81 protein-coding genes, 4 pseudogenes and 2 riboswitches (1 of these 87 running past the window's edge) are annotated in these 89,356 nt (G+C 52.6%); of the genes and pseudogenes, 70 read left to right on the forward strand and 15 right to left on the reverse strand.

Annotation, left to right across the window (positions count from 1 at the left end; all coding sequences use genetic code 11):
- From ACI7RC_RS06265 to ACI7RC_RS06295, 7 genes and pseudogenes are all read left to right on the forward strand, one after another.
- On the forward strand, positions 1-486 hold the 3' portion of the coding sequence (locus tag ACI7RC_RS06265) for an amino acid ABC transporter ATP-binding protein (RefSeq protein WP_408107377.1). Its footprint begins 240 nt before the window's first position; 486 of the gene's 726 nt are visible here — the last part of the coding sequence; its start codon lies beyond the left edge, outside the window; the stop codon is at positions 484-486.
- Positions 487-1,446 carry a C-terminal binding protein gene (locus tag ACI7RC_RS06270; RefSeq protein WP_408107378.1) on the forward strand — a complete coding sequence of 320 codons (960 nt, stop codon included), beginning with the start codon at positions 487-489 and terminating at the stop codon, positions 1,444-1,446.
- An 11-nt stretch (positions 1,447-1,457) separates the two neighbouring features.
- Entirely contained in the window at positions 1,458-2,519 is a 1,062-nt protein-coding gene (locus ACI7RC_RS06275) for a zinc-dependent alcohol dehydrogenase (RefSeq protein WP_486303977.1), read from the forward strand.
- Between the two features lie 2 nt (positions 2,520-2,521).
- Positions 2,522-3,271, forward strand: coding sequence for a 2-dehydro-3-deoxy-D-gluconate 5-dehydrogenase KduD (kduD, locus tag ACI7RC_RS06280; protein WP_408107458.1), 750 nt, complete (start codon positions 2,522-2,524; stop codon positions 3,269-3,271).
- 36 nt (positions 3,272-3,307) lie between these two features.
- On the forward strand, positions 3,308-4,252 hold the full coding sequence (locus ACI7RC_RS06285) for a sugar kinase (protein WP_408107380.1): 945 nt from the start codon (positions 3,308-3,310) through the stop codon (positions 4,250-4,252).
- Between the two features lie 66 nt (positions 4,253-4,318).
- Complete coding sequence (locus ACI7RC_RS06290; protein WP_408107381.1) at positions 4,319-5,080, forward strand: HpcH/HpaI aldolase family protein; 762 nt, start codon at positions 4,319-4,321, stop codon at positions 5,078-5,080.
- Between the two features lie 135 nt (positions 5,081-5,215).
- Positions 5,216-5,836: pseudogene (locus ACI7RC_RS06295) on the forward strand (dienelactone hydrolase family protein); the annotation flags it as partial.
- A 38-nt stretch (positions 5,837-5,874) separates the two neighbouring features.
- Here the strand turns inward: ACI7RC_RS06295 and ACI7RC_RS06300 are convergent.
- Complete coding sequence (locus ACI7RC_RS06300; RefSeq protein WP_408107382.1) at positions 5,875-7,266, reverse strand: amino acid permease; 1,392 nt, start codon at positions 7,264-7,266, stop codon at positions 5,875-5,877.
- A gap of 104 nt (positions 7,267-7,370) precedes the next feature.
- A complete protein-coding gene (locus ACI7RC_RS06305; RefSeq protein ID WP_408107383.1) occupies positions 7,371-7,562 on the reverse strand; it encodes a hypothetical protein in 192 nt (63 codons plus the stop codon).
- A 277-nt stretch (positions 7,563-7,839) separates the two neighbouring features.
- Here ACI7RC_RS06305 and ACI7RC_RS06310 point away from each other — a divergent pair, with 277 nt between their 5' ends.
- The 7 genes from ACI7RC_RS06310 (at position 7,840) to ACI7RC_RS06340 (ending at position 16,773) form a co-directional block, all read left to right on the forward strand.
- Positions 7,840-8,919 (forward strand): extracellular solute-binding protein, encoded by a 1,080-nt coding sequence (locus ACI7RC_RS06310; RefSeq protein ID WP_408107384.1) that lies wholly within the window; start codon positions 7,840-7,842, stop codon positions 8,917-8,919.
- Positions 8,920-8,934: 15 nt separating this feature from the next.
- Positions 8,935-10,062, forward strand: coding sequence for an ABC transporter ATP-binding protein (locus ACI7RC_RS06315; RefSeq protein WP_408107385.1), 1,128 nt, complete (start codon positions 8,935-8,937; stop codon positions 10,060-10,062).
- Positions 10,059-11,810, forward strand: a complete 1,752-nt coding sequence (locus ACI7RC_RS06320) for an ABC transporter permease (protein ID WP_408107386.1) — start codon at positions 10,059-10,061, stop codon at positions 11,808-11,810. The genes ACI7RC_RS06315 and ACI7RC_RS06320 overlap by 4 nt, the downstream gene beginning before the upstream one ends.
- A gap of 19 nt (positions 11,811-11,829) precedes the next feature.
- Positions 11,830-12,600 carry an HAD-IIA family hydrolase gene (locus ACI7RC_RS06325; protein WP_408107387.1) on the forward strand — a complete coding sequence of 257 codons (771 nt, stop codon included), beginning with the start codon at positions 11,830-11,832 and terminating at the stop codon, positions 12,598-12,600.
- A 51-nt stretch (positions 12,601-12,651) separates the two neighbouring features.
- Entirely contained in the window at positions 12,652-13,212 is a 561-nt protein-coding gene (locus ACI7RC_RS06330; RefSeq protein WP_408107388.1) for a glycerol-3-phosphate responsive antiterminator, read from the forward strand.
- Positions 13,213-13,352: 140 nt separating this feature from the next.
- Positions 13,353-15,038: a glycerol-3-phosphate dehydrogenase/oxidase gene (locus ACI7RC_RS06335; RefSeq protein WP_408107459.1), complete on the forward strand. Its 1,686-nt coding sequence runs from the start codon at positions 13,353-13,355 to the stop codon at positions 15,036-15,038.
- A gap of 34 nt (positions 15,039-15,072) precedes the next feature.
- Positions 15,073-16,773 (forward strand): methyl-accepting chemotaxis protein, encoded by a 1,701-nt coding sequence (locus ACI7RC_RS06340; RefSeq protein ID WP_408107389.1) that lies wholly within the window; start codon positions 15,073-15,075, stop codon positions 16,771-16,773.
- Between the two features lie 44 nt (positions 16,774-16,817).
- Here ACI7RC_RS06340 and ACI7RC_RS06345 read toward each other — a convergent pair whose 3' ends face one another.
- A complete protein-coding gene (locus ACI7RC_RS06345; RefSeq protein WP_408107390.1) occupies positions 16,818-17,798 on the reverse strand; it encodes a bile acid:sodium symporter family protein in 981 nt (326 codons plus the stop codon).
- 214 nt (positions 17,799-18,012) lie between these two features.
- Between ACI7RC_RS06345 and ACI7RC_RS06350 the strand changes: the two genes are divergently transcribed.
- The 3 genes from ACI7RC_RS06350 (at position 18,013) to ACI7RC_RS06360 (ending at position 22,759) form a co-directional block, all read left to right on the forward strand.
- On the forward strand, positions 18,013-18,153 hold the full coding sequence (locus ACI7RC_RS06350) for a hypothetical protein (RefSeq protein ID WP_408107391.1): 141 nt from the start codon (positions 18,013-18,015) through the stop codon (positions 18,151-18,153).
- 594 nt (positions 18,154-18,747) lie between these two features.
- Positions 18,748-20,796: a DUF4962 domain-containing protein gene (locus ACI7RC_RS06355; RefSeq protein WP_408107392.1), complete on the forward strand. Its 2,049-nt coding sequence runs from the start codon at positions 18,748-18,750 to the stop codon at positions 20,794-20,796.
- 211 nt (positions 20,797-21,007) lie between these two features.
- A complete protein-coding gene (locus ACI7RC_RS06360) occupies positions 21,008-22,759 on the forward strand; it encodes a phospho-sugar mutase (protein ID WP_408107393.1) in 1,752 nt (583 codons plus the stop codon).
- Between the two features lie 50 nt (positions 22,760-22,809).
- Here ACI7RC_RS06360 and ACI7RC_RS06365 read toward each other — a convergent pair whose 3' ends face one another.
- Positions 22,810-23,148 carry a helix-turn-helix domain-containing protein gene (locus tag ACI7RC_RS06365; protein WP_408107394.1) on the reverse strand — a complete coding sequence of 113 codons (339 nt, stop codon included), beginning with the start codon at positions 23,146-23,148 and terminating at the stop codon, positions 22,810-22,812.
- 178 nt (positions 23,149-23,326) lie between these two features.
- On the opposite strand from ACI7RC_RS06365, the gene ACI7RC_RS06370 reads away from it, so the two are divergent.
- The gene (locus ACI7RC_RS06370; protein ID WP_408107395.1) at positions 23,327-23,461 is read left to right on the forward strand and encodes an anti-repressor SinI family protein; all 135 of its coding nucleotides are present in this window, start codon (positions 23,327-23,329) and stop codon (positions 23,459-23,461) included.
- A 127-nt stretch (positions 23,462-23,588) separates the two neighbouring features.
- Here the strand turns inward: ACI7RC_RS06370 and ACI7RC_RS06375 are convergent, their stop codons facing one another.
- Complete coding sequence (locus ACI7RC_RS06375) at positions 23,589-23,762, reverse strand: anti-repressor SinI family protein (RefSeq protein WP_408107396.1); 174 nt, start codon at positions 23,760-23,762, stop codon at positions 23,589-23,591.
- Between the two features lie 77 nt (positions 23,763-23,839).
- On the reverse strand, positions 23,840-24,181 hold the full coding sequence (locus tag ACI7RC_RS06380; protein WP_408107397.1) for a helix-turn-helix domain-containing protein: 342 nt from the start codon (positions 24,179-24,181) through the stop codon (positions 23,840-23,842).
- 235 nt (positions 24,182-24,416) lie between these two features.
- Here ACI7RC_RS06380 and ACI7RC_RS06385 point away from each other — a divergent pair, with 235 nt between their 5' ends.
- The 5 genes from ACI7RC_RS06385 to ACI7RC_RS06405 all read left to right on the forward strand — a co-directional run bounded on the left by ACI7RC_RS06385 (position 24,417) and on the right by ACI7RC_RS06405 (position 28,956).
- Complete coding sequence (locus tag ACI7RC_RS06385; protein WP_408107398.1) at positions 24,417-25,367, forward strand: glycosyltransferase family 2 protein; 951 nt, start codon at positions 24,417-24,419, stop codon at positions 25,365-25,367.
- Positions 25,364-26,551, forward strand: coding sequence for a glycosyltransferase family 4 protein (locus ACI7RC_RS06390; protein WP_408107399.1), 1,188 nt, complete (start codon positions 25,364-25,366; stop codon positions 26,549-26,551). Before ACI7RC_RS06385 ends, ACI7RC_RS06390 begins: the two co-directional genes overlap by 4 nt.
- A complete protein-coding gene (locus ACI7RC_RS06395; protein ID WP_408107400.1) occupies positions 26,548-27,333 on the forward strand; it encodes a WecB/TagA/CpsF family glycosyltransferase in 786 nt (261 codons plus the stop codon). Before ACI7RC_RS06390 ends, ACI7RC_RS06395 begins: the two co-directional genes overlap by 4 nt.
- The gene (gene galE, locus ACI7RC_RS06400) at positions 27,330-28,322 is read left to right on the forward strand and encodes a UDP-glucose 4-epimerase GalE (protein WP_408107401.1); all 993 of its coding nucleotides are present in this window, start codon (positions 27,330-27,332) and stop codon (positions 28,320-28,322) included. The genes ACI7RC_RS06395 and galE overlap by 4 nt, the downstream gene beginning before the upstream one ends.
- Before the next feature lie 301 nt (positions 28,323-28,623).
- Entirely contained in the window at positions 28,624-28,956 is a 333-nt protein-coding gene (locus ACI7RC_RS06405; protein ID WP_408107402.1) for a helix-turn-helix domain-containing protein, read from the forward strand.
- Positions 28,957-29,027: 71 nt separating this feature from the next.
- On the opposite strand, the gene ACI7RC_RS06410 is transcribed toward ACI7RC_RS06405, so the two are convergent.
- Positions 29,028-31,352 (reverse strand): hypothetical protein, encoded by a 2,325-nt coding sequence (locus ACI7RC_RS06410; RefSeq protein ID WP_408107403.1) that lies wholly within the window; start codon positions 31,350-31,352, stop codon positions 29,028-29,030.
- A gap of 412 nt (positions 31,353-31,764) precedes the next feature.
- Here ACI7RC_RS06410 and ACI7RC_RS06415 point away from each other — a divergent pair, with 412 nt between their 5' ends.
- The 29 genes and pseudogenes from ACI7RC_RS06415 to ACI7RC_RS06555 all read left to right on the forward strand — a co-directional run bounded on the left by ACI7RC_RS06415 (position 31,765) and on the right by ACI7RC_RS06555 (position 64,911).
- Positions 31,765-32,397 (forward strand): YveK family protein, encoded by a 633-nt coding sequence (locus ACI7RC_RS06415; RefSeq protein WP_408107404.1) that lies wholly within the window; start codon positions 31,765-31,767, stop codon positions 32,395-32,397.
- Between the two features lie 56 nt (positions 32,398-32,453).
- Positions 32,454-33,350, forward strand: a complete 897-nt coding sequence (gene galU / locus ACI7RC_RS06420; RefSeq protein WP_408107405.1) for a UTP--glucose-1-phosphate uridylyltransferase GalU — start codon at positions 32,454-32,456, stop codon at positions 33,348-33,350.
- Positions 33,351-33,353: 3 nt separating this feature from the next.
- Entirely contained in the window at positions 33,354-33,974 is a 621-nt protein-coding gene (locus ACI7RC_RS06425; RefSeq protein ID WP_408107406.1) for a sugar transferase, read from the forward strand.
- A 30-nt stretch (positions 33,975-34,004) separates the two neighbouring features.
- Positions 34,005-35,282, forward strand: a complete 1,278-nt coding sequence (locus ACI7RC_RS06430; RefSeq protein WP_408107407.1) for an oligosaccharide flippase family protein — start codon at positions 34,005-34,007, stop codon at positions 35,280-35,282.
- 12 nt (positions 35,283-35,294) lie between these two features.
- Complete coding sequence (locus ACI7RC_RS06435) at positions 35,295-36,641, forward strand: O-antigen ligase family protein (protein WP_408107408.1); 1,347 nt, start codon at positions 35,295-35,297, stop codon at positions 36,639-36,641.
- Complete coding sequence (locus ACI7RC_RS06440) at positions 36,638-37,603, forward strand: GDP-mannose 4,6-dehydratase (RefSeq protein WP_408107409.1); 966 nt, start codon at positions 36,638-36,640, stop codon at positions 37,601-37,603. The genes ACI7RC_RS06435 and ACI7RC_RS06440 overlap by 4 nt, the downstream gene beginning before the upstream one ends.
- 42 nt (positions 37,604-37,645) lie before the next feature.
- Positions 37,646-39,073, forward strand: coding sequence for a UDP-glucose dehydrogenase family protein (locus ACI7RC_RS06445; protein ID WP_408107410.1), 1,428 nt, complete (start codon positions 37,646-37,648; stop codon positions 39,071-39,073).
- Between the two features lie 43 nt (positions 39,074-39,116).
- On the forward strand, positions 39,117-40,586 hold the full coding sequence (locus ACI7RC_RS06450) for a class II glutamine amidotransferase domain-containing protein (protein WP_408107411.1): 1,470 nt from the start codon (positions 39,117-39,119) through the stop codon (positions 40,584-40,586).
- Positions 40,587-40,678: 92 nt separating this feature from the next.
- Positions 40,679-42,154: a class II glutamine amidotransferase domain-containing protein gene (locus tag ACI7RC_RS06455; protein ID WP_408107412.1), complete on the forward strand. Its 1,476-nt coding sequence runs from the start codon at positions 40,679-40,681 to the stop codon at positions 42,152-42,154.
- Between the two features lie 90 nt (positions 42,155-42,244).
- Entirely contained in the window at positions 42,245-43,603 is a 1,359-nt protein-coding gene (locus ACI7RC_RS06460) for a glucose-6-phosphate isomerase (protein WP_408107413.1), read from the forward strand.
- A 213-nt stretch (positions 43,604-43,816) separates the two neighbouring features.
- Positions 43,817-44,593, forward strand: a complete 777-nt coding sequence (locus tag ACI7RC_RS06465; RefSeq protein WP_408107460.1) for an IclR family transcriptional regulator — start codon at positions 43,817-43,819, stop codon at positions 44,591-44,593.
- Between the two features lie 135 nt (positions 44,594-44,728).
- Positions 44,729-45,727, forward strand: a complete 999-nt coding sequence (locus ACI7RC_RS06470; RefSeq protein ID WP_408107414.1) for a tripartite tricarboxylate transporter substrate binding protein — start codon at positions 44,729-44,731, stop codon at positions 45,725-45,727.
- Between the two features lie 68 nt (positions 45,728-45,795).
- Positions 45,796-46,245: a tripartite tricarboxylate transporter TctB family protein gene (locus ACI7RC_RS06475; protein ID WP_408107415.1), complete on the forward strand. Its 450-nt coding sequence runs from the start codon at positions 45,796-45,798 to the stop codon at positions 46,243-46,245.
- Between the two features lie 21 nt (positions 46,246-46,266).
- A complete protein-coding gene (locus ACI7RC_RS06480; protein WP_408107416.1) occupies positions 46,267-47,766 on the forward strand; it encodes a tripartite tricarboxylate transporter permease in 1,500 nt (499 codons plus the stop codon).
- A 22-nt stretch (positions 47,767-47,788) separates the two neighbouring features.
- Positions 47,789-48,739: a sugar kinase gene (locus ACI7RC_RS06485; protein WP_408107417.1), complete on the forward strand. Its 951-nt coding sequence runs from the start codon at positions 47,789-47,791 to the stop codon at positions 48,737-48,739.
- A gap of 31 nt (positions 48,740-48,770) precedes the next feature.
- On the forward strand, positions 48,771-49,409 hold the full coding sequence (locus ACI7RC_RS06490) for a bifunctional 4-hydroxy-2-oxoglutarate aldolase/2-dehydro-3-deoxy-phosphogluconate aldolase (protein ID WP_408107418.1): 639 nt from the start codon (positions 48,771-48,773) through the stop codon (positions 49,407-49,409).
- A gap of 21 nt (positions 49,410-49,430) precedes the next feature.
- Complete coding sequence (locus ACI7RC_RS06495; RefSeq protein WP_408107419.1) at positions 49,431-50,408, forward strand: 2-hydroxyacid dehydrogenase; 978 nt, start codon at positions 49,431-49,433, stop codon at positions 50,406-50,408.
- Between the two features lie 176 nt (positions 50,409-50,584).
- Complete coding sequence (locus ACI7RC_RS06500) at positions 50,585-52,285, forward strand: hypothetical protein (protein WP_408107420.1); 1,701 nt, start codon at positions 50,585-50,587, stop codon at positions 52,283-52,285.
- Positions 52,286-52,452: 167 nt separating this feature from the next.
- Positions 52,453-53,139 carry a response regulator transcription factor gene (locus tag ACI7RC_RS06505; protein ID WP_408107421.1) on the forward strand — a complete coding sequence of 229 codons (687 nt, stop codon included), beginning with the start codon at positions 52,453-52,455 and terminating at the stop codon, positions 53,137-53,139.
- Positions 53,132-54,397: a sensor histidine kinase gene (locus tag ACI7RC_RS06510; protein ID WP_408107422.1), complete on the forward strand. Its 1,266-nt coding sequence runs from the start codon at positions 53,132-53,134 to the stop codon at positions 54,395-54,397. Before ACI7RC_RS06505 ends, ACI7RC_RS06510 begins: the two co-directional genes overlap by 8 nt.
- 260 nt (positions 54,398-54,657) lie before the next feature.
- Positions 54,658-55,650: an electron transfer flavoprotein subunit alpha/FixB family protein gene (locus ACI7RC_RS06515; RefSeq protein ID WP_408107423.1), complete on the forward strand. Its 993-nt coding sequence runs from the start codon at positions 54,658-54,660 to the stop codon at positions 55,648-55,650.
- Positions 55,647-56,549 (forward strand): adenine nucleotide alpha hydrolase family protein, encoded by a 903-nt coding sequence (locus ACI7RC_RS06520; RefSeq protein WP_408107424.1) that lies wholly within the window; start codon positions 55,647-55,649, stop codon positions 56,547-56,549. Before ACI7RC_RS06515 ends, ACI7RC_RS06520 begins: the two co-directional genes overlap by 4 nt.
- Position 56,550: 1 nt before the next feature.
- Positions 56,551-57,816 (forward strand): 4Fe-4S dicluster domain-containing protein, encoded by a 1,266-nt coding sequence (locus ACI7RC_RS06525; RefSeq protein WP_408107425.1) that lies wholly within the window; start codon positions 56,551-56,553, stop codon positions 57,814-57,816.
- The gene (locus ACI7RC_RS06530; RefSeq protein WP_408107426.1) at positions 57,816-58,535 is read left to right on the forward strand and encodes a (Fe-S)-binding protein; all 720 of its coding nucleotides are present in this window, start codon (positions 57,816-57,818) and stop codon (positions 58,533-58,535) included. The genes ACI7RC_RS06525 and ACI7RC_RS06530 overlap by 1 nt, the downstream gene beginning before the upstream one ends.
- Positions 58,536-58,557: 22 nt before the next feature.
- The gene (locus ACI7RC_RS06535; protein WP_408107427.1) at positions 58,558-60,513 is read left to right on the forward strand and encodes an oxidoreductase; all 1,956 of its coding nucleotides are present in this window, start codon (positions 58,558-58,560) and stop codon (positions 60,511-60,513) included.
- Between the two features lie 13 nt (positions 60,514-60,526).
- Positions 60,527-61,960 (forward strand): sigma-54 interaction domain-containing protein, encoded by a 1,434-nt coding sequence (locus ACI7RC_RS06540; RefSeq protein ID WP_408107428.1) that lies wholly within the window; start codon positions 60,527-60,529, stop codon positions 61,958-61,960.
- Between the two features lie 85 nt (positions 61,961-62,045).
- Positions 62,046-62,117: pseudogene (locus ACI7RC_RS06545) on the forward strand (SEC-C metal-binding domain-containing protein); the annotation flags it as partial.
- A gap of 81 nt (positions 62,118-62,198) precedes the next feature.
- Positions 62,199-63,887: a tetratricopeptide repeat protein gene (locus tag ACI7RC_RS06550; RefSeq protein WP_408107461.1), complete on the forward strand. Its 1,689-nt coding sequence runs from the start codon at positions 62,199-62,201 to the stop codon at positions 63,885-63,887.
- Between the two features lie 34 nt (positions 63,888-63,921).
- Complete coding sequence (locus tag ACI7RC_RS06555; protein WP_408107429.1) at positions 63,922-64,911, forward strand: hypothetical protein; 990 nt, start codon at positions 63,922-63,924, stop codon at positions 64,909-64,911.
- Between the two features lie 10 nt (positions 64,912-64,921).
- Here the strand turns inward: ACI7RC_RS06555 and nadE are convergent, their stop codons facing one another.
- The 5 genes from nadE to ACI7RC_RS06580 all read right to left on the reverse strand — a co-directional run bounded on the left by nadE (position 64,922) and on the right by ACI7RC_RS06580 (position 69,247).
- Positions 64,922-65,755, reverse strand: a complete 834-nt coding sequence (gene nadE / locus ACI7RC_RS06560; RefSeq protein ID WP_408107430.1) for an ammonia-dependent NAD(+) synthetase — start codon at positions 65,753-65,755, stop codon at positions 64,922-64,924.
- A gap of 23 nt (positions 65,756-65,778) precedes the next feature.
- Positions 65,779-66,384 carry a nicotinate-nucleotide adenylyltransferase gene (gene nadD / locus ACI7RC_RS06565; RefSeq protein WP_408107431.1) on the reverse strand — a complete coding sequence of 202 codons (606 nt, stop codon included), beginning with the start codon at positions 66,382-66,384 and terminating at the stop codon, positions 65,779-65,781.
- A gap of 53 nt (positions 66,385-66,437) precedes the next feature.
- On the reverse strand, positions 66,438-68,114 hold the full coding sequence (locus ACI7RC_RS06570; protein ID WP_408107432.1) for a nicotinate phosphoribosyltransferase: 1,677 nt from the start codon (positions 68,112-68,114) through the stop codon (positions 66,438-66,440).
- A gap of 108 nt (positions 68,115-68,222) precedes the next feature.
- A complete protein-coding gene (locus tag ACI7RC_RS06575) occupies positions 68,223-68,354 on the reverse strand; it encodes an isochorismatase family protein (RefSeq protein WP_408107433.1) in 132 nt (43 codons plus the stop codon).
- 89 nt (positions 68,355-68,443) lie between these two features.
- Positions 68,444-69,247: an NUDIX domain-containing protein gene (locus ACI7RC_RS06580; protein ID WP_408107434.1), complete on the reverse strand. Its 804-nt coding sequence runs from the start codon at positions 69,245-69,247 to the stop codon at positions 68,444-68,446.
- Positions 69,248-69,628: 381 nt separating this feature from the next.
- Here ACI7RC_RS06580 and ACI7RC_RS06585 point away from each other — a divergent pair, with 381 nt between their 5' ends.
- The 11 genes from ACI7RC_RS06585 to ACI7RC_RS06635 all read left to right on the forward strand — a co-directional run bounded on the left by ACI7RC_RS06585 (position 69,629) and on the right by ACI7RC_RS06635 (position 80,378).
- Positions 69,629-70,630: a dihydroxyacetone kinase subunit DhaK gene (locus ACI7RC_RS06585; protein WP_408107435.1), complete on the forward strand. Its 1,002-nt coding sequence runs from the start codon at positions 69,629-69,631 to the stop codon at positions 70,628-70,630.
- Between the two features lie 14 nt (positions 70,631-70,644).
- Complete coding sequence (gene dhaL, locus ACI7RC_RS06590) at positions 70,645-71,328, forward strand: dihydroxyacetone kinase subunit DhaL (protein ID WP_408107436.1); 684 nt, start codon at positions 70,645-70,647, stop codon at positions 71,326-71,328.
- A gap of 113 nt (positions 71,329-71,441) precedes the next feature.
- The gene (locus ACI7RC_RS06595) at positions 71,442-72,605 is read left to right on the forward strand and encodes an ABC transporter substrate-binding protein (protein ID WP_408107437.1); all 1,164 of its coding nucleotides are present in this window, start codon (positions 71,442-71,444) and stop codon (positions 72,603-72,605) included.
- Between the two features lie 2 nt (positions 72,606-72,607).
- Complete coding sequence (locus tag ACI7RC_RS06600; RefSeq protein ID WP_408107438.1) at positions 72,608-73,480, forward strand: branched-chain amino acid ABC transporter permease; 873 nt, start codon at positions 72,608-72,610, stop codon at positions 73,478-73,480.
- Positions 73,481-74,491 carry a branched-chain amino acid ABC transporter permease gene (locus tag ACI7RC_RS06605; protein WP_408107439.1) on the forward strand — a complete coding sequence of 337 codons (1,011 nt, stop codon included), beginning with the start codon at positions 73,481-73,483 and terminating at the stop codon, positions 74,489-74,491. It abuts the gene before it with no gap.
- Positions 74,492-74,497: 6 nt separating this feature from the next.
- The gene (locus ACI7RC_RS06610) at positions 74,498-75,271 is read left to right on the forward strand and encodes an ABC transporter ATP-binding protein (protein WP_408107440.1); all 774 of its coding nucleotides are present in this window, start codon (positions 74,498-74,500) and stop codon (positions 75,269-75,271) included.
- The gene (locus ACI7RC_RS06615) at positions 75,258-75,995 is read left to right on the forward strand and encodes an ABC transporter ATP-binding protein (RefSeq protein ID WP_408107441.1); all 738 of its coding nucleotides are present in this window, start codon (positions 75,258-75,260) and stop codon (positions 75,993-75,995) included. Before ACI7RC_RS06610 ends, ACI7RC_RS06615 begins: the two co-directional genes overlap by 14 nt.
- Positions 75,992-76,480, forward strand: a complete 489-nt coding sequence (locus ACI7RC_RS06620) for an L-2-amino-thiazoline-4-carboxylic acid hydrolase (protein WP_408107442.1) — start codon at positions 75,992-75,994, stop codon at positions 76,478-76,480. The genes ACI7RC_RS06615 and ACI7RC_RS06620 overlap by 4 nt, the downstream gene beginning before the upstream one ends.
- 165 nt (positions 76,481-76,645) lie before the next feature.
- Positions 76,646-77,227 carry a helix-turn-helix domain-containing protein gene (locus ACI7RC_RS06625; protein WP_408107443.1) on the forward strand — a complete coding sequence of 194 codons (582 nt, stop codon included), beginning with the start codon at positions 76,646-76,648 and terminating at the stop codon, positions 77,225-77,227.
- A gap of 32 nt (positions 77,228-77,259) precedes the next feature.
- Positions 77,260-78,465: a trans-sulfuration enzyme family protein gene (locus tag ACI7RC_RS06630; RefSeq protein WP_408107444.1), complete on the forward strand. Its 1,206-nt coding sequence runs from the start codon at positions 77,260-77,262 to the stop codon at positions 78,463-78,465.
- Between the two features lie 262 nt (positions 78,466-78,727).
- Positions 78,728-78,827: riboswitch (purine riboswitch) on the forward strand.
- A 120-nt stretch (positions 78,828-78,947) separates the two neighbouring features.
- The gene (locus ACI7RC_RS06635) at positions 78,948-80,378 is read left to right on the forward strand and encodes an NAD(P)/FAD-dependent oxidoreductase (protein ID WP_408107445.1); all 1,431 of its coding nucleotides are present in this window, start codon (positions 78,948-78,950) and stop codon (positions 80,376-80,378) included.
- A 126-nt stretch (positions 80,379-80,504) separates the two neighbouring features.
- Here the strand turns inward: ACI7RC_RS06635 and ACI7RC_RS06640 are convergent, their stop codons facing one another.
- Positions 80,505-81,680 carry a copper amine oxidase N-terminal domain-containing protein gene (locus tag ACI7RC_RS06640; RefSeq protein WP_408107446.1) on the reverse strand — a complete coding sequence of 392 codons (1,176 nt, stop codon included), beginning with the start codon at positions 81,678-81,680 and terminating at the stop codon, positions 80,505-80,507.
- 343 nt (positions 81,681-82,023) lie between these two features.
- Between ACI7RC_RS06640 and ACI7RC_RS06645 the strand changes: the two genes are divergently transcribed.
- From ACI7RC_RS06645 to ACI7RC_RS06670, 6 genes and pseudogenes are all read left to right on the forward strand, one after another.
- On the forward strand, positions 82,024-83,175 hold the full coding sequence (locus ACI7RC_RS06645) for a thiolase family protein (protein WP_408107447.1): 1,152 nt from the start codon (positions 82,024-82,026) through the stop codon (positions 83,173-83,175).
- 17 nt (positions 83,176-83,192) lie between these two features.
- A complete protein-coding gene (locus ACI7RC_RS06650) occupies positions 83,193-83,531 on the forward strand; it encodes a transcriptional regulator (RefSeq protein WP_408107448.1) in 339 nt (112 codons plus the stop codon).
- A 142-nt stretch (positions 83,532-83,673) separates the two neighbouring features.
- Positions 83,674-84,117 carry a MarR family winged helix-turn-helix transcriptional regulator gene (locus ACI7RC_RS06655; protein WP_408107449.1) on the forward strand — a complete coding sequence of 148 codons (444 nt, stop codon included), beginning with the start codon at positions 83,674-83,676 and terminating at the stop codon, positions 84,115-84,117.
- Positions 84,118-84,128: 11 nt separating this feature from the next.
- Positions 84,129-85,343 carry an MFS transporter gene (locus ACI7RC_RS06660; RefSeq protein ID WP_408107450.1) on the forward strand — a complete coding sequence of 405 codons (1,215 nt, stop codon included), beginning with the start codon at positions 84,129-84,131 and terminating at the stop codon, positions 85,341-85,343.
- 39 nt (positions 85,344-85,382) lie between these two features.
- Positions 85,383-85,520, forward strand: a pseudogene (locus ACI7RC_RS06665) (helix-turn-helix transcriptional regulator); the annotation flags it as partial.
- A pseudogene (locus tag ACI7RC_RS06670) lies at positions 85,513-85,767 on the forward strand (hypothetical protein); the annotation flags it as partial. The pseudogenes ACI7RC_RS06665 and ACI7RC_RS06670, both read left to right, overlap by 8 nt.
- 801 nt (positions 85,768-86,568) lie before the next feature.
- Here ACI7RC_RS06670 and ACI7RC_RS06675 read toward each other — a convergent pair.
- Both ACI7RC_RS06675 and ACI7RC_RS06680 read right to left on the reverse strand, forming a co-directional pair.
- Positions 86,569-87,510: an HD-GYP domain-containing protein gene (locus tag ACI7RC_RS06675; RefSeq protein ID WP_408107451.1), complete on the reverse strand. Its 942-nt coding sequence runs from the start codon at positions 87,508-87,510 to the stop codon at positions 86,569-86,571.
- A gap of 9 nt (positions 87,511-87,519) precedes the next feature.
- Positions 87,520-87,723, reverse strand: coding sequence for a hypothetical protein (locus tag ACI7RC_RS06680; protein WP_408107452.1), 204 nt, complete (start codon positions 87,721-87,723; stop codon positions 87,520-87,522).
- A gap of 252 nt (positions 87,724-87,975) precedes the next feature.
- On the opposite strand from ACI7RC_RS06680, the gene ACI7RC_RS06685 reads away from it, so the two are divergent.
- Positions 87,976-88,950: a LexA family protein gene (locus ACI7RC_RS06685; protein WP_408107453.1), complete on the forward strand. Its 975-nt coding sequence runs from the start codon at positions 87,976-87,978 to the stop codon at positions 88,948-88,950.
- Between the two features lie 115 nt (positions 88,951-89,065).
- Positions 89,066-89,229: riboswitch (M-box (ykoK) riboswitch) on the forward strand.
- Positions 89,230-89,356: the final 127 nt, after the last annotated feature.

Here is an 89,356-nt window from a genome sequence, read left to right on the forward strand (position 1 = left end):
GGCATGGTGTTTCAGCAGTTCAACCTGTTCCCGCACAAGACAGCGATCGAGAATGTCATGCTGGCGCCGGTGATCGTGAAAAACGTGCCGAAGGAAGCGGCACGGACAAGGGCTCTCGAGCTGCTGGACAAGGTCGGTTTGAAAGAGAAGGCGAATGCCTATCCGGGCAATCTTTCAGGGGGGCAAATGCAGCGCGTGGCGATCGCCCGGGCCTTGGCGATGGATCCCAAGATCATGCTGTTCGACGAGCCGACTTCGGCACTCGACCCTGAACTGGTCGGGGAAGTATTGAACGTCATGAAGGATTTGGCCCGGGAAGGGATGACGATGGTGGTGGTCACGCATGAAATGGGCTTTGCCCGCGAGGTTGCCGACCGGGTGATCTTCATGGACCAGGGCTACATTATCGAGGAAGGGAATCCGGAGGAGATATTCCAGGCTCCCAAAAACGAGCGGACGCAATCCTTCCTGCGAAAGGTGATCTAAATGAACAACTTTACAATAGGAATCACCGATTGCGACCATCCGTCGGTTGAAATTGAACGGCATGTCATCGACGGTGCTTCGGGGCAGATGGTTCTGCATCAATGCAAAACAGAAGCGGACGTGATTCGCGAGTGCTGGGATGCCGACGGCCTGTTGAACCAATACGCGCCCTTGACGCGAAACGTGTTGAGCCAACTGCCGCGCTGCAAAGTCATCGTCCGCTATGGCGTCGGTGTAAACAACGTAGATATTCAGGCGGCGACTGATTATGGGATTCAGATTTGCAACGTGCCCGATTACGGCGTCGATGAAGTGTCTGATCACGCACTGGCGCTGCTGTATACGCTGGCGAGAAAGACGCTGCTGCTCGGCAATGCGGTACGCCGGGGCGAATGGGAGTTCAGTATCTCACGTCCCATCTTGCGGCTCAGGGGCCAGACTGTCGGAGTGGTCGGACTGGGGCGGATCGGGAGAGCTTTTGCCGAGAAGGCCCACGGGGCGGGTTTTAAGGTGATCGGCTGCGATCACCGGGAGGATCTGCCGGACCCGCAGCCTTTTGTCGAGCGGGTTAGTTTTGCAGCGCTGCTGGAGCGCTCCGATTTCGTCTCGATCCACTGTCCTTTGACGGAAGCGACGAAATACCTGTTTGCCGAGAGTCAATTGCGGGCGATGAAGCCCTCCGCCTACCTCATTAACACGGCACGCGGATCGATTGTTCATGAGGGTGCCCTGGATCGGGCGCTCACGGAAGGGTGGATCGCCGGAGCGGCGCTTGATGTGATGGAGTTGGAGCCCCCGGCGCCGGATAACCCTCTGGTAAAGCATGAGTCATGTATCTTGACGCCGCATGTCGCCTGGTATTCGGAACAAGCCTTCGATGAATTGAAGCGCAAGGCGGCCGAGGAAGCGATTCGCGTCTTGTCGGGACAAGAACCGCGCTACCCGGTGAATCAGTTGTAGGAGGAATGAGTGTGAGTCTTTTGAATAAAATGAGCAGTGTGGTCTATCACGATGCGAGGCAAATACAAGTAGAACAGACAGAAAGGCCGACTCCTCCTGAAGGGTGGGCGCTGGTCAAGGTGAGTTATGCCGGTATCTGTGGAACCGATCTCAACATCTACGTCGGAGCCCATCCGCGAGCAAAGGGGCCGCTGGTCATCGGGCATGAGCTTTCCGGAACGCTGATAGAAGGTCATCCCGAACTGGCGGCAGGAACGCCGGTTACGATACGGCCGCTTTTATTCTGCGGAGAATGTGTGCCTTGCCAGACGGGAATGAGTCATGTCTGCAAGGATTTGAAGCTGGTGGGAATCGATCGCGACGGGGCCATGGCGGAGTATGTGATCGCGCCGGTCGAGACGATCCACGCACTGCCTGAGGGCGTATCGCTGAAATTGGGCGCTTTGATTGAGCCGCTGGCGGTAGGCGTCCATGCGGTCCGACAAGCAGGGTTCACCCCCGGCGATACGGCATTGGTCATCGGAGCCGGGCCGATCGGCATGTGTGTAGCCGTGTCCCTGAAGCTGCTGGGCGCTGGCCGGGTGATCGTGGCCGAAACGAACCGCTTTCGGCTGGAAATGGCGGCAGAATTGGGATTTGAGACGATAGATCCGGAAGCGGGCGGAATCGCGGAGCAGCTTCTAGCGAAGACAGCAGGAAACGGGTCCGATTTTACCTTTGATTGCGCCGGCCACCCTTCCGTCTCGGAAATCCTGACCCAGGTGACGAAGGTACGGGGGACTGCCGTAGTTGTCGCGGCATACAAAAAGCCTGCGCCGATTGATCTGCTGCAGGCCATGTTCAAGGAGATCACGCTAAAAGGCGTCCGGGTGTATACGCCGAAAGATTTTGAGATTGCCGCGCAGCTTCTCGGCAAGCCGTTTGACTTTGACAAGCTGATTACCCATGTCCTGCCGATGGAAGCCGTACAGAAAGGCTTTGACCTCTTGCTGTCCGGGGGGGATGCGGTCAAGGTCCTGATCCAAGTCGGGACTGAGGAAACAAGCAATCTGACAGGAGCTGATAGGCGTTGAGCATGTTCGATCTTCATGGACAGGTGGCCGTCGTCACGGGAGCGACGAGAGGGCTTGGCCAGGCGATGGCGCTGGCTTTGGCGGAGGCGGGCGCAGATATTGCCCTGCTCGCGAGAAGCGCTTCCGCTTCAACCACAAAGCAGATGATTGAAGAGCTTGGGCGCCGCTGTGAAGTGATCTTGTGCGATCTTGCCGACATGAATCAGGTGAGGCATGTGATGGACCAGGTAGATGACGCGTTCGGGCGGGTGGATATCCTGGTGAACAATGGGGGGATTCAACGCCGCTCCCCTGCTGTGCAATTCCCGGAGGAGGACTGGGACGATGTGCTCGATGTCAACCTGAAAACCGTCTTTTTGCTGTGTCAGCAGGCCGGCCGCCGGATGATCGCCCAGGGGCGGGGGAAGATCATCAACATCGCTTCCGTGTTGTCGTTTCAGGGCGGGATGACAGTCCCCGCCTATGCCGCGGCAAAAGGAGGCGCCGTCCAGTTGACCAAGGCGCTGGCAAACGAATGGGCCGCCCTTGGGATCAATGTAAATGCCATTGCACCAGGGTATATGGATACGGAGATGAATGAAGCGCTCAGGCAGAATGAATCGCGAAACCGGCAGATTCTGGAGAGAATTCCGGCAGGGCGCTGGGGCAATCCGGACGATCTCAAGGGTAGCGTCGTCTTTCTCGCTTCACGGGCCTCCGACTACGTGCATGGCCATGTACTCACGGTAGATGGAGGATGGCTGGGCAGATAGATTATTCCAGCACATGTTGAGGGAGGTGGGCCAAAATTGGACGTGGTAACAATCGGAGAAACGATGGTGCTCTTTACTCCAGGGTCGACAGGTCCGCTTCGCTATATCAGTACCTTTGAAAAAACCATCGGCGGAGCGGAATCAAATGTAGCGATCGCCCTGTCGCGGCTGGGCCATCAGGTTGGCTGGATCAGCCGGCTGGGCGATGATGAATTCGGCTTGTACGTTCGCAATTACATCCGCGGCGAGGGTGTGGACACTTCCCGGGTGGTGTTCGATGGCACGTATCCCACGGCGGTTTTTTTCAAGGAGCGGCAAGCGGGTGGAGAACCCAAGGTCTATTATTACCGCAGAGGGTCGGCGGCAAGCTGGATGACTCCGGCTGATCTGGACGAAGCGTATATCGCCAAGGCCAGGTTCCTTCATCTGACGGGAATCACGGCAGCGCTCAGCCCCACCTGCCGGGACACGCTTTACCGGGCGATTGAGATCGCGCGAAGCCACGGGCTCACTGTGGTTTTCGATCCCAATATCCGGCTGAAGCTCTGGTCCAGGGAAGAGGCAAGCAAAGTATTGATGGATCTTGCCAGCCGCTGTGATATCGTGATGCCGGGCATCGAAGAGGGAGAGATCATGACTGAGGAAGCGGAGCCGGAAAAAATCGCCGGGCGGCTTCTGCAGGGCGGCGCCAAAGTCGTCGTACTGAAGCTGGGCGAAAAAGGGGCCTATTACGCTGCCGGTGAGCAGGCGGAGTACGTAGCCGGGTATCCTGTGCGGCAGATCGTGGATCCGATCGGCGCGGGAGACGGCTTTGCCGCCGGTTTTTTGTCCGGCCTGATCCGCGGCTGGTCCTACCGGGAAGCCGTTGCACTGGGGAATCGGGTGGGCGCATACGCGTTAACGGTGGCAGGTGACGTGGAAGGGTATCCATCCTGGGAGCAGATTGCCCCCGATAGCGGGAAAAAAGAGGTATTCCGATAGGGTTGGGCGAAGCAGTATGTGGCGGCGATTCAAGCGGCCCGTCAGCAAAGGGGGAGAGCGAATTTGGTGCAAAACTCATTCAAGAACAAGCTGAAGGCGGGAGATTGCGTCTATGGAACTTGGCTGCGAATGACCTCGCCCATCGTCGTGGAGGCTTTGGGGAGCGTCGGCTTCGACTTTCTGCACGTCGATATGGAGCACAGCGCAATCGATCTGCAGATGCTGGATTACATGGTGCTGGCCGGGACTGTACAGAACCTCCCGCTCGTTGTCAGAACGGCAACCCAAAATCCGGCCGATCTGTACCGGATGATGGATCTTGGGGTTTCTTCCTTTATACTGCCGAGGATCGAGACAGCCGAACAGTGCGAAAAACTGTTGGCAGGAGCCAGGTACGCGCCGGCAGGGACGAGAGGACTGGGCGGACCGGTACGGGCCAACCGTTGGGGAATGACTCCGTTGGAGCAGCATCTTGCAGAAGCGCAGCAAGAGACCGCGATGATTATTCAGATCGAATCGGAAGCCGGCTTGGCCAATTTGGAATCGATCCTGGAGGTTCCCGGCATCGATGTCGTCTATATCGGGCCGATGGATCTATCGCAGGCTTTAGGGTACCCCGGGCAGGTGGAACATCCCAAGGTAAAAGCGACCATCCAATCGATGACGGAAACCATCCGCAAAAAAGGCATTGCCGTCGGGATTCATGCCTCCAACACCGAACAGGCGAAGGAATGGGCGGCCCAAGGTGTCCAATACTTTACCGTTGGCATGGATGTAAGTCTGCTGCAATCAGCCGGGCGGTCTCTGGTGGACAGCCTGAAAAAATAGCACACGAGATAAGACAAGCTCCCTCGTTGCCGATGCCGGCAGGGGGAGCTTTTGATTTGGATGTGATGCAGTCCTTCCGCTATAATCGGACAAGGGGTGTTAGAGATGATTCAATAAAAGAAAAACGCTGCCGCTGCAATCATCGTCGTTCATGAAATTTACGGACTCAATCCGCATATGCTGAAGGTTTGCCAAACCCTTTCCGAACATGGTTTTGACGTCCTCTGTCCCGATTTGCTGGAGCGAGAGTCGCATTTTGAATACGCTCAAGAGGAAGAGGCCTATCGATATTTTTCGGAAGAGATAGGTTTCCCCAAGGCCTGTCTCAAGGTAAAACAATTGATAGAAGACATGAAGAATCAGTATGAAAAAATATTTGTCCTCGGATACAGCGTTGGCGCGACGTTTGCCTGGATGTGTAGTGAAGAGCGGCTGCTTGACGGGATCATCGGGTATTATGGGTCGCGCATTAGGGTCTATTTGGAAATCAATCCCCGCTGCCCTGTGCTGCTGTTCTTTCCGCAAAATGAAAAATCGTTTCATGTGGACGAGGTCATGGCAGTTGTCAGTGACAAGGACAATGTCGAGGCGCACAAGTTGAGCGGGAACCACGGATTTAGCGACCCGTATTCTCCAAAATACGACGAACAGTCAGCCAAAGAAGCGTGTCAGTTGGCGATGGCTTTTCTTCGATCTCAGCTTCTGGCATCCGCTGCCATTTTGTCATACCGCTGCTCCTTTACCTACAACATGTAGTTTTATATGAACCGAAATCATGTAGGCGCAAATGTCAACTAGTTATTCGTGTTTTCCTCATCTGTTCGCGTACCGGACAGAACAGACTTGCCAATTCCAAAAGCGTAAAAACTAAGCACAACGATCCCCAGAAATACGATTCCCACAATAAGGGAGACGCGAGTATCGTCATTAAACCACATGCCAACCAATACTAAAAGCAAAAAGGCAATGGTTGCGTAGTTTGTCACCGGAGCCAGAGGCATTTTGAATGGATGATGCTCCATTTCAGCTCCTTTTGCTTTTCTGAATCGGATTTGACTGATCAGAATGACAAACCAGGGGACCATACCGGGAAGCACACTCGCACTGTACACGTATACAAACAGATTCTCCGGTGCGATAAAGCTTAAGATGACGCCAATGCCTAAACCGACAAGCACGCCAATCGTTCCCAGCAGAGGCACGCCACGATGAGACAGCTTCGTAAATACTTTGGGGGCCTGCCCATTTATTCCTAATGTATAAAGCATCCGCCCTGCACTGTATATACCGCTGTTGCAGCCTGACATTGCCGCAGTGATGACGACAAAGTTAATCAGCCCGGCAGCTGCTGTGATGCCAATTTTCGCAAACGTTGCCACGAACGGGCTGCCGATGGCGTCTAATTGATCCCAGGGATACACCGTAACAATGACAAAAATCGCGCCAATATAGAAGATCAAAATACGCCAGATAATGCTTTGAATGGCACTGGTTAACGTTTTCCGCGGGTCTTTTGCTTCGCCTGCCGTAATCCCGATCAGTTCAACGCCTTGATACGCCCCGATCACAAGCGATAGCGCAAAGAAAAAGCCCGACCAGCCGCCGGCAAAGAAGCCCCCGTGTTCCCAAAGGTTGGCTAATCCAATCGCGTTTCCGCCGTTGCCGATTCCAAAGAAGATCAGACCAAACCCAGCGATTATCATCAATACAATTGTGACGATTTTGACCATCGCAAACCAAAACTCAAATTCACCAAACGATTTAACTGAAAACAAGTTCGCCGCACCGAGAATCACCATTGCGATCATGCCTGGTATCCAAGCGGGCAAATCGGGGAACCAGTACTTCATATACGTCCCGACAGCGATGATTTCCGACATCCCGACGATCACCCACTGGAACCAGTTGCTCCAGGCCGTCAGATAACCGGCCAGGGGGTGAATGTACTTATGGCCAAAGGTCGCAAATGAACCTGCACTTGGTTCGACGTACAGCATTTCCCCCATAGCGCGCATGATGAAAAAGACGAAAATTCCTGCAATCGCATACGCCAGCATGACCGACGGACCCGTCCATTTGATCGTGCTTACGGAACCCATAAATAAACCGACACCGATTGTGCCGCCCAATGCAATCATCTGAATATGACGAGCTTCGAGGCCTCTCTTCAATTCCTTGTTTTCCACTTTGCTTCCTCTTCTCTTTGCTGCTGATCGATAGTCATGTAGATTTCTAATAGTGAGAAAGAATTACTTGCATTGTAATATGTTTTTTTGATGAAAACAATTGTTCACACTAGAAAAACATTTGGTAATTCGGCATTGCTTTGTTCATTTCCGCGCTGGCGAAATCCCCATAGCTCCCGATCGTCCAGCTGGACGGGAAGCCGAACAGGTCTGACCAAGGCCAGATCCGGGCCTCCCGGCTGCCTGAGTATGGCCAGCTTGTCCGTCAGTGCATTTCGTACAAGGATTGTCATCATGATGTACCTCTCCTTTTCAAACTGTAAGATAAGTAGAGAAAAAAGGAAACCTTGCCACCAATTCATATTTTTAGAATAGTTGCATTGACATTAATAGAAATAATAGGATATACTTTGGTAAAAGTTGAACGATGATAAGCGTTACGGTTAGGCGGAGAAATGGAGAAACCCTTACCCGTAAACACAGTGTCCTCAAGGGGCGGCGTGTTTATATTGGGGAAGGGTTTCTTTTTTCGTATCGTTCAACGTAACTAAACAAGAAAGAGGGGTTTTATGCATGAAGATGAAAAAGTGGTTCAGTGTCGCAGCGACTGCCGTTATGCTGACATCTGTTGTCGCAGCCGGCTGTTCGTCATCGGAGAGTTCGTCCGGAGGAGGGGCAGCGAGCGGCGGTGAAGCTTCTGGCGGTGGAGATAAAAAATTGGGGGCGATCGCCCTCTACTCCCCTGAAACACCGGACTTTACGAAAGAAATCGGGCTCAATTTTGAAAAGGCTTTCCCGGGCTCCAAAGTAAACGTGCAATACGGCGGAACCAACGTTATCGTCAACCGGCTGATCGCCGAAAAAGACAACCCGCAGGGGGATTTGTGGTATGGCGGCGGCGGCTTCCTCCCGTTTGAAACGGCCAAAACAAAAGACATCATCACTCCTTATATACCGGAAGCAGTAAAGGATTGGCCGGAGGTAAAAGACGGCATCAAGGTTCGCGACAAGGATTGGAACTGGGTAGGCGTGGAAGTCTTCGCGCTTGGCTTTGTGTACAACACCGACCTTGTGAAGCCGGAAGAAGCCCCGAAAACGTGGGATGACCTGCTTGATCCGAAGTGGAAGGGCAAAATTCAAATGCCGAACCCGGCCGCTTCCGGAACGGCTACGTTGACGGTTCTCAGCCTGTTGATGGACAAGGGTGAGGAGCAAGGCTGGGATTACTTCAAAAAACTGGTGGATCAAGTAAGCGCTTTACCGGATTCTGGCTCTGCTCCGACCAAAGCGGTGGCAAAAGGGGAAGCGGAAGTAGCGATTGCGTTTGACTTTATGGCCTATGAAATGAAAGGAAAAGGCGAAAAAGTAGACTTTATCGTGCCGGAAAAAACGCCGGTCATCGTCAACCCGGCTACCCTGGTCAAAGACGGTCCGAACCCGGAAGGAGGCAAGGCGATGATCGATTACCTGCTCTCCCAGGAAGGGCAGCAGCAGCTGGCAAACTGGTACCACATTCCGATCATGCCGGGGGTAGAATCGAAAACGCCGCTGACACTGGAAAAAGTGCTGCCGCACGCGATGGATCTTGACGTGGATTGGGTGGTCGAGAACTACGACCGCGTCCGCAACGAATGGCGCCAGAAATTCCAATAAGGGGGATCTTCCATCATGGGATCGGTTAAAATCGAACATCTGGGAAAAGTCTTTAACGGTGTGACCGCGTTGGAAGATGTCAATCTGGAGATCAAAGAGGGCGAATTTTTTGCCCTCTTGGGTCCCTCCGGCTGCGGCAAGACGACTACGATGCGCTGCGTCGCCGGGTTTGAAACCCCGACATCAGGCAAGATTTACATCGGAGACCGCGACGTCAGCCAAATACCGGCCAACCAGCGCAACTGCGGCATGGTGTTTCAAAGCTATGCCTTGTTTCCGCACCTGACCGTGTTTGAGAACGTCGCCTACAGCTTGAACATGCGCCGCTTTTACCAGGGCGGATTTGGCACCAAAATGGCGGTCCTGGCCAATCTGCTGAACCGCAGGCTGGGCAAAGTGAACCGTGAAATCGAGCAGAAGGTGCGGGATTCACTCGACTTTGTCGAACTGGGACAAATGGCTGACCGCTTGCCGACGGAGCTTTCCGGCGGCCAGCAGCAGCGCGTGGCCCTTGCCCGTGCACTGATCATGGAACCGGCTGTGCTCCTGATGGATGAACCGCTGTCCAACCTGGACAAGAAGCTGCGCAATATCATGCGGGTCACGATTCGGCAAATTCAGCAAAAAGTAGGAATTACGACGATTTTTGTCACCCACGATCAGGAAGAGGCCATGAGCATGGCCGATCGGGTAGCGGTCATGAACAAAGGCAAACTGGTTCAGGTTGACACGCCAACTGCACTGTACAGCAATCCTGCTTCGCAATTCGTTGCCGATTTTGTCGGCTCGTCCAACATCTTTACCGGTACCGTCAAGGACAGCAAGGATGGACAGACAGTCATCGCGATCAATGGGCAGCAGGTTTTGCGCTCAGCTTATCCAACCGGCAAAAAAGACGTAGAAGTGATTATTCGGCCTGAAAGCATCCGTTTGTACACGGAAGATCAACCGACGACAAACGACAATATATTGGCAGGGACGGTGACGATGTCTACCTACCTGGGCCCCGCTGTCCGCTATGACGTCAAAGTGGGCGATCTGCAATTTGAGGTAGACACCACTTTTGAAGGGGGCAACCCGCTGCTTGCGCCTGGGGCAAAAGTAAAATTGGAAATTGATCCGTCTCGCGTGGTGATCCTATGAGCCAGATCGCAACCAATCAGCAGCCTGTCCCGACGCCGAAAAAGGCCAAGAAGAAGCGTTTTGCCTTTGAAGGTTTCACCCTGTTAAAATGGCTTATTTACCTGTTCTTTTTCGTTTTTCTGCTCGTTCCGCTGTTTTCGATCCTGCTGGTGAGCTTTACCGGACAGCCGATCAACATCTTCGGCAGCTTCGTCAGCCAAAAAATCTTCAGCTCGACGATGAAAAAGCTCTCGGAAATGTCGTGGGACGCCTACGCTGCCATCATTCAAGGCAAGGGTTACTTTGCCGCATTGGTCAACAGCTTGGAGCTGTCAACGGGCGTAGCCCTGCTGGTGACCGTGATGGTGCTGCCGATCGCCTACGCCTTCGCCCGCACCAAAATGCCGCTGAAAGGGGTGTTCGCCGCCCTTTGCACGATTCCGCTGATCTGTCCGACGTTTATCTCTTCTTACGGATTTCAGCTGATGTTCGGCAAAACCGGGTGGGTCAATCACATCTACCGCAGCATGGGCGGGGAAGGGGTGTTGTTCGATGTCCAGTCGATGTTCGGGATCGCCCTGGTGCAGATCTTTTTCTTCTTTCCCTATGCGCTGTGGCCGATGGTCGCCGCGTTCAAGATCAGTGATGTGACACTGGAAGAAGCATCGCAAAATCTGGGGGCGAAAAGCTGGTACACTTTTTTGCGGGTGACGCTGCCCTTGGCGATGCCGGGGATTGTCTCCAGCATGCTGCTCCTCTTTACCGTCAGTTTTTCCGACTTCGGGACGCCGATTATCCTGGCGCCGAAGGACCTGAACCTGATCGTCGTCGAAGCGTATCGGGAAATCGCCGGATTCTTCAACTGGTCAGGCTCGGCCGTGTTGACGGTGATCATGCTGCTCGTGGCAGCGTTCTTCTTCTGGATGCAGCGCCTGGTGGTGCGCGGCAAGGAGTACGGGACGGTCTCCGGAAAGCCGAGCAAGCAAAAGCTGAACGACCACAAGGGAACACTCGCTGTACTGACGATTTACTCCGGATTGGTCGTGCTCGTTCCCTTGCTGGCAGTCGGCTCGGTGTTCCTCTCCTCCATCGCTACAACCTGGGGACACCATGCGCTTCCGGACGGATACACGCTTGCACACTACAAGACGATCTTCAGCACATCGTACCAGAATATCGTCAACAGCATGATCCTGGCTGCAGGCGCTCTCGTCTTGAGTGTCGTGATCGCCACCTTTGTCTCGTACTTTGTCGTTCGCCGCGGCTCATCCGGCCTTGACTTCGTTTCGTCTATCCCGCTGATCGTGCCGGGGATCGCGCTTGGGATCGCCATGATCCAGACGTTTAACACCGCGCCGCTGCAATTGACGGGAACAGCGCTGCTGCTGATCATCGCTTACACGATTCGCCGGATGCCGTACATGATTCGTTCGACGATGGGGTCGATGATGGCGATCCGCAAAGACATCGAAGAAGCCGCCGTTTCGCTTGGCGCTTCGCCGCTGATCGCGGCCTTGACGGTCATCGGTCCGCTGATGCTGCCCGGAATCGCCGCAGGCGCTATCCTGGTGTTCGTCACCGTCATCAAGGAGACCAGCATCTCCATTTTGCTGGCGCCGACTGACTGGGCGCCGATGAGCCTGGCCGTCTTCCAAAACCTGCTGCGGGGCGAATACTATACCGCTTCGGCCATGGCCATCCTGATCATCGTGATCGTCATCATTCTGCAAGCGGTAGCCAAGAAACTGACGAAGGATCAATTGTACTAATACGAGAGTGAGGGACATCATGAAGGGTTTTATCTTTGACCTGGACGGAACAGTCTACCTGGGCGACCGGCTGATCGACGGCGCCGCGGAGGCGATCCGCAGTTTGCGGGAGCGGGGTGACAAAGTCGTGTTTTTGTCCAATAAACCGATTGCCACCCGAGAATCTTATGCCCATAAACTAACGAAAATGGGAATACCTACTCAATTGGACGATGTGCTCAACTCCTCCCTGATCGTGGCCAGATATCTGCAGAGCGTCTGCAAACCAGGCGACCGGGTGCTGGTCATCGGGGAACAGCCGATCCGCGAAGAGCTGCGCAGACACGGGATCGCCATGAGCCAAGATCCGCTGAACGTTGAGTACGTCGTGCTCTCCTGGGATCGCCGCTTTACCTATGACATGCTCAATGATCTCTACCAGGCCAGCATCCGCGGAGCCAAGGTGATCGCCTCCAATCCAGATCGGACCTGTCCGCTGGAAGACGGGCAGATTCCCGATACGGGCGCGCTGATTGGCGCTCTGGAGGGAGCGACCGGCAAGCCGATCGATCTCGTCGTCGGCAAGCCGTCAACAATTGCCGCCGAAGCCGCCGTGCAGCACCTGGGATTGAAGCACGAGGACTGCTATATGGTCGGCGACAGACTGGAGACGGATATCAAGATGGGAAATGACACGGGAATGAACTCTGTCCTGGTCTTGACCGGGATCAGCACCAAAGAGATGGCAGAGACAAGCCCGTACCGGCCTCGTTATGTGCTGGACAGCATTAAAGAGATTGTCAATTTGTAAGCGGAACGGTGGTATAATTAGGATCATCACGAACGTCACGGAGGTAGATTGATGTATCCTATCGTTGATATGGTTGAGCATCAAACGATTGCCGCTGTTCAGTCAGAGGAAGATTTGGACGATGCGCTGGGGAGCAAGGTGAATATCATCTTTTTGCTGACCGGCTCCATTTTCAACATCAAAGAGCTGGTAACCCGGATCAGACAGGCAAATAAGCACGTTTTTTTGCATATGGAATTCATAGAGGGAATTGCCGCAGACAAGAGCGGCGTTGCTTACGTAGCCAGGCATATCGAACCGACTGGCATTCTCTCCACTCGCAGCAACCTGATTCGCGTGGCCAAAGACATGAACCTGATGGCCATTCAGCGCATTTTCTTGATCGACCGCAACGCGGTTGTCAAGGGCATCAAGGTCATTGAGCAGACGCTTCCGGACGCGGTGGAAATCATGCCGGGCGTGATGCCGCGGGTCATCGGTGAAATTACCAATCTGACGCCGCTTCCGATCATCGCCGGCGGTCTGATCGGGACGCAAAAAGAGATTGACGAAGCACTGGAAGCGGGAGCTTTGGCTGTTTCCGTCGGAAGCAAAGAATTGTGGATGAACTAAAGTGAAACTGTACACAAAAGGGTAGAGATCAGGAGAAACCCCTTTGGAATGGTGCGACTTGTACGGCAAGTTGTCTCTTTTCCATTGGGGTTTTTTTCATCAACTCCGCCATTGGGCAGGAGAGGAGGACTACTGTGAACATGACATTTTCCGCAAAGAACAGGGCGTGTGTCCTCGATCAGATGGCAGAAAATGAGCTTGATTTGATCATCATCGGCGGCGGCATTACCGGAGCGGGCATCGCCTTGGACGCCAGCGTGCGCGGCCTGCGGGTCGGGCTGCTGGAGAAAGCCGACTTCGGCTCCGGCACCAGCAGCCGTTCGACCAAACTGATCCACGGCGGCTTGCGCTATTTGAAGCAGGGAGAAGTAAAGCTGGTGCAGGAGGTGGGACGCGAGCGGGCGATCCTGTACAAAAACGCTCCGCATCTGGTCACGCCGGCGCCGATGCTGCTGCCGATCTACAAGGGCGGCACGTACGGCTATCTGGCTTCATCCGTCGGGCTGTATGTCTACGATTGGCTGGCCGGGGTGGCGCGCAAAGAACGGCGAAAAATGCTGAATAAAGCGGATACGCTGCGGCATGAACCGCTGCTGAAGCCAGACGGACTGAAAGGGTCGGGGCTCTACTACGAATACCGTACCGATGATGCCCGGCTGACGTTGGACATCATGAAAACGGCATGGCGTCACGGAGCAAAGATCGTCAATTACACCGAGCTGACAGAGTTTATCTACCGGGACGGCAAAGTAGTTGGGGTGCGGGCACACGACCGGGTGAGCGGCAGGAGCATCGAGTTGTACGCCAAAAAAGTCGTCAACGCCGCCGGTCCCTGGGTCGATGGCGTACGAAAACTGGACGGCTCGCTGCAGGGAAAGCGGCTGTTTCTTACCAAGGGCGTTCACCTGGTCGTGGATCACGCCAGACTGCCGGTGGCACAGTCGGCCTACTTCGACACGCCTGACGGACGGATGGTCTTTGTCATTCCGCGCGGGAAGATCACCTATATCGGAACGACGGATACGGCATACTCCCACTACGTCGACCTGCCGCGGACGACGGAAGAAGACCGGGCCTATTTGATCCGGGCGGTCAACTTTATGTTCCCTCCAGTCAAACTTGCCGAGAGCGATATCCAGTCACATTGGGCCGGCCTCAGGCCATTGATCTACGAAGAGGGAAAAGGACCGTCCGAGCTGTCCCGCAAAGACGAGATCTTCATCTCCGACAGCGGCTTGATCACGATCGCCGGGGGCAAGCTGACCGGGTTCCGCAAGATGGCGGAGAAGGTGGTGGACCTGGTAGGCCGGCAGCTGGCTGAAGCGGGCAGAGGGAGCTTGCCGGGCTGCACGACGGATCAGATCGTCATCAGCGGCGGCGAATGCAAGGACCGTTCCCGGTATGCGGAGTGGAAACAGGAAATGCTGCAGATGGGCGCAGCCAAGGGGGTCGATCCGGCCGTCGCCAGGGAGTGGATCGAGACCTACGGGACCAATACGCTGCACATCTATGAACGCTTGCAGGACAGACCGTCCGGTTCCCAGGGCTATTCCCGGAAAGAACTGCTGGCGGCTCAACTGGCTTATTCCGTTGAAGAAGAAATGACCGTCCAGGCAGTCGATTTCCTGCGGCTGCGCACCGGCTGGACGTATTTTGACCTGCGGCAGGCTGAAGAGAATGCGGATACGGTGATCGCTTTGATGGCCGAAATGCTGGATTGGGACAGCAGTGAGATGGAGCGGCAGAGAGCGGAAGTGAACCGTTTCCTGGATACGATCTACCGCTTGCCGAAAAACGATCAGGAACTGGCCCGGATCGAGCCTTAGATAGTCTGCCGATCATTATTAGAAGGATGGGAAGATGATGAGGTTTACGGTTGGAAAAAAGCTTTTCTTAGGCTTCTTCTGCATTCTGGCGATGATGGCAGGGCTCGGCTGGCTCGGGCTGAGCAAGCTGGGAGTGATGAATGGGAAGGCGGAAGAGATCTCTGCAAATTGGCTGCCCAAGGTGTCGACAGTCATGGAGATCAAGTACCTGACGGAGCACATTTCCTCACTGGAACAGAAGTACGCTACGGCAGAGGATCGGCGCATGCAGATGATTGAACAGGACATGGATGGGGCAGTGAATGAGGCGGAGCGGCAAATCGGGGCCTTCGGACAAATCGCCACGGGTGAAGAGGAACAAAAGAATTATCAATCTCTTTTAAATTCGTGGGGACAGTACAAGGGGATTCATCAGCAATTGGTTGATGCCACCAAACAAGGGCAGACGGGCGAGGTCAAGCGTTTGCTGCAGGACGCCGACGTGATGTTTCAGGTGATGGCCGGTTACCTGGAGAGCTTGACCAGGATTAGCTACGACGGGGCACAGTCCGCATCAACAGAAGCCGCACAGATATACGCCCGAGGTCAGCGGGAGACGGCGCTGTTCATTTCGCTCGGTCTCATCGTCAGCATGCTGCTGGCCTTTTGGCTGATGCGATACATGACCCGGTCGCTTGGGCACATGGCCCGAAATGTCAAGGAGATGGCAGGCGGCGACTTGCGCATGCGGGAGCTTTCAGGATGGAAACGGGATGAGCTGGGGGATCTGGCTCGGGATCTGAACCAGATGAACGCCAATCTGCGCACGATGATTCTTCAAGTAACCGAGACGGCGGAACAGGTGGCAGCTCGATCACATGTGCTGGCTGCCGGCGCGCAGGAGACGCAAGACGGAAGCAGAGCAATCGCCTCAACCATCGAGATGATCGCACAGCAGGCCCAATCCGTCGTCACAGGTTCGCAGGAGTGCGGCAGAGCGATGGCGGAAATGGCGATGGGAATCCAACGCATTGCCGAGGCGTCCTCCCTGGCCGCAGAGACATCCGAAGCTTCCGCCCGAAGTGCCCAATCGGGAAACACATCGCTGGCTCTGGCGGTGGACGAGATGGAGGCGATTCACGGCTCCAGCAGAGAGGCTGTGTCATTGGTCACGCTGTTGGGCCAGCGTTCACAGGAGATTGGCAGTATTGTGGAAATGATTACAGAAATTTCAGCGCAGACCAATCTATTAGCGCTTAACGCGGCGATTGAAGCAGCCCGGGCTGGCGAGCACGGCAGAGGCTTTGCGGTTGTCGCCGACGAGGTTCGCAAGCTGGCCGAACAATCCGAGCAGTCAGCCAAGCAAATATCTGAGCTGGTGAAGCAGATGCAGCAAGATACGGCACAGGTTGTAGAGTCGATCCAAACGGTATCTTCCGATATGGCCAGAGGAACCGGTGTCGTCCGGGAGGCAAGGCAGACGTTTTCGCAAATCGTCAGCGACATGGATGAACTGACCAGCCAAATTCAAGATATCTCTGCTGTGTCGGAGGAGATGTCGGCAAGCTCCGAGCAGGTGGCCGCCAGCGTAGACGAATTTGTCTCCATCTCTGAGGGGACGGCAGATCAGACGCGGCAGGTGGTGGAGACGACGACGCGACAGACGGCAGCGTTGAGGCAAATCTCCACATCGGTCGCAGAGTTAAATCGCATGGCTGAAGAACTGAATCGGGCAATCGGCAGGTTTACTGTCTAGCGCCTGGGATTTCATGCAAAAGTGGCAGGTCATCACGAGTCCGGTCAGGAACCGGGCTTCACCGACCGCCACTTTTGTTTGCTTCGCCCAAATCTGTCTGCAACCGGTTGCCATAAGATCGCAATCAGCGCTCCGACGGAAGTGTTGGTGATCATGTTGGCGACGGCCGGAACGGCAGCGATCGGACTGATGTGATGAATCGCCAAAAGCGCCGCCAGCGCCGTATTGCAAATGCCCATTTCGTAAACGATCGAGCGCCGGTCCGGCTCAGCAGCCCCCAGTACAGCGCTGTAGCCATAGCCGAGCAGCATCGGTACGGTTACCTGCAGGAACACGCAGACGAACAGCAACGGCAGCAGATGGACATACTGCTTCAGCATCGCTTGTGCCCCCGAGACAACGGCTACGTCGATGATCAGGAGTGCGGCGGAAGACAGCAGGGGAATGATCTTCTTGACGTGCGTCAGCTTTGCTTCCCACTTCATCTGAATCAAGAGTCCGAGCATGATCGGAATCAGCACGACGTAGACCATCTGTAAAAAGACGCCCCAAAAGTCGACCGGCACGACGCTGCCGACGGCACTTTTCATAATCACGGGTGTAAGAAACGGCCCGATCAGCGTATCGACGGAGGACATCATAATACTCAGCGCCAGTGTGCCGCCCGCCATAAACGTGTAGAGATTGGCCGAGGTGCCGCTGGGGACCGAACCAGCCAGGATCACCCCGGCTAACAGTTCAGGATTTTCCGGAAAAAAGAGAAAGGCCAGCAGGATCGAGATGCCTAATGTGATCGTCCATTTTCCCAAGACGCCAAGCAGGGCCAGTTTTGGCTGCAAGATTACTCGTTTGAGGCTATCGCGCGACAGCGTCAGACCCATGTTGAACAGAATGAATCCCAAAGCAGGGGCTGTCCAGTCCTTGAAGAAGACGAAATGTTGCGGAAAATGATAGGCCAGCAGGGCAAAGCAGATAATCCACAGCGGGAGAAATTTTGAAATGATCGTATTGCATATTGCCAGCATGAAACCACTCCTAGCCTTGATGGGCTGCCTTGTACATAGAGCTGAAACTTAGCCGCTCGGTTATTTACCATTCAATTAGAAATCAGCTATCCTTGTCCATGCAGGTACCCTTCTGACGGAAATGAAATTTTCTGACCGTTTCCATTGTAAAGGATTCGCATCTATTAATCTATCGAATCAAGAGATTTTTGCCGAAAGAGGAGTGGTTCTGGGAATGTTTGCGGAAAATAGGGTAAGCGTCATCAAGGAACAATCACTGGCAATGGAGAAAGCGGGAACCATCACGCCGCAGGGTCTCAACTTGGCGGGACTTGCAAACGGTCTGTCAGCATGCGCTGCTTACCTCGTTTCGTGAAGACGACAATCTCAAATGATGGCGGGGCGTACTTGGCCGCTTATTGAACGGATTTCTATAGGCTTTCGAACCTAAACATTCAATTACACGCTATAGGACTAGTCGCACTTTTCAACTTCCAACGATGCTGCCAAAGGACTATTTTCCTTTAAAAAGATAAAAAACCCGCAACAAACAGCGGGGGTATTTCGTTATACCAGTATGAGGAAAAATTTGTTTAATTAAGGAACCTATTTATACTTACTCCTCCACAGATTCCTCCCAGTTTAGCATGACTATTTATCGTCAATCATTGTAGTGGAACCCCGAAGGTTAATGACGGAAAAATGCCTCTTTCAACGCAGAGCCAAAAGAACTACGGATTCATATCCGCACCGTGAAGGCAGTAAGCATACTTGTGGTACCTGTTGTCAACCAGACAGCCGGATTTGTAAAGACGGGTCCGAGGCAACAGGCAAGTTAAAAACTTGAGAAGCACGATGATTTATTTGATTCCGACGGACTAAAGTTAAAAACAGTCGAGCCTTTATACAACCAGAAATTTCCTTGTGTTGTAGTATTTTGGCAATTATAAAAAGGAGGGAAAAAGAGACGATGACGAGGATGAAACGGCTGCGCGGCGCGGGAATGATGCTGTTGGCAGCCGCCGTGCTGCTTGGCACTTCGGAGTCGTACCAGACAGCGGCGGGAAAGGGGGAGACTGAACCGCTTTTGCGAATGGATGCTGCTGTTCCGATGAAATCCGGCGCCAGTTACCTGGAGAGTGCCAGTGCACGGCAGATTTTGCAAGACCTGAAGCGGCGAAGCCCGAACAGGCAGCACCCCCGCCTGATGGCGACTGCTGACCAATTTGAGCAGATGAAGGTTTATCTCAAGACGGACAAAACGTTTAAGAAGTACTTTGACGATGTCAAGTGGTCTGCTGACAAAATCCTTTCGCAGCCTGCTGCCACGTATCAGCTGAAAAATGGAAAGCTGCTGGAGACCAGTGATTTGGTGCTCGACCGTGTGTTGCGATTGGCGCTCATGTACCGGTTGACACACGACAAGGTATACGCAGACCGGGCCTGGAAAGAGCTGAGAGCCGTCTGTGACGATAATCAGTTCAAAGACTGGAATCCGCCGCATTTCCTTGACGTGGCGGAGATGTCGAACGCTGTCGCAATCGGTTACGACTGGCTGTACGACTACTTGTCCGACAGCCAGAAAAAAACGCTTCGTTCCGCCTTGATGCGCAAAGGGCTGGAGCCGGCGCTTGAGGTGTACAGGGGAAATACGAAAGGGCCGGTCAACCAGGTGTCCTGGCTGCGTACAGAGGATAACTGGAATACAGTCGTTAACGCAGGGATTGGCGTCGGCGCCCTTGCCATCGCAGACGAGACGCCGGAAACAGAGCAACTCAGCAGCCAGATACTGGAATATGCGATTCGCAACATAACCGTCTCGCTCGGCAACTACGCTCCAGACGGAGGCAGTCCGGAGGGGCCGGGGTACTGGGATCACGGAACGTTGTACATCAGTTACTTCCTCTCCTCGCTGGATTCCGCCCTGGGTACCGACTACGGCTTGTCAGATGCGCCGGGTCTTTCCGAAACCGGGTATTATCCGCTTTACGTAACCGGTCCAGCCGGTTCTTTCAACTTGGGGGATGCCGACTTCACGACCGAGTACATCATTCCGCAGCAGCTCTGGTTGGCTGGCAAGTACGGGAAACCGGAGCTGCTTCCTTCCGGGTTGCAAGGGTACGGAATGGCGATGAAGATGGTTTGGTATAAACCGGCTGATGCGGCTGCACAAAGCGTGTCACGACTACCACTGGACAAGAGATTCTCCAACCCGGAGACAGAAATCGTCACGATGCGCAGCAAGTGGAATGATCCGAATGCGTTGTTTGTCGGTTTTCACGCTGGAGACAATTATCTGAATCACGCGGATCTGGACATCGGGACGTTCGTGCTGGATGCCCTGGGGGTAAGGTGGGCCACTGAACTGGGGAAAGACAACTACGACCTGCCCGGGTATTTCGATATTAGAGGACAGCGCTGGGACTATTACCGGAAACGCGCTGAGGGGCAAAATACGCTGGTCATCAATCCGGGGAGCGGACCGGATCAGAATATTCACGCCAAAAGCACCATTGATACCTTTAAAACAAGCGCCCAAGGAGCCTTTGCCATCACGGACATGACGTCAGCTTACGAGCGGGATGCGGTATCCGCAAAACGGGGGATTGCACTGGTCGACAACCGCACAAAGGTGCTTCTTCAAGATGAAGTCCAGCTGAAGAGAAAGGGCTACATCTGGTGGTTCATGCATACAGATGCGAAAATCAGTCTCGCTGATGACGGGCGATCGGCGATTCTGCAGGTTGGGGACAAACGGCTGTGGGCTCATATCCTTTCAGATCAAAAGCTGAAGTTTAGAGTATTCTACGAAAAACCGCTCAGTACATCGCCCAACCCGCCCAATCAGGCGGAGAATAAGGGACTCAAGCTGGCGATTCTGTCCGAGGGGGCGAGCGATCTGCGGCTTTCCGTCCTGTTTGTGCCGCTTCGCGAAGGAGAAAAACCGCCTGCGACAATGCCGGAGATCAAGCCGCTGAAGGATTGGAGCACTACCGGCTTTCCGGTTCGCCTGCAGTAGGCAGTCCTTTTACTGGAAACGGAAGGCGGCTGCAGGCAGGGCCGCCTTTTCCCAAAATTTTTAGCGGCCGTATTTCGACAAATTAAGACCGTTGTTTTTCTCCTATGCCTATTTTAGTATTAGTCTTACTTGATCTGTAGGACAAAATTCGCTCTCATTCAAGGGGAGTATTTGCAATTGTCTTGTTTTTGTATCAAAAGGAGGCGTGCAAATGTCACAACTGGAAACGAAACAGAGCTGGCTGGAGAGGTACCATCTCTGGCTCCAACAGGACGGCATACAGCAGGATTTGCGGGAAGAACTGGCGGGCATTCAGAATCAACCGGATGAGATCGAAGACCGGTTCTACAAGGATATCGAGTTTGGAACAGCGGGAATAAGAGGAGTAATCGGCGCTGGCACCAATCGACTGAATATTTATACTGTTCGCAAGGTTGTCTCCGGCTTGGCCTCCTACATCCTAAACCTGGGGACGGAAGCGATGAAGCGGGGAGTCGCAATCGCCTACGATTCCAGAAAGTACTCGCGAGAGTTTGCCGAGGAAGCGGCACGTGTTCTGGACAGCAGGGGCATACCTGTTTTTCTGTTTGAAGAAATGGCTGCCACGCCGCTGTTGTCATACGCGATCCGCTACTTTCGGACGGCAGCTGGCATTGTCGTGACGGCGAGTCACAACCCGCCCCAGTTCAACGGGCTGAAAGTATACGACGAACATGGCGGACAGATTACCGATGGGATTGCAGAGAAGATATATGCGGAGATTCAGCGTTTCACCGACCCTCTTGCCATACATACAGACGGTTTGCAGAAAGACAGGGGACAGGGAATTACGCTGGTCGGGGAGGAAGTTCTCAAGGCGTATACAGACGAAGTGAGATCCCTTCTCCTCAACCGATCCGTAACCGAGCAGCATGGAAAGAAGCTGCGTATTGTCTATACCCCGCTGCATGGAACAGGAAACGTGCCGGTACGGTCCATTCTGGAGAAAAGTGGATTCTCCGACGTGCATGTAGTTGAAGCACAAGCGCAGCCGGACCAGCAATTTTCGACGGTAAAGGCACCTAATCCGGAAGAGAAGGACGTTTTTGAGCTGGCTCTCAAGTTGGCAGAAGAGGTAGATGCCGACCTGATCATGGCTACAGACCCGGACGCGGATCGATTGGGAGTATTGGTCAAAGCGGACGGAGAATACAAGTATCTGAGCGGCAACCAAATTGGGGTGCTCATCCTGCACTACCTGTTGGAACAAAAGCAGGCAAAGGGCCTGCTCCCTAAGAATGGAGCTGTTCTGAATTCCATCGTCACTTCCGGCTTGGGAGAGAAAATCGCCGGGAAGTACGGGCTCAAAACCGTTCACACACTGACGGGCTTCAAGTATATCGGGGAAAAAATCAACGAATACAAAGTCACCGGCGATCATACTTTTGTATTTGGCTACGAAGAAAGTTATGGATACCTGGCGGGAGATTTCGTCCGCGATAAGGACGCCGTGCAGACAACGGCGATCGTCGCCGAGATGGTGCTGGTTTATAAAGAAGAGGGCAAACATCTTTTTCAGGTGTTGGCAGAGATCTATCGCGAGCATGGCTACTACTGGGAAGATTACCTGTCGATTACCTTCTCCGGCGCTTCGTCTGAAAAAAACATGCGGGAAATCATGCGTTCCTTCCGGCAAAATCCTCCTGAAAAGATTGCTGGCCTGCCGGTGAGGTGGATCGAGGACTACGAAAGCAGTAAAAAACGGCATGTCGCCGATCGGCGTGTCGCCTCCCTGGATCTGCCGAAGTCGGATGTACTAAAATTTGTTCTGGAAGACAGCTCGTGGATTGCGATCAGGCCTTCAGGTACGGAACCGAAAATGAAAGTCTACTTTAGCGCCGTGTCACTAACTTCGATGCAAGAGGCAATAGAAAAAGCAGATCGTTTGAAGCGCGAGTTGAAAGAGAAGGTGAACACTATATAAAGCGTTGTTATTGCAATGCCTGAACTTCCGGCATGCAGCGCTTCCCTGGTTTACCTATCCTGTCCGGCTTGATCGCGCATTCGCCTGTGCCATTCGAGGAATTCCCGGAATTGTTGCTTACTCACTCCGGATTGCATGGCCTCCCGAATAAGCCCGAGCCATTCTTCCGATAATTCCTCTTGTTCAACGACATGATCTTCGTGCAGAAGCTGGTCTAAAGAAACTTGAAGTGCAGCGGCGATTTTTTCAATAAGGTCAAGGGATGGATAACGATTCGTCCCTTTCTCAATGGAGTGCAAACAGGATGCACAGACATCCGAGAGTTCGGCTAATTGGGAAAGGGAGAAACCCTTTTCCTTTCGCAAGCTGTTTATGCGTGTTCCGAGCATTCACTTTTCCTCTCCTTCATTCGCTTGTTACATGGTGTATCCGTTTAGCGGCGCTATGTATGTTGAGTCTCTATTGTAACGAAATAAGAAGATGGACAGATAAAGGTGCCGCGCGGAAGGTCAAGACGACGTTCGATCACGCGGTAGTTGCCTTGGAATGGGATAAGGAGGAAGTATATTGTTACAGGACAAACAAGCAATAGAAGAGATCGATTTTGAATGGCTGGATCTGATCATCGAGGCACGGGATCTCGGTATAACGATAGAGGAGATAAGGGATTTTTTACGAGAGGCCGCTAAAAAAATCGGCTAAGTTCAACCGGGAGGCCTCAAACAAGTACCCCTGTCCGGGTAATGATCAGAATCGTCAAGCGGCTCTGCTACTTTACCGATATGAACATCCAGTCCCTTAAGCTGAGGAGATTCCTCTTTTTTTCGCATCACCGAGAGCCGCTCTCTCCTTCCTCTTCACGCTCTGCTGTAGCTGATTGGGCTGCTCCGCCTGCAGACAGGAACATCCGGATCTCTGCGGGTGTCAACCCCATGTTTCGGGCAGCTAAAATAAGTTTGATCCATTCCGGGTCCAAATGAGCCGCATATGTTGGTCTATCCATATATATACCTCCCATTGCTCGCGTCTAAACGTCTAATTCTTTTGACAATTTTCATACCTGCTGCGTCACCGGCTGCGCTATTCGTTTTTACCCTTTCGGTTCTCCCGCCATCTGTTAAACTGGATGAACTCCTGGAACTCCTGAAACTGCTCCTTGCTGATGCCGGCGTCAATCGCTTTTCGGACGAGCGACATCCACTCATGATCGATCGTTGTGTCACCCTCCTCGCTATTCAACAGGTAGTGAATGTCCACTTCAAGTACGGCTGTGATTTTTTCCAGAAACTGAACAGAAGGATTGGTCTGCAAATTGCGCTCTATGTAACTGAGATATGATTTGGCTACTCCGGCACGTTCGGCAAGTTCTGTCAGGGAAAGTCCCTTTTCCAATCGTATTTCCTGAATACGCTTACCAATCATCGTGAAATATCCCTCCGTATTTTGCGGCGAAAACCCTATGTAGTTCATTATAAAGAAAAACGCGTTCGTTATAAAATTGACAAAAGGGCGATAATTTGCGAAAATACCTATATAATGAACGATAATCGTTTCTTTTAACGAATACAAGCGGAAATTAAGGCTTCTCCTATTTTTTTGCATTCAATAAAAAGAACGATAGGCTAATGTTCTCGGAACCCGAATAGAGGAGGAAACCATGAAAGTTGCTGTATGCATCACGACATGCAAACGCCACGAGGGTCTGAAGCGGTTGCTCAAGTGTCTGGAAAACTTAACCTTCAAGCGCTGCATTCCGGACGAACTGCAGGTGGTCGTGGTCGACAATGATCCCGCCGAGCCCGAAAAGGCATTTTGCGAAAGTGAAAGCCGTCGCTACAGATGGACGCTGCGATATGTGGCTGAATCACAACGGGGTATTTCCTACGCGCGCAACAGGGCAATCGTCACGACGAGGGACGATTTCGATTTTATTGCGTTCATTGATGACGATGAAGTGCCGGAGCATGACTGGCTTGATGAGCTGCTGCACGTTCAACAATCGTATGATGCCGACATCGTCGCCGGTCCGGTTCTCTCCATATTTGAAGAAGAGGTACCTGAATGGGTATTGAAAGGAAAGTTCTTTGAACGGGCCCGTTACGAAACGGGGTATCGAATGAAGATGGCAGCGACAGGTAACGTGCTGATCCGGGCGGAAGTCGTCCGGAATATGGAGACGATCTTTGACGAACGGCTGGCTTTGACCGGAGGGGAGGATACGCATTTTTTCATGCGCTTGCACAAGATGGGCCACACGATCGTCTGGGCCGACAATGCGCTGGCTCACGAGTATGTGCCGAACAGCCGTGTGACGATGAACTGGATATGGAAACGAGCCTATCGATTGGGCAACACGATCACCTTCTGCGAGATCGACTTGTATCCCTCCGTCAGGGTGAGGGTCAAACGCCTGCTGCTGGGAGGGGGAAAAGTCGTCCAAGGCGTACTGCAGATGATTATCTCTCCCGTATTGGGGCAACACGCTTTCGTCTGGGCGATTCGCCATATGTACCGCGGGTTTGGCATGCTCGCCGCGTTAGCCGGGCGCCATTACGAAGAGTATAGGAAGGTACAGTACACGACTGAAAGTAAAGGAGAATCAGTATGAAATGTATCGGTTATCTGTCGGCGGCCCCGAGGGTCTCCACCAGACCGGATGCAGAGGCAAGCGGGCCGCGTTCCCATGTGTTGGGGGTCATCAACGGATTCAGGAATTCTGGCTGGCATGTAAGAAGCTTTATCGTCGGGGACCGTATGGCTGTGAAAGTGCTGAAGAAAAACACGGAAAGCATGCTATCGAAAAGCAAACTGCACGCGCTGCTCGCCGATGTGGTCAGGTTTGGCATGGGCGTCGTCAACGCCCGCCGCGCACTAGGCGAACTGGACGATGAAGTGCATTGGGTGTATGAGAGATTTGCAGCGCTGCAGTCGTTGGGCTGGATTTTCAAACGGAAGGGGATTCCCTGGATTCTCGAGACGAATGCTCCGCTTTTCTACGAGGCCAAAGTGGAGAGGAAAAGCTTGGTGCTGACAAAGCTTGCCCGCAAATTGGAAATCAGCGCCTACCACAAGTGCGATGTCCTGATCTGTGTGACGGAAGAGCTGAAAAACATCATTATCCGCGAGACGGGAATTGACCCCGGCAAGGTGATTGTCGTGCCTAATGGTGTCGATGTTCTGGTATACGACCCGCAAAAGTACAGGGCAAAACGTCTGTTTGCAGAATTTACCGTCGGCTTTGTCGGCAGCGTCATCTCCTGGCAGGGGTTGAACTTGCTGCTGACGGCAATCAAAGAACTGCAGGAAGAAGGAGTTTTTATCCGTGCAGTGATCGTCGGGGACGGACCTGCCCGGGGGGAGTGGCAGCAATTGGCCGAAGAGCTCGGATTGTCCGAATACACGAAATTTGTCGGGAGAGTGCCGGCGACGGAAGTGCCAGAGTACATTTCCGGTTTTGACATATGCTACTCCGGGCAGTTGCCGCTCAAGATAGGTGTCATGTACCTCTCTCCGTTAAAACTGTACGAATACATGGCGATGGCGAAACCGGTGATCGCTTCCAACTTTGCGGATGCAGGCAAGCTGGTGAAAAACGGCGTCACCGGCTATCTGTTTGAACCGGGCAACCTGGAGGCGTTAATGAGCTGCCTGCGTGAAGCGTATGCTGCCGGAGGCAATCTGGTTGAGATGGGAAGAGCGGCCCGCGAGCAAATTGTGCAGGAGCACAGCTGGGAATCCCGGGTGAGAATGATGATTCCGCAAATTGAAGAGATTCTTGGGAGGAAGGTATGAAGATCAGGACCGTTTCCGTTTGTGGAGTAAACGTGCAAGCCTTGAAACTGCAAGACCTCCACTCGCTTATTCAGACAGCTGTACGAAGCAAAGAGAAGTACATCATTGCCAATCACAATCTGCACAGCCTCTATCTGTATCACAAAGAGCCGAAAATGCGTGACTTTTATGCAAAAGCAAATTATGTCCACATTGACGGAATGGCGCTCGTTTTTATTGGTCGGCTGCTGGGCAAACCGCTCAGCCGGGACCATCGCGTCACCTATATCGATTGGACTGACCCGCTGATGAAAGAAGCGGAGGAGAATGGATACCGCATCTTCTTTTTGGGCTCAAAGCCAGGCGTCGCCGACAAGGCAAGGCGCATTCTTGCGGAAAGATATCCCGGATTGCAAATGGAGGTCGCTCACGGGTACTTCAATGCAGCTGCCGGTAGTGACGAATGCAGGCAAATTCTCGACAGGATCCGTGCTTTCTCTCCTCACATTCTCATGGTCGGCATGGGCATGCCGCGTCAAGAGGAGTGGATACTGGAGAATTTTTCGGAGATTTCGGCAAATGCGATTCTGACGGCCGGGGCCTGCATGGACTACGTTGCAGGAGAAGTGCCGACGCCGCCTCGCTGGCTGGGAAGAATCGGGCTGGAGTGGCTGTATCGGCTGCTCAGCGAACCGGGGAGGCTGTGGAGACGATATCTGATCGAGCCCTGGTTTATTGGAAAATTATTGTTAAAAGAGTTGATTTATCGAAAAAATTTGAAAGACAAGGGGTTGTCTTCATGATATTGGTAGTAGGCGGGGCTGGGTACGTCGGCAGCCATACCGTTAGGATGCTGTTGGATCAAGGGTATCAGGTAGCAGTACTCGACAATTTGACGACAGGCCACCGAGCAGCAGTGGATCCACGGACGGTCTTTATCGACGGCGACTTGGGAGACTGTGCCGATCTGGACCGGGTGTTCAGTACATATCCGATAACTGGCGTGATGCATTTCGCCGCGAACAGTCTGGTGGCGGAGTCGGTGGCAAATCCGTTGAAGTACTATCAGAACAACGTTGCCTCAACGATAAACCTGTTGGAAAGCATGCTTCGTTACGGCGTCAGACGGTTTATCTTTTCCTCTACTGCTGCCGTGTACGGAGTCCCTGATGTTGAGCTGATCGATGAAACACTGCCTGCCAATCCGATTAATCCTTACGGCCGCACCAAGCGGATGATTGAACAAATTATCGAAGACCTTTCCGTCTCACACGGTCTGGAATACGTCACACTGCGGTATTTTAACGCGGCGGGAGCTCACCTGTCCGGGGAGATCGGCGAGGATCACGATCAGGAAAGCCATTTGATCCCGATTGTCTTGCAGCATTTGCTGGGGCTGCGGGACAAGATTACGGTATTTGGAACAGATTACGATACCCCGGACGGAACCTGCATTCGGGATTATATTCATGTCCTTGACTTGGCCAATGCCCATATTTTGGCGCTCGCTAAGCTGTTTTTCGGCGAAGTGCGCAATCAGGTGTACAATCTGGGGACTGGGCGCGGTTATTCTGTAAAAGAAGTGATCAGCCTATGCGAAGAGACAACCGGCAGAAAAGCGGTGATCCAGTTGGGAAACAGGCGGGAAGGAGATCCGCCCAGACTCGTCGCGGCCAATCGCAAAGTGAAGGCGGAGCTCAACTGGGTGCCGGAACACGATCTAAAAAGCATGATCAGTTCTGCCTGGAACTGGCATACCAAGTATCCTGCCGGCTATCAAGTCCTGAGATAACCGCAGTTTTCAGACGTTGAGCCAACCCGTTAATGAGTGCTCGCAAAACTGTACAAGCTGAAAATAGGTCTTTACCAAACAGGGCATCTATTGTATCGTTTTTGATGATCAATACATGCCCTGTTTTTTTAAAAAGATGGCGTTCGCAGTTTGGACCTGGCAAAAAGCCGCACTTTTCTGAACTAACAAAAATGAATATCACCAATTAATAGAAAAAGCGTTTAAAAGTATAAAGGCACATGATTTTAACAGTTGGATATGTTATTCTACTTAAGACAACTTGTTTTGGGAGTGGAGTTGAATGATAGGGAAGCGTATTCAACAACTGAGAAAAGAGAGGGGACTGACTCTTTCGGAGCTTGCGGAGCGAGCCGATGTGGCCAAGTCCTATTTAAGTTCCATTGAAAGAGACGTTCAATCCAATCCCTCCATTCAGTTTCTTGAAAAAATCGGGGCTGTGCTCAATGTTTCCGTACAGTCGCTGCTGCAGCAAGAAGATAATCCACGGGACGAAGGGGTCGATCAGGAATGGTTTTCCCTGATTCGCGAAGCAATGGATTCCGGCGTGAGCAAAGAACAATTCAGGGAGTTTTTGGAGTTCAACAAGTGGAAGTTGAACCGTCCAAAAGACTGATCCGCTTAAAATAGATGACGTCTAAAAACATACAAGGTTCGCAGATAGCGTGTACCTTGCATGGAGTATGCTTATCGCGGAATGGCGATCATTGTGGGTGTGGCCGTAAATTTCACCCGAATGCGGTCGTTCGGGGACAGCTGCACGATCCCTGATACCGTTCCCGTGTCATACCAGACCGTTCCGTTTCTGCTAAATTCGATTGAGTTAACCGTGCCATTGGCGGTAATAACCTCTACCGGGTAGGTGTTAGTATTCTGGTAGACGTAGGGACTTGCTCCTACGCTCAATACCACCGGTGCATTTGAAATACTTGCACTCTTCGCCGGCGGGTCAGCCAGCCTGGAAAAGGTCGGGATGACATACGTAACGGCCTGATTAGTCAGCGTAACATTGGCCAGGACAGACAGCTCATACTGTGTAGGGCTTTTCTGCACGGTAATCGTATAGGTTCTCGTATCTGAGCCAAGCCGAATCCGATCGCCAATCCTCACTGCGTTCTGAACATTTAGATTTATCAGATTTGACCCGCTCGTAATGCTTCCTGTTACCCCCGTCAGCGTACCCAACGTTCCTTCCGACGTGCAGATCCAGCCGATACCTTCCGTTTGCACAAGCGCAGCATCCGTAAACAGAATTTGATCTCCCTTACTAAATGAACCTGACGAAGGTTTTTCCGGCGAGTAGATCATGCGAAACGCGTGCTGATCCTCTATGGCCGTGCCCGCCATCTGCCGCAAAGAGAGGCCGGCAAGGTAGATCGGCTGCTGCTGCCCCGCCGGAGCGCTGTTGATCACGGTCAGACGCAAGTCAGGCGGCGGGTCAGGACTGTCGTAATCGTAGTAAAACTCCATCTGTTTGGAGCGGAATGCATCTTGGGTGGGCAGAGAAAAGAAGGCTTCTCTGACCAGTGGAGTACCGGCGGCACCGCTCTCCAATCTGATCAACCATCTGCCGGGAGGATTGGCGCCGGGCAATTTATACGTGATCGCTATGCGGTACTTTGCGCCTTTTTTCAAAGGCTTTCTGAGAAACTGACGAAACTGCTGATACTGGCTGGAGGGGGAGAGTACAATTCCCATCCTGCCAGCCGGCAGGTCTGCCCCTGTGTAGGAAGTGACCGACATGCTGCCGGCATCCCATCCCAGCGGCACAGGACTCGTATGCAGGTTCAAGGAAAAATCGGCATTGTAGAGCATCTCCGCAGACAAACTGCCGTTGTCATTTGACGTCAGCTCGGGCAATGGCAAATGGGTTTCATAACTCTTCAAAAAGACGGGCATTTTCGATATGGACAACAGATTGGCGCCGTTTTGGGTTCTGCCGTCAGCAAGTAGGGCCCAGCTGTTCTTCAGCTCGAACGGGAGGGTAGCAGGAGGGATTCTGTCGTCATCCGCCCATAACACATAGCCCTGGCTGCCGTCACTGTACACCAGCGACAGATTGTGCACGCCGTCAGAGGTTGTGGAATAGGAGTATGTCCTCGCCCCGTTCAAGAGATCGACCATGCGGCGGTAGGCGAAGCCGGGTGGGATGAGTGTAGGGGGATGGGCCAAATCAAGCAGCCGCAATCTCGACCACGGGTAGTCGATGCCATAGAAGTAGCAGCGGTCCACGCCGGCAATCCAATTGCATAGATACATGCGGATCAGGTAGGAGATGGCGAGATCGTAAGGCATAACGACAGAGTAGTCGAGCGGATCGGTTCCGTACAACGTTCCTTTGTAGTAAAAGCTGTTCCAGGTACTCTCCGTGTTCCAGAGGGGCAGGTTCCCAACGCCTTGCCCCGCCATAACAGCCTGATAGGCGCCTGCCAGATCAATCACGCTCTCCGGCGGACCGGGAAAGGTGTAGAGGTGTACCCCGACAATGTCGATCCAGTATTTCCCGCCGGCTGTCATGAACGCATCCAATGCCGCCACTCCGCCCCATTCCGTGAAGCTGGGGCTGACGATCTTGGTCCCCGGATCGATCGCTTTCAATACCTGATTGGCCTCTCTGGTCAACTCAACCAGTTTGTCGACCGTTCCCGAGTAGTATCGGCTTAAATTTGCTTCATTCCAAATCTCGTAGTAGCCAATTTTCCCCTTGTAACGCGTTCCGATTACGCTCAGGTAGTCCCGCCAGTCCTGAATGTTGTTCGGAGGGGCGCTATTGTAGTAATCCGTACCCGGAACAGGCGAGGGTCCGCCCCCGGTTGCCCAAGCAGGGGGTTGTCCCAGCGTCCAAATGACGTCAAGACCGTTTTTCTGGGCAAAATCGACAAAGCTGTCGACGACGGAAAAATCAAAACTGCCCTTCGACCTCTCTATATTCCCCCAGTTTGTTCCCGTGTCCCAAAGGCGAATCGATCCAAAACCGAGCGGTTGAAAGTCCTGGGTCTTCTTCATGTGCATGCCAAAGAACCTGCTGTCGATCTGTTTTAACGAAATGGAATTATTTATGAGAATAACCTCCTTTTTCAAATGCAGATATATAGAACAGCGTATGAAACACAAAATCGAATGGTGTCGGCGCTGCACCGTACAGTTTCGTTCTTTTAAAGAAACGTCATGTTCGTTATAAAATGTATGAAAACGAGAGAGATCGGGAGTTAATACGAGATAACGAACGAAACTTGTTTGAAATAGGCAATTAAGGGCAAAAACTGCCATTTTTATTTCCTCATCCTTCCTGTATACTCAACGTATCGGTTCGTTAAAACGAACTAGTGAGAAACGAAACGAACAGAGGAAGGGGAAGGGAGTACATGTATACGTCTGTTTTACGCGTATCGTCAGGATTTGGGATAGAGGGGACAGCCTACGTATGGATATGGTGATTGATGTTCTCACAACGATTCGCAAAAGATGGTTTCTCACGCTGGCGGTTGCGGCAATCGCCGGTATTGCAACCGGTCTGATCCAATTCTTCGTACTGGTTCCCAAGTATCAAGCGACGACGACTCTGCTTGTGCAGCCCCAAAACACCAACAATATGAATATTTACACCAGCTCGCTGGGAAATCAGCAGCTGCTTAAAACCTACACAGAGCTGATCAAAAGCCGGCGCATCGCCGAAGACGTCATCCGCAAGATGCAGTCCACGATCACCCCGGCGCAGCTGCTGGAAAAAGTAGCTGTGAAAATAAACAACGGCACTTTTCTGTTTTCCATTACCATCACCGATCAGAATGCCGCGTTGGCCGTCCGGTACGCAAACGCATTCTCCCAGTCGATCACCGAGAATGCCAATCTGTTCATGAATATAGACAATGTGATGGTTATCGACGAAGCGGAAGGAAGCAGCAATCCCGTTCCCATTGGGCCCAAACCGTACGTGAGCATACCGATCTCCGTCGTTCTTGGATTTATGGTCGGTGTGGTGCTGGCGCTCTTTTTTGAAATGGTGGACAGAGCCAAACATGCGTCCAGCCCGCGAAAGAAAAGCTTCGCGTCGTAAAAAATTCAGGCAATTCAGGCAATCTCTCATTACGCATAGAGGAGATGGTTTTCGAGATGAAGGTCAGAAAAGCTGTTATTCCCGCAGCAGGGCTGGGGACGCGTTTTCTTCCTGCAACGAAGGCGATGCCGAAAGAGATGCTGCCCATCGTTGATAAGCCAACCATTCAGTACATTGTTGAGGAAGCCGTCGAATCCGGCATCAAAGACATCATTATTGTGACGGGACGAAGCAAACGGGCAATTGAAGACCACTTTGACAAAAACTACGAACTTGAATTGAACCTGCTGGAAAAGAGCAAGAATGACCTTTTTAACATCGTAAATGGGATTACCAATCTTGTCGATATTCACTACGTCAGGCAGAAGGAAGCGCTGGGTCTGGGCCATGCCATTTGGTGCGCGCGAAAGTTCATCGGCAATGAACCCTTTGCTGTTCTGTTGGGAGACATGGTGATTCGGAGCGAGACGCCGTGCCTGAAGCAGATGATCGACATCTACGACCAGCAAAACTCCAGCGTGATTGCGGTCGAACCGGTTGAATGGAGCGAAGTGGGCAACTACGGCGTGATCGAAGGGGTGAACATCGACGATAGCCTGGAGTTGATCAAAAACCTGGTGGAAAAGCCAAAGAGTAATCCACCATCCAACCTGGCGATCATTGGCCGCTACATCCTGGATCCGCGAATATTCGCGATTCTGGAACGGATCAAGCCGGGAGTGGGCGGCGAGATTCAATTGACCGACGCCCTGCAAGTCCTCGCTCAGGAACAGGCGATGCTGGCCTATAGGTTCAAAGGGACGCTTTACGACGTCGGCAGCAAGATCGGCTTTTTAAAGGCGACAATCGAGTTTGCCCTGCATAACGAAGAGCTCAACGAAGACTTCCGGCATTACCTTCGCGACTTTCAAGCGGCGGAGATGTTGAAAAAAGAAAAGGTAGGAATGCGATAAACCATGGGGATGCTGCCTCGTCACATCGAACAAACGATTGATGTTCCCAAAAGCTTGTACGTGCGGTTTGGCAAACAGATGCTTGACCTCATGCTGTGTCTGCTGCTCGCCTTGCCCGTACTTGCGGTATGTGCCGTCGTTTCTGTTCTGATCAAGCTGGATTCAAAAGGCCCCGTCTTGTTCAGGCAACCCCGTTTTGGGAAAGACGGCAGGGAATTTCAGATCTATAAATTCCGCACCATGTACATAGATGCACCGAGACAGGGCAGATCGCCTGTAAGCGACCGCGACCCCCGGATCACGAGAATTGGGCGGTTGCTCAGGAAGACGAGTATAGATGAACTGCCGCAGCTGATCAACGTCCTCAGGGGCGAGATGAGCTTCGTCGGCCCTCGTCCGGAACAGTCCTCGATTGTACAAAAGTACTACACCGGCTACGAAAGGCAGCGGTTTCTCGTCAAACCGGGGATTACAGGGTTGTGGCAAATCAGCATGGATCGGACGAAACCGATTCACGAAAACCTCTCCTATGATCTCCAGTACATCAGAGAAATGTCGCTCGGCCTTGACCTTTGGATTATTTTGCAGACGGTCCTGATCGTATGTAAGAGCAATACCTGTTAACTGATCGGGCCGCAATTGGATGTGAACCAGATGCTTAGTCGATTAAAGAACAGTACGCTCGCCCGCAATACCCTGTGGATGGTGCTTGGCCAAGGGTCGCGTATTCTCATTCAAGCTGTCTATTTCATCATCATCGCTCGCTGCCTGGGGGCGGAAGGATACGGCACATTCGTCGGGGTTGCATCCCTGGTCGGCATCTTTGCCCCCTTCTCCACTTGGGGAACGGGAAATTTACTGGTCAAGCACGTTTCGAGAGACAAAGGGGTGTTTCCCCAATATTGGGGCAATGCCTTGGCCATGACCGTCATATCCGGGGTCTTGCTTACACTATTGACCGGTATTGTCGCTCAGTTCACACTGCCGGTGTTTGTCAGTCCGCTGCTGATACTGGCGATATCCGTTTCCGACCTGATCTTCTACCGGCTGCTGGACGTCAGTTCACAGGCGTTTCAAGCGTTTGAACGGCTAAAAAGAACGGCGCAGCTGCAAGTTTTTCTCAGCCTGGCGAGATTGGTCGGGGCCGCTGCCCTCGCTTTGTTCTCCGACAGCAGATCGCCGGCGGAATGGGCGGTCATCTACCTGTGTACGACGGTGATAGGGGCGGCTGTCGGCGTCTGGCTGGTCAACCGTGAACTTGGAACTCCCCGTGTGGAGTGGAGGAAGCTGTTCGCCGAATTGCGAGAGGGCTTTTACTTTTCCGTCAGCAGTTCGTCTGTCGCGATTTACAACGACACGTCGAAGATTCTGCTGGTCAATCTGTCAACGCTTGAAGCGTCCGGCATCTTCGCCGCGGCCGGACGAATCATCGAGGTCTCCCTCAGCCCGATCCGCGCGTTGATGGGCGCTGCCTACGCAAAATTTTTCCAGGATGGAAGAGACGGCATTGCCGGGAGCTTGCGGCTCGCGAAACGGCTTCTCTCCGTTTCCGTGGTATACAGCGTAATTGCCGGGATCTGCATCTACGCGGCCGCTCCTGTTCTGCCCTGGCTGCTGGGCGAGGATTATTCCAATGCCGTTGACGCGGTGCGTTTCCTGGCGGTTGTGCCGCTGCTCAAAAGCATGTACAGCTTCGCCCAGGATGCGCTTACGGGGGCCGGTTATCAGGGGTGGAGAAGCGGGATACAGGTGATCGTAGCAGTGATCAATCCGCTGACCAACCTTCTGCTGATTCCCTTGTACTCCTGGAGGGGGGCTGCCCTCGCAGGCATGGCATCCGACCTGCTGCTGTCCCTCGGGTATTGGCTGGCGATCTGGTACTTCTACCGCAGAGACAATTTGTTAAAAGTGAAAGCTCACATAGCAAGCTAGGGGGAAATCACATTGGAAGCGGGAACGCTAAAGCCTGACATTTTGTCATCGGATCAACTGAAAGCGGGCGTGCTAAAGATTGCTAACGCTGTGGAAAGGGTATTTGCCGTCGCCTCGCTGCTGCTGTTTACCAGTGCGCTGCTGCCCCATCTGCAGAAACAGAGCGGGACGACGATGGATAACATCGAAGGCAACCCGATGCTGCAGTACTTTTGGTATGGCATTTACGGGGTTACCCTGGTGCACTTGTTCGTCAGATGGAAAAGCGTGATGGGCATTCTGCAGCGAGACAAGATCGTGATTCTGCTGACGCTCTTCACGATCAGTTCGGTTCTCTGGTCATTTGCCCCGGAAGTGACCATGCGGCGCGGCATTGCGCTCTTGGGGACGACCATGTTCGGCGTCTACTTTGCCGCCCGTTTCAATCTGGTCGAACAGCTGCGCCTTGTCGCCTGGGCGATGGGTATCGCCGGCATCTTGAGCGTGGCGTTCGCGCTGTTCATTCCGGAATACGGAATCTACGTCGATGACCGCGGAGAGGCCTGGCGGGGCATTTACACCCACAAAAATACACTGGGACAGGTCATGACGCTAGGCGGTATCGTATTCCTCATCCTTGCCGCCCAGCAAAAATGGAAGAGTTGGCCCATGTGGGCAGGTTTTGGATTGTCCGTCTGCCTGCTCCTCTTATCCCAATCCAAAACGGCGTTGGTCATCTTTTTAGGACTGCTGCTCCTTGTTTCGCTTTTACGCACGATCGTTCGGCACTATTCTCTGGCCGTTCCTTTGATCATCATTTCGTTTCTGATTTTGGGCGGCATTTCCGTTCTTTTCTACGGCTATGTGGAGAATGCGCTGGAATTGGGATTTGAAAGCATGGGGCGGGATCTCACCCTGACCGGCCGTACGGAGCTATGGGCAGCGATGTTTGAGAAGATCAGCCAGCATCCCTGGTTTGGCTACGGATACAACGCCTTCTGGCTGGGGCTGGACGGCGAGTCTGCCGATATTTTTCTCATGACCGGGTGGTTGCCCACGCACGGACACAACGGCACCTTGGACATCTGGCTGCAACTGGGAGTAATCGGGGTCGTCCTGTTTGTCGCCAGTTACATCTCCCAGTTTAAAAAGGCAGTGCGCTTCATCGGGACTTCTACCGGAATGCTGGTCTGCTGGCCGTTTTTGTACCTCATGTTTATGCTGTTGTACAGTTTGACGGAAAATACGCTCTTGCGGCAAAACAACATCTTTTGGGTGCTGTACGTGTCACTCGGACTATCCCTGTTGTCGGACGCAAAGCGAGCCGCTTCGCAAGGCGGAGAGCATCTTAACAGAGAGAGAAGGAGGGTACCAAGGTGACAATCGTAATAACCGGTGTGGCGGGCTTCCTCGGGTCCCACCTCTGCAAGGAGTTGCTGGCAAAAGGGCGGCGGGTGATTGGCATCGACAACTTTTCCACGGGAAGAGAGCGCAACCTGAACGAAGTAATCGGCCATCCCGATTTTTTCTTGATCAACGATGATGTAACCAACAAAAGAGTCGTCGAGTTTTCCCTCCTGTCAGGGGTGGAGGAAATCTATCATCTCGCCTCTCCGGCGTCGCCGAAATTCTATCAGCTGGCGCCGTTTGAAACCATTGCGGTCAATACGATCGGAACACAACATATGCTAGAGGTGGCGAAGCGCAACAATGCGAAGCTGCTTTACGCCAGCACAAGTGAAGCGTACGGCGATCCGGAGCAGCATCCGCAGGCGGAGGATTACCGCGGCAACGTGAATACCTGGGGACCGCGGGCCTGCTACGACGAGGCGAAGCGTTTGGGTGAAGTGATGTGTTACGAATATTACCATCGCCACCAGGTTCAAGTGAAAGTGGCCCGCATCTTCAATACATATTCGGACGGTCTTCGCAATGACGATGGCCGGGTGATCTCCAATTTTGTCACACAGGCGCTCACTGGCAGAGACATTACGGTTTATGGCGACGGAAGCCAGACGCGCTCTTTCTGTTATGTAGATGACAATATCCGCGCACTGCAGATGATGATGGAGAAAGATCAGGCGACGGGAGAAATCATCAACATTGGCAATCCCGACGAGCACCGCATTATTGATGTGGCCCGCATGGTGAAGCGACTGGCGGGATCGGAAAGCGGCATCACCTACCATCCGCTTCCCCAAGACGATCCCAAAGTGCGGCGTCCCGTGATCGACAAGGCCCGCCAGATGCTCGGCTGGACGCCAGAAATTAGCCTGGAAGAAGGGCTGAAGAGGATGATCAAAGCGTACAGGACAGAATTGATGCTGCAGTCAAAGGTGTAAACAGTCATTTTCCATAAAAAAACAATTCTCGGAGGATTCACAATGAATGTGGTATGCATTGGGTCAGGCTACGTGGGCAGTGTAACCGGCGCTGCTTTTGCAGCACTGGGCCATCAAACGACGGTGATCGATATCGATCAAGCGAAAGTGGAGATGCTGAATGCAAAAAGAAGCCCGATTTACGAGCCGGGGCTGGACATCCTGATCGCCAAAACCATCGGGAATACATTGTTTGCTTCGACGTCGTACCAGGCTGTGTACGATGCCGATGTCGTCTTTATCGGTGTCGGCACTCCGGAAAAAGCAGACGGTTCGGCGGATCTCACCTACATCAGGCGAGCCGCCGCCAGCATCGCAAAGCATCTCAATCCCCACCGGTTTACCGTGATTGTGAACAAGTCGACGGTGCCGGTCGGGACGGCGGATCTCGTCTCTTCAATCATTGAGGAAGAATCGCTGCTGGAAGCTGAGCTGGATTTTGCGGTGATTAGCAATCCGGAATTTTTGCGCGAGGGGTATGCGGTCGAAGATGTGTTCTTTCCGGATCGGGTGGTGATCGGCACGGAAAATGAACGGGCCAGGGCGGCCATGCGCACTTTATACCACAACCTGATTGAGCGGGCCGGCTACGATGCGATTTGTCGAGACTTGCCGTTTACCGCCAACCTCCATTCGCCTGCGGCCGTCTATTTTGAAACCGACACGAAAAGCGCGGAAATGATCAAATACGCCTCTAATGCGTTTCTGGCAGTGAAGATCAGCTACATCAACGAGGTAGCCAGACTCTCTGAGGCGCTCGGAGCAAATGTGCTGGATGTGGCAAAAGGAATCGGCCTTGATTCGCGAATCGGCGAAAAGTTTTTGCAGGTGTCAAGCGGCTGGAGCGGCAGCTGCTTTCCCAAGGATACGGCGGAATTTTTGGCCACGAGCCAAAAGTACGGCAGCGAACTGTCCACGGTAAAGGCCGCGGTCGAATCGAACCTAAAGATGCATCTGTTTGTCGTGGAAAAAATCCAGCGACAGCTGAAGACGCTGAACGGGAAACACATTGGCATACTGGGGTTGACGTTCAAGCCAAATACAGATGACGCCCGCAAAACCCAGGCTACCGTGATTATTGAAAAACTGCTTGAGCTGGGGGCCCACATAAGTGTGCATGACCCACAGGGAATGCCGATGTTTCGAGCGCTGAACAAAAATCTGGCGGTGCGCTACTGCGACTCTCCGCTCGACGTGGCCCATGCTGCCGACGCGCTGATCCTGCTCACTCACTGGCAAGAATACCAGACGCTGGACTGGCGGCAGGTGAGCCGGAAGATGAGATCCTCTTACGTTCTCGACACCCGCAACGTACTGTGCCGCAAGCAACTGGAGGAACTGGGATTACTCTGCGAAGGGCTGGGGATTGGCGTTACGGATAGGAAGGCGAGTGGACATGCACAGGCACAAGTCGGGAGCGTTCGTCTTTAGAAGGCCGTAAGGGTCAAAAGCTGTCGAGAAATGGGGAGAAAACGTGAAGTTTGACACGGAGCGATTACTATACAGAAGGCAGTATATACTTGGACCCCGGTTTTTGGTAAATCGCGGCGGATGGAAATGTCTGCAAATCGGTGACGACCTGTTTGCTACGGTCCACCCCGATCTGGAAACGGCTCAGGCATATGGAAACGGTATGCAATTAACGCTGCTGGGCTTTCTCATCGATCCCTTTCATCCCGAGTACTCCAATCGGGAGGTTCTGCAGCATATTAGCGAGACTGCTTCTTGTTTCGACGAGGTGATCGAGGCGGCGGAGCGCTACGGAGGCAGGTGGATCATCATTTGCCACGACGGTGCCCGCGTCAGAATGTTCCACGATCCCTGTGGGTTGCGGCAGATCTTTTATACCAAGAAGGGTGGCGGACTCTGGTGCGGCTCGCAGCCGGCAATACTGGTGGACAGCCTGAACGGGAGCTTTGAACAGGACGAAGCGGCCCTGGAACTGGTCAACTCGCCGCAATTTGACCAGACGGAACGGGCCTGGCCGGGTGACGGCACCATCTACAAGTCGATCAAACACCTTTTGCCCAACCACTACCTGGATGTCACGGAAGGCCAAGTGGTCCGCTACTGGCCGAGAAAAAAACTGGAACCTACCAGCTTGGACAGGGCTGTTCAGACAGCGGCGGCGATATTGCGTGGATCGCTTGCGGGCGCGGCCCGGCGGTATGAATTGATGATGCCGGTGACGGCGGGGTGGGATAGCAGAACGCTGCTTGCGGTCAGCAGGGAGATGCAGGAGAGCATCTTCTACTACGTCTGTCAGCTGAGCAGCCTAACGTCCGAGAGTCCGGACATCCGGATTCCCTCGCGGCTGCTTCCCCGGTTGGGCCTTGATTTCCGCGTCGTGGCCTGTGAGGACAGCATGGACCCGCGCTTTCGGGAGGTGATGAGCAAGAGCGTGACGATGGCCAGAGACCTGCCGAAAACATTTACGATCTACCACCACTACAAGCACTCCCAGGGGAAGCTGAACGTCTGCGGAAACGCCAGTGAAGTGGCCCGCAAAAGCACCCACCTGACATACCGAAAGAAGTTTTCCGGCAGGCTCCTGGCAAAGTATTCAGGTTATAAAGGCATCCGGTACGTCACGTCTCAGTACGAAAAGTGGCTGCGGGATACTGAACCCGTTGCCGCGCAGTACAACCTCCACGTTTTCGACCTATTTTACTGGGAACAGCGAATGGGCAATTGGGGAGCGATGTACCCGGCCGAACAGGATATCGCGATCGAAGAATTCTGCCCCTTCAACAATCGAACTCTTCTCGAGGCGCTGCTTTCTGTCGACGTCAAATACCGCGTTACGCCCAACTGTCTCTTGTACCAGGAACTGATCAGACACATGTGGGAGGGTGTTTTGTCCGAACCGATCAATCCGCTTAGCCTGCGGGGCAGAGTAAAAAGGTCGCTTAACAACATTTATCAGCGGTACGTCTTGAGGTAAATGTCCGGCGCTGCTCCCTTGTGTTCGCAGTAAAGAGGGGGGGACCGCCAGACGAGAATGGCATGACGTTGTTGGAGAAAGGGGTAAAAAGTGTGGATATTGATGTAGACAAATTGCTTTATCGAAGGCAGTATATCCTCGGTCCGAGGTATCAAATGAAAAGGAAAGGATGGAAGCAGCTCAGGATTGGCGAAAATCTCTGCGCTACTGTCCATCCTGAGCTGGAGACGATTCAAACTGAAGCGAACGGGATTCAATTAACCCTGCTCGGATTTATCATCGACCCCTTTCGACCGTTGTACTCCAACGAAGAAGTGCTGCAGAACATCAATCGAAACGCACGGAATTTTGATGACGTGATCTTCCAGACGGACTGCTGCGGCGGGCGATGGCTGATCATTTACAGCGATGGGGCAGGTGTAAAGCTGTTCCACGACACCTGCGGACTCAGGCAGGTATTTTACACCCGGTCAAACGGGGAGGTCTGGTGCGGTTCGCAGCCGGCGATTCTGGTCGACTGCCTGGAAGAGACGTTTTTTGAGTTCGACGAATCCGCCATGGAGTTGATCGACTCCCCCCAGTTCGACAAAACGGAACGCGTCTGGCCGGGGGAGGGAACGATCTACAAAGCGATTAAACACCTGATGCCCAATCACTACCTCGACGTGATTACGGGGAGTACCGCCAGATTTTGGCCGACGGAAAAACTGGAGGAGTTGGACGTAGGTTATGCAGTACGGCTCGGAACGGAGATGCTGCAGGGTTCGCTGCAAGCAGCTGCTAACCGGTACGACCTGATGCTGCCCGTGACGGCAGGTTGGGAAAGCAGGACGCTGCTCGCGGCAAGCAGAGCGTTTAGCGACAAGATCACTTACTACATCAGCAAGCACTGCGAGCTGAACGCGAACAGTGCCGACATTCGCGTACCCATGCAGCTGCTCCCTCGTCTCGGGTTGCAATTGAACGTCATGGAGTGCGAGCGAAGCATGGACCCGCAGTTCAGGGAGATCCTGCACAAAAACGTAACAATGGCCAGGACTCTGCCCAAGTCGCTGACGATTTTCCACCACTATAAGTACTCACAGGGAAGATTGAACGTCTGCGGCAACGGCAGCGAAGTGGCCAAGAAGTGTGTCTATACCTACTTCGACCGGAAGCGGATTGACGGCAGGTTCCTTGCCCTCATTACAGGGTATAAAAACGTGGGATTTGCCACCGGACAGTACGACAAATGGCTGCAGGATACCCGGCACATTGCCAAGGAGTACAACATCGACATTTTCGATCTGTTTTACTGGGAACAGCGGATGGGGACCTGGGGGGCGATGTATCCGGCCGAGCAGGATATCGCGATTGAGGAATTTTGGCCTTTTAGCAACCGGAAATTGTTGACCACGCTGATGAAGGTGGATACCAGGTACCGAAACCCGCCTCATTACGTCCTCTATCGGGAATTGATTGCATCGATGTGGAAGGAAACGCTGCGCGAACCGATTAATCCGATGAGCTTTCAAGAAAAGGGAAGAACGCTGCTGCGAGACACGTACAAACGGTATCTTTTGCGATAATACTCGATCATAACTGATCTGCTTTTTCCAGATCTCTGTCTTAAAACCGTCGGAGAGATGTTCTATTTTTCAAAATGAGGAGGAGCAGAAATGGCACTCTCGTTTGATTTCTCCAATGCATTGCCTTTTTTAGGAAGGCAGGAAATCGATCATCTGCGTGAATTTGTAAAGGTTGCCCATTGCTTTCTTCATGAAAAGAAAGGACCCGGATCTGATTTTCTTGGTTGGGTTGATTTGCCATTAAACTATGACAAAGAAGAATTTGAACGAATTAAAAAGACTTCTGATAAAATCAAAACGGATTCACAGGCCCTTGTGGTTATTGGAATTGGGGGGTCATACTTAGGGGCAAGAGCTGTAATAGAAGCTTTAACACATTCCTTTCAAGCTCAGATGAATGGTTCGACCCATGTATATTTCGCCGGTCAAAATATGAGTTCCACCTATCTATCCCACCTGCTGGAAGTGTTAGATGGGAAAGAAATATCTGTCAATGTCGTTTCCAAATCTGGAACAACAACGGAACCAGCCATCGCTTTCCGCTTTTTCCGCGATTACATGGAGAAGAAGTACGGAAAAGAAGGCGCAAGAAAGCGAATCTATGCCACTACGGATCAAGCAAAGGGAGCTTTAAAAAAGCTGGCTGACAAGGAAGGATATGAAACCTTTATTATTCCGGATGATGTTGGCGGAAGATTTTCCGTACTGACAGCGGCAGGTCTTTTGCCGATCGCGGTAGCTGGATTAAATATTGATCGGTTAATGCAAGGAGCTCAGGCGGCATACATGAAATACAGCCACCCTGACCTGTGGAATAATGAAAGCTATCAATACGCAGCCGTACGCAACGCTCTCTACCGAAAGGGAAAAACGATTGAATTGCTGGTAAACTACGAACCTGCTCTTCACTACATGGCGGAATGGTGGAAACAACTTTTTGGCGAGAGTGAAGGAAAGGATCGGAAAGGACTCTTTCCCGCATCGATTGATTCTACGACTGATTTGCATTCCATAGGGCAATACATTCAGGAAGGCCGCCGGGATCTTATCGAAACGGTTTTGCTGGTAAAGAAACCGCAAATACTGATGACGATTCAGGAGTGCCCGGAAAATATGGACGGATTGAATTTTCTGGCAGGAAAAACCTTGGATGATGTCAATAAGAAAGCATTTCAAGGGACCTTGCTGGCCCATGTAGATGGAGGGGTACCCAACCTCATCATTGAACTGGATGAAATGAATGAATATACAATTGGTGAATTGGTTACCTTTTTCGAAAAGGCTTGCGGCATCAGCGGGCACTTGCTAGGTGTAAACCCGTTTGATCAACCTGGGGTTGAAGCGTATAAGAAGAATATGTTTGCTCTGCTTGGCAAGCCCGGTTTTGAAGTAGAAAAAAATAAACTGGAGAAGCGTTTAGAAAATAAATACAGCTATTCATTCGGTTAACTTTGACGGGCATGGAATTTTATTCTTCCATGCCATTTGTGTGTCTAGCGCAGGCGATCATCAGGGTCCGCTAAAGAAGGACTCGACAACTTCTGCGAGCAGGCTTCAATCGAAACTTTTTTTATTGACAAGCACGCCTCACCATTTCTATAATAAAAATTAAGAAAAAAGGAACAACATTCCGTAATAAGGAACGCATGGAGGTGTGAAAATATCAAAACACCAAGAGACACCTCATCAGTTCAATCCGTCGATCGCGCGTTGTACGTATTGGAACTGTTAAAGGAAAATGTTGACGGCCTGGGAATTACTGAGCTTGCCCACCGTATGGGTCTGGCTAAAAGTACCGTGCACCGCTTGCTCACTTCCTTGAAGAACCAGGGGTACGTCAGGCAAGATCCGCAAAGTGAGTGCTATCTTTTGGGCTTGAAACTGATTGAACTGGGTTCAGTTGTGTCACAATCATTAGAAATACGAAAGATCGCCAATCCAATAATGAACCAATTGGTACTAGAGACGGGCGAGACCTCCCATCTCGTGTTATTGCAAGAAGGAGAGGTGGTGTATATTGAGAAAATTGAAAGCCCTTACACCATCCGCATGTACTCACTGATTGGCAAACGTGCACCCGTTCACTGTACGGGTGTCGGAAAAGCGATCATTGCCCACATTCCTGAAGAAGAGGTTCGAAAAATCGTCGAACAGAAAGGTTTGCCGAGATTTACAGCAAACACGATTACCTCCTTTGATGAGCTTATTGCCAATCTCCAGGAGATCAGAGAAAGAGGCTATTCGCTCGACGAGGAAGAACACGAACCCGGCATCTACTGTGTCGCCGCACCTATTCTGAATCACAGCGGCCAGCCTGTAGCAGGACTGAGCGTATCCGGGCCGACAATGCGAATGGATGAAGAGAAAATCAGGCTTTGTATGGATCGCGTTGTCTTCTATGCCCGCGAAATATCCAAACACCTTGGGTTTCGAGGGTAATTTTTTTTCGAATCAAACAGGAACGTTGTTCCGTATTGAGGAACAAAATTGTCAGTAGCTTTCAAATCGTTTTACCGCTTTCGAGGGAACGTTATGTTATGTATCTAATCTTTTCAACCATAGGGGGATAACATCATGAAATTGAAAAGCATTTTATCCGGTTTTGCCGCGACTGCTCTGATCGCTTCTCTTGTCGGCTGCAGCTCGGGGAACTCGGCAGCTCCATCTGATAAGCAGTCTGCCGGAGAAAACTATCCGAAAAAGCAAATTGAACTCATCGTACCTTATGCAGCTGGCGGCGGTACTGACGCAGTTGCTCGCGCTTTCGCCGACTCTGCTAACAAAACTCTGCCTCAGTCCATCGGGGTCGTGAACAAAAACGGCGGCGGCGGCGCTGTTGGAATGAGCGAAGGGGCAAAAGCCAAACCTGATGGCTACAAGGTGACACTGGTGACGGTAGAGATGACGACCCTGCCCCCGCTTGGCCTGGCCGCTTTTACATCGGACGATTTCAAACCGGTTGCCCGTCTGAATGCAGACCCGGCTGCCATTACCGTCCGTGCCGATGCTCCGTGGAATACCATCGACGAATTCTTGGCCTACGCAAAGGAAAACCCGGGCAAGATCCGGATCGGCAACTCGGGTACAGGAGCGATTTGGCATTTGGCTGCTACCGCTCTGGAGCAAAAGGTCGGTACGAAATTTAACCACATTCCCTTCGATGGAGCCAACCCTGCTGTGACGGCTCTGCTGGGCGGACATATTGAAGCAGTATCCGTGAGCCCGGCAGAAGTAGCGGCACATGTGGAAGCCGGCAAATTGAAAGTGTTGGCTGTCATGGCAGATGAGCGGGTTGAAAAACTGAAAGACGTTCCAACCCTGAAAGAAGAAGGGATCGATCTTTCCATCGGTACCTGGAGAGGACTTGCCGTTCCGAAAGATACTCCCGACGATGTGGTCGCTGTATTGGAAGCCACCACGAAGAAGGTAACCGAAGACAAAGCCTTCACCGACATCCTTGAAAAAATGAACCTTGGTGTTTCCTATGCCGACAGTGCAGCCTTCAAAGAGGCGATTCAAAAAGACAATGAGCTGTTCACAAAACTCGTCTCCGATCTGGGGCTGAAAAAGTAAGAAACGTGTTGGACACGGGCCTTGCTGCGAAGCGATTCCCGTGTCCTCTGTTTTAAGGAGGGTAGTTCGTGAAAAAGTCTGATTTTTTTGTTGGTATTGCTCTCATTCTCTTGTCTGTTGCCGTCTGGATTACATCCGGAGGCTTTCCGTCTGTTGGTGATACGGATGTGGGTCCCGGGTTTTTCCCTCGATTGATTGCTGGCGGACTGATTTTGCTGTCAGTATTGATGGTCGCAGGCTCATTTAGACCCCTGCCGAATAGTGAAGAAGATGCGGCTCCCACCTTGTGGGGACGCACTGTTCTCGGGATTGTCTGTACGTTTGTTTTTTTGGCGCTCGTTTATCTCGGCGGTTTTCATCTGGCGACTCCGGTGTTTTTGTTTGGATTCATGTGGCTGTTTGGTTATCGCAAACCCGTCGCCTCGATACTCGTAGCCGTGCTGGTTACACTGCTCATCTATCTCATCTTTGAAACAGCGCTGCAGGTTCCCCTGCCTGCCGGCGTCCTGTTCGAGTAAGGAAGAAAAGGAGGGAAACGCATGTTTGATCTATTTCTGGGCGGGTTTACAAATATCCTGAGTGATCCTACCGCCTTGGTGATGGCTGTACTCGGCGTCATTATCGGGATCGTGGTCGGAGCACTTCCCGGACTGACTGCCACGATGGGGGTCGCTCTGGTCTTGCCGATGACATTCGGCATGGAGCCGGTTGCCGGTCTTCTGCTGCTGTCCGGCGTTTACTTTGGCGGTGTGTACGGAGGCTCCATTACGGCCATTTTGCTGAACACGCCAGGGACACCTGCGGCAGCGGCAACCGCTTTGGACGGTTATGCCTTGGCTCAAAAAGGCAAGGCGGGAAAGGCACTCGGAACTGCTACTCTTGCTGCATCTATCGGCGGTACCATCAGTATCTTTGTCCTGATGTTCCTCTCCCCTATATTGGCCAATATCGCACTTGAATTTAGTGCCCCGGAGACGTTTGCTCTCGCCGTGTTCGGTCTGAGCATCATTGCCAGCCTTGCCGGCAAATCGTTGGTCAAAGGTCTGATCGCCGGCCTGGCCGGTCTGCTGCTTGCGATGGTGGGCCTCGATCCGATCCTTGGCTTGCCGCGCTTTACGGGGGGATACGAGGGGCTATTAAACGGTGTTCCCTTCATTCCGATCATGATCGGTTTGTTTGCAGCTTCGGAGGCGTTCAAGTCTCTCTCGGAAATGAATCTGAAAGAAAAGGTGAAAGTGAAGATCGAGAAGATCGTTCCCAGTTGGGGCGAATTTCGCGGGTTGATTCCCACGATTTTACGTTCGACCGGCATCGGGACCTTCATCGGGATCATCCCGGGTGCCGGTGCGGATATCGCTGCTTTCGTCGCCTACAACGAAACCAAACGATTCAACAAGGAGAAAGACAAAGAGCCCTCAGACGACAGAAGAATGGCCGGCGTTGCCGCTTGCGAAGCGGGCGGTAACGGATGTACCGGCGGGGCATTGGTTCCCCTCTTGACACTCGGAATCCCCGGCGACGCGGTGACGGCCGTCATGTTGGGAGCCTTGATGGTACAGGGGCTGCAGCCGGGACCGCTGCTTTTTAAAAACAACGGCGACCTCGTCTACACCCTGTTTATCGGAATGGTTATCTGCTATATCGTCATGTGTTTGCTGGGTCTGTTTGCTTCTCGTCTTTTTGCCAAAGTGGTGCAGATTCCCAAACAAATTCTGACCCCGCTCATCCTGGTTCTCTGTGTCGTAGGTTCCTATGCGATCAACAACAGCTTTTTTGATGTCGTCATCATGGCGGTGGCCGGCGTGATCGGTTTCTTCATGCAGAAACACGATTTCCCTGCTTCCCCGATTGTACTGGCGCTGATTCTTGGCCCTATGGCGGAAAGCCAGTTCCGCAGGGCGTTGGCGCTGTCCAGCGGAAGCTATGACATTTTTTATACGCGGCCGATTCCGTTGGTGCTCCTGCTGCTCTCGACCATTACGCTCCTGACTCCGATCGTAAAAGCCATTTTGCAGCAGAGAAAACGCGCTCATCAATAACGCAGCCTGGAGGAAATTCATCATGGACGTAGTTACTTTTGGAGAAACGATGGTATTGTTTACTCCAGAAAGCACCGGTATGATGCGCTATGCACATACGTACTCCCGAAAATTTGGAGGCTCCGAAACCAATTTTGCCATCGGGCTGGCAAGGCTGGGGCATTCTGTAGGCTGGATCAGCCGGGTCGGCAACGATGAGCTGGGCAAAGCGATGCTCTCCTTCGTACGCGGAGAAGGAGTAGACACGAGCTGTGTCCGCCTCGATCCGGAAGCGCCTACGGGCATTTACTTCAAGGAAATCCGCAAAGCAAATGATGTCAAGGTCTACTACTACCGGAAGGGCTCCGCAGCCAGCCGGATGACTCCAACGGATCTGAATGAAACGTATATCTCAAAGGCTCGTTACCTGTTTGTTTCAGGGATTACGCCTGCATTGAGCGAGACATGCTGCGACACCGTGTTTGAAGCGATACGCATGGCCAAGCGGAACGGTTTGACCGTCGTCTTCGACCCCAACCTTCGCAAAAAACTGTGGCCGGAAGTATCGGCTCGCAAAACGCTTTTAGAGATAGCTGCCCAGAGCGACATTATCCTGCCAGGCGTGTCTGAAGGAACGTTTCTTTTTGGCGACACTGATCCTGCCAAATTGGGACAGCACTTCCTCGAACTGGGTGCCAAGATTGTTGTACTGAAGCTCGGCGAACAAGGGGCTCACTACTTCACACCGGAAGAAAACCGGCATGTACCCGGTTTCCGCGTGGAGCAAATGGTGGATCCCGTCGGTGCGGGCGACGGATTTGCGGCCGGGTTTATCTCCGGGCTGCTGGATGGTCTGTCATTACAAGAAGCAGTCAAACGGGCCAATGCAGTCGGAGCCATCGTCACAATGGTAAACGGCGATGTCGAAGGATTGCCGGAACGGTCTGATTTGAAGAGGTTTGTGGAAGCGCCTGACGAAGAAGTAATCAGGTAAGTGAGTTTTGATACAGAGAGGAGAATGTGTGATGACCAAACTGGAAAAAATCCTCGACAGCGGTGTCGTGGCCGTGATTCGCGGGGCAAAACCGGAAAAGATCATGGCTGTGGCCAAGGCGCTCTACGAAGGAGGAGTCACGACGCTTGAAATTACGGTAGAGACTCCGAAGGTGCTTTCGCTCATCGAACAGGTCTCCGCGGAATATGGAGACAAGCTGGTGGTAGGCGCCGGGACGGTACTGGATCCGGAGACAGCTCGTGCTGCCATCATGGCTGGTGCTCAGTTTATCTTCTCCCCGACAGTAAATCCGAAGACCATCGAAATCACGAAGCGGTATGGGATTGTCAGCATCCCGGGTGCATTGACGCCGACAGAGATTTTGGCTGCGTATGAACGCGGAGCAGATGTCATCAAAGTATTTCCGGCCAATGTATTCGGTCCCGGCTATCTGAAGGACGTACACGGCCCGCTGCCGCAGATTCCGCTGATGCCGACGGGCGGGGTCGATCTGTCCAATACGGCCGCCTATATCAAGGCAGGTGCGGTAGCCGTAGGCGTCGGAAGCTCTCTGGTCAGCTTCAAGTCAGAGATGGACGAAGCGTATTTGGCTCATTTGACCCAGACTGCCCGCCGGTTCGTCGAGGTCGTCAAAGAGGCAAGGGCGTAGAAAAGAAGGGAGTCGGCGCCAATGACAAAACCGGTTGTGTTTATACCGAATCGCATTTCCGAATCAGCCCTGGCTCTGCTTGGTGAGCGCTGCGAAGTAGACTACCGCGATATAGAGGAAAAGCTTGATGACGAGTCCTTTTTCGCCGCCCTTCAGCAGGCAGACGGCCTGATGGTCTATTCCCGCCATAAAATCACTCCTGCTGTTCTGGATAAGGCTCCTCGTTTGCGCATCGTCAGCAATATTGCGGTCGGTTACGACAATTTGGACCTCCCTGCCCTGACGGCTCGCGGAATCCTCGCGACGAATACGCCTGATGTTTTGACCGAAACGACGGCAGATCTTACCTTCGCTTTGCTGATGGCGGCGGCCCGACGGATTCCGGAGGCAGACCGTTTCGTCAAGGACGGTCAGTGGAACGAATGGCGTCCCAGCCTGATGCTGGGAAAAGACGTGCATGGAGCAACAATCGGCATTGTGGGAATGGGCAGGATCGGGGAAGCCGTCGCCAGGCGCGCCAAGGGCTTTGACATGAAAATTCTTTACCATAACCGCTCACGCAAGTCAGATGCGGAACAATCCCTTGGGGCCGAGTACGTCACACTGGACGAGCTGCTCAGCAGGTCCGATTACGTCGTCTTGATGACGCCATTTACTCCAGATACGGAGGGGTTGATGGGAGCTCGCGAGCTTGGCTTGATGAAGAAAGACGCGATTCTGGTCAATACCTCTCGTGGACGCGTCGTCGATGAACAGGCGCTGATACAGGCATTGACGGAGCGGCAGATCGGCGGTGCCGCGCTGGACGTATTTCAGACCGAACCCATCCCAAAAGACAACCCTTTGCTTTCCTTGCCTCACGTGGTCACTTCCCCCCATATCGGCAGCGCTACAAGGGAAACGCGAGAAAAGATGGCAATGAAGGCAGCCCGCAACATGCTTGCCGGGTTATTCGGAGAGCGGCCTGAGAACTTGCTAAACCCTTCTTTGCTGCCCTAATCGACATTTGCTCAGAGCGTAAGCACCCCCTGTCCAAAATGATGGATAAGGGGTTTTTTTAAGTCATACACAGCTTTTCCAAGGGTTTTCCACATTTCTTTAAGGCAAATTTAAGATACGGGAACTACACTAGGGATGTGCCTGGGTACAACACATTCTGAAAGGGTGATAAGAGTATGTGGAGTAAAGCAAAAGTTGGTTTGGTCTTGGGAGCGATGGCAACTGTTTTGAGTGTAGGGAGCGCATATGCCGCCACTCCTTCTGTCGTAACAAATTCGGATCAGAGCGCGAAGCAAGACAATCTCAATAAAATCAAACTGGGCGTATTTAAAACACATAACGGACAAGGAAACGTGAAATATGTAAAGGGCGCCTCTCTTACGGAGAATGAGCAGCTGCTATCGCTCTTGAAGCTGGATGCGGAGGAGCTGAAAGCTCAGCTGAAGGACGGCAAGTCGCTGGCGCAAATCGCTGAAGCCCAAGGCGTCGCGGAAGACGACGTGATCAGCCTGCTGACCAAGCAGCATGAGGAGCAGCTGGCCAAAGCCGTAGAGGACGGCAAGCTGACCCAAGAACAAGCGGATAAGATGAAGGAAAAAACGGCCGAGATGGTCAAGAACATGGTTGAGAATACCCATCAGCGCATGGGCGGAGGATTTGGCGTAAAGTTTGACATCCGCGACAACCAGGAACTGCTGTCGCTCTTGAAGCTGGATGCGGAAGGGCTGCAAACGCAGCTGAAGAACGGCAAGTCGCTGGCGCAAATCGCTGAAGCCCAAGGCGTCGCGGAAGACGACGTGATCAGCCTGCTGACCAAGCAGCATGAGGAGCAGCTGGCCAAAGCCGTAGAGGACGGCAAGCTGACCCAAGAACAAGCGGATAAGATGAAGGAAAAAACGGCCGAGATGGTCAAGAACATGGTTGAGAATACCCATCAGCGCATGGGCGGAGGATTTGGCGTAAAGTTTGACATCCGCGACAACCAGGAACTGCTGTCGCTCTTGAAGCTGGATGCGGAAGGGCTGCAAACGCAGCTGAAGAACGGCAAGTCGCTGGCGCAAATCGCTGAAGCCCAAGGCGTCGCGGAAGACGACGTGATCAGCCTGCTGACCAAGCAGCATGAGGAGCAGCTGGCCAAAGCCGTAGAGGACGGCAAGCTGACCCAAGAGCAAGCGGATAAGATGAAGGAAAAAACGGCCGAGATGGTCAAGAACATGGTTGAGAATACCCATCAGCGCATGGGTGGAAAAGCGCTGGTAAAATTTGATGCGAAAGACAACCAGGAACTGCTGTCGCTCTTGAAGCTGGATGCGGAGGGGCTGAAAGCTCAGCTGAAGGACGGCAAGTCGCTGGCGCAAATCGCTGAAGCCCAAGGCGTCGCGGAAGACGACGTGATCAGCCTGCTGACCAAGCAGCATGAGGAGCAGCTGGCCAAAGCCGTAGAGGACGGCAAGCTGACCCAAGAACAAGCGGATAAGATGAAGGAAAAAACGGCCGAGATGGTCAAGAACATGGTTGAGAATACCCATCAGCGCATGGGTGGAAAAGCGCTGGTAAAATTTGATGCGAAAGACAACCAGGAACTGCTGTCGCTCTTGAAGCTGGATGCGGAGGGGCTGAAAGCTCAGCTGAAGGACGGCAAGTCGCTGGCGCAAATCGCTGAAGCCCAAGGCGTCGCGGAAGACGAGGTGATCAGCCTGCTGACCAAGCAGCATGAGGAACAGCTGGCCAAAGCCGTAGAAGAGGGCAAGCTGACGCAAGAGCAAGCGGATAAAGTGAAGGAAAAAACGGCCGAAATGGTCAAGAACATGGTCGAGAAGCATAAAGGCGATCGCCCGGAAAAAGTCATCATGAAACAACAAGCCGCAGGCGAATAAGCAAAAGTCATGCAAGGAGGCAGGTGATTATTCACCTGTCTTCTCGCGTGTGACCTGCATTGTTGATTGATTTTACCCGGTTGATTCGAACATACTGGGGAGGGAAGCATCCACATCTGCATAAGCGGGTTGACTCGCACAGATATACAGGTGAAAGAGGGATTGGAATGCGCATTTTAACAGTGGAGGACGAGCCGTCGCTGCTTCAGGCGATCGCCAGTGTTCTCGCGGACGAAGGATACCAAGTCGATCGTTCCGATCGAGGAGATGAAGGGCTGCTGCTTGCGGAGCGGGGAATTTACGACTTGCTGGTGTTGGATATAATGCTGCCTGGGCTGGACGGGCTGTCGATCATCAAGAAACTGAGGGCCAAAGGGGTGCTCACGCCAGTCCTGTTCCTCACAGCAAAAGACAGCGTAGAGGCGCGAGTCGAAGGCCTGGATGCCGGTGCTGATGATTACCTGATCAAACCGTTTGCCGTGGAAGAGCTGCTCGCCAGAACAAGGGCGCTGCTCAGGCGAAACGGAAAAATCGGCAAGGAAGGCGAGCTGGTATACGGGCCGATCTCGCTGAAGCCGCAGGAGTACGATGGGTACGCAGGGGAACACGCCTTGAAGTTAACCGGCAAAGAATATGAACTGTTGAAGTACTTCCTTCACAATCGGGAACAGATCCTGACACGAGAGCAAATCTTCGACAGGGTCTGGGGGATCGACTCCGAGGCAAATTACGGAGTGGTTGACGTCTATGTCCACTATCTGAGGAAAAAGCTGGGCGAGTACGGGTATCAGCACCTCGTCCGCACAATTCGCAATGTCGGCTACATGCTGAAGGAGAACAAGGAGAATGTTTAGGAGGACCCGCATTCGCCTGGTCACGCTCAATGTGATCGTGTTTATCCTGCTTTTAAACGGACTGGGTGGAGCGGTCTACTTCACGATGAAGTACCGGATGTTTTCACAGGTAGATGGTGAGTTGGAGAAGATCGCCAATCGCATCTATTCAACCCAACTCGTTCACCCCAAATTGGATCGAATCAGATGGCCCGATGTAGACCGCCGCATTGTATTTTTAATGTGGGATGATCAGGGCGGGATCCTGGGAAAAGCATACGGAGAATTCATGGAACCGGAAGACCTGCTCAAATTCCGGCCGACCCCAGACATGCAGGGGATCGATACGTTCACGGTCAGCGGTCTGCCCTACCGTGTTTATACACTGCCCGTTAACGACACGCTGTTTTTTAACGGCAAATTCAAGCGGTTGGAGCAGATTCAGTTGATCTACAATCTCGAGCCGGAAGGGAAAATGCTCAGCACGCTGCTGTACGTCATCGTGATCGGCGGATTGGCGAGTATCGTCATCGCCGGCCTTGCAGGCCTTTTTCTGGCAAAAAGGGCGCTGATTCCGATTCAGCTGTCCTGGGAGAAGCAGCAGCAATTCATCGCCGATGCTTCCCATGAACTGCGTACTCCCCTGTCGGTGATTCTGGTAAATCTTGAACGGCTGTTCCGCCATCCTGACCATACGATCGAGCAGGAAAGCGAAAGCATCTCCGTCAGCATTCAAGAAAGCAAACGAATGAACCGGCTGGTTTCCGATCTGCTCACACTGGCTCGTTCCGATTCCAATGAACGGCAAATCATGAAACAGCGAGTGAGATTGGATGAGATCGTACTGAAGAGCGTTCAGGCCTTTCAACAACTGGCCGAGGTGAAAGAGATACAGTTGCAGACCGATATCGAGCAGCCCCTGGAAGTTCTGGGCGACGAAGAGCGCCTGCGTCAGCTGATGGTGATTTTGCTGGATAACGCATTGAAATACTCGGAGCCGGCTGGGACCATTTCCGTATCGTGCAAGCGAGAGGGCAGTTCAGCCGCGATCACGGTGGCGGATACTGGAGTTGGCATACCGAAAGAGGACATCCCGTTTATTTTTGACCGGTTTTTCCGCGGAGATAAAATGCGGGCGGCAACGGTGGAAGGCAGCGGATTGGGCCTGTCCATCGCCAAGTGGATCGTCGACGCACACGGAGGCAAGGTGCGGGTGGAAAGCGAAACAGGCACAGGCACGAGTTTTTTCATTACGCTGCCGATCAAAGTGAAAGAGTGAACCCCCCTTCATTTACGGGCTTCTGCCCAGGAGAAGGGGGGGTTTGTAAGTGATGCGAATTTGCGTCACTTGATTTATTTTTGCTTCGCTATTTGATGCAAGGAAAATGGGGTAGGTACTGGCGTTTGCTTGAGAAAATGATGCAATCATGCTTCAATTGCGTATCGCGGGGATGCTCACTGGCTTGACAATCCTTTGGTTTGATTATTGGCACTATTATTGCTATTCAAATATAACAATATCGCTTTGAGGTGATCCGCTTGAAGGCATTGCCTGAGGTATGGGGCTGGATTGAATCGGAAAACGGAAAATGGACTGATCTGGGGCTCAGGATGGCCTCCGAAACAGCGCGGCTGGCCAGGTTGATTGGTGCACAGGCGTGCGGCATTGCGGCAAGCCAGGCGAAGGAAGCGGCGGCGGAGCTGAAACGCTGCGGAATCGGCAAAGCCTATCTGCTCCATCCGGATGACGGCGACGGCCGTTCACTCGAAGCCGGCGAGGTACTGCCTGGCTTGGCCAAGATGCTGGAGATCTGGCGTCCGCGGTGCCTGCTCCTGCCGGCCGATTCGCTGGGAAGTGAATGGGCGGCGCGGCTATCCCTCCGCTGTGAAGCCGATCTGCTGGGCGAGGTCGTCGATTACACCATGTCAAAAGGCAAGCTGCAGCTGCGGAAAAACGTCTACGGCGGGAAGGCGCATTCCTTGTTCTCGCTTGAAAACGAGGAGTTCTGCATTCTGACCGTCTCGCTCGCTTCCCTGGAGAAACGGGAGCAGCCCGTCGGCGAATGGGAAACCCACCTGTTTTCCTATACGCCGGAAGTTCAAAAGATCGCGTTGGAAAAAGTGGAGCCGATTCATTGGAGCGAGCTTTCCCTGAATGAGGCGGAGGTCATCATCGGCGTCGGCAGGGGAGTCGGCAGGAGCTGGATGGAGCAGATCAAAAGGCTGGCCGAAGCCTGGAACTGCCCGATCGGAGGCAGCAAGGTCGCCGATGAAAGCGGGCTGATCGCCCGGGAGTACCGCATCGGGGCCAGCGGAAAAACGGTAGCAAGCCATGTCTATGTGGCGATCGGCATATCGGGTGCGCCTCACCACCTCGCCGGGATCAAGGACGTAAAACACCTCGCTGTCATCAACCCCGACCTTGCCGCTCCCATCGCAGAAAACGCCGAAGTGGTCATCGGTCTTCCGGCGGAGGACGTGGTGTCGGCGATTTTGAAAATACTGGAAAACAGAGTGGAGGGGGTCTCTTGAGCAGGATAGCTGCCGTTCTGGAAGTGACGGCCGATCCGCGGGTGCTGCGGTACGACCTGCTTGGCGAAGCGTTGGAAGATGCGCTGCCGGTGATCAGTCGGCAAGACGCCGGTGTTCTGGAATGGGGCAAGCGGCTGTCCAAGGAACGCAACGGGGAGCTGTTCGTGATCGTCATCGGCAAGGCAGGGGACGAGGGGCTGCTGTCCCGGCTTTCTCTTGTCGGCGCCGCCCGCGTCTTTTTTCTGATCAGCCCGTATTCAGCCGTTGAGCAGCCGAGGGAGCGGGTGCGCCAGCTCGCTTCCCTGCTGCAGCGGCTTTCGCCCGAGATCGTCCTCTGCAGTGAAAGGCAGTCGGACGGCTTCCATTCGTTTACGGGCGGGTGGTTGGCGGAGCTGCTGCAGTTTACCCACTTGGGCGGCGTTGAAGCGGTCTATTCCGGGCCGGATCGGCGGCAAGTGCATGCCAGGACGATGTATAAGAAGGGATACAAAGGGACGTACCGGATCGAACTGCCGGCGGTAGTGTCCATCAGGCCGCAAGAGGTCGTCGCGTATGTGCCGCAGTTGAGCAGGGTTCATTTGCAGAGCAGAAAAGTGCCGATGGAGGCAGTCGCTATGGAACCGGACGTAGACCGGGGCGATCAGATGGGAGCAATCGCTTTTCAACGGTTGTGTGAGGTAAAACCGCGCACCAAAACAACTGCCCCGCCGCCAGCCGCCGCGGCGCCCGGAGCCGGCCCTGCCAGGGGCAACCCGCTGGCTGCCCGCATGAAGATGATGATGGGCGGCCGTCAGGCGGAAACAGCGGACCAGAAGACAAAAGAGATCGTAACCGATTCCGCCGACAAGGCAGCCCGGCTTTTGCTTGCGAAGTTGGAGGAATGGAGAAAGGAGGTGTGACGTGGACGTCTTTCGCCATACCTTTTGGGCGATACCGCCTGGACTGCAGATCGTGCTGTACGCAGCAAGCGCCGTCAGCCTGATCCTGTTTGGATACGGATTTTACCGCCGGTACCGGATGTGGAAAAAGGGCAGGCCTTCCCCGCTGTCGCTCGCCCAAGTCAAGTCTGTCCTGCTTTCGCGGCTCGCCGTGATTATTAGCCAACGACGGATACGCGAGGAGGAGCGGAGCGGCCGGATGCACATGCTGCTGAGCGCGGGCATGGTCGTTTTGTTTATCGGTACGGTGCTGGTCTTCTTCGACTACGATTTTCAGCTTCATTTTCTGCGCGGTTGGTTTTACCTGCTGTACGAGGCCGTCCTCGATTTATTCGGCGTCCTGTTTCTGATCGGAGTAGGGCTGGCGGTCGTCGATCGACTGCCCGGAAGGAGAATCGCCCGGCTTTTGTCCAAACCGGCTGATTACGCCATGTTAGGCTTGTTGTTCGCCATCGGCATCAGCGGTTTTGTGTTGGAGGCCCTGCGCTTGGCGATTACGCTTCCTGCGCACGGGGGGTGGTCGTTTGTCGGATACGCCCTGGGGCAGGGGCTGCTGCTAATGGGAGTAAACGAATCGTCGATACCTGTGTACCTGGCGGCCTGGGTGATTCACATGCTGCTCTCGCTCGCCTTCATCGCCCTGATTCCTTATACCAAGCTGATTCATATCTTCTTGGCTCCGATCAATATTCTGTTGACGGAACCGCTCACCGAGACCGATATCACCCCTGCCTTCAACCTGTCCCGGCAGTCTCTCGAAGAGGCGGCTGCAGCCGGCCGCGGACTCGGCGGAAGCAGGCCGAGAGACTTTACCTTTGCCCAGCTGTTAAGTGTGGATGCCTGCACTGAATGCGGCAGGTGCGATGAGGTGTGTCCGGCTGCGCAAAGCGGCAAGCCGCTGGCTCCGAGGAGCATCGTGCTGAAGCTGCGGGACCAGATGCACAGGCCGGATGAACCGCTCGCGGGCTTCAGCCAGGAGGAACTGCTCTCCTGTACGACTTGCGGAGCGTGCATGGAACGCTGTCCTGTCTCGATCAGACACGTGCCGATGATCGTCTCGCTGCGGCAGGGGCTGATCGGGGAAAACCTGCTGGAACCCCAGATGGCAGAGACCCTTGCGAATCTGCAAACCTACCACAATCCCTGGGGACATCCAGGCCATACCCGTACAGAGTGGACAAAGGGACTGCAGGTGAAAGTGGCAGAAAACAGAGAGGAGGCCATGTAATGGAAATCTTGTACTGGGTAGGCTGCGCCCCAGCCTTCGATCCGCGGGCCCGGGAGATCGCCCGTGCCCTCGTGAGCGTGCTGCAAAAGGCCAAGGTCGACTTTGCGATTCTCGGGAAACGAGAGCGCTGCACCGGCGATCTTGCCCGGCGTACAGGGGATGAAGCGCTGTTTCAGGAACTGGCAATCCATAATATCGGTACTCTGCACGAGCACAAAGTTAAGAAGATTTTGACTACCTGCCCGCATTGTCTGCACACCATCGGAAGAGAGTACAAGGCGTTTGGCGGAGATTTTGAAGTAGTTCATCACAGCCAGTACCTGTCCCAACTGATCGAAGAAGGACGTTTGACTCTGACCAAACCCCTGGCCCAGTCGGTCACCTATCACGACCCTTGCTATTTAGGCAGGCATAACGGTGTAACTGAAGAACCTCGACGGGTGCTGCAGGCGGTCGCCGGCGGCCCGGTCGTCGAAATGAAGCGAAGCCGGGAGAAAGGCTTCTGCTGCGGCGCAGGCGGCAGTTCGATCTGGGGAGGCAACCGGCAGGGCGAGAAGATCAATCACATCCGGGCCGTGGAAGCGGCCGAGACAGGTGCGGAGGTGATCGCCAGCGGATGTCCTTTTTGCGCGATTATGCTGGAGGAAGGGCTGGGACTGGCGGGAAAACAGCTGCCGGTAAAAGATATTGCGGAGTTGATCGACGAGCATACCGCTTAATCTGACAAGGGAGAGGATCACAATGGAACCGTTTCAATTTTTGTTCACGCCGGTAAAAGTAGGGCGGCTGATTTTGCAAAATCGCATCATGAGCACAGGGCATATGACGACATTTGTCGAGAACCGCCTGCCCAATGACCGCTTGATCGCTTACCATGAAGAGCGGGCCAAAGGAGGAGCGGGCCTGATCGTCATGGAGGCGAATGCGGTACACCCGACCGCTTATTTTACGGCGGATACGCTGGTCGCTTACACGGACGAAATCATTCCGTATTATCAAAAGCTGGCTGAAGCGGTACACAAATACGGGACGAAGATGTTCGTGCAGCTGTTTCACCCCGGAAGAGAGGTCAACGAGATAGGTCCTCCCGGTTTTCCCGGCGTCTCTCCATCGGCGACGCCGACAGCGCGGTTTAAGAACATACCGAAGGAATTGGAAGTGGAAGAGATCCAGGAGATCATCGAGGGCTATGCCGCAGCGGCTATGCGGGTCAAGCAAGGGGGGCTCGACGGGGTAGAGCTGGTGGCTTCCCATGGGTATCTGTTCAACCAGTTCTGGTCGCCGAACATCAATTTTCGTGACGATCAGTACGGCGGAGATTTTGCAGGCAGAATGCGCTTTACGATTGAAGTGATCCAGCGCGTCCGGGAGGCGGTAGGGGATGACTTTGTCGTCGGCATGAGGCTGAGCGGCGACGACCTGGCTGACCAGGGGATGATGACTGACGAAATTTTGAAAATTTGCGAATATATTGAAGAGACGGTCGGACTGGACTACTTTAACGTTACTGGAGGACATTCTTCGACAGAGACTGCGGCGGTATTCATTGCCCCGCCAGCTCCGGTAGAGCCCGGCGTCTTCGCCCCTGTTGCCGGACAGTTCAAATCGCGGCTGAATGCGCCTGTGTTTATGAACCTGAGAGTCAACGACCCGGTGATTGCCGATAAAATCCTGGCGAGCGGGCAGGCCGACGTCGTGGGGATGACGCGGGCGCTGATCTGCGATCCGCACATGCCCAACAAGGCCAGCCAGGGAAAAACAGAAGAAATCCGCTACTGCATCGGCTGCAACCAGGCTTGTATCGGTCACATGGAAATCGGGCTGCCGATCAGCTGCATTCAGAATCCCGTGACAGGCCGGGAGCTTCAGTACGCCCAGATGCCGAAGGCACAGAAAGCGAAGAAGGTACTGGTGGTCGGAGGCGGTCCCGCCGGAATGAAGTGCGCAGTGATCGCGGCCCAGCGGGGACATGAGGTGCATCTGTACGAAAAAGAAGCGGAGCTGGGCGGGCTTGTCCGTACGGCGATCAAAGCGCCCAACCGCAGCGAATTCGGCGATCTGATCTTGAATTTGCAGCGGGAGCTGAAATTTGCCGGAGTGCACGTCCGCTTGCAGGCTCCAGTCGATGAAGCGGTCGTGCAAGAGCTGAATCCGGATGTGATCGTAATGGCCGTTGGCGGTGTGCCGTACTTTCCGCAGATTGGCGGAACCGATCAGAAAAACGTCTACTCTGTCGAGGCTGTTCTGAATGGGCAGGCTGACCCTGGGCAGCGGGTCGTCGTCTACGACTGGAACGGGGATTGGGCTGGTGTCGGTGTGGCTGAATTCCTCGCCGATCAAGGGAAGGATGTGGAGATCGTCTCCGGCACTCATGTCGTCGCCGGCAAACTGCAACGGTATTTGCGGGATGTGTATTTAGGCAACTTGTACACCAAACGGGTAAAAATGACTCCGCACTACCGCATCCAGGAAATTAACGGCAGCTCGATTCTGTTCTATAATATGTTTAACTACGAACCTTACCAGATCGACGATGTCGACGGGATCGTCCTAGCGACGGGCTACATTCAGCGGACGGACTTGTACTACAATCTGAAGCAGCTTGGAAAGGAAATCCATCGCATCGGCGATTGCCTGGCTCCGCGGACGGCGGAGAACGCGATACTGGAAGGATTGGAGCTGGCCGCCAAGTTATAGAGAGGTGAACGTAATGCCGCCGGAGGAAATAGAGGAAATGCAGCAGGTGGACAAGACGAAGGAATTGCTGTCAGAATTGCAGTTGATTTTTGACCATTCATTCGACGAGATATACGTCGCCGACGGCCAGGGGGTTACCCTGTACGTCAATCCGGCCTGCGAGCGCACGACGGGGAAGCCGCCGTCTTATTACATCGGACGCAGTTGTTACGAATTGGAACAGGACGGGGATATTATTCATTCCTTAAATCCCAAGGTGATTGAAACCAAGCAAATGCAGACAGGGAGAGTCATCGTCGGCGGCAAACAGTTTATCGTCACAGCCAATCCGGTGTTTGACAAAGAGGGCAAGCTGCACAGGATTATCAGCAACGTCCGGGATGTCACCGAGCTGGCAGAGCTTCAGAAGCGCCTGGAAGAAGCGGAAAAGCTGGTCGGCTACTATCGGGATGAACTGAATCAACTGCGGAGCGATCAGTCCAAAGACAAAGACATCATCGCCCAAAGCAAAGTGATGACGGACATCCTGCAATTGGCCCAGAAGATTGCCGTGGTAGACTCCACAGTTCTTTTGCTGGGCGAATCAGGGGTGGGCAAAGGCGTCCTGGCCAAGTATCTTCACACGCACAGCCCGCGGAAGGACCAGCCATTTGTCCATATTAACTGCGGAGCGATTCCGGCCAATCTGCTGGAATCCGAGCTGTTTGGATATGAAGCGGGAGCATTCACTGGTGCCGAGAGGCGGGGGAAGACCGGGCTGATCGAGTCCGCCGACAAAGGCACGCTGTTTTTGGATGAAATCGCCGAAATTCCTCCAGCCTTGCAAGTGAAAATCCTGCAGGTTATACAGGAAAAGAAATTTAAGAAGCTGGGTGGGAGCAGGCCGGTTGAGGTTGACGTGAGGATCATCGCGGCTACCCACCGCGACCTTCAGCAGATGGTGAAAAACGGAGAATTCCGCGAAGACCTGTTTTACCGGATTCACGTCATCCCGATCCATATTCCGGCCATCCGCTACCGCCCGGAGGACATCCGCTTGCTGATCGAACACTTTAGGCAGTACTTCAATGGAAAATTTGGCCGCAGCGTCAAGCTTGAAGAGGAGGCGCTGCAATCTCTGCTCGCTTACCATTGGCCGGGCAACGTCCGGGAGATCGAAAATCTGATGGAACGGTTGATCGTCACAGTGGATTCCAGTGTGATCAAGGCGGAAGATCTGCCGGACTACCTGCAGCCGGCCCCCTTTTCCGGGGAAGAAGCCGTGATAGTCAAGGAGCTTGTGCCGATCAAGGAGGCGGTGGAGGAAGTGGAGAAGCAGATTCTTCACCGCGCCTGGAAGCAGTACCGGACGTCGCGGAAAATCGCCCGCGTGCTTGGCGTGAATCAAGCCACTGTGCTGAGAAAAATGCACAAGTACCAGATTGGCGAACCGGAGGAAGCGGACTAAAAAGGATTTTCTTTCCTGACTCGCGAACATATCTTAGTGCTTCAAACAGATATGATGTCGATTGTCAGGCGGGGGGCCATACAGAATGCCGGCTATATCCAAAAATCAATTATGTCCATGCGGTTCCAGGAAGAAGTACAAACTCTGCTGTATGCCCGGAAGCACCGAGCCGCGGGCAGCGTGGAGATGGAAGTCAACCGAATTGGAAAGGGCCATAGAAGAAAGAAGGCGGGACGCCATGGAAGTGTTTGGAGGCGTTCTCGTGCACAACGTCGAAGAAGACCTTTTGCCAATCATTGAAGGCATCCGCCCTTCCGGCCTGCGCACGTATACGCTGTTTCGACTGGAACAGGCCATACACGAATTGCGTCAACCCCATCCGCGGGACCGCGTGCTGCTGGCTTTGTTCAGCGACCTCTTCTGGGCGCTTACCCGCAAAGAAGAGTACTATGGGAAGAGGATGGCGGAAGTGCTGGCTGGCAAGTCCAGACTGGTTCCGCTGTCTGTACCCGATAGGTTGACGATATTTGAAGAGCAGGTGGCCCGCGATCACTGCGCGGAAGCGTGCCTGCTCGACTTCGCCATGCTGCCGCAAGGAGCCAGCCTTGACTACGGCGCACTTCGGTTTACATGTGAATTTGTTTACCGCCTGCTGAAAGAGGGCATTCCCGAGGGGACTTACTTTAAGGCGGCGATTTTATACACAGATACCGGTGATACACTGGTCGACTGGAAGCTGTTTTCCACTTCGGAAAGACCGGATTACGTCTGGATGGAAGTCAAGGCGATGGATGAGCTGGAAAACGAGTACAAGAAGTTGCAGCAGGTCCTGTACGCTTTTACCGATGAATCTTTGCGCACCATCGCTACGGCGATTGACGCTGAAAACAAGCTGTCGGAGAAATCGCCGGAACTGATCTCCTATCAATTTTTGGCGATGAGTTACTTCGGCGTCCTGGAGCAGGAGCTGCGGGCGCTGATTCAACAGCGGGAGCAGATGCCGCAGTCCAAACGGCTGATGTGGCGGGAGATTACCAGTTACTTACTGGAGCATCCGCTGCCGATCTTGTCCCAGTACATCCCCGACTTTGTGAAGATCATGGACTCGCTGAACGGAATCCGCAATCGGGCCGCCCACGGGGAATTCATTTCCCATCAGATGTACCAGCAGGTTCGCAGCTTTGTCTGGACGCAGCGGGCGCTGGAGTATTTGTGTTGGGAAAAGGCAGGAGCAGTCCCGCCGTACGCCCACGCTGTGTTCGACCTGACAGAGTTGGGAGTGCTTCCCGCCGAATGGACGGACGGCGACTCGGATGGGGCGGCACCGTTGCCGAAGTTGCGAGAGGCGATCCCTGAGAATCCGCAGCTTGCCTATGACCGGGCAGCGGAACTATATCGGCAGGAGGACTATGAGGAGGCTTATCGCTTCGCTCACAGCAGCGCCCAGGCAGGGCATATTCCCTCCTATCGACTCATCGCAGAAATGTATGAGCAGGGGCTCGGCGTTGCCCAGAGCGACTTCCAGGCAGCCAAATGGCTGAGAAAAGGGGCGGAAGCGGGCGATGCGCACTGCCAGTTCTGGTATGGCATCAACCTGCTGCACGGCGACGGGGTAAAAAAGGACGCCAAGCAGGCCATTTACTGGATGGAGAAGGCGGCTGCAAACGGGGAAAGAAAGGCATGCACCCAACTCGGTTCCTTGTACTACAGCGGCAAAGGCGTCAAACCCAGTGTAAAGAAGGCGTTTGAATGGTCGCTGAAAGCCGCCGAGATGGGCGATGCCGTCTCCCAGTACAACATAGGCATTATGTATGAGAAAGGTCAATACGTCGCCCAAAATCATGAAGAGGCCCGCCGGTGGCTGCAGGCGGCAGCTGACCAGCATTTCGAGCGGGCGATTGTCGCATTGAATGAACGATTTGGTTGAAGAAAAAAGCGATGAAAGATGGCGAGGGGCAAACATGGATAGACAAGCAGAGTACTTTATCGAAGCGATGGGGGATGTCCGCCTGGATCCTTCTCTGCCCAACTGGTACCGGTTTACCGAGCGATGGTGGGGGGTCGACGAATACGATGCGTTAACTAATGCGATGCTTGGCCACGAAAAGCTGGCGAAGCTGGACAAAGGGTATCTGATCGTCCGGGCCACGGTGCGAGCGACGGGCAGGCGCCGCCAGGGAAACAAGTCTCCCTATCCTTTTGACAAATGCTATGAAACCAATCCGAACGTCAAGGGCGACGTCACGCGTGCTTGGCTGCGCCTGCAGTTTTGCGAGACGGAAGAGAAGCTGCACGCCTACTGGCACAGCATCAAGGAAAAGTATACTTTTGACGAGCGCACCTGGTCCCAGGTGGAAGCTTGTTACTTGAGACAGCTGCAGCGGATTCGCCTGGGAGAAGCAGGGCCGATCCGGTATGAGCTGCGCCACGGATTGCCGGAATGTGCCGGGGAGAAAGAGACGTTTCTCCATTACGTGAAGCGGGCGGTGGAACTGCTGCGCCTGTCGGGTTACCGGGTTCAAAAAGAAGCGGGCAAATATCTGGTGCAAAGGCCGCTGTGGCTCGACCCCTCGCCATTTGCCCGCGGGTCAAGCGAATGGAGGGCGACGCCGCTTGACTTGATTCTGATCTGCGAGCGGATGATGACGCAAAGACAGTGTGATGTGATCCCCGTGATGGAGTGTCACGGTTACGTGTTTGCGTCGGAAGACAAGATTCGGGATATTTTTCAGAAGTTTACAGAAAAAGGAATTACGCTTATCCTGGACGTCGACGATGTGGGTGCCAAATCCTTGTACACGCTGGCGGAAGCAGCCGGACAGGCCAGGGACTTGTTTGCCCAATTGCAGGTCAAATTGGTAGCCGACTATACGGACCCGGATGCTTTTCACGAATCGGACGGCCTGCCGGATGATTATTACCACAATCTCGATAACATGTTGGAGCGGTGATGGCGGCTGATTATTTCCACCAATCGTCAAAGACCGTGATGGGGCGGCGGCGTTTATGTTCGGTACGCAAATACCAACCCTCAATCTTTTCTCTTGCCGTTTCCGATACAGTCTTTCCTTCCAGATAATCATCGATTTCATCATAGGTTACGCCGAGGGCGACTTCGTCTGGCAGTTGCGGCTTGTCATCTTCCAGGTCTGCAGTCGGCGTTTTCAAATACAGCTGTTCGGGACAACCTAGCGCTTCCAAGATCATTTTTCCTTGCCGCTTGTTCAGCCGGAAGAGAGGAGCGAGGTCTGCTGCCCCATCCCCGAACTTCGTGTAAAATCCGGTCACCGCTTCGGCTGCATGATCTGTTCCGAGCACAACTCCTCTGTAATGGCCCGCAATGGTATACTGGACCTCCATCCGGTGCCTCGCCTTGATATTGCCGTGCAGAAATTTCGAAATTCCGGTGCCGAGCGCTTTGGTGACAGCAGCAGCGCTTGCATCTACAGCGTCCTTGATATTTACCGTCAACAGCAGATCCGGTTGAATAAAGTTCATAACCGCCTCTTCATCATGCTCGTCGGCTTGCGCTCCATACGGCAGCCGCACACCGATAAAACGATAATTGGCAGCAGCAACTTCCTTGTTCATCTCGGTGCAAGCAGTCTGGGCAATCTTCCCCGTAAGGGTAGAGTCTTGGCCGAGCGACAGTCCAAGTACAAGCGATTTAATCCCCGGATTTTTGCGAAGGTAGTTCTTCAGAAAATCGACACTCCTGCGAAATTCCGCCTGCGGGTCAATCTCGGGCTGTACACCCAGCGCTTCGATGATGGTTTGCTGCAGTGTTGCGTCCATTGAAGAATCCTCCCTTAGCAGCTTTATTGGTACAGGCCGTGTTTCTTGATGTAAAAGTAGCACGCGTCCGGCAAGAGATACCGCGGCTCCCCGCCCATGCGGAGCTCCTCCCGGATATAGGTGGAGCTGATGTCCATCGCCAAGCCCTTGTCTACCAGTTGAAACTGATCATCGTGATTCCGCAATAGCGCAGATCTGGCGATGGCACCAAGCATATCGATCCCGTTGCGAGCCATGACGATGAATTTGTTCTCCTTGACGAGTTCATCGCCAAACTTCCATTTCCCTTCTCCGATATCGACGAGAAGGTCGGCACCCATGATGAAATACAATTCATCGTCAGGGTATTTTTCCTTGAAGTATTTCATGGTGTAATACGTGTACTGCAGACCCGGGAGCACATTCATCTCATAGGTATCCAATTCGAATTTCGGATTATCTGCAATGGCAAGTTTGATCATGGCAATACGATGGTCGTCGGAGGTGTTCATCTCCTTATCCATCCGTTTATTCGAGGACGGAAGGAAAATGACCTTATCGAGCCGCTTTCTGTGGCAAATGGTAGAGGCAGTCCATAAATGGACATTTGTGATCGGATCAAAGGAAGAACCGTAAACTCCGATTTTCATAGTAGATCAGTCCTTTCGTTCAAGTACTCTCTTTATCCGCTTTGCTTTGAAATTTATTGCCGCATGCCGAGTTTTTCGAATACCATTCTTTCCTTCATCTTCCGAAGCTGATCAGAGATCGCCATCGGATAGACTTCGGGGACATCCACGCGCATATACTCATCCCAGAACTTCGCCTTCTGCTCTTGGTGATATTTTCGAATTTCGTCAAGGCTAGGTTGTTCGTATACCAATCGGCCGGCCAAAAAGATCGGTTGGTGCAGCTCCTCCCATGTAAAATGACGAACGGTTTTGCTTTTCAGCGGGTTAGTCGGATGGCGGAGCACCATTTCCGTTCCTTGGATCACTTCATCTTCCAGACAGATATAATCTCCTTTGGCCATTCCGTTTTCGTCATAGAGCCGGTACGCCTTTTTCAGGCCAGGGTTCAAAATCTTCTCCATGCTCTCGGATATTTTAATGAGCGCTATCCAGTCTTCCATCGTCTTTCTGTTGGCAGCGGCGCCAAGTTCGGCGTCGAAGGGCTTCCTCGCAACGATTTTATGGACTCCGCCAAGAGCAGGTTGGTCGTAGGCTGTAATGAATTTGGTGCCCACGCCCCAGATGTCGATTTGGGCCTTTTGTTGTTTGAGCGAAGTGATCGTGTATTCATCAAGGTCATTTGTGGCCGCTATTTTGACAAAATCAAGACCTTCGGCGTCGAACATCTTTCGCACCTCTTTGCTCAAATACGCGAGATCGCCCGAATCAAGCCGCACGCCTGCCAGACGGAAGCCCTTTTCCTTCAACACCTTGGCTGCCTGAATTGCGTTGGGAGCCCCGCTGCGCAGAGTGTCGGTAGTGTCAAGCAGCGGGACTGTCCGGTGAGGGAACACCTCAGCGTACGATAAGAAGGCATCCAATTCAGAAGGGTGAAACATTACGTAAAGATGGGCCATGGTTCCCGTTATCGGCACTCCGAAGTGCTTACCGGCTTTCACGTTGCTTGTGGCGCTGAAGCCGGCGATATACGCCATCTTCGCGCCATAGACGCTTGCATCGCGGCCCTGCGCCCGTCTTTTGCCCATTTCCAGCAGGGTATCGCCACCCGCGGCCGTTGCGATTCGAGATCCCTTTGTCAACTGCAAGGACTCCGCATTGATCGTATTCAACAGCATCGCCTCGATCCAAATGCATTCCCACACAGGCGCGACGATTCGTATGAAAGGCGTGTTGGGGAAAATGATATTTCCTTCTTGTACGGCGTACAGATCGCCAGTAAAGCTCAATCGGCGCAGATCGTCGAGAAAGGCCTCATCGAAGCGCTCTTCCCGTTCGCGCAGGTACGCGATATCGTCCTCGTTAAAGTACAGGTTTTGAATGATCTCGATTAAGTGGCCAAGTCCGCCGAATGCGACATATCCGCCCAGCTCGCCGCTGTACTCGCCGACCGATTTTACGAAAGGAGCCTTTCTGTAAAAATCATCGAAGACAACCGGTGTCAGATGCAGGTTTTGTTTCCAGAGCGCATACATCATCGTAATCGCGTAGAAGTCTACATCAAGCGCGTAGTCTTCTGCCGGGTTGAAGTAAGGAGCTGCGTCAAACCTGCCATGGCTGCGGCACACGACGCATTCATGGTCGGGGTTGTCGTCATGCCGGAAAGCGGGCTGACCGCACGATTGGCAGACGTGAATGAATCGATATTGTTTTGGGCTGATCAAATCGAAGATGGTTTTCGTGTTACGCATACAAGGAGTCTCCTCTCGAGGCAGGAAGCGGGTGTTAATATATTGCCGCTCCCAGGCTGTATTTGAAATGCTTTAATGCGACTTCGTGGCCGAGTTGATCAAAGCTTGCTACTTTTCATGCACGGCGATGTTATATCCGCGTTCATAGGCGCCATAAACGCTGTGCATGACGCAAATGTTCGAAGCCACGCCGACGAAATGAAGTTCGGCAATCCCCCGCTCGCGCCATTTTACGTCCAAGTCTGTTCCAGTGAAGGCTGAATACCTTGCATTATATTCGTAATTCAATAAATACGAATTAATAACCTGTAAAAAAAGCTGCACCGATTTTACCGGTAAATCGATGCGAACGGCTCGTGATTATTGAACCGATATAAGCGCGTTTTCCGCCGCGAATTGCGTTTGGTCGTTTTGGGATTTCCCTCTTCATCAACCGCCAAATCGATGAAGGACAGCTTCGGGGCCTTCTCCCAAAATATTGATTTATGCGTGATGCTCACATCGTCCGTTACGACTGTCATAAGCACGTCTCTAAGTTCGGCAAGCGTAAACTCTTCCGGTAAAAAGTGCTTTGCCAAGGTCGTCTGAATCATTTCGCGCTTGATGACCTCTATCGCCGTCTCAATGATTTCACGATGGTCAAAAGCAAGGGTCAACTGATCGATTTGACTGAGTGCAAAGAGTTCGCATTCCTCAGCGTCATCCGCTGCCTTGCGTTTTTCCAGGTAATCCTTCGGCACAATCGCATAATGGGCATTGGATATGATCCATCCGCGCGGATCTCTCCCCGGCTTATCGAATACCGCGTAATGCTTGACGTGAATCCCCGATACTCCGGTCTCCTCGGATAACTCTCGAATCGCTGTTTCATAGGCTGTTTCTTTGTCCGAACCAAACCCTCCGGGAAGCGCCCATTTGCCGCCCTCAATATTGGGATTGCCTTCCGCGTCTTTGCTTGCTCTCTTGATCAGCATAAGTTTCAGCATTGGCTTCTCGACTTCTTTTTCGTCTTCTTGCACCACGTCTTTTACAATCGTAAAAACGGCGATATCGGCCGTATAGCCGTCAGGCGTTCGGTACTTTTTCGGATTGTAATGACGGAGAAATTCCTCTTCCGTAGAATATGGAGGCATTGGTAAACTTCCTTCCGGATTATTAATTCGTTAATCGCGAATTGTTAATTGAATAGTAACTGATGAACGTAAAAAAAGCAAGGGGAAGCTCTAAAATTTTTTTTAAAAAAAGAAAGCCTTTTTGGAAAATTAAAGGTTGACAAAACGGGAAATAAAAATAGAATGAAAATATAAAATTAACATTATTTTCGGAACTGTGTTATATCATTCGAGCACCATCTCAAATGATCATTTATTTTTGCACAAATGTTCACTGTGAGAAAAAAGATTTTCTTTGAAGAAAGTGTTGTGTTAGAGGGAAAGGAGGGATGTCATTTGTCGGTTATGACGCTAATGATCAGCAAGTTGTGACGCGAAAGAAAAAGATGGAGGTGAATGAGGATGAAAAAGTTGATCAATGTTCCTGACGCGGTAGTAGATGAGATGATTGAGGGGTATGCCGCAGCTTTCCCGCAATATGTGAAAGTACTCCCTGAAAACAAACGATCACTCATCAGTGTAAAGTCGGTTCGAGCTGGAAAAGTGAGCATCGTGATTGGCGGGGGCTCGGGGCATGAACCAGCCTTTTTGGGGTTGATCGGAAAAGGGATGGCAGATGGAGTGGCAGTCGGCAATGTATTTGCTTCCCCTCCGCCGGAACCCATTCTACAGGCTACGAAGGCGGTAGACGGCGGTGCCGGCGTCATCTACATCTACGCCAATTACGCAGGGGACTGCATGAACTTTGACATGGCGGTCGAACTGGCGGCGATGGAAGGAATGCAGATTGAAACTGTGCGGGTGGCGGACGACGTGGCCTCCGCGGGGAAAGCTGAGAAGGAAAAAAGGCGAGGGATATCAGGCACCTTTTTCGTTTACAAGGCTGCCGGGGCTGCCGCTGATAAAGGCTGCTCGCTTGAAGAGGTCGTGAGATTGGCCCGCAAGGCAAATGACCGGACCCGTTCCATGGGAGTCGGCCTGTCCCCTTGCTACGTACCGCAAACCGGGGAGCCGAGTTTTCGTTTGGGCGACGATGAGATGGAGATTGGCCTGGGGATTCACGGCGAACCAGGAGTTCAGCGGGGGAAATTGCGCAGTGCAGACGAAGTGGCTGAAGTATTGTTAGCGCGGATACTCGATGACATGCCTTTAGGCAGCGGTGATCGAGTCGCCGTCATGGTAAATAGTCTGGGGTCAACCACCAAAATGGAACTGCTAATCGTGTACAGAAAGATATCCCAACTTCTCAAGGAGCGCGGAATCGGCGTACATCGTTCCTATGTTGGAGAATTTGTCAGTTCTATGGAGATGGGCGGGTGCTCCGTATCCATTTTAAAACTGGATGACGAACTGACTGAACTGATCGACTATCCGGCGGATTGTCCCATGTTTGTTCAAGCGTGAGGGAGGGGATCGGAATGCACATCTCATTTCAGGATTTCAAACAGATTTTTGTGCAGATTGCCAACCAAATCGAACAGCAGAAGGAGTACTTGTCAGAGTTGGATCGTGCGTTAGGCGATGGCGATCACGGCATCTCGATGTCGCTGGGCTGGAAGGCTGTCGTCGCAAAGCTGGAAACACTTGAGCTAGGGGACTGCGGCTCAATGTGCAAAGAAATGGCCCTCTCGTTCCTAAATGCCGTGGGCGCTTCAGTGGGTCCACTGTATGCAACCGCCTTTTTGCGAGGCTCGGCAGTGCTGCAAGGGAAATCGGTTCTGACAAAGGATGACGTCGTTGGATTCTGGGTCGCAGCGGTAGGCGGCATCTTGGAGCGGGGAAACGCACAAATTGGCGATAAAACGATGATTGACACCTGGCTTCCCGCGATCGAGGGCATGAAAACAGCCTGTGAAGCCGGAAAGGAATTGGACGAGTGTCTGCAGCAAGCGGTTTTGGCAGGAGAGCAGGGGATGAAGTCAACAAAAGATCTGCAGGCAAAGAAAGGCCGTTCAAGCAAACTGGGAGAACGGGCATTGGGACACCAAGATCCCGGAGCAACCTCTGCCTATCTGATCTTGTCTACTTTTTACGCGTGTGTCAAATCCCTGAAAGAAACAGGGAGGATCGTACCGCCGGATTCGGATCGCCATTTGGCATGAGAATGCTGCATTAAATATCTGATAGAAGCGTGTAGGGTACCGTTTTTTTTTACCTGTATGTTCACTCACAGAAAAATATTTTTCTATAAAAATATAGAATGGGGGAAATACGCATGCGTCGATCGCTTCAAACTTTCCTGTCCGCATCGCTATTAAGTGCACTCTTGCTAGTGAGCGGTTGCGGAAATCAAGCTTCTTCCGGCTCTTCCCAAGGCGAAACCAACCCTGATACGGGCGCCAGGGAGGTGACGATTGGCTTGTCGGCGCCGTTGACGGGAAACAGTGCTCAATACGGCAAAGATTTTCGCAATGCCATTACGCTTGCGATCAATGAATTTAACGCCAAAGCCGGACCAATCAAGGTGAACTTAATGGAGATGGATTCCAAGGATGATCCGAAGGAAGCAGCCAGCATCGCCCAGAAGCTGGTGGACAACCAAAATGTCATCGCGGTGATTGGGGATTTTTCCAGTACCACTTCGATGGCTGCTGCGCCGATTTACCAACGCTCCGGTTTGGTGCAGCTCTCCCCAAGCGCTTCCCATCCCGATTTCACAAGAACTGGAGACTATATCTTCCGCAATGTTCCCATTCAAGAGGTGGAAGGAGATTTTGTCGCAGGCTACGGTTCGGATATGGGCTTTAAAAAAATGGCAGTGGTGCACATTCAGAACGACTGGGGGATTTCTGCCAAGGATAGCATTGTCAAGGGTTTTGAAAAACGGGGTGGCGAGATAGTTAGTATTCAGAGTTTTAACCCGGGACAAAAAGACTTCGCCAACATTCTGACCACGATTCGTGAGACGAAACCGGATGTGCTGTACCTGGGGGCGCCGTATACAGAGTCTGCATTGGTAGCCCAACAGGCGAGGAAACTTGGGATGAATGTACCGCTGCTGGGGGTTGCCATTCTCTATTCGGATAAGTACTTGGAATTGGGCGGTCAAGCTGTGGAGCGAACCTACTGCAACAGTTACTTTTTCCCGGACGATCCACGCCCGATCATTAAGAACTTTGTCGAATCGTACAAGAAACAGAACGGCAAAAATCCGGATTCGTTTGCAGCCCAGGCGTATGATTCGGTCAATATGATCCTATCGATCGTGGAACAAGGAATAACGGACCGTACCGGCGTCCGCGATGCTTTGGCGAAGACAACAGACTTTCCCGGTGTGACCGGTACGACCAGTTTTAATGAAAACCGCGATGTCGTCAAAGAGATGGTAAAGCTGGAAGTGAAAGATGGACAGTTTATCCTCCATCAGGGGAGCAAGTAGCTATGTTGATCCAGCAAATTCTCAATGGGCTTAGTGTTGGCATGACGTATTCGTTGACGGCGATCGGCTTTACACTCATCTTCGGAGTGCTGGGACTTGTCAATTTTGCTCATGGTGAAGTTTACATGATCGGCGCGTTTGTTACGTTTACGCTTTCCCAATTTCTGGGCTGGGGGCTGGTACCTTCGTTTATCGGAGGGGTGATTGCCGGAGCTATCGTCGGAATGGCGATGGAAAAAATCGCATTCAAGCCGCTCCGCAGAATGAAACCGGAAACCACAATGCTGGCGACGCTGGGCCTCTCCATTTTATTGAAAGAAATCGCTGTGTTGATCTGGGGACCAGAGACGCAATCAATCAGTACCAGTTCGGCGATTTTCGCGGCAGACTGGGGCGGAGACAGCATCCGCATCTCGGGAATTCAGGTTGTCATTTTTATTGTTTCCATTGCCCTAATGGCAGGTTTGCAGCTATTGCTGTACAAAACCCGGATCGGTTTTGGCATTCGCTCCATCGCACAGAACAGGGACGCTGCTTATCTGATGGGCGTCAACGTAAACCGCACGATCAATTACACCTTTGCCATTGGCGCCGCGATGGGGGCGGCGGCGGGGGTTTTGGTTGCCTTCTACTACGGTGCACTGGATCCGTATATGGGCTTTATGCCGGGGATTAAGGCTTTTGTGGCGATGGTATTGGGCGGCCTCACAAGTATCCCGGGGGCAGTTGTCGGCGGATTAATTCTCGGCATGTCGGAAACGATGGCAGGCGCCTACATCCACTCCGGACTGCAGGATGCCATCGCGTTTTTGCTACTGGTCTTATTATTAATTCTCAGACCTACCGGTTTAGGTGGGAGAAAAAGGGGGGTCTGAATGTCTAGGCGGTTTTTCTCACCTGTTTGGGTGGCAATCGGCTGCACGCTGCTTTCGCTGGCAATACCTTTGGCTGCAACTCCCTATATCTTAAAAGTGCTGATCATGAGCGGCATTTACATCGGCTTGGCTGCCAGTCTCAATCTGATTTTTGGAGTTGCCGGACAAATTAGTCTCGGTCATGCCGCCTTTTACGGAATCGGGGCGTACACAGCTTCTCTTTTAGCCGTCCAGTTTCATCTTCCTTACCTGCTGTGTCTGATCGCCGGAGCCCTTGCAGCGGCATTCATCGGCTATTTGCTGGCGATTCCCACGATTCGGCTGAAGGGTATTTACCTGGCTGTCACGACCTTGGCTTTTGGCGAGATTATGCGCCTGATCTTTTTGAACTGGATTTCGGTGACAAGAGGACCGATGGGTATTACCGGGATACCTGCGCCTTCGGTGTTCGGCTTTACCTTTGCGACGAATACCAGCCAATACTACCTCATGCTATGTCTGATCGTACCCATCCTGTTTGTTCTGTGGCGCTTAAGTTATTCGCCCTTTGGCATGACACTCCGGGCGATCAGGGAGAATGAGGATGCGTCACGGACCTTGGGTGTCGACGCGCAAATGTATAAAACCAAAGCATTTATGATCGGCGCCGGGGTGGCGGGGTTATTGGGCGGCTTCTTCTCATTCCATGCGGCTTATATCCACCCGGATAATTTTGCCTTCATGGAATCGATCACACTGCTGGCGATGGTAGTGGTAGGCGGCATGGGCAGTCTGCCGGGCGTATTTGTCGGAGCGCTGCTGCTAGCGCTTGCACCGGACGCTCTGCGCTTTCTGGTTGAATATCGGATGGTCTTTTACGGTTTGCTGCTCCTGCTGATGATTTTGCTGCGGCCGCAAGGGTTGATCAGCGAATCCGCATCGATTTCCTGGGTGATGGGGCAAAGATCGTCCACTCCCGGAAACCGTGATGAAGCGCATGTAACCGAAGAGATAATCTCGGAAGGGAGGTGAAAGGTCATGCTGCTGGAAGCCCATCGGGTAACGAAACGATTTGGCGGTCTTGTCGCTGTGGAAGATCTGGATTTTCATATCCGCGAGGGCGAGATACTGGGATTGATCGGACCAAACGGGGCAGGGAAGACGACGCTGTTTAATCTCTTGACAGGCGTGTATGAGGTGAGCGAGGGGCGGATTACGTTCCAGGGGAAAGATATTACCCGCTGTCCAGTTCATCAAATAGCTAGAATGGGTATGTCGCGAACATTTCAGAACATCAAGCTGTTCGATTCGCTAAGCGTAGAGGATAATGTAAAAATTGCCCTTTACAACAAGTCGAAAATAAGCATGTTCAACTCCATTTTTAAGACAGCCAGATTTCGTAAAGAAATGGCGAGGATTCATGAAACGGCATATGAACTGCTTTCGATGGTAGGGTTGGAAGGAAAAGGAAAACACCTGGCGAACAGTTTGGCGTACGGAGAACAACGGTATTTGGAGATCGTCAGAGCGCTGGCTACCAATCCGAAGCTGCTCATTCTCGACGAGCCAGGGGCAGGAATGAATGACAGCGAGTCCGCCCATTTGGTAGAGCATATTCGCAATATCCGGGCAGCCGGTCATACCGTGCTGCTGATCGAACACGATATGGCAGTCATTATGGAGGTTTGCGACCGCATTTATGTGATTAACTTTGGCAAAAAAATAGCCGAGGGCACCCCGCAGGAGATTCGCGCTGATCCCAAGGTCATAGCTGCTTATTTGGGGGAGGAGGAAGACGATGGCGCTGCTTGAAATACGCAATCTCTCTACCTACTACGGAAACATCCAGGCATTGCGGGGCATTTCTTTTGAGGTGGAAAAAGGAGAAACGGTGGCGATTATCGGCAATAACGGTGCCGGTAAAACGACCACGGTCAATACGATTTCAGGTCTATTAAAGCCTAGAGATGGAGAAGTGCGTTTCATGGGTGAACGAATCGATCACCTGCGGCCGGATCAAATCGTCCGGTTAGGCATCTCCCACTCTCCTGAGGGACGAAAGGTTTTTCCGCAGATGACGGTCAGGGAGAATTTGTTGATGGGAGCCTACATCAAAACAGACCGAAAAGCTATCGACCGTTCCATGGAGTATGTGTTGACCCTCTTTCCCCGCTTGAAGGAGAGATATCACCAGCTGAGTGAAACGTTAAGCGGCGGAGAACAACAGATGCTGGCGATTGGCCGCGCCCTGATGTCGGAACCGAAACTGCTGATTTTAGACGAACCTTCGCTAGGATTGGCTCCGCTGATCATCAGGCAAATTTTCGAACTAGTCAGGGTTATCCAAGAGCAGGGGATTACCATCCTGCTAATCGAACAAAATGCCCGCCAAGCGTTAAAGGTAGCACATTGCGGAATTGTCATGGAGACGGGGCGAATCGCTTTTGTTCAAGAAGCGCGGGAGTTGCTGCACAATGATATGGTGCGAAAAGCTTATTTAGGAGAAAAATACCAAAAGGAGGCAATACATTTATGAGTAACCAAAGAACCGATGTCATACCGTACAACGAAGCGGTAAGGATGGTGAGAAACGCGATCGAAGACCGGGCGACCTGGTTTGATCTGTTGACCAAAGAGGCTGTCGCTGCAGGGGTGGACCCGGAGCCGATCGCACGGCGGGCGATTCAAAGGTTTGGTTATCTGAAAAGTCATAAAATGATCCAAACCGAGAGCATGGAGGAGTTTGTCAGCCAGTTTGCCAATGAATTGGTCAGCCAGGTGTTCGAGATGGACGTCAAGGAGGTCATGGGCGACCATGCTGTGGTGCACGTGCATTATTGTCCGCTTGTTGAGAGTTGGAAAAAGAATGGGAATACGGATGAACAAATCGACAATCTTTGCAAGTGGGCTGTAGAAGGAGATCACGGCTTAATGGAAAACTTCCCGGACTTCCAATTTACTCCGGAAAAGCGCATTGCGGCAGGGGACGGCTATTGCAGATTTGTCTTTAACCGTAAATAATGGGTCAGATAGGATGCACGGATGTGAGATTTTATGTTAGGTTTTAGATAGAATGATAGGCTTCGCTTGGCAGAGGATGCTTGGCGAAGCCGCATTCTTCGCTTGTGTTAGCGAAATGGAGTGAAACGCAGCAGAAGTACGCAATGTTTTTTACGAGGTGACAACATGTCCAATGAAGAACAAAGACACGCGGAGGAATTGCGACGAATCGGCTACCGGCTGAGAGATCTTCGAAATCAGCGAGGGATGAGCCTTCGCGCCTTGTCCGAACTTACCGGATTATCCCTGGGGTACCTGAGTCAGTTGGAAAACGGCAAGGCTATTCCTTCGCTGCAGGTAATGTTAAAACTGAGCGATACGTTTAACAAAAGCTTGCCGTATTTTTTTGAAAGACATAACAGCGAACAGCCGTATTTGTACTTTCCTTTGGAAGACCAAATTTTTTTGGATGGGAACGGGAATCGCAAACTTCGGATATTAACGCCAGGTGAACAGTTGGAAATCGAGCCTGTGCACGTCGAGCTTGAACCAGGAGGCGGAAATGACGCAGGCTTGGCAGCACATGAGGGATGGGAATTTTTGTATGTGATAAAAGGAAATATCACGCTCCATCTGGGGGACCGGATTGTTCAGTGCAAGGAAGGCGACGCCATCTGTTACAATTCGATGATTCCGCACATGTCCGAAAACACCGGAACAGAACCTGCAGTCGGACTGTGGATTGGCTTTAAACGAAAACAAATGTAACGTTACGATAGAGAGAAGGCGGTGTAAGGACGATGATTGAACAAGGCATAAGGGAGGAAACGTCGGTTTACCATGAAGCGACGAACATCCTTCACTTGGGAGAAGAGGAGAACGACAAGTATTATGATGCGGTTGTTCCGCCGATCTTTCAAACTTCTCTGTTCACAAGCAAAACGTATGAGGATTTTGTAAAGGCGATCAATCACGCTGGCGACCAATACAGTTATACCCGATACGGGAATCCGAATTTCGATATCTTGTGCAAAAAAATAGCCAGCCTGGAGGGCGGCGACAGCGCTTTGTTGACCAGCTCGGGCGTTTCGGCGATGTCGATTGCCATTCTCGCTTACGCCCAAAGCGGCGGTCATATTATCGCGATACGCAACCTCTACGGTCCTACTCGGAGCTTCCTGCATTACTTGGAAGAAAAACTGAATCTGCAAGTTACGTTTATTTCCGGCGATGATGTAAACGAGCTTGCGGCTGTGATTCAACCGAATACGCAATTGGTCGTATTGGAGAGCCCGGCAAGTTTTCTGTTTAACGTCCAGGATTTACGCAAGATAGCGGCATTGTGCAGAGGAAGCGGGATCACCACAGTGATCGACAATTCAAACGCGACTCCGCTGTTTCAAAAACCGCTGCAGCTGGGGATTGATGTGGTCGTCCATTCCGCTACCAAGTATCTCAGCGGCCATAGCGACACCATTGGCGGTTTTATTGTGGCGAACCAAGCGCAAATGGAACCGATTCGCCGCCAGCATAAGCTGATCGGATCGTCTCCGGCGCCGTTTGAGGCCTGGCTGATCTTGAGAGGATTGCGAACGCTGCCAGTCAGGATGAAGGAGCATGCCAAGAACGCCCTGATTATAGCCAATTTTCTGGAATCTCATCCAAAAGTAAAACGAGTTCACTATCCAGCGCTGTCCTCCTTTTCTCAACATGAATTGGCCAAAAGCCAAATGAGCGGTTTTAGCAGTTTGTTCAGTTTTGAACTTGATGCTGCAAGCGACAGGATGGTGCATTTCTTCAACGGGTTAGAACTGATCAAGATTGGACTTAGCTGGGGCGGATATGAGTCGATATGCAATCCGCTTAAAGTCGGCTTTGGGAGTGGTTTTACGGAAGCGCAGTTTTCGCAGATGGGAATTACCGACCAGTTGGTTCGCCTCCACGTCGGTTTGGAGGAAGCCGGAGACCTTGTCGACGATCTGGATCGAGCACTGCGGCAAGTATAAGACTTGAGCAGCAGCAACCATACCCTGCTTTTCTTGTGGAAAAGCAGGGTATGGTTGTTTTTCTTTGCTTAAACCACCTCTGTGATGCACCTCAGATGATTGGCAGGCCGCCTAGCTCCGATGGAGCATTGTTCGTGTTTTGTGTTGATATTATTCTTATATCCTTGATGTTCATAATTATTATCAATAAAACACGAACAAAATTTAAGATTACCCTTGACACGTTAGTTTATCTCCTTTAAACTGTAATCGTTGAAAGTAAATACTTTTCACTGAAACTGTTCGTATATCCTCAATGATATGGTTTGAGGGTCTCTACTAGGAGCCGTAAATTCCTGACTACGAATGGGGTGCGCTGTCACACCCATCCGCCGTTAGGGATTTTTTGTTGTTTGCATGGGTGGGGATCTTTGCGAGAACTTCGACAGAAGCTTTTCTTAACGAATCACATCTCAAGACGAGAACGAGCATAGGGGGACAATATGAGCAAATACGATGCAATTGTTGTTGGGGCCGGACCGGCGGGAATATTTGCCTGCTACGAATTCACCTTGAAGTCGCCTCAATCCAAAGTGCTGTTGATCGATAAAGGCCATGATATTTATTATAGACGCTGCCCGATTTTGGAAGAAAAAATCAAACTCTGTCCGCCGGCGGCCGGGAAAAAAGAATTCGCCGGATGTCTGCCGGCCTGCTCCATCACGGGAGGATTTGGCGGAGCGGGAGCGTACAGCGACGGGAAGTTTAACATCACAACCGAGTTTGGCGGCTGGATGACGGACTACATCGACTCCTCCACGGTGCTTGCGCTGATCAAGTACGTGGATCAGATCAACCTGGAGCACGGAGCTACCGAAGCGGTGACCGACCCGACCACAGATACGATCAAGAGTATCGAACAGCGCGGTTTTGCGGCAGGATTAAAGCTGCTCAGAGCCCAGGTCAGACACCTCGGAACGGAGCAAAACCTGGAAATCCTAAAATCGATCTACGAGTACCTCAAGGATCGCGTCGACATGATGTTTAAAACCGAAGTGGCCGACATCCTGACCGTCAAAGAGAACGAGGCCCATAAGGTCAGAGGCGTCGTATTAAAAAACGGCCAAGAGTTTTACAGCGATCATGTCGTGATCGTACCGGGCAGAGACGGATCGGCCTGGCTGACCGAGATTTTAAAGAAAAGAAAGCTGAAAATGTACAACAACCAGGTAGACGTCGGCGTGCGTGTAGAGACGTCAGACATCGTGATGAAAGAGATCAACGAGCATCTGTACGAAGGGAAGTTTATTTTTAACACATCGGTCGGCACACGCGTCCGGACGTTCTGCAGCAATCCGTCGGGACATGTCGTCGTCGAGAATCACAGCGGCGTCATGGCGGCGAACGGCCATGCGTACAAGGACCCCGCGTTAGGATCGGCGAATACGAATTTCGCGCTCTTGGTTTCCCACCGGTTTACCGAGCCGTTCGACAAACCGAACGAGTACGCCAGGGAGATCTGCAAACGGGCCAATGACTTGTCCAACGGGGGCGTCATCGTGCAAAAATACGGGGACATCATCCGCGGAAGGCGTTCCACGGTGAACAGGATCAAGGAGGGCTTTATCGAGCCGACATTGAAAGAAGCCGTTCCCGGCGACCTCGGTCTGGTACTGCCTTACAACACGATGAAAAGCCTGATCGAAATGGTCGAGGCGCTCGACAAGGTGACTCCGGGGATCGCCTCCGACCACACGCTGTTTTACGGCGTTGAGGCGAAGTTCTACTCGGCGCGGCCTAAACTGACGGAAGAATTCGAGACCGAGATCCAAGGCTTGTACTGCGGCGGAGACGGCGCAGGCGTCACCCGGGGACTGGCCCAGGCAGGCGCTGCCGGCGTCTGGATTGCCAGAAACATCATCAAAAAACAATAGGAACGGCGGCAGCCCGATCTGCTCTACAGGCAGATCGGGCTAATTTTTTCATTTCACCTGTTGTGGTCTCTGGTGGGTAAAAATAGCCGCGGGCAGTACTCATATTGGAGGCAATACCCGGTTAGCTTATTCTGCCCATTGGATGGTGGCCGTGCGATCGACTGAGTTGAACGTTACCCCTAAGCCCAGCACAGGCGACACGACGCGAAGCGGCACCATCACGACACTCCCGCTCTTATAAGGCGGCACGTCCGTCGTGAATTTTGTTCCATTCCAGGTATAGTCCGTGTCATCGATGGTCATCTCTACCCTGTAGGTAACGTTACCGATCTTCCGAGTAAGCGTAAGATGACCCGTGGATCCATCAACCGCCACGTTGGTGCCTGTGCTCGAAAAAACCGTGGCCGGGACCATCATCCATCCATGTTTGATGACCGGCTTTGCATCAAGCTTCAGATTTTTCGATCCGTCGAGTTTGGCTTGGTCCGTCGTCAATGATATCGTCAGACTCCGCTGCAGCGATTGGACAAAGACAGCTGCTGCTGTGGTCAAAGAGCCGGGCGTTCCGCCTGACTTTACCGCTTGAACCGCGTATATATAGTAGTGTTTCTGCGCTGTGTTGTCTACGAACGAAGTCTGCTGGATGGTGAAGTCGTTCAGTTGGGTAACGGTGTAGCTGTTGTTGTCCCCGATCTCATACCGGTAGAGGTTATATCCCAAAGCAGCATCGGGCAGAGCTCCCCAAGTAAGCGTTGTATGCCCCCCGGTGCCGTCGGCCTTTAGCTCGCTTGTGGTGGTCCTGCCGAAGTGGAACCAGATCGTCACCTTGGGCGAAGCTTGCAGAATCATGAACTTGACGTACCCGCCGCCCGGCAGCTGCGAAACGTATACACGGTTAAGCTGTAAGGGCGCTGAAGCCGAATATCCGTTTGCGGGAACGGACTGTACCTGATCCAGGTTGAGTTGAGCCGGGTTCAGCAACTGGACCAACGCACCATTTTTGCCGGTTACGGTAGTTGAGCTAATCGATAAGTCACCCGTCAGATCGCCATCTAAGTCAAATACCGTGGCGGGGTCTACATTTGTAAAGCGGTTTGCAATCGCGCTAAAGGCGACGAGGATTGGTGGATTGGCGAGTGTCTGATTGACAGGCAATTGAATCTGTTGAGGCCCGATCTGTTGATTCACGATGTCCGGAATAATCGTATTTACGGGAATCTGAATCGGATCTGCCGCCATGACGGGTACAGCAGCAAAGAACACCATTAAGGAAATGAGGAGGAGATAAACCCAAAGTTTCATAAGACATCTCTCCATTCATCATTTTGTTGCCGCTCACAATATATGTTCCAATGTGCATGATGATTCTGAAGTTCACAGTCGACATTGAGACTTTTCCACATTTTACAGCGGGGGCTCTTGCTTTCCCCAAGCAAAAGCCCCCGCTGCCGTTTGGGTGGAAGGGGGCATGGGAAATCCCGGCCTTAAGACCTGCTCCGGGGGATAGCCGACAAAACCTCGTTTGCGGTATGATTGAGATAGTCAGAAGTTTGTTGTTGTGAATTTCATCGCGCACACCCAATTCAAAATCTTTAGAATATAGGGGGCCGGTGTACGATCATTGAAAAAAGGGGAGAGTGTTATCATGCGGGAAGCTGTGATCATTGAAGCGGTACGAACCCCGATCGGCAGGCGCGGGGGAGCGCTTAGCGGGATTCGTCCGGATGATTTGGCCGCCGAAGTGCTAAAAGAGCTGGTTGCAAGGGCAGGGATTGCTGCAGATTTGATCGAAGATGTCATCCTGGGATGCGTTTCCCAAGCGGGAGAACAAGCGGGCGATATCGCCAGAGTGGCTGCGTTGTTGGCCGGATATCCGATTGAAGTGCCGGGCGTGACGATAGACCGGCAGTGCGGCTCGGGTCAGCAAGCGGTTCACTTTGCCGCCCAGGCGATCGTAAGCGGGGACATGGACGTCGTGGTTGCCGGCGGCGTGGAGAGCATGTCCCGCGTTCCGATGTTTTCCAATCTGCAGGGAGCCAAATGGAATGAACAGCTCACAGCCCGCTTCGGTCCGATCCACCAGGGATATTCGGCAGAACGGATCGCGGAAAAATGGGGACTTTCCCGCAGTCAACTGGACGAATTCTCGCTGGAAAGCCACCGCAAGGCGATTCGCGCACAGGAGGAAGGCAGGTTCGAGCGGGAGATCATGCCAATTGAGGTAACGCTGCCAGACGGCGCCAAACAGACCGTGCGGCAGGACGAGGGGCCAAGAAGAGACACATCGATCGAGAAGCTGGCTTCGCTCAAACCGTCTTTTGAGGAAGATGGCAAGATCCACCCCGGCAATGCCAGCCAGATCAGCGATGGCGCGGCAGCCATTCTGCTCATGTCGCGGGAAAAGGCGGAAGCGTTGGGGCTAAAGCCGAGGTTTCGCGTCGCAGCCCGCTCTGTCGTCGGGTCCGATCCGGCCCTGATGCTCACGGGTCCGATAGCCGCAACCCGCCAGGTGTTGAAAAAGGCGGGCCTGACGATCGAAGACATGGATTTGTACGAAGTGAATGAAGCGTTTGCTCCGGTGCCGCTTGTCTGGCTGGCGGAAACAGGCGCCTCCCCTGACAAGCTGAATCCCAATGGCGGAGCGATTGCGCTGGGCCATCCGCTGGGAGCAAGCGGAGCGCGGCTGATGGTCACGCTGATGCATGAATTGGAGCGGACAGGCGGACGCTACGGCCTGCAGGCGGTCTGCGAAGGCCATGGGATGGCGAACGCGACGATACTTGAACGGTTGGACTAGAAGGGAGTTACGCACAGGTGAAAAACAAGGTGATTTTGATCGCATCAGACCAATTCGGCAAAGGAGATCCAGGTCTGGGAGAGGTCGTCCTGGAAACGTTTCTGGTACATCTCAAACAGCAAAAGGAGCTTCCGGCGGCGATTTTTTGCATGAACCGCGGGGTGCTGACATTGACCGATCAGTCGCTGTCACACGTCCACTTGAAAGAACTGGAGGAGCGGGGCGTCCCGGTCTACGCCTGCAAAACCTGCGTCGACCACTACCAGGCGGGCGATAAGCTGCAGACCGGTAAGATCTCGGGCATGGACCTGTTCGTGTCTTTGGCCGGTCAGCATGAGGTGCTGCCCGTATACTGACGCCCAGGACATGAAGACTTCTGCCGTTCGACATGAGGGGAATTCACCTCAAGGAGGCGGGCAGGGGTCTTTTTTTGTTTACAAAATTACTTGTCTTACTTATTATTGTTATAACAATTAAAATGGAAAAGGGAGGAGCTACTTGAAAACGAACTTGATTGACGAGCCGATCGGTTTTTTGATAGGCATCACGTATCGAAGAATGGTGCAGTACTTGCAGTTTCGCCTGAAAGAATACGGAATTACGCCGGAACAGTGGTCAGTGCTGTATCGGCTGGGGGAGCAGGACGGAATCAACCAGAAAGAGATCGCCGTCCGCTCGGCCAAGGATCAGCCGACCACTGCGCGAATACTGGATGTCCTGCACAAGAAAAGCTTGATTGAAAAACGAACATGTCCGACGGACCGCAGATCCTTTCTCGTTACGCTTACAGAAAAGGGAAAGGCGATTTTGGAGCAAACCGTCCCGGTCGAAAGAAAAGCTGTTGATGACATGTTGGACGGTGTGGATCAGGCTCAATTAGAGTTGTTCAGACAAACATTATTGCAGATGAATCAAAATATCGATCATCAACTGAGGGAATAGGAGTGTCATATTTGGAAGGACAGAGAGAGAAACTGTGGAGCAAGGATTTTATTCTGCTTACGATTTGCAACTTGCTGTTGTTTATGAATTTGCAGATGATGACGCCGGCTTTTCCGGCGTATGTCAGCGGCAGATTTCACGCGAATGATTTCACGGTAAGCCTGGTGATCAGCTTATTCGCCCTTTCGGCTATCGTGGCACGACTGTTTAGCGGTGAGGCTCTAAAGAGAGGAAAGAGAAACCAGATCCTCATCGCAGGGTTATGTCTTGCACTCTTGTCGTCTGCCGGGTATTTTTATAGCGGGACCATCGCTATGCTGTTGGTGATGCGAATCCTTTTCGGGGCAGGCTTTGGGATGGTGAGCACCACGTTCCCGACGATGACCTCCAATATCATTCCGCCAAAGCGGATGGGCGAGGGGATGGGGTACTTCGGACTCTCGACCAGTCTTGCGATGTCGATCGCTCCGGTCATTGGACTTGGGCTATTAGGGGAATACGGCTTTGGCACATTGGTTGCCGCCGCCACTGTACTTATCTTGTTGATCTTCCCGTTGATCCGGCTGGTTCGCACTTCAGGAGCGCAGCCGGCGAAAACAATGGCGGCAAGCCAACAAGCCGGGAAAGTCCAATTTTTCGATCGGGCGATTCTGCTGCCTTGCTTTCTGAACCTGCTGCTCTCGATTACCTATGGCGGCTTGATCAGCTTCATCGCTTTGTTCGGAGCGGAAGCTCACCTCGCCAATCCGGGGTGGTTTTTCCTGTGCAATGCGATCGCAATTCTGTTGGTTCGCCCGGTCTCCGGGAAGATTTTCGATAGAAAAGGACATATTGCCGTCCTGATTCCGGGAGCACTGCTGGTCCTGGTCGGGCTGCTCATTCTCTCGTACGCGACGACGATGAATGTCCTGTTGATATCAGCGGTATTTTACGGACTGGGCTACGGAATTTTGCAGCCGTCTATCCAGGCTTGGATCATTAATCTCGTCACACCTGAGAAGCGGGGAATGGCCAACGCGGCGTTTCTCAACAGCATTGATTTGGGGATCGCTCTGGGGTCGATGCTCTTGGGTGTGATTGCCACCGCTACAAGCTATCCGGCGATGTACCGGATGTCAGCCTTGTTGATGGTTGTTTTTCTCTTTGTTTACTTTTTATATCTGGCCGGTCAGGCGAAAGCAAAGCGCCGAAAAGCGTATCTCGCTAGTAAAGAACTGGGAGCTTGATTCTTACCGGCCGTACTTTAGGGAAGGTGAGGCGGTTGTGTGAGGGCGGACAGGCTTATTTCCATCCTGCTGCTGCTGCAGGCAAACAAAAGAATGACGACGAGCGAACTGGCTGACCACCTGGGCGTGTCGGAAAGGACGATTCATCGCGATATGGTGGCGCTGAGCTCCGCGGGACGGCTTCATGCTGTCGATTTCAGATAAGACGGGGTTGTCTGTAAGCAAAGCGCGCATCCTGGTCGAGAGTTTGGTGCTGATCATCGGCTATTTCCTCGGCGGTCCCGTGTTTGTGGTGACATTTCTCTACACGTTCATCCAAAGTCCGGTATTTCAGCAATCACTCAAGTTTTTCAGGGTAGTGCTGGGGGCGCTTGAGCGAAAGCAAATTCGTAAGAAAGCAGGGCACCTGGAATCATGCGGGTAAACCCGGGAGCCGCCCTGCTTTTTTTCAATTATCCCGACATAAATCCGGTATGACGACGTTCTATTTCTTCATTCTCTTTAAAATCCAATTAATGATTAAAGGCATGAAAATAATGAAAAGTGGAACATAATACAAGAAATGACCTATTATTGATTTCATGTTTTGCGTAAAGGGGACCTAAAGTCGTAATAGGAATTTTACGTCAGGCTTAAGAGTGCCTGTTGGCATATTAATAGCCTACAATTCCTACCCTTTGCTACCTCCTCTTGCGAAAATCGTTAGGCATTTTTTCATCCTGATGCTGTCCGTAAAAATGGTTGTGGTGATGGAACTGGACCAATAGGTGACTGTATGGTTCAATTTTATAGTGAAAGGCGTATTGCGACTAAAAAGAATTATCTTCGTACAGAATAGAGAAGATATAGAATTCATTGGTGATGTACCAGTTTCAGTATATCAACCGGTAGATATTTGTTACATTGTATTTGATAAATACAGAACTCCACGCCATCGTTGCAAATTCCAAGGCTGTGTTACATATGTGACTGGTCCTGAAGAATACGTAAAGAAACGCCCGAAAATTTAAATTCGGGCGTTTTCCGCGATGAGCCATTTTACTCTAGGGCAAAGCTGCCGCTAGATCCTCACATTACCTTACGATTGCCTCGTAAGGCGCAAGCTGATAGGATGCCGCCGACATGTGCCAAGAATAAAACAGCTGTGAACTTGTCCCATCCATTCCAAACGTTTTCCTCCAACTCTCCCTGATCGTGAGGTTTTACCGTAATTGTATGGGAATGGTTACAAGGAGTTTATAATTACTACATCGAGATTCTTCTTCAGGTCGATTTCATATGAGGGATGAATCAAGGTCCCGTCCAGTTTCTGGATCACTTTAACAACCGGAAGGTGAATAGCGTCGCTGTCGATCACCGAAACAACGCCGATTTTCCCGTTGCTCAGCAGAACCTTGCTGTTCATAGGATACACGCAGATATGCTTCGTAAATGTTTTGACCAAAGCGCCGTCAAAGAGTTTGTTGCCGGCTCCATACAGATACTCGAGTGCTTCGTGATACGTGTAGGCACTGCGGTAGCTTCGGGGCGATATCAAGGCATTGTAGACGTCGGCGATGCCCACGATTTGCGCGTAAGGATGGATGTGCGGCTGTCGCTGATGGTGCGGGTAGCCGGAGCCGTCCAATCGTTCGTGATGCATCAACGCACATAATGCCGCCGCTTGGGGAACATCCCTGTGGCTGCTCAACATCTGATACCCCAGGACTGTGTGCTTTTCCATCTTGGAACGCTCCCTTTTTGTCAGGGGGCCGGCTTTATGGATCAGGCTTTCCGGGAGCTGAGTCATGCCGATGTCGAACAGCAGCGCCCCAATCGTCAATTCGTACAGCTGTTGTGAATCGTACCGAAGCGCCAATCCGACAATGCCGCTGGTGACCGCCACCTTCAGCGAATGATGGAAACGGACGAGGTCCGTCTGGTGGAGAAGCGTCAACTTCTCCAGGAGAAACGGATGGGAAGCGATCTCAAAAAAGATATGGCGATACACTCTGCAAAACGTTTCACTGATATCCGAGTCAGATACCCGCTCTTTGAGTTGGTGGGAATAAATAAAGCCAATAAGAATGTCACGGACGACGGTTTGCTGATTCGAAAAACGAGGACTTTGTGTTTTCCGCAGAGCTTCTTGCGGTGCCCGCTGGAAGATGCCTCCCGCTTCTTTCACCCTTGAACCCTACTTTCTCTTGGTATCATGCGATGGATCGATCGTTTTTTGTTTTCCGGCTGTGTCTTCGCCCTGCTTCGCCCGGCATGTAGCCAGCGGGGCCGGCGGCCATTTCCCTTTTTGTTTCAGGTCGGAGATAATCCGCGGCAGTACAGTATTTACGAGTCTTTGACCGATACTGCTCCTTGCCTTCGGCGATTCGTCCTCTGCCATACGATCACACCCCTCTCCTGCAAAAGAGATTTACTACTTATTCTGAATAATATTTATTTATCAATTGATTGTCAATATGATTGATAAATATTTATCATAATACGCTTGTCTGATAAAAGTTAATATGCTGAAGGACTCAATTTTTCTCCAAAGCGTAAAGGCCGATGGGGACTGTTAGTCGCCAGTTAAACGATAAATATTTATCAAACATGGCTGTTTTTTTGTATAATGGACTTACGGAGGAGATGGGAGATGAACTATTACCAGCTGGTAAGGGAATACATCGCGGCCAGCGGCTTGTCGCATCGGGAAATATCGAAGCAGTGCAAAGAGCGGGGAACGTCCGTATCACAGGCGTATATCAGCCAAATCGCCAAAGGGGACGTTCCGCCTGCTTCTGATGAAGTGAATCGAGCGATTGCGGCAGTGACCGGCGGCGACCCGGATGCCCTGATCATCGCGGGCTACAGGGAAAAGGCACCTCTCGTCATCCGCGAAATGCTGGACCAGGCGGACAACATCACCGCGCTGATCGGCAGACATATTGATGCACTGGTAGAAGCGATGTGCGATGAATACGGCTGTCTCGACCCGCTGTATCGCCAGCTGCTGCAAAACGCCCTACAAGATCATGAAATCGTGACAGACGAAGACCATTTGTTGAAGTACGACTACCAGGCCAAATTGCTGCTCAAGTCACTGGACATCGAAACGAGGCTCAAGATCTTTACCCTGATCGTCGAGTCCTTGCCTTATGCCGGCCGCAAACCGGACAAGCTCTCCGGCATCCCGGCAGAGGAGCTGAGCCGACTATCCCGTTCGCGGGACTTCCTGCGCGTGCCGGTGGTCAGCCAAATCGATGCCAATCACCCCCGGCTCATCCGGGAGGAGGCAATTGACACCTGGGTGGAAATGTCCAACCCTTACAACTATCAGGATGGAGACCTGTTTTATCTCTCCGTTCAGGACGATTCGATGGCAGGCAGCCGCATCTGCAGCGGCGACAAGGTCCTGGTCAAGGTGCAGTCCGTTGTAGAAAGCGATGACATCGCGGCGGTGATCCATGCAGGCGAAGTGCTGCTCCGCCGAATCAGACATGCGGACGGCGGGCTCGTCCTGCTATATCCTGACAATCCCCGGTTTAAGCCGCTTGTCATCGACGAGAGCCAGCTGCGCATCTGCGGAAAAGTGATTCAAGTCAGCTTTGAGCCGAATACGTCAAATTAAGGCGAGGCTTCAAGTCGCAAGGTGCGGGAGGATACGGTTCAGCAAAAGGGGTTTGTTTGAAAAAAATAGTCTTGACAGCTAGATGTCAGGTATGTATAGTTTGCGATAGTTGAATATTGTCTTCTGTTAGGTGAGGCTCCTGTACAGAGATACGCTGCTGCCCAAAAATGTCGAGAGACGCCAATGGGTCAACAGGAAAAATCGGATTAAGGTTTTTCTTAATGTAGCTGGTTTTAACCTATGCTGTACAGTGCTAAAACTCAACGAAGGGGAGGCTAGTGTTGCCAATGGCTGTTTTCTCGAGATAACAGCATACATTGGCGTGGTTTTTGGCGTGCAGGCAAAGACCTGGTTTCTCTGTGTGAACTGTGACCTTAAATGTAGACAGTTTAAAAAAAGTCCTGCT

Source organism: Brevibacillus sp. B_LB10_24, from assembly GCF_046036945.1.
Classification (GTDB): Bacteria; Bacillota; Bacilli; order Brevibacillales; family Brevibacillaceae; genus Brevibacillus_C.

Excerpts from the sequence above, each read along its gene's own strand:
- ACI7RC_RS06270 (WP_408107378.1), top strand. The coding sequence starts at position 487 with ATGAACAACTTTACAATAGGAATCACCGATTGCGACCATCCGTCGGTT.
- kduD (WP_408107458.1), top strand. The coding sequence starts at position 2,522 with ATGTTCGATCTTCATGGACAGGTGGCCGTCGTCACGGGAGCGACGAGA.
- ACI7RC_RS06305 (WP_408107383.1), bottom strand. The coding sequence starts at position 7,562 with ATGATGACAATCCTTGTACGAAATGCACTGACGGACAAGCTGGCCATA.
- ACI7RC_RS06310 (WP_408107384.1), top strand. The coding sequence starts at position 7,840 with ATGAAGATGAAAAAGTGGTTCAGTGTCGCAGCGACTGCCGTTATGCTG.
- ACI7RC_RS06315 (WP_408107385.1), top strand. The coding sequence starts at position 8,935 with ATGGGATCGGTTAAAATCGAACATCTGGGAAAAGTCTTTAACGGTGTG.
- ACI7RC_RS06320 (WP_408107386.1), top strand. The coding sequence starts at position 10,059 with ATGAGCCAGATCGCAACCAATCAGCAGCCTGTCCCGACGCCGAAAAAG.
- ACI7RC_RS06325 (WP_408107387.1), top strand. The coding sequence starts at position 11,830 with ATGAAGGGTTTTATCTTTGACCTGGACGGAACAGTCTACCTGGGCGAC.
- ACI7RC_RS06330 (WP_408107388.1), top strand. The coding sequence starts at position 12,652 with ATGTATCCTATCGTTGATATGGTTGAGCATCAAACGATTGCCGCTGTT.
- ACI7RC_RS06335 (WP_408107459.1), top strand. The coding sequence starts at position 13,353 with ATGACATTTTCCGCAAAGAACAGGGCGTGTGTCCTCGATCAGATGGCA.
- ACI7RC_RS06340 (WP_408107389.1), top strand. The coding sequence starts at position 15,073 with ATGATGAGGTTTACGGTTGGAAAAAAGCTTTTCTTAGGCTTCTTCTGC.
- ACI7RC_RS06345 (WP_408107390.1), bottom strand. The coding sequence starts at position 17,798 with ATGCTGGCAATATGCAATACGATCATTTCAAAATTTCTCCCGCTGTGG.
- ACI7RC_RS06350 (WP_408107391.1), top strand. The coding sequence starts at position 18,013 with ATGTTTGCGGAAAATAGGGTAAGCGTCATCAAGGAACAATCACTGGCA.
- ACI7RC_RS06355 (WP_408107392.1), top strand. The coding sequence starts at position 18,748 with ATGACGAGGATGAAACGGCTGCGCGGCGCGGGAATGATGCTGTTGGCA.
- ACI7RC_RS06360 (WP_408107393.1), top strand. The coding sequence starts at position 21,008 with ATGTCACAACTGGAAACGAAACAGAGCTGGCTGGAGAGGTACCATCTC.
- ACI7RC_RS06365 (WP_408107394.1), bottom strand. The coding sequence starts at position 23,148 with ATGCTCGGAACACGCATAAACAGCTTGCGAAAGGAAAAGGGTTTCTCC.
- ACI7RC_RS06375 (WP_408107396.1), bottom strand. The coding sequence starts at position 23,762 with ATGGATAGACCAACATATGCGGCTCATTTGGACCCGGAATGGATCAAA.
- ACI7RC_RS06380 (WP_408107397.1), bottom strand. The coding sequence starts at position 24,181 with ATGATTGGTAAGCGTATTCAGGAAATACGATTGGAAAAGGGACTTTCC.
- ACI7RC_RS06385 (WP_408107398.1), top strand. The coding sequence starts at position 24,417 with ATGAAAGTTGCTGTATGCATCACGACATGCAAACGCCACGAGGGTCTG.
- ACI7RC_RS06390 (WP_408107399.1), top strand. The coding sequence starts at position 25,364 with ATGAAATGTATCGGTTATCTGTCGGCGGCCCCGAGGGTCTCCACCAGA.
- ACI7RC_RS06395 (WP_408107400.1), top strand. The coding sequence starts at position 26,548 with ATGAAGATCAGGACCGTTTCCGTTTGTGGAGTAAACGTGCAAGCCTTG.
- galE (WP_408107401.1), top strand. The coding sequence starts at position 27,330 with ATGATATTGGTAGTAGGCGGGGCTGGGTACGTCGGCAGCCATACCGTT.
- ACI7RC_RS06405 (WP_408107402.1), top strand. The coding sequence starts at position 28,624 with ATGATAGGGAAGCGTATTCAACAACTGAGAAAAGAGAGGGGACTGACT.
- ACI7RC_RS06410 (WP_408107403.1), bottom strand. The coding sequence starts at position 31,352 with ATGCACATGAAGAAGACCCAGGACTTTCAACCGCTCGGTTTTGGATCG.
- ACI7RC_RS06415 (WP_408107404.1), top strand. The coding sequence starts at position 31,765 with ATGGATATGGTGATTGATGTTCTCACAACGATTCGCAAAAGATGGTTT.
- galU (WP_408107405.1), top strand. The coding sequence starts at position 32,454 with ATGAAGGTCAGAAAAGCTGTTATTCCCGCAGCAGGGCTGGGGACGCGT.
- ACI7RC_RS06425 (WP_408107406.1), top strand. The coding sequence starts at position 33,354 with ATGGGGATGCTGCCTCGTCACATCGAACAAACGATTGATGTTCCCAAA.
- ACI7RC_RS06430 (WP_408107407.1), top strand. The coding sequence starts at position 34,005 with ATGCTTAGTCGATTAAAGAACAGTACGCTCGCCCGCAATACCCTGTGG.
- ACI7RC_RS06445 (WP_408107410.1), top strand. The coding sequence starts at position 37,646 with ATGAATGTGGTATGCATTGGGTCAGGCTACGTGGGCAGTGTAACCGGC.
- ACI7RC_RS06460 (WP_408107413.1), top strand. The coding sequence starts at position 42,245 with ATGGCACTCTCGTTTGATTTCTCCAATGCATTGCCTTTTTTAGGAAGG.
- ACI7RC_RS06470 (WP_408107414.1), top strand. The coding sequence starts at position 44,729 with ATGAAATTGAAAAGCATTTTATCCGGTTTTGCCGCGACTGCTCTGATC.
- ACI7RC_RS06480 (WP_408107416.1), top strand. The coding sequence starts at position 46,267 with ATGTTTGATCTATTTCTGGGCGGGTTTACAAATATCCTGAGTGATCCT.
- ACI7RC_RS06485 (WP_408107417.1), top strand. The coding sequence starts at position 47,789 with ATGGACGTAGTTACTTTTGGAGAAACGATGGTATTGTTTACTCCAGAA.
- ACI7RC_RS06490 (WP_408107418.1), top strand. The coding sequence starts at position 48,771 with ATGACCAAACTGGAAAAAATCCTCGACAGCGGTGTCGTGGCCGTGATT.
- ACI7RC_RS06495 (WP_408107419.1), top strand. The coding sequence starts at position 49,431 with ATGACAAAACCGGTTGTGTTTATACCGAATCGCATTTCCGAATCAGCC.
- ACI7RC_RS06500 (WP_408107420.1), top strand. The coding sequence starts at position 50,585 with ATGTGGAGTAAAGCAAAAGTTGGTTTGGTCTTGGGAGCGATGGCAACT.
- ACI7RC_RS06505 (WP_408107421.1), top strand. The coding sequence starts at position 52,453 with ATGCGCATTTTAACAGTGGAGGACGAGCCGTCGCTGCTTCAGGCGATC.
- ACI7RC_RS06510 (WP_408107422.1), top strand. The coding sequence starts at position 53,132 with ATGTTTAGGAGGACCCGCATTCGCCTGGTCACGCTCAATGTGATCGTG.
- ACI7RC_RS06530 (WP_408107426.1), top strand. The coding sequence starts at position 57,816 with ATGGAAATCTTGTACTGGGTAGGCTGCGCCCCAGCCTTCGATCCGCGG.
- ACI7RC_RS06535 (WP_408107427.1), top strand. The coding sequence starts at position 58,558 with ATGGAACCGTTTCAATTTTTGTTCACGCCGGTAAAAGTAGGGCGGCTG.
- ACI7RC_RS06540 (WP_408107428.1), top strand. The coding sequence starts at position 60,527 with ATGCCGCCGGAGGAAATAGAGGAAATGCAGCAGGTGGACAAGACGAAG.
- ACI7RC_RS06550 (WP_408107461.1), top strand. The coding sequence starts at position 62,199 with ATGGAAGTGTTTGGAGGCGTTCTCGTGCACAACGTCGAAGAAGACCTT.
- ACI7RC_RS06555 (WP_408107429.1), top strand. The coding sequence starts at position 63,922 with ATGGATAGACAAGCAGAGTACTTTATCGAAGCGATGGGGGATGTCCGC.
- nadE (WP_408107430.1), bottom strand. The coding sequence starts at position 65,755 with ATGGACGCAACACTGCAGCAAACCATCATCGAAGCGCTGGGTGTACAG.
- nadD (WP_408107431.1), bottom strand. The coding sequence starts at position 66,384 with ATGAAAATCGGAGTTTACGGTTCTTCCTTTGATCCGATCACAAATGTC.
- ACI7RC_RS06570 (WP_408107432.1), bottom strand. The coding sequence starts at position 68,114 with ATGCGTAACACGAAAACCATCTTCGATTTGATCAGCCCAAAACAATAT.
- ACI7RC_RS06580 (WP_408107434.1), bottom strand. The coding sequence starts at position 69,247 with ATGCCTCCATATTCTACGGAAGAGGAATTTCTCCGTCATTACAATCCG.
- ACI7RC_RS06585 (WP_408107435.1), top strand. The coding sequence starts at position 69,629 with ATGAAAAAGTTGATCAATGTTCCTGACGCGGTAGTAGATGAGATGATT.
- dhaL (WP_408107436.1), top strand. The coding sequence starts at position 70,645 with ATGCACATCTCATTTCAGGATTTCAAACAGATTTTTGTGCAGATTGCC.
- ACI7RC_RS06595 (WP_408107437.1), top strand. The coding sequence starts at position 71,442 with ATGCGTCGATCGCTTCAAACTTTCCTGTCCGCATCGCTATTAAGTGCA.
- ACI7RC_RS06600 (WP_408107438.1), top strand. The coding sequence starts at position 72,608 with ATGTTGATCCAGCAAATTCTCAATGGGCTTAGTGTTGGCATGACGTAT.
- ACI7RC_RS06605 (WP_408107439.1), top strand. The coding sequence starts at position 73,481 with ATGTCTAGGCGGTTTTTCTCACCTGTTTGGGTGGCAATCGGCTGCACG.
- ACI7RC_RS06610 (WP_408107440.1), top strand. The coding sequence starts at position 74,498 with ATGCTGCTGGAAGCCCATCGGGTAACGAAACGATTTGGCGGTCTTGTC.
- ACI7RC_RS06615 (WP_408107441.1), top strand. The coding sequence starts at position 75,258 with ATGGCGCTGCTTGAAATACGCAATCTCTCTACCTACTACGGAAACATC.
- ACI7RC_RS06620 (WP_408107442.1), top strand. The coding sequence starts at position 75,992 with ATGAGTAACCAAAGAACCGATGTCATACCGTACAACGAAGCGGTAAGG.
- ACI7RC_RS06625 (WP_408107443.1), top strand. The coding sequence starts at position 76,646 with ATGTCCAATGAAGAACAAAGACACGCGGAGGAATTGCGACGAATCGGC.
- ACI7RC_RS06630 (WP_408107444.1), top strand. The coding sequence starts at position 77,260 with ATGATTGAACAAGGCATAAGGGAGGAAACGTCGGTTTACCATGAAGCG.
- ACI7RC_RS06635 (WP_408107445.1), top strand. The coding sequence starts at position 78,948 with ATGAGCAAATACGATGCAATTGTTGTTGGGGCCGGACCGGCGGGAATA.
- ACI7RC_RS06640 (WP_408107446.1), bottom strand. The coding sequence starts at position 81,680 with ATGAAACTTTGGGTTTATCTCCTCCTCATTTCCTTAATGGTGTTCTTT.
- ACI7RC_RS06645 (WP_408107447.1), top strand. The coding sequence starts at position 82,024 with ATGCGGGAAGCTGTGATCATTGAAGCGGTACGAACCCCGATCGGCAGG.
- ACI7RC_RS06680 (WP_408107452.1), bottom strand. The coding sequence starts at position 87,723 with ATGGCAGAGGACGAATCGCCGAAGGCAAGGAGCAGTATCGGTCAAAGA.
- ACI7RC_RS06685 (WP_408107453.1), top strand. The coding sequence starts at position 87,976 with ATGAACTATTACCAGCTGGTAAGGGAATACATCGCGGCCAGCGGCTTG.